The organism is Tenacibaculum finnmarkense, assembly GCF_900239185.1.
In the GTDB taxonomy this organism is placed as follows: domain Bacteria; phylum Bacteroidota; class Bacteroidia; order Flavobacteriales; family Flavobacteriaceae; genus Polaribacter; species Polaribacter finnmarkensis.
Genome location: NZ_OENA01000053.1, coordinates 1 through 115,343, shown reverse-complemented (window position 1 = coordinate 115,343; position 115,343 = coordinate 1). Strand labels below are relative to the sequence as shown.

At 31.1% G+C, this 115,343-nt stretch carries 107 protein-coding genes and 4 tRNA genes (1 of these 111 running past the window's edge); 51 read left to right on the top strand and 60 right to left on the bottom strand.

Annotated elements, in window-relative coordinates:
• Positions 1 to 1,123: the 3' portion of a S41 family peptidase gene (locus tag AQ1689_RS06360; RefSeq protein ID WP_101955548.1), read on the top strand. 440 nt of this gene lie to the left of the window's left edge; only the last 1,123 of its 1,563 coding nucleotides appear in the window; its start codon lies off the left edge, out of view; the stop codon is at positions 1,121 to 1,123.
• A 457-nt stretch (positions 1,124 to 1,580) separates the two neighbouring features.
• On the opposite strand, the gene AQ1689_RS06355 is transcribed toward AQ1689_RS06360, so the two are convergent.
• From AQ1689_RS06355 to thiL, 10 genes are all read right to left on the bottom strand, one after another.
• On the bottom strand, positions 1,581 to 2,327 hold the full coding sequence (locus tag AQ1689_RS06355) for a LytR/AlgR family response regulator transcription factor (protein ID WP_101915192.1): 747 nt from the start codon (positions 2,325 to 2,327) through the stop codon (positions 1,581 to 1,583).
• Between the two features lie 90 nt (positions 2,328 to 2,417).
• Positions 2,418 to 4,124 carry a tetratricopeptide repeat-containing sensor histidine kinase gene (locus tag AQ1689_RS06350; protein ID WP_101955547.1) on the bottom strand — a complete coding sequence of 569 codons (1,707 nt, stop codon included), beginning with the start codon at positions 4,122 to 4,124 and terminating at the stop codon, positions 2,418 to 2,420.
• Between the two features lie 85 nt (positions 4,125 to 4,209).
• Entirely contained in the window at positions 4,210 to 5,703 is a 1,494-nt protein-coding gene (locus tag AQ1689_RS06345; RefSeq protein WP_101955546.1) for a GH3 auxin-responsive promoter family protein, read from the bottom strand.
• Positions 5,704 to 5,718: 15 nt separating this feature from the next.
• Entirely contained in the window at positions 5,719 to 6,582 is an 864-nt protein-coding gene (locus AQ1689_RS06340; protein WP_101931368.1) for a M23 family metallopeptidase, read from the bottom strand.
• Between the two features lie 264 nt (positions 6,583 to 6,846).
• Positions 6,847 to 7,443, bottom strand: coding sequence for a nicotinate (nicotinamide) nucleotide adenylyltransferase (gene nadD, locus AQ1689_RS06335; protein ID WP_101903209.1), 597 nt, complete (start codon positions 7,441 to 7,443; stop codon positions 6,847 to 6,849).
• A gap of 45 nt (positions 7,444 to 7,488) precedes the next feature.
• Positions 7,489 to 8,088, bottom strand: coding sequence for a guanylate kinase (gene gmk, locus AQ1689_RS06330; protein WP_101955545.1), 600 nt, complete (start codon positions 8,086 to 8,088; stop codon positions 7,489 to 7,491).
• 1 nt (position 8,089) lies between these two features.
• Positions 8,090 to 8,956 carry a YicC/YloC family endoribonuclease gene (locus tag AQ1689_RS06325; protein WP_180947544.1) on the bottom strand — a complete coding sequence of 289 codons (867 nt, stop codon included), beginning with the start codon at positions 8,954 to 8,956 and terminating at the stop codon, positions 8,090 to 8,092.
• Between the two features lie 32 nt (positions 8,957 to 8,988).
• Positions 8,989 to 9,891: a DMT family transporter gene (locus tag AQ1689_RS06320; protein ID WP_101914686.1), complete on the bottom strand. Its 903-nt coding sequence runs from the start codon at positions 9,889 to 9,891 to the stop codon at positions 8,989 to 8,991.
• A 130-nt stretch (positions 9,892 to 10,021) separates the two neighbouring features.
• Positions 10,022 to 10,510 (bottom strand): peptidoglycan-binding protein LysM, encoded by a 489-nt coding sequence (gene lysM / locus AQ1689_RS06315; protein WP_101914685.1) that lies wholly within the window; start codon positions 10,508 to 10,510, stop codon positions 10,022 to 10,024.
• Positions 10,511 to 10,904: 394 nt separating this feature from the next.
• Complete coding sequence (gene thiL / locus AQ1689_RS06310; protein ID WP_101955543.1) at positions 10,905 to 11,963, bottom strand: thiamine-phosphate kinase; 1,059 nt, start codon at positions 11,961 to 11,963, stop codon at positions 10,905 to 10,907.
• Positions 11,964 to 12,051: 88 nt separating this feature from the next.
• Here thiL and AQ1689_RS06305 point away from each other — a divergent pair, with 88 nt between their 5' ends.
• From AQ1689_RS06305 to sufD, 5 genes are all read left to right on the top strand, one after another.
• Positions 12,052 to 12,804 (top strand): MbnP family protein, encoded by a 753-nt coding sequence (locus AQ1689_RS06305; RefSeq protein ID WP_101955542.1) that lies wholly within the window; start codon positions 12,052 to 12,054, stop codon positions 12,802 to 12,804.
• Between the two features lie 140 nt (positions 12,805 to 12,944).
• A complete protein-coding gene (locus AQ1689_RS06300) occupies positions 12,945 to 13,274 on the top strand; it encodes a HesB/IscA family protein (protein ID WP_058885894.1) in 330 nt (109 codons plus the stop codon).
• Positions 13,275 to 13,289: 15 nt separating this feature from the next.
• The gene (sufB, locus tag AQ1689_RS06295; protein WP_101955541.1) at positions 13,290 to 14,738 is read left to right on the top strand and encodes a Fe-S cluster assembly protein SufB; all 1,449 of its coding nucleotides are present in this window, start codon (positions 13,290 to 13,292) and stop codon (positions 14,736 to 14,738) included.
• Positions 14,739 to 14,763: 25 nt separating this feature from the next.
• Positions 14,764 to 15,516 carry a Fe-S cluster assembly ATPase SufC gene (gene sufC, locus AQ1689_RS06290; protein ID WP_101955540.1) on the top strand — a complete coding sequence of 251 codons (753 nt, stop codon included), beginning with the start codon at positions 14,764 to 14,766 and terminating at the stop codon, positions 15,514 to 15,516.
• A gap of 6 nt (positions 15,517 to 15,522) precedes the next feature.
• Positions 15,523 to 16,830 carry a Fe-S cluster assembly protein SufD gene (sufD, locus tag AQ1689_RS06285; RefSeq protein ID WP_101955539.1) on the top strand — a complete coding sequence of 436 codons (1,308 nt, stop codon included), beginning with the start codon at positions 15,523 to 15,525 and terminating at the stop codon, positions 16,828 to 16,830.
• Positions 16,831 to 17,115: 285 nt separating this feature from the next.
• Here sufD and AQ1689_RS06280 read toward each other — a convergent pair whose 3' ends face one another.
• From AQ1689_RS06280 to AQ1689_RS06260, 5 genes are all read right to left on the bottom strand, one after another.
• Positions 17,116 to 19,554: a helix-turn-helix domain-containing protein gene (locus AQ1689_RS06280; protein WP_101955538.1), complete on the bottom strand. Its 2,439-nt coding sequence runs from the start codon at positions 19,552 to 19,554 to the stop codon at positions 17,116 to 17,118.
• 156 nt (positions 19,555 to 19,710) lie between these two features.
• Positions 19,711 to 20,505 (bottom strand): DNA/RNA non-specific endonuclease, encoded by a 795-nt coding sequence (locus tag AQ1689_RS06275; RefSeq protein ID WP_101955537.1) that lies wholly within the window; start codon positions 20,503 to 20,505, stop codon positions 19,711 to 19,713.
• Between the two features lie 16 nt (positions 20,506 to 20,521).
• The gene (locus tag AQ1689_RS06270) at positions 20,522 to 20,962 is read right to left on the bottom strand and encodes an acyl-CoA thioesterase (protein WP_058885899.1); all 441 of its coding nucleotides are present in this window, start codon (positions 20,960 to 20,962) and stop codon (positions 20,522 to 20,524) included.
• 73 nt (positions 20,963 to 21,035) lie between these two features.
• A complete protein-coding gene (locus AQ1689_RS06265; protein WP_101955536.1) occupies positions 21,036 to 22,121 on the bottom strand; it encodes an ABC transporter permease in 1,086 nt (361 codons plus the stop codon).
• Between the two features lie 12 nt (positions 22,122 to 22,133).
• Positions 22,134 to 23,384, bottom strand: a complete 1,251-nt coding sequence (locus tag AQ1689_RS06260) for a mechanosensitive ion channel family protein (protein ID WP_101955535.1) — start codon at positions 23,382 to 23,384, stop codon at positions 22,134 to 22,136.
• Between the two features lie 271 nt (positions 23,385 to 23,655).
• Between AQ1689_RS06260 and fabD the strand changes: the two genes are divergently transcribed.
• On the top strand, positions 23,656 to 24,558 hold the full coding sequence (gene fabD / locus AQ1689_RS06255) for an ACP S-malonyltransferase (RefSeq protein ID WP_101914675.1): 903 nt from the start codon (positions 23,656 to 23,658) through the stop codon (positions 24,556 to 24,558).
• 109 nt (positions 24,559 to 24,667) lie between these two features.
• Here fabD and AQ1689_RS06250 read toward each other — a convergent pair whose 3' ends face one another.
• The 3 genes from AQ1689_RS06250 to AQ1689_RS06240 all read right to left on the bottom strand — a co-directional run bounded on the left by AQ1689_RS06250 (position 24,668) and on the right by AQ1689_RS06240 (position 28,971).
• Positions 24,668 to 26,179: a choice-of-anchor I family protein gene (locus AQ1689_RS06250; protein WP_101955534.1), complete on the bottom strand. Its 1,512-nt coding sequence runs from the start codon at positions 26,177 to 26,179 to the stop codon at positions 24,668 to 24,670.
• A gap of 622 nt (positions 26,180 to 26,801) precedes the next feature.
• Positions 26,802 to 27,809: a UDP-glucose 4-epimerase GalE gene (galE, locus tag AQ1689_RS06245; protein ID WP_101955533.1), complete on the bottom strand. Its 1,008-nt coding sequence runs from the start codon at positions 27,807 to 27,809 to the stop codon at positions 26,802 to 26,804.
• A 31-nt stretch (positions 27,810 to 27,840) separates the two neighbouring features.
• On the bottom strand, positions 27,841 to 28,971 hold the full coding sequence (locus AQ1689_RS06240; protein WP_101914672.1) for a DegT/DnrJ/EryC1/StrS family aminotransferase: 1,131 nt from the start codon (positions 28,969 to 28,971) through the stop codon (positions 27,841 to 27,843).
• Positions 28,972 to 29,236: 265 nt separating this feature from the next.
• Between AQ1689_RS06240 and AQ1689_RS06235 the strand changes: the two genes are divergently transcribed.
• Positions 29,237 to 29,695 (top strand): Lrp/AsnC family transcriptional regulator, encoded by a 459-nt coding sequence (locus AQ1689_RS06235; protein ID WP_058885908.1) that lies wholly within the window; start codon positions 29,237 to 29,239, stop codon positions 29,693 to 29,695.
• A gap of 84 nt (positions 29,696 to 29,779) precedes the next feature.
• Here AQ1689_RS06235 and nhaC read toward each other — a convergent pair whose 3' ends face one another.
• Together nhaC and AQ1689_RS06225 are read right to left on the bottom strand one after the other, a co-directional pair.
• Positions 29,780 to 31,285, bottom strand: coding sequence for a Na+/H+ antiporter NhaC (nhaC, locus tag AQ1689_RS06230; RefSeq protein ID WP_101955532.1), 1,506 nt, complete (start codon positions 31,283 to 31,285; stop codon positions 29,780 to 29,782).
• 162 nt (positions 31,286 to 31,447) lie between these two features.
• Complete coding sequence (locus AQ1689_RS06225; protein ID WP_101955531.1) at positions 31,448 to 33,412, bottom strand: putative porin; 1,965 nt, start codon at positions 33,410 to 33,412, stop codon at positions 31,448 to 31,450.
• A gap of 70 nt (positions 33,413 to 33,482) precedes the next feature.
• On the opposite strand from AQ1689_RS06225, the gene AQ1689_RS06220 reads away from it, so the two are divergent.
• Both AQ1689_RS06220 and AQ1689_RS06215 read left to right on the top strand, forming a co-directional pair.
• Entirely contained in the window at positions 33,483 to 34,082 is a 600-nt protein-coding gene (locus AQ1689_RS06220; protein WP_058885911.1) for a ribonuclease HII, read from the top strand.
• A 45-nt stretch (positions 34,083 to 34,127) separates the two neighbouring features.
• Positions 34,128 to 35,177: a nucleoid-associated protein gene (locus AQ1689_RS06215; protein WP_101914669.1), complete on the top strand. Its 1,050-nt coding sequence runs from the start codon at positions 34,128 to 34,130 to the stop codon at positions 35,175 to 35,177.
• A gap of 92 nt (positions 35,178 to 35,269) precedes the next feature.
• Here the strand turns inward: AQ1689_RS06215 and AQ1689_RS06210 are convergent, their stop codons facing one another.
• The 4 genes from AQ1689_RS06210 to AQ1689_RS06195 all read right to left on the bottom strand — a co-directional run bounded on the left by AQ1689_RS06210 (position 35,270) and on the right by AQ1689_RS06195 (position 37,871).
• Positions 35,270 to 35,860 (bottom strand): PhnA domain-containing protein, encoded by a 591-nt coding sequence (locus AQ1689_RS06210; RefSeq protein ID WP_058885913.1) that lies wholly within the window; start codon positions 35,858 to 35,860, stop codon positions 35,270 to 35,272.
• Positions 35,861 to 36,449: 589 nt separating this feature from the next.
• Positions 36,450 to 36,977, bottom strand: a complete 528-nt coding sequence (rimM, locus tag AQ1689_RS06205; RefSeq protein WP_101955683.1) for a ribosome maturation factor RimM — start codon at positions 36,975 to 36,977, stop codon at positions 36,450 to 36,452.
• 21 nt (positions 36,978 to 36,998) lie between these two features.
• Complete coding sequence (locus tag AQ1689_RS06200) at positions 36,999 to 37,508, bottom strand: 30S ribosomal protein S16 (RefSeq protein ID WP_101955530.1); 510 nt, start codon at positions 37,506 to 37,508, stop codon at positions 36,999 to 37,001.
• Positions 37,509 to 37,679: 171 nt separating this feature from the next.
• Complete coding sequence (locus tag AQ1689_RS06195) at positions 37,680 to 37,871, bottom strand: cold-shock protein (RefSeq protein WP_101914667.1); 192 nt, start codon at positions 37,869 to 37,871, stop codon at positions 37,680 to 37,682.
• 257 nt (positions 37,872 to 38,128) lie between these two features.
• Between AQ1689_RS06195 and dnaE the strand changes: the two genes are divergently transcribed.
• A complete protein-coding gene (gene dnaE, locus AQ1689_RS06190) occupies positions 38,129 to 42,502 on the top strand; it encodes a DNA polymerase III subunit alpha (protein WP_101955529.1) in 4,374 nt (1,457 codons plus the stop codon).
• A 3-nt stretch (positions 42,503 to 42,505) separates the two neighbouring features.
• Entirely contained in the window at positions 42,506 to 42,862 is a 357-nt protein-coding gene (locus AQ1689_RS06185) for a hypothetical protein (protein WP_101955528.1), read from the top strand.
• Between the two features lie 15 nt (positions 42,863 to 42,877).
• On the opposite strand, the gene AQ1689_RS06180 is transcribed toward AQ1689_RS06185, so the two are convergent.
• Positions 42,878 to 43,363: a CvpA family protein gene (locus tag AQ1689_RS06180; protein WP_101955527.1), complete on the bottom strand. Its 486-nt coding sequence runs from the start codon at positions 43,361 to 43,363 to the stop codon at positions 42,878 to 42,880.
• 126 nt (positions 43,364 to 43,489) lie between these two features.
• Here AQ1689_RS06180 and AQ1689_RS06175 point away from each other — a divergent pair, with 126 nt between their 5' ends.
• Together AQ1689_RS06175 and AQ1689_RS06170 are read left to right on the top strand one after the other, a co-directional pair.
• On the top strand, positions 43,490 to 43,846 hold the full coding sequence (locus AQ1689_RS06175; protein ID WP_058885919.1) for a hypothetical protein: 357 nt from the start codon (positions 43,490 to 43,492) through the stop codon (positions 43,844 to 43,846).
• 145 nt (positions 43,847 to 43,991) lie between these two features.
• Positions 43,992 to 45,374, top strand: a complete 1,383-nt coding sequence (locus tag AQ1689_RS06170) for a TlpA disulfide reductase family protein (RefSeq protein WP_101955526.1) — start codon at positions 43,992 to 43,994, stop codon at positions 45,372 to 45,374.
• 67 nt (positions 45,375 to 45,441) lie between these two features.
• Here AQ1689_RS06170 and AQ1689_RS06165 read toward each other — a convergent pair whose 3' ends face one another.
• From AQ1689_RS06165 to AQ1689_RS06150, 4 genes are all read right to left on the bottom strand, one after another.
• Positions 45,442 to 45,801, bottom strand: coding sequence for a YraN family protein (locus AQ1689_RS06165; RefSeq protein WP_101955525.1), 360 nt, complete (start codon positions 45,799 to 45,801; stop codon positions 45,442 to 45,444).
• The gene (locus AQ1689_RS06160; RefSeq protein WP_232122514.1) at positions 45,801 to 46,739 is read right to left on the bottom strand and encodes a S66 peptidase family protein; all 939 of its coding nucleotides are present in this window, start codon (positions 46,737 to 46,739) and stop codon (positions 45,801 to 45,803) included. The genes AQ1689_RS06165 and AQ1689_RS06160 overlap by 1 nt, the downstream gene beginning before the upstream one ends.
• 187 nt (positions 46,740 to 46,926) lie before the next feature.
• Positions 46,927 to 47,706, bottom strand: a complete 780-nt coding sequence (locus tag AQ1689_RS06155) for a DUF4198 domain-containing protein (RefSeq protein ID WP_145993738.1) — start codon at positions 47,704 to 47,706, stop codon at positions 46,927 to 46,929.
• A gap of 67 nt (positions 47,707 to 47,773) precedes the next feature.
• Positions 47,774 to 50,221 carry a TonB-dependent receptor gene (locus AQ1689_RS06150; protein WP_101955523.1) on the bottom strand — a complete coding sequence of 816 codons (2,448 nt, stop codon included), beginning with the start codon at positions 50,219 to 50,221 and terminating at the stop codon, positions 47,774 to 47,776.
• A gap of 456 nt (positions 50,222 to 50,677) precedes the next feature.
• On the opposite strand from AQ1689_RS06150, the gene metG reads away from it, so the two are divergent.
• From metG to AQ1689_RS06130, 4 genes are all read left to right on the top strand, one after another.
• Entirely contained in the window at positions 50,678 to 52,732 is a 2,055-nt protein-coding gene (gene metG / locus AQ1689_RS06145; protein WP_101955522.1) for a methionine--tRNA ligase, read from the top strand.
• A 162-nt stretch (positions 52,733 to 52,894) separates the two neighbouring features.
• The gene (locus AQ1689_RS06140) at positions 52,895 to 54,265 is read left to right on the top strand and encodes an AAA family ATPase (RefSeq protein ID WP_101955521.1); all 1,371 of its coding nucleotides are present in this window, start codon (positions 52,895 to 52,897) and stop codon (positions 54,263 to 54,265) included.
• The gene (locus tag AQ1689_RS06135; protein WP_101955520.1) at positions 54,258 to 54,896 is read left to right on the top strand and encodes an RloB family protein; all 639 of its coding nucleotides are present in this window, start codon (positions 54,258 to 54,260) and stop codon (positions 54,894 to 54,896) included. Before AQ1689_RS06140 ends, AQ1689_RS06135 begins: the two co-directional genes overlap by 8 nt.
• A gap of 48 nt (positions 54,897 to 54,944) precedes the next feature.
• Positions 54,945 to 57,068, top strand: coding sequence for a Tex family protein (locus AQ1689_RS06130; protein WP_101955519.1), 2,124 nt, complete (start codon positions 54,945 to 54,947; stop codon positions 57,066 to 57,068).
• 307 nt (positions 57,069 to 57,375) lie between these two features.
• On the opposite strand, the gene AQ1689_RS06125 is transcribed toward AQ1689_RS06130, so the two are convergent.
• The gene (locus AQ1689_RS06125; protein ID WP_101914657.1) at positions 57,376 to 58,233 is read right to left on the bottom strand and encodes a YitT family protein; all 858 of its coding nucleotides are present in this window, start codon (positions 58,231 to 58,233) and stop codon (positions 57,376 to 57,378) included.
• 200 nt (positions 58,234 to 58,433) lie between these two features.
• A complete protein-coding gene (locus AQ1689_RS06120) occupies positions 58,434 to 58,772 on the bottom strand; it encodes a single-stranded DNA-binding protein (protein WP_101955518.1) in 339 nt (112 codons plus the stop codon).
• A 947-nt stretch (positions 58,773 to 59,719) separates the two neighbouring features.
• Between AQ1689_RS06120 and AQ1689_RS06110 the strand changes: the two genes are divergently transcribed.
• The gene (locus AQ1689_RS06110) at positions 59,720 to 61,552 is read left to right on the top strand and encodes a hypothetical protein (protein WP_101955517.1); all 1,833 of its coding nucleotides are present in this window, start codon (positions 59,720 to 59,722) and stop codon (positions 61,550 to 61,552) included.
• A gap of 104 nt (positions 61,553 to 61,656) precedes the next feature.
• Positions 61,657 to 62,007 (top strand): hypothetical protein, encoded by a 351-nt coding sequence (locus AQ1689_RS06105; protein WP_101914955.1) that lies wholly within the window; start codon positions 61,657 to 61,659, stop codon positions 62,005 to 62,007.
• A gap of 54 nt (positions 62,008 to 62,061) precedes the next feature.
• Here the strand turns inward: AQ1689_RS06105 and pyk are convergent, their stop codons facing one another.
• The 5 genes from pyk to AQ1689_RS06080 form a co-directional block, all read right to left on the bottom strand.
• Positions 62,062 to 63,489: a pyruvate kinase gene (gene pyk, locus AQ1689_RS06100; RefSeq protein ID WP_101955516.1), complete on the bottom strand. Its 1,428-nt coding sequence runs from the start codon at positions 63,487 to 63,489 to the stop codon at positions 62,062 to 62,064.
• Positions 63,490 to 63,492: 3 nt separating this feature from the next.
• Positions 63,493 to 63,963, bottom strand: coding sequence for an IPExxxVDY family protein (locus AQ1689_RS06095; RefSeq protein ID WP_101914957.1), 471 nt, complete (start codon positions 63,961 to 63,963; stop codon positions 63,493 to 63,495).
• Between the two features lie 82 nt (positions 63,964 to 64,045).
• A complete protein-coding gene (gene rnc, locus AQ1689_RS06090) occupies positions 64,046 to 64,783 on the bottom strand; it encodes a ribonuclease III (RefSeq protein WP_101914958.1) in 738 nt (245 codons plus the stop codon).
• A gap of 6 nt (positions 64,784 to 64,789) precedes the next feature.
• Positions 64,790 to 66,040 (bottom strand): beta-ketoacyl-ACP synthase II, encoded by a 1,251-nt coding sequence (gene fabF, locus AQ1689_RS06085; RefSeq protein WP_101914959.1) that lies wholly within the window; start codon positions 66,038 to 66,040, stop codon positions 64,790 to 64,792.
• Positions 66,041 to 66,057: 17 nt separating this feature from the next.
• A complete protein-coding gene (locus tag AQ1689_RS06080; RefSeq protein ID WP_058885938.1) occupies positions 66,058 to 66,294 on the bottom strand; it encodes an acyl carrier protein in 237 nt (78 codons plus the stop codon).
• A gap of 178 nt (positions 66,295 to 66,472) precedes the next feature.
• Between AQ1689_RS06080 and purN the strand changes: the two genes are divergently transcribed.
• Both purN and AQ1689_RS06070 read left to right on the top strand, forming a co-directional pair.
• Positions 66,473 to 67,060 carry a phosphoribosylglycinamide formyltransferase gene (gene purN, locus AQ1689_RS06075; RefSeq protein ID WP_101955515.1) on the top strand — a complete coding sequence of 196 codons (588 nt, stop codon included), beginning with the start codon at positions 66,473 to 66,475 and terminating at the stop codon, positions 67,058 to 67,060.
• A 9-nt stretch (positions 67,061 to 67,069) separates the two neighbouring features.
• Complete coding sequence (locus AQ1689_RS06070; RefSeq protein WP_101914961.1) at positions 67,070 to 67,705, top strand: ribonuclease H1 domain-containing protein; 636 nt, start codon at positions 67,070 to 67,072, stop codon at positions 67,703 to 67,705.
• Positions 67,706 to 67,801: 96 nt separating this feature from the next.
• Here AQ1689_RS06070 and AQ1689_RS06065 read toward each other — a convergent pair whose 3' ends face one another.
• Positions 67,802 to 68,149, bottom strand: coding sequence for a toxin-antitoxin system YwqK family antitoxin (locus AQ1689_RS06065; RefSeq protein WP_058886316.1), 348 nt, complete (start codon positions 68,147 to 68,149; stop codon positions 67,802 to 67,804).
• A gap of 183 nt (positions 68,150 to 68,332) precedes the next feature.
• Between AQ1689_RS06065 and AQ1689_RS06060 the strand changes: the two genes are divergently transcribed.
• Together AQ1689_RS06060 and AQ1689_RS06055 are read left to right on the top strand one after the other, a co-directional pair.
• Complete coding sequence (locus AQ1689_RS06060) at positions 68,333 to 68,533, top strand: dodecin family protein (protein ID WP_058885941.1); 201 nt, start codon at positions 68,333 to 68,335, stop codon at positions 68,531 to 68,533.
• A gap of 485 nt (positions 68,534 to 69,018) precedes the next feature.
• A complete protein-coding gene (locus AQ1689_RS06055; protein ID WP_101914962.1) occupies positions 69,019 to 69,825 on the top strand; it encodes a mechanosensitive ion channel family protein in 807 nt (268 codons plus the stop codon).
• On the opposite strand, the gene tsaB is transcribed toward AQ1689_RS06055, so the two are convergent.
• From tsaB to cyoE, 10 genes are all read right to left on the bottom strand, one after another.
• Positions 69,822 to 70,499 (bottom strand): tRNA (adenosine(37)-N6)-threonylcarbamoyltransferase complex dimerization subunit type 1 TsaB, encoded by a 678-nt coding sequence (tsaB, locus tag AQ1689_RS06050; RefSeq protein WP_101955514.1) that lies wholly within the window; start codon positions 70,497 to 70,499, stop codon positions 69,822 to 69,824. The two genes, AQ1689_RS06055 and tsaB, sit on opposite strands and share 4 nt — an antisense overlap.
• 107 nt (positions 70,500 to 70,606) lie before the next feature.
• The gene (locus tag AQ1689_RS06045; protein ID WP_232122515.1) at positions 70,607 to 71,929 is read right to left on the bottom strand and encodes a TolC family protein; all 1,323 of its coding nucleotides are present in this window, start codon (positions 71,927 to 71,929) and stop codon (positions 70,607 to 70,609) included.
• Between the two features lie 221 nt (positions 71,930 to 72,150).
• Positions 72,151 to 72,366 (bottom strand): hypothetical protein, encoded by a 216-nt coding sequence (locus AQ1689_RS06040; RefSeq protein WP_101903259.1) that lies wholly within the window; start codon positions 72,364 to 72,366, stop codon positions 72,151 to 72,153.
• Positions 72,359 to 72,880 (bottom strand): DUF420 domain-containing protein, encoded by a 522-nt coding sequence (locus AQ1689_RS06035; RefSeq protein WP_058885946.1) that lies wholly within the window; start codon positions 72,878 to 72,880, stop codon positions 72,359 to 72,361. The genes AQ1689_RS06040 and AQ1689_RS06035 overlap by 8 nt, the downstream gene beginning before the upstream one ends.
• Before the next feature lie 14 nt (positions 72,881 to 72,894).
• Positions 72,895 to 73,542, bottom strand: a complete 648-nt coding sequence (locus tag AQ1689_RS06030) for an SCO family protein (RefSeq protein ID WP_101955512.1) — start codon at positions 73,540 to 73,542, stop codon at positions 72,895 to 72,897.
• Complete coding sequence (locus AQ1689_RS06025; RefSeq protein WP_101955511.1) at positions 73,529 to 74,209, bottom strand: hypothetical protein; 681 nt, start codon at positions 74,207 to 74,209, stop codon at positions 73,529 to 73,531. The genes AQ1689_RS06030 and AQ1689_RS06025 overlap by 14 nt, the downstream gene beginning before the upstream one ends.
• Before the next feature lie 76 nt (positions 74,210 to 74,285).
• A complete protein-coding gene (locus AQ1689_RS06020; RefSeq protein ID WP_101914967.1) occupies positions 74,286 to 74,624 on the bottom strand; it encodes a cytochrome C oxidase subunit IV family protein in 339 nt (112 codons plus the stop codon).
• An 18-nt stretch (positions 74,625 to 74,642) separates the two neighbouring features.
• Positions 74,643 to 75,656 (bottom strand): cytochrome c oxidase subunit 3, encoded by a 1,014-nt coding sequence (locus AQ1689_RS06015; RefSeq protein ID WP_101914968.1) that lies wholly within the window; start codon positions 75,654 to 75,656, stop codon positions 74,643 to 74,645.
• Between the two features lie 56 nt (positions 75,657 to 75,712).
• Entirely contained in the window at positions 75,713 to 76,297 is a 585-nt protein-coding gene (locus AQ1689_RS06010; RefSeq protein WP_101914969.1) for a cytochrome c oxidase subunit 3, read from the bottom strand.
• A 5-nt stretch (positions 76,298 to 76,302) separates the two neighbouring features.
• Entirely contained in the window at positions 76,303 to 77,205 is a 903-nt protein-coding gene (gene cyoE / locus AQ1689_RS06005; protein ID WP_101914970.1) for a heme o synthase, read from the bottom strand.
• A gap of 180 nt (positions 77,206 to 77,385) precedes the next feature.
• On the opposite strand from cyoE, the gene AQ1689_RS06000 reads away from it, so the two are divergent.
• The 6 genes from AQ1689_RS06000 (at position 77,386) to AQ1689_RS05975 (ending at position 79,997) form a co-directional block, all read left to right on the top strand.
• A tRNA-Gly gene (locus AQ1689_RS06000) sits at positions 77,386 to 77,457 on the top strand.
• Between the two features lie 50 nt (positions 77,458 to 77,507).
• Positions 77,508 to 77,591, top strand: a tRNA-Leu gene (locus AQ1689_RS05995).
• Between the two features lie 70 nt (positions 77,592 to 77,661).
• A tRNA-Leu gene (locus tag AQ1689_RS05990) sits at positions 77,662 to 77,745 on the top strand.
• Between the two features lie 167 nt (positions 77,746 to 77,912).
• Positions 77,913 to 78,431, top strand: a complete 519-nt coding sequence (locus AQ1689_RS05985; protein ID WP_101955510.1) for an SMI1/KNR4 family protein — start codon at positions 77,913 to 77,915, stop codon at positions 78,429 to 78,431.
• A 102-nt stretch (positions 78,432 to 78,533) separates the two neighbouring features.
• Complete coding sequence (locus AQ1689_RS05980; RefSeq protein WP_101955509.1) at positions 78,534 to 78,980, top strand: DUF6678 family protein; 447 nt, start codon at positions 78,534 to 78,536, stop codon at positions 78,978 to 78,980.
• 201 nt (positions 78,981 to 79,181) lie between these two features.
• On the top strand, positions 79,182 to 79,997 hold the full coding sequence (locus AQ1689_RS05975) for a purine-nucleoside phosphorylase (protein ID WP_101955508.1): 816 nt from the start codon (positions 79,182 to 79,184) through the stop codon (positions 79,995 to 79,997).
• Positions 79,998 to 80,108: 111 nt separating this feature from the next.
• On the opposite strand, the gene AQ1689_RS05970 is transcribed toward AQ1689_RS05975, so the two are convergent.
• The gene (locus AQ1689_RS05970; protein ID WP_101914974.1) at positions 80,109 to 81,497 is read right to left on the bottom strand and encodes a dipeptidase; all 1,389 of its coding nucleotides are present in this window, start codon (positions 81,495 to 81,497) and stop codon (positions 80,109 to 80,111) included.
• Positions 81,498 to 81,598: 101 nt separating this feature from the next.
• Here AQ1689_RS05970 and AQ1689_RS05965 point away from each other — a divergent pair.
• Positions 81,599 to 81,680, top strand: a tRNA-Leu gene (locus tag AQ1689_RS05965).
• 106 nt (positions 81,681 to 81,786) lie between these two features.
• Here AQ1689_RS05965 and gldA read toward each other — a convergent pair.
• From gldA to AQ1689_RS05930, 7 genes are all read right to left on the bottom strand, one after another.
• Entirely contained in the window at positions 81,787 to 82,683 is an 897-nt protein-coding gene (gldA, locus tag AQ1689_RS05960; protein WP_101955507.1) for a gliding motility-associated ABC transporter ATP-binding subunit GldA, read from the bottom strand.
• Positions 82,684 to 82,723: 40 nt separating this feature from the next.
• The gene (locus tag AQ1689_RS05955; protein WP_101955506.1) at positions 82,724 to 83,215 is read right to left on the bottom strand and encodes a dihydrofolate reductase; all 492 of its coding nucleotides are present in this window, start codon (positions 83,213 to 83,215) and stop codon (positions 82,724 to 82,726) included.
• A 77-nt stretch (positions 83,216 to 83,292) separates the two neighbouring features.
• Positions 83,293 to 84,117, bottom strand: a complete 825-nt coding sequence (locus tag AQ1689_RS05950) for a thymidylate synthase (RefSeq protein ID WP_101914995.1) — start codon at positions 84,115 to 84,117, stop codon at positions 83,293 to 83,295.
• A gap of 95 nt (positions 84,118 to 84,212) precedes the next feature.
• Positions 84,213 to 85,973, bottom strand: coding sequence for a NupC/NupG family nucleoside CNT transporter (locus AQ1689_RS05945; RefSeq protein WP_101955505.1), 1,761 nt, complete (start codon positions 85,971 to 85,973; stop codon positions 84,213 to 84,215).
• A 13-nt stretch (positions 85,974 to 85,986) separates the two neighbouring features.
• Positions 85,987 to 86,613, bottom strand: a complete 627-nt coding sequence (locus tag AQ1689_RS05940; RefSeq protein ID WP_101955504.1) for a bifunctional nuclease family protein — start codon at positions 86,611 to 86,613, stop codon at positions 85,987 to 85,989.
• A gap of 147 nt (positions 86,614 to 86,760) precedes the next feature.
• Positions 86,761 to 87,714, bottom strand: coding sequence for an electron transfer flavoprotein subunit alpha/FixB family protein (locus AQ1689_RS05935; RefSeq protein ID WP_101914979.1), 954 nt, complete (start codon positions 87,712 to 87,714; stop codon positions 86,761 to 86,763).
• Positions 87,715 to 87,810: 96 nt separating this feature from the next.
• The gene (locus AQ1689_RS05930) at positions 87,811 to 88,548 is read right to left on the bottom strand and encodes an electron transfer flavoprotein subunit beta/FixA family protein (RefSeq protein ID WP_101955503.1); all 738 of its coding nucleotides are present in this window, start codon (positions 88,546 to 88,548) and stop codon (positions 87,811 to 87,813) included.
• Positions 88,549 to 88,762: 214 nt separating this feature from the next.
• Between AQ1689_RS05930 and AQ1689_RS05925 the strand changes: the two genes are divergently transcribed.
• The 12 genes from AQ1689_RS05925 to AQ1689_RS05870 all read left to right on the top strand — a co-directional run bounded on the left by AQ1689_RS05925 (position 88,763) and on the right by AQ1689_RS05870 (position 102,751).
• Positions 88,763 to 89,746, top strand: a complete 984-nt coding sequence (locus AQ1689_RS05925) for a pyruvate dehydrogenase complex E1 component subunit beta (protein WP_058885966.1) — start codon at positions 88,763 to 88,765, stop codon at positions 89,744 to 89,746.
• Positions 89,747 to 89,838: 92 nt separating this feature from the next.
• Positions 89,839 to 92,343, top strand: a complete 2,505-nt coding sequence (locus AQ1689_RS05920; RefSeq protein WP_101955502.1) for a DUF5686 family protein — start codon at positions 89,839 to 89,841, stop codon at positions 92,341 to 92,343.
• Positions 92,344 to 92,466: 123 nt separating this feature from the next.
• Positions 92,467 to 92,994 carry an inorganic diphosphatase gene (locus tag AQ1689_RS05915; RefSeq protein WP_101903276.1) on the top strand — a complete coding sequence of 176 codons (528 nt, stop codon included), beginning with the start codon at positions 92,467 to 92,469 and terminating at the stop codon, positions 92,992 to 92,994.
• 147 nt (positions 92,995 to 93,141) lie between these two features.
• Positions 93,142 to 94,491 (top strand): anthranilate synthase component I family protein, encoded by a 1,350-nt coding sequence (locus tag AQ1689_RS05910; protein WP_101955501.1) that lies wholly within the window; start codon positions 93,142 to 93,144, stop codon positions 94,489 to 94,491.
• A 64-nt stretch (positions 94,492 to 94,555) separates the two neighbouring features.
• Complete coding sequence (locus AQ1689_RS05905; protein ID WP_058885970.1) at positions 94,556 to 94,789, top strand: hypothetical protein; 234 nt, start codon at positions 94,556 to 94,558, stop codon at positions 94,787 to 94,789.
• Between the two features lie 11 nt (positions 94,790 to 94,800).
• Positions 94,801 to 95,661, top strand: coding sequence for an alpha/beta hydrolase (locus AQ1689_RS05900; protein ID WP_101955500.1), 861 nt, complete (start codon positions 94,801 to 94,803; stop codon positions 95,659 to 95,661).
• A 2-nt stretch (positions 95,662 to 95,663) separates the two neighbouring features.
• Positions 95,664 to 96,977, top strand: a complete 1,314-nt coding sequence (gene tilS, locus AQ1689_RS05895) for a tRNA lysidine(34) synthetase TilS (protein WP_101955681.1) — start codon at positions 95,664 to 95,666, stop codon at positions 96,975 to 96,977.
• 26 nt (positions 96,978 to 97,003) lie between these two features.
• A complete protein-coding gene (locus AQ1689_RS05890; RefSeq protein WP_101955499.1) occupies positions 97,004 to 98,971 on the top strand; it encodes a protein-disulfide reductase DsbD family protein in 1,968 nt (655 codons plus the stop codon).
• Positions 98,972 to 99,111: 140 nt separating this feature from the next.
• Complete coding sequence (locus AQ1689_RS05885) at positions 99,112 to 100,650, top strand: YifB family Mg chelatase-like AAA ATPase (RefSeq protein ID WP_101914985.1); 1,539 nt, start codon at positions 99,112 to 99,114, stop codon at positions 100,648 to 100,650.
• A gap of 59 nt (positions 100,651 to 100,709) precedes the next feature.
• Positions 100,710 to 101,717, top strand: coding sequence for a TlpA family protein disulfide reductase (locus AQ1689_RS05880; protein WP_101914986.1), 1,008 nt, complete (start codon positions 100,710 to 100,712; stop codon positions 101,715 to 101,717).
• A 102-nt stretch (positions 101,718 to 101,819) separates the two neighbouring features.
• Entirely contained in the window at positions 101,820 to 102,128 is a 309-nt protein-coding gene (locus AQ1689_RS05875) for a hypothetical protein (protein ID WP_180947542.1), read from the top strand.
• A gap of 116 nt (positions 102,129 to 102,244) precedes the next feature.
• Positions 102,245 to 102,751 (top strand): ferritin, encoded by a 507-nt coding sequence (locus AQ1689_RS05870; RefSeq protein WP_101955497.1) that lies wholly within the window; start codon positions 102,245 to 102,247, stop codon positions 102,749 to 102,751.
• A gap of 87 nt (positions 102,752 to 102,838) precedes the next feature.
• Here AQ1689_RS05870 and ahcY read toward each other — a convergent pair whose 3' ends face one another.
• Positions 102,839 to 104,155, bottom strand: coding sequence for an adenosylhomocysteinase (gene ahcY, locus AQ1689_RS05865; RefSeq protein ID WP_101955496.1), 1,317 nt, complete (start codon positions 104,153 to 104,155; stop codon positions 102,839 to 102,841).
• Between the two features lie 64 nt (positions 104,156 to 104,219).
• Here ahcY and AQ1689_RS05860 point away from each other — a divergent pair, with 64 nt between their 5' ends.
• The 5 genes from AQ1689_RS05860 to arfB all read left to right on the top strand — a co-directional run bounded on the left by AQ1689_RS05860 (position 104,220) and on the right by arfB (position 106,947).
• Entirely contained in the window at positions 104,220 to 104,846 is a 627-nt protein-coding gene (locus AQ1689_RS05860) for a 4'-phosphopantetheinyl transferase family protein (RefSeq protein WP_101955495.1), read from the top strand.
• 243 nt (positions 104,847 to 105,089) lie between these two features.
• Positions 105,090 to 105,350 (top strand): hypothetical protein, encoded by a 261-nt coding sequence (locus AQ1689_RS05855; RefSeq protein WP_101955494.1) that lies wholly within the window; start codon positions 105,090 to 105,092, stop codon positions 105,348 to 105,350.
• A complete protein-coding gene (gene pnuC, locus AQ1689_RS05850) occupies positions 105,334 to 105,984 on the top strand; it encodes a nicotinamide riboside transporter PnuC (protein WP_101955493.1) in 651 nt (216 codons plus the stop codon). The genes AQ1689_RS05855 and pnuC overlap by 17 nt, the downstream gene beginning before the upstream one ends.
• Positions 105,945 to 106,565 (top strand): AAA family ATPase, encoded by a 621-nt coding sequence (locus tag AQ1689_RS05845; protein ID WP_101955492.1) that lies wholly within the window; start codon positions 105,945 to 105,947, stop codon positions 106,563 to 106,565. Before pnuC ends, AQ1689_RS05845 begins: the two co-directional genes overlap by 40 nt.
• Entirely contained in the window at positions 106,543 to 106,947 is a 405-nt protein-coding gene (gene arfB, locus AQ1689_RS05840; RefSeq protein ID WP_101955491.1) for an alternative ribosome rescue aminoacyl-tRNA hydrolase ArfB, read from the top strand. Before AQ1689_RS05845 ends, arfB begins: the two co-directional genes overlap by 23 nt.
• A gap of 29 nt (positions 106,948 to 106,976) precedes the next feature.
• Here the strand turns inward: arfB and radA are convergent, their stop codons facing one another.
• From radA to panC, 4 genes are all read right to left on the bottom strand, one after another.
• Positions 106,977 to 108,338, bottom strand: coding sequence for a DNA repair protein RadA (gene radA / locus AQ1689_RS05835; protein WP_058885984.1), 1,362 nt, complete (start codon positions 108,336 to 108,338; stop codon positions 106,977 to 106,979).
• A 211-nt stretch (positions 108,339 to 108,549) separates the two neighbouring features.
• Positions 108,550 to 109,497 (bottom strand): lysylphosphatidylglycerol synthase transmembrane domain-containing protein, encoded by a 948-nt coding sequence (locus AQ1689_RS05830; protein ID WP_101955490.1) that lies wholly within the window; start codon positions 109,495 to 109,497, stop codon positions 108,550 to 108,552.
• Positions 109,498 to 109,508: 11 nt separating this feature from the next.
• Positions 109,509 to 109,859, bottom strand: coding sequence for an aspartate 1-decarboxylase (panD, locus tag AQ1689_RS05825; protein WP_101914196.1), 351 nt, complete (start codon positions 109,857 to 109,859; stop codon positions 109,509 to 109,511).
• A gap of 49 nt (positions 109,860 to 109,908) precedes the next feature.
• Positions 109,909 to 110,754, bottom strand: coding sequence for a pantoate--beta-alanine ligase (gene panC / locus AQ1689_RS05820; protein ID WP_101955489.1), 846 nt, complete (start codon positions 110,752 to 110,754; stop codon positions 109,909 to 109,911).
• A 96-nt stretch (positions 110,755 to 110,850) separates the two neighbouring features.
• On the opposite strand from panC, the gene AQ1689_RS05815 reads away from it, so the two are divergent.
• Genes AQ1689_RS05815 through glmS form a run of 3 tightly spaced genes read left to right on the top strand, consistent with a single transcriptional unit; the run spans position 110,851 to position 115,125 of the window.
• Entirely contained in the window at positions 110,851 to 111,669 is an 819-nt protein-coding gene (locus AQ1689_RS05815) for a glycogen/starch synthase (protein ID WP_101914194.1), read from the top strand.
• 9 nt (positions 111,670 to 111,678) lie between these two features.
• The gene (locus AQ1689_RS05810) at positions 111,679 to 113,259 is read left to right on the top strand and encodes a DUF4270 family protein (protein ID WP_101955488.1); all 1,581 of its coding nucleotides are present in this window, start codon (positions 111,679 to 111,681) and stop codon (positions 113,257 to 113,259) included.
• Between the two features lie 9 nt (positions 113,260 to 113,268).
• Positions 113,269 to 115,125 (top strand): glutamine--fructose-6-phosphate transaminase (isomerizing), encoded by a 1,857-nt coding sequence (gene glmS / locus AQ1689_RS05805; RefSeq protein WP_101955487.1) that lies wholly within the window; start codon positions 113,269 to 113,271, stop codon positions 115,123 to 115,125.
• Positions 115,126 to 115,343 lie beyond the last annotated feature (218 nt).

Below are 115,343 nucleotides of genomic sequence, written 5' to 3'. Positions count from 1 at the left end.
ATCGACAAAAAAAATAATGAAATCCTTAAAAGGGAAACCAAATACCAACGTTGCTTTACAAATTTACCGAAAAACCACCGATAGTCTTTTCACGCTAAATATTAAAAGAGGCAAGGTAAATATTAAAAGTGTTGATATTGCTTATATGTTAAATGACAGCATTGGTTACATAAAACTAAACAGGTTTTCTCGTAGTTCTTATAAAGAATTTAAAACTTCTTTAGACACACTTATAAAAAAGAACATGCGCAGTTTAGTACTTGATCTTCGCGGAAATGGTGGTGGTTTTGTTGATATTGCTAATAGTATTATTGATGAATTTTTAGAAAATGACAAGCTGATGGTTTTTACCAAAAACAACAAAGGGAGCATTCATAAATCATTTGCTACCGAAAAAGGTAATTTTGAAAAAGGCGGTTTATATGTTTTAATTGATGAAAATTCGGCTTCGGCTTCTGAAATTGTTGCGGGTGCTTTACAAGATAACGACAAAGGAATTATTATAGGTCGTCGTTCATTTGGTAAAGGATTGGTACAACAAGAAATGGATTTAGGCGATGGTTCTGCGGTTCGTTTAACAACAGCTCGTTACTACACGCCAACAGGGCGATCTATTCAAAAACCGTATAACAAAAACAAGGGCGACAAAGCTTATAAGCACGATATAGAAAGTCGATATTCAACAGGTGAATTATTTACTAAAGACAGCATTAAAACTATTGATAGTTTAAAATTTACCACTCCAAAAGGCAAAGTTGTGTATGGCGGCGGCGGAATTATTCCTGATTATTTTGTAGGGGTAGATACAGCCACTTATATTCCTACTATCTTTTTTATGCCTTTAAATAATTTTGCATTTAATTACGTAGATCGTAATCGCAAAGAGTTACAAAACAGTAATGTAGATGACTTTATTAAAAATTTTGATACCGATAACAAAATTTTCAAAGATTTTTCATCAAAAATTAAGGGCTATAAGCTTTCATCAAAAATTAAAAAACAATTAAAAAGAAACCTAAAAACAATCATTGCTAGAGAACTTTTTAGTGATCAAGGTTTATACAGAGTAAATCAAATTGATGATAAAATGCTTCAAAAAGTATTTGAACTAGAGGCTAAATAAATTACTTTTTTACATGTACCTATATAAAAAACCAGCTATAATAGCTGGTTTTTTATGTTTTACCTATTCAATTTATTTTTATAATAATTTTTATCAAACTTATACCAATATAAGGAACGCTTAGCTCCTATTTTTAAGCACTAAGGGATTTTTAAAAAAATTACTTTGAATTACCTTTTATATTTGCAGCAGGTTAAAAATACATAAAGGGGTTTTTTAACTAAAAGGAAATAAAGTGGTAATTAACATAAAATCAAATTCTGGGGGGGGTGTCGATACTGTGTTTTTTACTACTTTTCTTTATACTTTAATACCTAAGTTACATTCAAAGCGAAGTACTAGTCTCTTTTTTTATTTTTTTCAGAGATAAAAACTACCAATTTAGACTTATAAAAACACTTAATACCACGTAAAAAACACCTAGTTATTAAACTTAAAACTGGTTATTTGTGTTTTTTTATCTAAAAACTTTATTATTTTTCAAAAACTGCTTCTTAAAACGATCACTAAATAATATTTTATGATTATTATTTAAAATCAATAAGTTATCTTCAAAATAAAGCGCTTGTATTTTTTTAAGATTGACCAAATAATTTCGGTGAGTTTGAACAAAATAAGTATCGCCAAGCAATTCTTTTATTTTTGTTAACGATAATCGAATCATATACTCCTGATCTTGATCACAAACAAGTCGGCAGTATTTTTCTTTAACTTCTACATAAAAAATTGATTTTATATCAACCTTTACAATACCTTGGTTTTTTTTAACAAATAAAAAGGAAGGTGTAATAATCGCTTTTTCATCACTTAAACTGCTGTTATTTTCCTGTTCATAAAATTTTTCTAAAGCCAATTCTAAAGAATACAGTAATTCTAATTTATTAAATGGTTTTAATAAATAAGTATATGGTTTTGTAAGTTTTGCATCGTTAAATACGCCCCTACTTTGCATACTTGTTAAAAACAAAAAAGGCGTTTCAATCTGTTCTTTATTTAAGCGATGTGCTAACGAAATACCATCTGGCTGTCCGTTAATCATAATATCTAAAAGGATGATGTCAAAAAAACGGTTTTTTAGTTCTTTTTCAGCGTCTTTAGTATTTTTTACATGAATAACTTCATAATCATGTGCCTCTAATAAACTTATTGTTTCTGTCGCTTCTTCATCTAAATCTTCTAACAGAAGCAGTCGTAAGTTATTCATTTTTATAGCTTTTTAACTTACGAAGATACTTATTTTATAAGTTAAATCATGTTTAAAAACAACTAAACAAACTAATTACTAGACTAATAACTACACTAAAGGCACTAAAATAACAGCCGTTGTATACCTTCCTAGTTCGCTTTCAAAAAATAAGGTTCCGTTATTTTTTTTAACCAATGTTTGACACAACAACAAGCCTAAACCAACTCCTTTTGAATGGTCTATTTTAGTTACGGATACATCTTTTAACCCGTTAATTTCTTTGATTTTTTCTGGTGAAATTCCAATTCCAGTATCTTTAATTTCAATGGATGCTTGGTTTTTGGAATATATTTTCATTTTAACCGAAATACTTCCTGAATCTTTCATGTATTTCATCGAATTATCTATTAAGTTTCGCAGTACAATTTTTAAAGATTCTTTATCTATTAAAACAAATACCCCTGTTTCTAAATCGCTTGAAATAGAAATATCTTTAACACTTCCTAAATTTTCATAATCAAACAAAAGATGTTCTATTATTGGGCGTAGGGCATTTTTTTCGGGAGTAAAACTTAACATATTACTTTGATCTAACGACCAATATAATACATTATCTAATAAACGACTCGTACTTTGCGTAACCGAAATAGCCACTTTAGTTGCTTCTGAAATTGCAGGTAAATCGTTATTTTCAATGTGTTTTTCTAGTTTTTTATGCTGTCTTTTTATCGTATTTATAGGCGATCGTAAATCGTGTGAAACTACCGAAAACAAATAATCTTTTGTTTTATTAGCCACACTTAAAGCCTCCTTTTGCGCTACAATTAATTTATTCTTACTTCGTAGTTTTTTATAAACAAAACCCAAAACCCCTAAAAGAAATAACAATAAACTTCCGCCAAAAATCAATCTTTTTTGAACTATTTTTTGACGTTTTATTTCTTCATTTTTAATTCCAATTTCTTGCTGTTTATTAGCAACTGCAATTTTTTTATCTCTTTCGGTAATTTCCCAAATTTTCTCTTTATTCCAAATAGAATCTTTCCAGCGATTACTTTGTTTGTAGTAAGCAATACTTTTTTTATAGCATTTTCTATTTTCTTCTACCACCGCCATACTAAAAGCAGTGCTTTCCTTTAATACGATATCAGTATACAATTGTGCTAAATTATAACTTTCTTTAAATAAAGGAATCGCTTGTTTGTCTAAATATTGATCGTAATACATGTATGCCATTCCCATTTTTAATTTAATCAAAGAAGTGGTATCGTTTTTTTGAATTAAAGAAAGCTGTTTATCATAATAAAAAGTAGCTTTTTTAAAGTCTTTTTTATAAAAATAACATGCTGCTAAATTATGATAGATCATTGATCTTTGCTCAATATCTTTCATTATATCTTTAGATGATAAACACTTCTCTAAGCTTAAAATTGATTTATCATATTTCTGCTGATTTAAATAAATGTAACTTAATTTTAAATTTTTTAAAGAAGTAAAACGCCCGTTATCGGATATTTTATGAAGGCTAAAAAGTGCTTTTTTAAACAATGATTTTTCCGTTGGGCTGATACTTTGCAGGTAATAAATAATGTCTTTTTGATCGGTAGTCCTAACCTCTAATAATGCTTTATTTGAATAAACATAACAAGAATCATATTGTTTTAATTTATAAAACTCAAGAACCTTACAAAATGATTTTATTTGAACTTTATTACAAATAGAATCTGTTTTATTTCTCAAATCGTCTAATGATTTTTGAGAAAAAACAGTTATTGATAAAAAAAATAAGAGAACAAATAAACCTTTACTATTCATTTTTTATAGCGATAATCATCGTGTTTTCAGCTGTTTTGAATCTTCAAAACAGCTGTATTAAGTTTTATAAATTCATTCAAATAATTTATACTAAAAAGTCTTTTAAAACATCGGCAATTTTTCGGTTGTCCGACAATTGTGGAATTTTATTTTGACCACCAAACTTCCCTATAGATTTCATATATTCATGAAAACCGCCTTTTTTTACTTTTCTAATAATTAAAGGTTGTAATATTTTCCCTGCAATTAAATCAAAATAATATACATTTTGATGTTGCATAGAAGCATCTATTTTAGCCGATAATTCTGCTAAATTTTCAGGTTCATTTTCAAACTCAATAAACCATTCGTGATATGGTAAACCGTTTTCAGGGTTTACTTGTGGTGCTACGGTAAACTCACTTATATTGGTTTTTGTGCCGATAATTGCATCGTTTAATGCTTTTTCAACTTCTTTTCCAATTACATGTTCGCCAAAGGCAGAAATAAAATGTTTTATACGTCCTGTAACTTTTATTCTGTATGGTTTAAGCGATGTAAATTCAACAGTATCGCCAATATTATACCCCCAAAGCCCTGCCGAAGTATTTAAAATGATGACATAATTAACGCCTAATTTGACATCTTTTAAACAAATTCGGGTGGGGTTTTCATCATAAAATTCAGCTGCTGGAATAAATTCATAAAAAATACCTGAATTTAATTGCAATAACATTCCTTTTTCGGTTTGCGTATCTTGATAGGCAATAAATCCTTCGGATGCAGGATATAATTCTATATAATCTACTTTCTTACCTATTAAGGCTTCAAATTTATTTTTATACGGTTCAAAATTTACGCCTCCATACACAAAGAAATTAAAGTTTGGAAATGTTTCTGAAATCGATTTTCCTGTTTTGGCGATTAATTTTTCAAAATACATTTGCACCCAAGACGGAATCCCACTAATTACAGACATATCTTGATTAATAGTTTCTTCTACTATTTTATCAACTTTGGTATCCCAGTCTTCAATGCAATTGGTTTTCCAACTTGGCAGGCGGTTTTTTAATAAATAATTTGGTACATAATGTGCTGCAATACCGCTTAAACGTCCTAATTTTATGCCGTTCATGTTTTCTAAAACAGGGCTTCCTTGTAAGAAAATCATTTTTCCATCTACAAAACTAGCATCCTTTGTTTCGGCAATATAAAATAATAAGGCATTACGTGCCGCTTTTATATGCGTTGGCATTGATTCTTTAGTAATCGGGATGTATTTTGCACCTGAAGTTGTTCCTGAAGTTTTTGCAAAATACAAGGGTTTACCTTTCCATAATACGTTTTGTTCGCCAGCAACCATCCTGTCAACATAGGTACGTAAACCTTCATAATCGGTTACCGGAACACGTTTTTTAAAATCGGCATAGCTATTAATAGAAATAAAATCATGATCTTTTCCAAAAGCTGTTTTACAACCTTCACTAACCAAATACTGAAACATTTTTTCCTGCGTTTTATGTGGCTTGTTTGCCCATCTATAAACGCTTTTTCGTACTTGCTTTGCAAAAGGTATTGCTAATTTTGATTTGATGCTCATCTTTAACTATTTTAACTATTGAAAATCGATATAATCGGTTGGGTTTACAGGAAATCCGCTGTGCCATAATTCAAAATGTAAGTGCGGACCTGTAGATAATTCGCCAGTTGCTCCAACGCTTGCAATTGCTTCTCCTGATTTTACTAAATCGCCTTGTTGCTTTAGTAATGTTCCGTTATGCTTATAAACAGAAATAAATTCATCGGCATGTTGTATTGTTATTACATACCCTGTTTCTGCCGTCCATTCTGCTAAAATTACCGTTCCATCGGCAACTACTTTTACTGGTGTACCTTTTTTGGCTACAATATCAATAGCATAGTGTTTATCATTTCTGTTAAAAACTTGCGAAACACTACCTGTTAAAGGCGAAAAGAAAACAATTTTAGCCCGTCCTTCTACTCCTTCAGATAAAGGAAAACGGTCTTTTTTTTCTATTTTCTCTCTAAATAACGAATCTTCTTTGGTAGCCGATAAATTTCGAGTATCAAGAACAATATTCTCAACAGTTGTTTTTATTGAGTCTATTTTATCGGGAATTATTTCACCTGTTAAAACAGGTTGTAAAGCTTTTGTAAATCGCTCAATAATTTCTAATTGGGTTTTTAACGAGTCGGTTTGATATGTTAATCGGGTCGCTTTTCTTTTTAAAGAAGTAGATGAATACCCTGGAATATATTCTCGTAAACCTGTAAAAGCAATTAATACACTTGTAAAAGCAATTAATAATATTGAAAAAATACCTCCAAAAACAAAAACATTTAAGCGGGATAGTTTTAAAGAAAATTTTTCTTGAAATGTATCTTCATTTAAAATAACCAATCGGTATTTAGCAACGAGTTTTTGTTTTAATTTTTGTCGTTTTTTATTTTTAGCCACGTTTTTGTTGTTTGCTTCAAAGATACAACGAAAATTTCACGAAACTATTTTGAGCAAATTAGACATACCTACAATATAAGATATCTTTAACGTTTTGACAATTTTTTAAGCAAAATTAAAATAGCTTTGTAGTATTTTAATTGCTTGTTGAAATGCCTAGCCCCGATTGAACGGCTTGTTTGAGCTCCTTTTTTTGATTTTTCTTCAAAAAAAGAGCGAGTAGTGAAAGCGGGAAATTGCTTCAAAAAATAGGTCTTAAATCAACTACTTTTTATAAAAGTTCATATCATCAATATATTTCCAAACTTTTGGCGATACTAAGGGCTGAATGTTTTTTTCGTCTTTAATACCATTGCGAATCATGGTCGATGAAATTTGTACTATCGGCGCTTCAACTCTGTGAATTTTAGCATTTTTTATAAATTGATTTTCTACAATTCCTTCGGATATTCGAGGATATACATACAAATTATAATCGTCTAAAATTGCTTCATAATTTTTCCATTTATGAAAGCTTTTTAAATTGTCTTCGCCCATAATTAAGCTAAAATTATAGCTCGGATGTTTTTCAGAAATATGAGTTAAGGTTGTAATGGTGTAGTTGGGTTGTGGTAAATTAAACTCAATATCGGAAGGTTTAATTTTCTCGTAATTTTCAGTTGCAAAATACACCATGTCTAGGCGGTGGTGGTTATTTAACAACGAATTTTTATTTTTAAATGGGTTATGTGGCGTTACCACCATCCATATTTCATCTAAATCAGAATTTTCAACCATGTGATTGGCGATAATTAAATGACCCATATGAATAGGATTAAAAGTTCCAAAATACAGTCCTATATTTTTTTTGAAGTTTTTCATAACCCGCTTAAAAATACGTATTGCTACGCTTATATTATTTAACTTTTATTTATCTGTTCCTAAAAAATTAGCTACTAAATTTTCAGCATCTTTTAAAGCTACGTCTAATTCGTAATTTTTGATGATTTTATCAAATTGTGGTGCGGTTGCCAATTCAACAGATGCTTTGGCAATACGCATATTTATTTTGTCTTCGCTTTCTGTACTACGCTTTTTTAAGCGGATTTTAAGCTCATCAACACTTGGTGGCTTTACAAAAACAGATAGTGTTTCGTTTGGAAATTTGCTTTTAATTCGCAAACCTCCTACCACATCGATGTCAAAAATAACGTGTTTTTTTAATGCCCAAATTCGTTCAACTTCGGTTTTTAAGGTTCCGTAAAAGTTATCGCGATATACTTCTTCCCATTCTAAAAACTCGTCTGCTTTAATTTTGTTTTTAAAATCTTTGGTGGATATAAAATAATAATCTTGCCCGTCAACTTCTTCGCCTCTAGGTGCTCTTGATGCTGCTGAAATTGAAAAAGCTAAGTTAAGTTTTTCTTGTTTTAATAAGTGACGAACAATCGTTGTTTTACCTGATCCTGAAGGTGCTGAAAACACGAATAATTTTCCTTTAAAATCTTTTTTAGAATTTTCTGACATCTTATAAAACGTTTAAAATTTGTTCTTTTATTTTTTCTAACTCGTCTTTCATTTGGATTACTATTTTTTGCATTACCGCAAAATTAGCTTTTGAACCCATCGTGTTTACTTCTCTCCCAATTTCTTGAACGATAAATCCTAATTTTTTTCCATTAGAATCATCGGTTGCTAATTGGTCTAAGAAATACAATAAGTGATTTTCTAAACGAACTTTTTCTTCGTTGATATCTAATTTTTCTAGATAATAAATTAATTCTTGCTCAAAACGATTTTCATCAACCTCAACCTTTAAATCGGTTAACGCTTTTTGCAAACGTTCTTTTACATTGGTAATTCTTTCAGCGTCTAATTTTTTAACTTCTTCTAATGCCGATTGAATATTTGAAATTCTTACTTGAAAATCATCTTCTAATGATTTTGCCTCGTCAACTCTATAGGCGATAATTTCTTTTAAAGCTTCATCGATATGTATGTCGATTTGAGCCCATTCGTTCTCATCTAATTCTTCACGTTCGGTTTTTAAAGCATCAGGCATTCTAATCGCCATCTTTAACAACTCAATCTCTTGATTTTCAGAAGACTCTAATGTGTTTTTTAACTGCGCTACATAATTTTCAACCACTGCTTTATTTACAGCTGTTGATGTTTGCTCGGCAGTCATTTCTACATAAATTGAGAAATCAATTTTTCCTCTGACTAAATTACTAGCTAATTTTTTACGAACTGCTAATTCTTTTTCTCTGTAATAAGATGGAATTCTTGTGTTTAAGTCTAAGTTTTTACTGTTAAGCGACTTAATTTCAATAGTTACTTTCTTAGAAGGTAAATGCAATACGGATTTACCATAACCCGTCATAGATTGTATCATATCATCAATTTAAATAAGACGCAAATATACAGTTATTTATTTTTAACTGCTACTTCTGCTTGCTTGGTTACTAGAAAAACGCCTAAAAATATTAATAATGTGGCTACTATTTTTACGGTATTGAAACTATCGCTTCCTACCATTAACGCATAAATAGAGGCGATTACAGGTTGCAAATAAATAAAAACACTTACTGTTGTGGGTTTTAAGCGTGCTAGCGCAAATAAATTGCATAAATAAGTGATACAAGTGGTAAATAATACGACAAAACCTGCTTTTAAATAAATAGATGTTGGCATTATTTGCCATTGTACTTCCATTAATTCTGATAATCCGAAGGGCAACACAAATAATAGCCCAAATAAATACAGCCATTTTACAAAAACAATCGGATGGTATTTTGCGATTAACTTTTTCGCTTGTACTAAATACATTGCGTACGAAGCGGCATTTACAAACACTAAAAAGTTACCCAACATAATATTTTTAGCTGCTGCATTAGCCGAACTTCCGTAGGCTATTAAAATAATTGCGCCTACTAAGCCTACAATTACGCCTATTATTTTACGAGGCATTAAACGCTCTTTTAATAAAATACTGGCAAATATTAATACTAAAATCGGTGCAGTAACCATCATTACCGAAGCACTAATTGGCGTGGTGTAGCTCAATCCTTTAAAAAAAGTAAGCATGTTTAGCCCGACACCAAAAAAAGCGGTAATTAGAATTTTTTTATAGTCTGATTTCTCTATTGATTTTGCGTTTACAAAAAGACCTAGAAGCCAAAAAATACTCGCGGCTCCACCTACTCGAAGTACTATAAATGCAAAGGGTTTTATATACATTGGCATTACTTCTTTGGCTACTGTAAAAGTAACTCCGTAAATAAGCGTAGCTATTGATGCGGCTATTAATGCAAGGGTTCTTTGGTTCATTATTTTATGCTTTAAAAAAATGCAAAGATGCAAATTATTGTTGAATTTTAGCCACAAAAAAAAGCACTGAGAACAGTGCTTTTTCTTAATTTTAATTTTATTTGGTACTTTAATTACCTTACCTCTGTAATTAATCTACTAAAGCAGGTACTCTTAATACTTGCCCTGGGTAAATTTTATCAGGGTGTGATAACATTGGCTTGTTTGCTTCAAAAATTACGGTGTACTTCATTGGGTCACCATAAAATTCTTTTGCTATTTTCCCTAAAGTATCTCCACTTCCTACGGTATGAAATTGCGCCATTATTTCTTCTACAACTTCAACTTCTTCTGCTACAACCTCAACAGGTGCAACGCTCATGTTGTCTTCAACTGAACCAATTCCGTTAGTGTTTCCTACTACTAAAATTACTTTTTCTTTGGTTGCTAAATCGGCAGCTTCACCAGAAATAGTTGCTTTGTCTTCTTCTATAGCAATTGCTAAATTTTCAACAGGCAATTCTAACCTATTTACTGCATCTACTAATTTGATAGATTTTTCGGCAGCTTCCTCTTCTGTTGTTTTTCCTACACCAAATACTTTAGCTCCAGCGTTTTTAATAAATGAAAAAATTCCCATTTTCTTTTAGATTTTTTTAGTTAATTAATAGTGTTACTTTCTGATTACTAATATACAATTTTTACGCCATTTTTGATTTTTTTTATAAAAATTTTTACATTTATAAACTATTATCAATGTTCATAAGATAAAACGCTGATTAGCTATCTTTTTAAATCGATTATTTTTTGAAGTTAAAATAATCAATATTAGCACAAATGCCTAGCCCCGATTGACGCATTTGTTTAAGCTCCTTTTTATTTTTAAAAGAAAAATAAAAAGAGCGAGTGCGGAAAGCGGGAAATTGCTTCAAATAATTATTTTTATATCCTTTAATAAAAGGACTAAAAAAAACCACACTTTTAAAAAGTATGGTTTTTTTGATATAATAATAGGTCTTGTATTTATTCTCGAATTATTCTTGATCGCCTTGTTTAAAAGTATTCCACCCTTGTGCTTTTAATTCAATTTCTTGATTGGCACGGGTTACTAAATTCATTCCTTCACTTTGCGCAACAACATGCCCGATAATTGATAAATTCGGATTCGATTTTATTTTATCAAAATCGGCAAGCGGTACGGTAAATAACAATTCGTAATCTTCGCCTCCACTTAAAGCAATCATGGTGCTGTCCATTTTAAATTCTTCGGATGTTGAAATTACTTGCGGATCTAGCGGTAATTTATCTTCATAAATTTTACATCCCGTTTTACTTTGGGTACAAAGGTGCATTATTTCTGATGATAATCCGTCAGAAATATCAATCATAGACGTTGGTTTTACCTCCAATTCTTTTAATAATTCGACAACGTCTTTACGCGCTTCTGGCTTTAATTGACGCTCAATTAAATAGGTGTAATTATCTAAATCGGGCTGACTTTGTGGGTTTACTTGAAATACTTGTTTCTCTCTTTCTAAAACTTGTAATCCTAAATATGCCGCACCTAAATCGCCTGAAACAACGATTAAATCGGTGTCTTTTGCGCCATCTCTATATACAATTTCTTCTTTTTCTGCCGTTCCTATTGCAGTTATCGAAAGTAACATTCCTTTGGTTGATGACGTTGTATCACCGCCAATTAAATCAACTTTATAAGTATCACAAGCAAGTTGAATTCCTGCGTATAATTCTTCTAAAGCTTCTAACGGAAAACGGTTTGAAACCGCTATAGAAACCGTAATTTGCTCGGCAACGCCATTCATTGCATACACGTCTGATAAATTCACCATAACGGCTTTATATCCTAAGTGTTTTAAAGGCATGTAGCTTAAATCAAAATGCACGCCTTCAACCAATAAATCGGTAGTTATTAAGCGTTCTTTTTCTGATGCGCTAATTACCGCGGCATCATCGCCAATTCCTTTTGCTGTTGATGAATTGTACAGCTTAAAATGCTCGGTTAAATGGTTTATTAATCCAAACTCTCCTAGTTCGGCTAATGATGTTCTCTCTTGATTTTTATCTTCTAACATCTGGCAAAGATAACAACAAGTATTTAATTATCTTTGATGCTCTTTTATTGATTTTTTTATTGATTTTTAAAACCTAAATAATATCCGAATGAAATATTTTTTTTTATTTATTGTAAGTGCCGTATTTTTTTCTTGTAGTTCCGACGAAGACGAATTAATTAAACACGCTACTGTCAAGCTTAATTTTACTCATAATTGGGATAAAACACCTATAACTGCCGATGATTTAAGCCGTACAAAATTCACCAATAAATTAGGAACAAAACTCACAATTGATAGTTTACGTTATGTAATTTCGAATGTTATTTTTACCGATGGCGCTGGAGATTCTAGCATTTTCAAAACACATTATTTAGTAAATTTAAAAGATTCAAAAAGTTTAACAGCTGTTTTACCTGAAAAAATATCGGAAGGAATTTATAAAGTTTCTGTTACTTTTGGCTTAAATAAAGAAGAAAATTCTACTAAAAACTTAAAAGGTTTAGAAAATTTTAATGTGTCAGAAAAATTAGGAAAAGGCTATCATTTTATGAAAATGGACGGTACTTATTTAGATTCTACAACCGTTTATTCACCTTTTAAATACCATACCATTAGCCCTTTTAATAGCACTACTAACAAAACAGAAAACACGTCTTTTTTAGTTGATCTAGGTGTAATTCCTATTAAAAATGATGCAACTATCGAACTAAAAATGAATGTTTCCCAATGGTTTAAAGACCCTAAAAATTGGAATTTAAATGAACTAGACACTGATTTAACAAAAAACTATGACGCTCAAAAAAGGATGTTTGAAAATGGTAAAAAAGGCGTTTTTAGCTTAGGAGCTATTTTACAATAATTAATATATAGTATTTTTTATTGATTTGATTTTTAACACAAAGACTAATAAATATTGAACCGTTTATTGGTTAAAAAACTGATAAAAATCATATTTTGTAAGTATCTTTGCAACCTATTTAGAGTTAAACCACTAAAATAATGATAAAAGTATCAGAAAAAGCGAAAAAAAAAGTTATCGAGTTAATGACTGATGACGGTTTTGACGCTTTAGTAGATTTTGTACGAGTTGGTGTAAAAAGTGGAGGTTGTTCAGGATTATCGTATGACTTAACTTTTGATAAAAACACCCAAGAAAACGACAAAATATTTGAAGAAAACAATATAAAAATTGTTGTTGATAAAAAAAGTTTTTTATACCTTGTAGGAACCACCTTAGAGTATTCTGGAGGTTTAAATGGTAAGGGCTTTGTTTTTAACAACCCGAATGCCAATCGCACCTGCGGTTGTGGCGAAAGTTTTTCTTTATAAAATTACAACTCACTTATGAGCAAGTACACCGAAGACGATTTAAGAGAAGAGTTAGAAACCAAAGAATATGAATATGGTTTTTATACTGATATAGAAAGTGAAACCTTTGCAAAAGGGTTAAATGAAGATGTAGTTCGTGCAATTTCTAAAAAGAAAAACGAACCGCAATGGATGACTGATTGGCGTTTAGAAGCCTTTAGTGTCTGGAAAGAAATGGAAGAACCAGAATGGGCAAATGTTCATTACGAAAAACCAAAATTTCAAGATATTGCCTATTATTCAGCACCAAAAGAAAAGCCAAAATTAAACAGTTTAGATGAAGTTGATCCTGAATTATTGGACACTTTTAAACGTTTAGGAATTTCTTTAGATGAACAAAAAAAGTTAGCAAACGTAGCGGTTGATATTGTAATTGATTCTGTTTCTGTTGCAACAACTTTTAGAGAAACTTTAGGTAAAAAAGGTATTATTTTTATGCCTATTTCTGAAGCTATTCAAGAACATCCTGAATTAGTAAGAAAATATTTAGGAACTGTTGTTCCAACTACAGATAACTTTTATGCAGCATTAAATTCAGCAGTTTTTTCTGATGGATCTTTCTGTTATATTCCAAAAGGTGTTCGTTGCCCAATGGAATTATCAACCTATTTCAGAATTAATGAAGGAGGAACAGGACAATTCGAAAGAACTTTAGTTGTTGCTGATAAAGGAAGTTATGTTTCTTACCTTGAAGGTTGTACCGCTCCTAGTAGAGATGAAAATCAGTTACATGCCGCAGTTGTTGAATTAATTGCCATGGATGATGCTGAAATTAAGTATTCTACTGTTCAAAACTGGTATCCTGGAAATAAAGAAGGAAAAGGTGGTGTTTACAATTTTGTAACTAAAAGAGCCATTTGTGAAACCAACGCCAAAGTTTCTTGGACACAAGTAGAAACAGGTTCGGCAGTTACTTGGAAATACCCTAGTTGTATTTTAAAAGGAGATAATTCTGTTGGAGAATTTTATTCAATAGCAGTTACCAATAATTATCAGCAAGCTGATACAGGAACTAAAATGATTCACTTAGGTAAAAATACCAAGTCAACCATTATATCAAAAGGAATATCCGCAGGAAAATCACAAAACTCTTATAGAGGATTAGTTCAAATTGGCCCTCGTGCCGATAATGCGCGTAACTTCTCGCAATGTGATTCTTTACTAATGGGGAATCAGTGTGGTGCACACACCTTTCCTTATATTGAAACAAAAAATAAATCGGCACAGATAGAACACGAAGCAACGACCAGTAAAATTGGTGAAGACCAATTATTTTACTGTAATCAACGTGGAATAGACACCGAAAAAGCAATTGCATTAATCGTAAATGGTTTTAGTAAAGAAGTACTAAATAAATTACCAATGGAATTTGCTGTAGAAGCACAAAAATTATTAGAAATCAGTTTAGAAGGAAGCGTTGGTTAATAGCCAATAACAAAGATATATTACCATGTTAAAAATAGAAAATTTACACGCTAACATAGAAGATAAATCAATCTTAAAGGGATTGAATTTAGAAATTAAAGCTGGAGAAGTTCATGCTATTATGGGTCCTAACGGAGCTGGTAAAAGTACCTTAGCTAGTGTTATTGCAGGAAAAGAAGAATACGAAGTTACCGATGGATTAATAACCTTAAATGGTGAAGATATTGGTGAATTAGCTCCTGAAGAAAGAGCACATAAAGGTATCTTTTTATCATTTCAATATCCTGTTGAAATTCCTGGAGTTTCTGTAACCAACTTTATAAAAACGGCAATTAACGAAAATCGTAAAGCCAAAGGTTTAGAAGACATGCCTGCAAAGGATATGTTAAAAATGATTCGTGAGAAATCAGAATTGTTAGAAATAGACCGTAAATTTTTATCTCGTTCTTTAAACCAAGGGTTTTCTGGTGGAGAAAAGAAACGTAATGAAATTTTTCAAATGGCAATGCTTGAACCTAAATTAGCCATTTTAGATGAAACCGATTCTGGTTTAGATATTGATGCCTTACGTATCGTAGCTAACGGAGTTAATAAATTAAAGTCAAAAGATAACGCGGTAATTGTAATTACACACTACCAACGTTTATTAGATTATATCGTTCCTGATTTTGTACACGTTTTATACAATGGTCAAATTGTAAAATCTAGCGATGCTTCTTTAGCTTTAGAATTAGAAGCAAAAGGATATGATTGGATTAAAGACGAAGTTAATTCTTAAAGAAATATGGAATTAAAAGACAAAATAACCGCCTCATACGTTGCCTTTGAAAATGGCGAAGATATTAATTCTGATCTACACGATATTAGAAGTAAAGCACTTCAAAATTTTGAAGAATTAGGATTTCCTACTAAGAAATTAGAAGCTTGGAAATACACTTCTTTAAATTCAGTGTTAAAGCACGATTATAATATTTTTCCAAATTCGGAAGACGCTATAGAATTGGCAGATGTAAAGAAATATTTTATCCACGATATAGATACTTATAAAGTAGTTTTTATCAACGGAAAATACAGCTCTTTTTTATCAGAAACAACACACGATACTATTGATGTTTGCTTAATGTCATCAGCATTAACCAAGCCTAAATATAAAGCTATTATTGAAAAACACTTCAATAAAATAGCTAAGCAAGATAATTTAACAGCATTAAATACCGCCTTTGCAAACGAAGGAGCGTATATTTATATTCCTAAAAATGTAGAGGTTCAAAAGCCAATACAAATTATCTATTTTACAACCGGTAATCAAGAAGCTGTTATGACACAGCCTCGTAATTTAATTATTGCCGAGCAAAACGCACATGTTCAAATTATTGAGCGTCATCAAAGTTTAACTTCGAACCCTGTTTTAACAAATGCGGTTACCGAAATTTATGCTGCTAAAGATGCTACGGTTGATATGTATAAAATTCAAAATGACCATGAAAATGCGTCATTGGTTGACAATGCGTATATAGAGCAGAAATCGAACAGTGTTGTTTCGGTACATACTTTTTCTTTTGGAGGAAATATTACCCGTAACAATTTGAATTTTTATCAAAGAGGCGAACATATCGATTCTATTTTAAAAGGAATTACAATTTCTGAAGGAAAACAACATATCGATCATCATACCTTGGTGCATCATATTGAACCAAATTGCGAATCGCATCAAGATTATAAAGGGATTTACGGCGGACGTTCTACAGCAGTTTTCAACGGAAAAGTAATTGTTGAAAAAGAAGCTCAAAAAACAAATGCGTATCAGCAAAACAACAATGTTTTAATTAGTGATAAAGCAACAATCAATGCAAAACCACAATTAGAAATTTTTGCTGATGATGTAAAATGTTCACACGGTTGTACGATTGGACAATTAGACGAAGATGCATTATTTTACATGCAACAACGTGGAATTCCTAAAAAAGAAGGAAAAGCATTATTAATGTATGCCTTTGCCAACACGGTTTTAGAAAGTGTAAAAATACCAGAAGTTAAAAAGCGAATTAATAAATTAATAGCTACTAAATTAGGTGTTAATATTGGTTTTTAATTTGTAAAAATCAGTTTTTTAGAATTTTATAATTTATCATAAAAAAGACCGTTTAATATTTTAAACGGTCTTTTTTTTAGTGATTTTTTTGATTTTTTATTTAATTTAGACCTTTAAAAATTAAATAAAAACCAAATTCTCGTCATGCTGAATTTATTTCAGCATCGCATCAACAGGAGAACTACGGCAAATCAGGATGCGAACCTGAAATAAATTCAGGTTGACGGATGCGATTTTCTGTTTTCCTGTTATAAAACTTTTTTTTGATAAAATTTAAACAGGCTCTTATAATTTTAATGAAAGCAACACCATTTTCAATTCTGAAAAAGAAAATTTATTTTCCGTTTTTTTTCTTAATTCGCTCAGACTTTTAAACTCAGTTTCTTCAATAGTTTGCACCAACTCTTTATACTTTTGTAAAGGAATTAAGCTTAATACATCAATATCTCCTGAACTAATATAACTCATTAAATGTGTTTCAATTGTATTTAAAGTTAGCCCTCTTTTAGTTGCTATTTCTTTTGCTGATAGTCCTTGTTTAAAAAAATCATAGCTAATTTCTCTGGTAGGTATTTTTATTTCAGTTCTTTTTTTTACAGCTAATTTTCCTGTTTTTGAAACCGTTTTAACCGACTCTTTTAATTTATTTTTCTTACAATAAAGACTAACGGCGTCTAAAATTTGACCACCATATTTTTGCACCCTAACCTTTCCCATCCCTTCTACTTTTAATAACTCTTGAGCGATTTTAGGAAGCGTATCGCAAATTGCGTACAATGTTTTTTGACTAAAAATTTGAAAAGGAGCGATATTTTGTTTTTTAGAAATTTCATCCCTTAACGTACGTAAACTTACCGCCAAAGTAGGGTCTCTTGACAAAACAAAAGCTTTTTTAATAGGCTTTTCGGTGTTTAGTAAAACTGCATCGGTACGAATTTGCAAATAATCTTTTACCTTAAAAGTATCTTTTAATTTTAAGAAGCAATACAATTTAATCGATAGTAAATTTTTTAAGGTATAAATTTGAGTTTCTAAGTCTTTTTGAACTGCTTTATTATCGGTAGAAAAAGAAATTCCGCTTAATGGTTTTTTTATAAACTCTTGCGTTTGCGTTTTAAAATAAGTAATTGCCTTTGCAAATCTATCATTAATTACAGTGCTATTTTCAGCTAATTCTGTTTCTTTAGAAAGTACTTCTAGTTGATTTTTAAAACCATTTGCAATTTTTAATAACGGAATAATTCCATCATCTTTAATAGTTTCTAAATGAGAAATCATAATACCGTTTAAACTAGTTTGATTTTTATAAAAAATATCAATAGCCCTTGTGGTTGGATATAAAAACGGTCGGAAATCAAATAATTCGGCAATTAAATTAAGCTGATATTTTTTTTCTGAATCATCTAAAACAGTTTTATCAGGAATATTCTGGCTTACATTTTTATTAAAAGAATCTACGGTTCTATCATTAATAATTGAACTACTTCCAATCCTTGTTTTCAAAACAATTCCTTCTAAACTAGTACATCGACTAAGAGCCACATACGTTTGACCGTGTGCAAAAGAAGCTTCGGCATCAATAATTGCTTTTTCAAAAGTTAGCCCTTGGCTTTTATGAATGGTAATTGCCCAAGCCAATCGCAACGGAATTTGTGTAAAAGAACCTGCAACATCTTCTTTTATTTCTTTAGTTTGATCATCGATTGAATAGCTGATATTCTCCCAAATTTCTTTCTTTGTTTCAATTTCAAAATCATCATTAGGACATTTTACGTAAATCGTATCATCATCAATACTTTTTATTTCGCCAATTTTACCGTTAAAATATCTTTTTTCAGGCGTACTATCATTTTTAATAAACATCACCTGAGCCCCCACTTTTAATTCTAAATCATCACTATTTGGATAGGAATTTTCATTAAATTTACCAGATACTTCTGCCTTAAAAAAGAAACTTTTCTTCTTTATTTTTTCTAAAGCAACCGTATTAATTGCCTCTGCCCTTTTATTATGCGTGGTTAATGTAATATAACCATCTTGTTTTTTAGGCTGAAAATCGGGGTTGTATCTTTTATTTAAAATTGTTGCTGATTTTTCTGATAAGCAATCATTTCTAATTTCATTTAAAATAGCAATAAACTCATCATTATCTTGTCTGTAAATTTTCTTTAACTCAATACTTACCGTATTCGATTCTTGAAAAGCCTTGCTACTAAAAAAATAAACCGATTTATAATGTTCTTGTAAAATACTCCAATCATTTGGGCGTACCACAGGCGATAATTGCTGTAAATCGCCAATCATTAAAACCTGCGCACCGCCAAAAACTTTATGACGATTCTTATATTTTCTTAAAACTTGGTCAATTCCGTCTAATAAATCGGCTCGCACCATACTAATTTCATCGATTATTACTAAATCTAACGATCGGATAATATCTATTTTTGTTTTATTAAACTTTCGTTGCTGACTCGAGGTATTTTCAATTTGATTTGGTAAAATAGGACCAAAAGGCATCTGAAAAAAAGAATGAATCGTTGCTCCTTTTGCGTTAATTGCCGCAACACCAGTGGGCGCTACAATAACCATTCTTTTTAAAGATTCGTTTTTTATTTTATGTAAAAAAGTAGTTTTTCCTGTTCCTGCTTTTCCTGTGATAAAAAGGTTTCTATCTGTTTTTTCTATAAACTGAACGGCAAGGTCTAATTCTTTATTTTCTATCATCACAAAGTTATTCTACGCTATTTATTAGGGATGTAAAAGTACTTTTTTTAAGATACTCTTTTATTTTAATTTGAATAGAATACTCACTAATAAAAAATCCTACACATTTTGCGTAGGATTTCATTTCGTATTCTATAATAGATAACTTGGTTTAATTTACCTGAAAACCCATGCTTTATAATTAGTAGAACGCTCTAATTTATCTTCAATATTATCTGGTAATTCAGGGAAAAAATCGATTCCTGTTTTTGCTTCTAAAGCATCAATAGAAACCACAAATTCATACAACGGTTTTTTACTTTTTTTGTGAGGCATTAAAAAAGCAATTGCTTTAGCTTTGTTTGGGTTTGTATAATCTACAATTATTTTATAAAACTCTTTAGGAATAGAAACTTTATCGCGTCCTATTGTTCTTAAATCATCTTGTAAAATACCACCTGTTACCACATATATATTTTGATATTTCTTAGCCCAATAACGCGTTTTTTCTTCTAATCGAAGCCAAATTCCTGCATTAAAACTATGTCTTTGTGGCGTAACATTAGAGGTGTAAAAAGTTTCATTATACGCCTCTACCGAATATTTTTTATCGGCAGCAGGGCATAAATGACCTCTATCATACCCTGATTTTTTATAACTTTTATAATTTGCCGACCGTGTTTTTACCTTCGGATCATTAATAAAATAAGGACGCTTAATTTTAGTGGTCTTAATATCATTTTTACTTAAAGAATACGCCACCCATTCTGCCTGTTCATGTTTTTCGTTATACGATAATTGATACCCATCATGCTTTACAATAACGCCCGTTGTTGAAGTTGGTAAATAATTAAATCCACTAGGATTTCGTGTAACATCTGTGGTAGTATCGCTAGGAGTTTGTTTTAATAAACACCCAGTAATAAGGACAATAACTGCTACAATTAATTTTATTTTTTTAGATATACTCATTAAATATTATTTACTATTATTTTAAGATAATTTCTTGAAAATCGGCTGTTTTTTCTACTTTATTGAAAATTGTTTGGAATTTTTCAGACGGAACCGTTAATTTTCTTTTTACCAAATCTAACCAAGCTCCATACACAGTAATTACTGCCGATAAATCGCCTTTTTCATTAAAAACTTCATGTTGAATTTTCCAACGTTCACCTTTGTTTGATAATCCAATAATTTTAAGATTTACCGAAATATCAGTTCCCATGTGAACTTCACGTAAAAATTTGGTGTTTTCTTCAAATAAAATAGGACCTGTTTTTTCTTTGGTAAAATCTTGAATAGAAATATTGTGTTCTTTAAAAAAACGCAATCGAACTTCGGCTGCATAATCATTGTATGCAGTGTGTCGCATATGAATATTGGCATCAAAATCGGCCCATCGTGTTTTAAATTGTACGCTAAAACTCATCTGTTCTTTTTTAATAACAAAAGTACAACATTATCTGCCTTTACATATTATTACATGTTTAACCCCCAAAAAACTACCCTTTCACATCCAAAGCATCACGAAGTGTATTTCCTATTAGCATAAAAGCCATTACCAAACTCATAATTGCCAATCCTGGGATTAAGGCTAAAAAAGGCTTTCCTAAAATGATGTAATTATAATGATTTTTAATCATCGCGCCCCACGATGGTGTTGGAGGTTGCGCACCGATTCCTAAAAAACTCAAGCCACTTTCAATTAAAATAGCGGCAGCAAAATTAGCTGCTGATATTACAATAATCGGCGCTAAAATATTGGGTAAAATATGTTTAAAAATAATTCTAAAATCAGAAAAACCTAAAGCTTTTGCCGCCACCACATACTGTTGTTGCTTGGTGGTAATTACCTGCCCTCGTACTACACGAGCAACTTCTACCCACATGGTTAATCCTACGGCGATAAACACCTGCCAAAAACCTTTTCCTAAAGCTAAAGTAATGGCGATTACCAATAATAATGTAGGAATAGACCAAGTAATATTGATAATCCACATAATAAAAGCATCTGTTTTCCCACCAAAATAACCTGCAATTGCTCCAACAGGAATACCGATTAAAAGCGATATAAAAACAGCTATAAATCCGATGAAAAATGAAATTCGTGCTCCGATTAATAAGCGACTTAATAAATCGCGCCCATATTTATCGGTGCCAAACCAAAATGTTTTTTGTTGAATATATTTTTCCGATTTATTTTTAAATAAAGACAGCGGATATGCTTTTGATAAACCATCTGAATATTTTACAATTTCTAATTGATGCCCTTTTATTACATACGATTTTATAGGAATTTCCGTAGCAACATTTTTTTTTCCATCGATAAAAACCGAAAACCACGATTGTTTTTCTGTTGATTTTGATGGAATACTAAGCATCTGTACTGAAAAACCTGGCGATTTTGAATGAATTTCTAAGTGCATCTGATTTGCAGAATTGCTATTATCAGGCGCAATTAGATAACAGAAAACAGCCATACATCCGCAGAAAACGATAAATAAAAAGCTAAAAACCCCTGTTTTACTTTCGAGGAATTTTCGTGCAGCTAACTGCCATAAAGAACCGTTTTTTTTAAAATTTAGCATCAAAATAAATGATTATTGTTTAAGAGTTGAAATATCCGTTCCCGTAGGGCTTTCAAAAACTTCTAAATTAAAATACGATACACTTGCCAAAATATGGTCAAAAATATCTGCCATATCTCTTTCGTAAACATGCCACGCTTTATTTTTACAAAACGCATATATTTCTAACGGAATTCCGTTTTCGGTAGGCTGTAACTGACGAGACATAAACAATAATTCTTGATTTATCTTCGGATGTTGTTTTAAATATTCGTCTAAATATTTACGAAACATCCCAAAATTAGTTAAGTTTCTACCGTTAATTAAAATCGATTTATCAATATTATTTGTAGTATTATAAGCTTGCACATCGCTATAAGCTTCGCTTACATAATCAGAAATTAGCGCTATTTTTTTATAATGAGCAACATCGGCATCCGTTAAAAATTCAATGCTATTTATTTTAATTAATACCGAGCGTTTTATTCTACGTCCGCCAGAATTATCCATGGCACGCCAGTTTTTAAACGATTCAGAAATCAACGAATACGTAGGAATACTCGTTACGGTATTGTCAAAATTTTGCACAATTACCGAGGCTAAATTAATTGCCGTTACATTTCCATCGGCATTGTATTTATCAATGGTAATCCAATCATTTAAACGCACCGTATCGTTTACCGTTATTTGAATACTTGCTACAAAACCTAAAATTGTATCCTTAAAAATAAGTAATAAAACAGCCGAAAAAGCTCCTAAAGCCGTTAAAAAATGAATCAATGGTTTTCCTGTAACAATTGAAAAAGAAATAATAAAACCGATAATCCATAAAACAATCATAAAAATTTGAACATAACTCTCTAAAGGCTTGTCTTTAAAGGCTGTTAAAGTTCTTAAAAAATCTTTAATTGTTAATAAAATACTTCGAACAAACCAGATGATTGAAAATAAAATAATTAAATTAACAAATCGGTGTCCGTAGTTTAAAACATTAGGAAAATCAACTAAAACAGCCGATAATAACGAATATAAAAACACAAAAACTACAATTCGGGAAGCATTTAAAAACACCCGATTATTCAATAAAAAATCATCAAAATTAGTGCTTGTTTTTGATACTAGTTTTTTTACAAATCGCGTTCCATAATGACGGAATAATTTAAAAAAAATATAGCCTAAAATTCCAATAACAAGTAAGTTTGCTATCAAATTTAAGTTAATTGCTAATACTTCTGAGGTTGAAAAATAATTTTTAATTAACCGATAAAAAGATTTACTTATCATAATTTTATTTGAGTATCAAAAGTAGGAATTTCTAGTGCAATTGTTACTTATTTTTTTTCAAAACACTATAACTATTTATTTGGAGCTACTTCCCGCTTTTCGCACTCGCTCTTTTTTTTAAAAAGAAAAAAAAGGAGCTCAAACAATTGCTACAATCGGGGCTAGGCATTTGTGCATCATTTTATAAAACCGAACTTAATACATTAACTCATTAACGATAAATTTTAAAAATGTGTATGTTTGCATAGCATAACAAACAATAAATAAACAGATGAAAGCATATATTTTTCCAGGTCAAGGAGCACAATTTACAGGAATGGGATTAGATTTATATGAAAAATATCCTTTAGCCCAAGAGCTATTTGAAAGCGCAAACGATATACTAGGTTTTAGTATTACAGATGTAATGTTTGAAGGAACGGCAGAAGCTTTAAAACAAACCAAAGTTACCCAGCCAGCTATTTTTTTACATTCGGTAATTTTAGCAAAGGTTTTAGGCGATAATTTTAAACCAGAAATGGTTGCAGGACACTCCTTAGGAGAATTATCAGCATTGGTAGCAAACGGTGTTTTATCGTTTAAAGATGGCTTAACTTTAGTTTCAAAAAGAGCTTTGGCAATGCAAAAAGCCTGCGAAATAAAGCCATCGACCATGGCGGCTGTTTTAGGTTTAGATGATAAAATTGTTGAAGATATTTGTGCCGAAATTGATGGTATTGTAGTGGCGGCAAATTATAACTGCCCTGGGCAATTAGTAATTTCAGGAGAGGTAACGGCCGTTGAAAAAGCCTGTGAAGTATTAACAGAAAAAGGTGCAAAAAGAGCTATTATGTTACCTGTTGGAGGAGCATTTCATTCACCAATGATGGAACCTGCTCGTGAGGAATTAGCAAAAGCAATTCAAGAAACAACTTTTAGCCAACCGACTTGCCCTGTATATCAGAATGTAGTAGCAAAAGCGGTTACTAATTCAGACGAAATTAAAGAAAATTTAATAGCCCAATTAACTGCTCCTGTAAAATGGACACAGTGTATTCAAGCAATGGTTGCCGATGGAGGAACTGAGTTTATTGAAGTTGGTCCTGGTAAAGTGTTACAAGGATTAATGCGTAAAATAGATAGAAGCGTTGCCGCAAGCGCAGCTGTTTTACCTGTAGAGTCAACTGAAATTTAAGATTATTTTATACCTAATTATTCAATAAAAAACCTCCAACTATTCACTTAGCTGGAGGTTTTGTTTTGTGTTTAATGCTATGTTTATTACTATTTAAAGAAAATAAATATTAGTTGTTTTCGTAAAAAGTAACCGTTCCGCTATCTTCATTAGAAACCACTAATAAGGCTTTTCCTGTTGGGCTATCTGCTGCTGATATTGCCAATAAACCTTCAGGACCTTGGTCAGCAGTATGAGATAAAATATCTAAAAATACAGGAGCCGTTGGGTTGGTTATATCATAGACCATAACTTGATCGTTTCTTTCTAAACCAACAAATAAAATATAACGCTCATTACCGATATTTAAAATTTCAACACTTTCAGGCTCTGCTCCTTTGTCATCGCTTCTTTTGTCATCGTCATTAAAACGGCTTTGTGTAGCTTTTAAAGTTTGGGTAGCAATACTGTTTGCGCTGTCGTATAAAAGCGAGCCATTATCGCCCGACCATACACTAAATGAACGAGCTCCATAACTGTATAAAATTTCTACTTTTCCATCATTATTAGTATCACCTAAAGTGGTGGTCGTTTTTAATCTTCCTAAATTTGCTTTGTCTAAATAATTTAATGAAGCATCGAAAACAGTTTCATCTAAGGTTAATTCATCCATTCGAACTTCTTCGCTAAAACCTTTATAATCTCTAGAATCTCCTTCGTTTGCAGAAAAAATATAATCAACGCCGCCAATATTTGCATATTTAATAGCATCTGGCTGATACATTCCTTTTACTGGCCAATTTTTTAATTCTTTTTTATCGTCTTTATCACTAGCATCAATGCTGTTCTTAGCAAGGTTGTAGTCTTTAAAACCTAAAGGATAAATTGCTTCAATTGTTTTTGTAGCTATGTTTACTTTTGCAATTCCGTTGTTTTCTTGTAAAGAAATCCAAGCAGTTTTAGAATCATCAGAAATAGCAACATATTCAGGTTCTACATCTTGCGATAAAGAAGCATTTGGTCCAAAAACTCGAAATCCATTTTTTTCTAACGCACTTTCATCTGAATTAAAAGCATCAAAATTTAAAGTAGCAACCTCTTTACTTTCAATATTAATAATACTTATAGTTCCTTTTGGGTCGATTGTATAATCATCGTTTGGCTCGCCTTCGTTAGCAGAAACAATTGTTTTTCCATCAGGTGAAAATGCCACCATATCGGGCAATGCGCCTACAGTAAATTGACTTATTAGTTTATTATCGGCAGTATTGTATAGTAAAATTTTCCCTGTATTTTGTTTGATTGTTGCTTCTACGGCAACGGCTAATTTTCCATCAAGAACGGCAACACTGTTTGGCGAACCGTAAGCAGTTAAATTTATTTTTTCTTTTTTAGGATTATTTAAATCAGAAATATCATTTATAGAAATTTCTTGAGATTCCACATTAACCGTAAATAATTTTTTCGATATCTTATCGAATGCCGAAATTTCTGAAGCGCCTTCACCACCAATTTTGATACTTGTTTTATACCTAAAATTTACGTTTGTATTTATTATTTTTTTTACAGGTTCGTCTTCATTTTGACAACCGATTGCTAAAACACTTAAAGTGCTTAAAATAATTTTTTGAAATGTTTTCATTAGATGTTTTTGTTAATTTTTGTTGCTACAAAACTGAGCTATTTCTTTGATGTTAATGTTAGTAAAAAGATAAGGAATAATTAAAACACTGCCTTGTTTTACCTAAAATATGTTTAAAATGAACGATTTATGTTAGTAGTTGTTTTTAGTGTGTTAACCTAAAAGCTGCTTTAAATTTGATTTGAAAAAAAAATATGACAGAAAAATAAGGAATCGCATCCGTCAACCTGAATTTATTTCAGGTTCGCATCCTGATTTGCCGTCGTTATTCTCTTTTTTTTTGATGATTCTTGTCAATTCTTGTCAATTCGAGTGATTTTAATGACTAAAAGGAATTAAAATTGTATCGAGAATTTGAATTCTTTTATCTTCATTTATTTTGATGATAAAAAAGTTCTCAATAGCACTTTTTTGAAGGAAAAAATCACTCGAACCGACTCTAAAAATTTAAAATAGTGTACAAATGCCTAGCCCCGATTGAAGCTTTGTTTGAGCTCTTTTTTTGATTTTTCTTCAAAAAAAAGCGAGTGCGGAAAGCGGGAAATAGCTTCTAATAAAAAAAACAGAACTCAATAAAAAATATTGAATCCTGTTTTTAATTGTTGTAAAAAAATAAATTATATTACTGTTTTTCTTGCCATTTCCAAGAAGATAATAACGCGTCTTCTAAGGTTTTTTCAGTTTTCCAATTCAGTTCTTTATTGGCTATTGTAGTGTCGGCATAAGCGGCGGTAATATCACCTGCTCGTTTCGCCACAATTTTATAATTTAGTTTTTTATGAGTAACTTTTTCAAAAGTATTAATCACTTCTAAAACAGAACTTCCTGTTCCTGTACCTACATTAAAAAACTCAAAATTAGTTTTATTTTTCTTTTCTAATAAACGATTTAACGCCGAAATATGTGCTTTTGCTAAATCGACTACGTGAATATAATCACGAATTGCTGTTCCGTCAGGTGTATTGTAATCATCGCCAAAAACAGCTAATTCTTTTCTAATCCCTGCGGCTGTTTGTGTTACATACGGAATTAAATTTTGAGGAACACCTAAAGGTAATTCGCCAATTTTAAGACTGTCGTGCGCGCCTGTCGGATTAAAATAACGCAGTGCAATGGCATTTATATTATAAGCCTTACAGCTATCCTTTATAATTTCTTCACCAATTTGCTTGGTGTTTCCATAAGGAGATTCAGCAGGTTTTGTAGGTGCATTTTCGGTAATTGGCAATTCATCGGCTTGCCCGTAAACGGTACAAGATGAACTAAAAATGAAATTATCTAGTTTTCTGTTTCTAATTTCTTGCAATAAATACACTAAACTCCCGATGTTATTTTCGTAATAATCTAACGGATTTTCAACGCTTTCACCAACAGCTTTAAAGGCTGCAAAATGAATAATTCCATCAACAGTATTATTGTTGAAAAAATTAGTAACGTTTTGTTTAATACGTAAATCTAATTGATGAAAATCGGGTTTTACGCCTGTTATTTCAGTAATTTTATCTAGAACAGTTATTTTAGAGTTTGATAAATCATCAATAATAACTACTTCAAAACCTTTGTTTTGTAATTCTACAACGGTGTGTGATCCTATAAAACCTAATCCGCCAGTTACTAATATCTTTTTCATGATTTTTTTATTGATAATTTAATTTACAGCTTTATTCTCCTACAAATTCTAAAATAGTTTTGGTGATAAATACCAACTGCTCTTGATCTAATTCAGTGTGCATTGGCAATGAAATTACTTGTTCAATTAATTGATTTGTAACTTTAAAATCAGCCTCATTATAGCGTTCGTCTTTGTAAGCTTTTTGAGCGTGTAATGGCACTGGGTAATAAATAGCATTTGGAATATTATTATCTAATAAATGCTGGTGCAATTCGTTGCGTTTTCCGTTGGTAATTTTTAAAGTATACTGATGAAAAACATGTGTTGAAAAATCGCTGATTTTTGGCGTTATAATATTCGGATTGCTAGCAAAAGCATTCGAATAGTAAGTAGCTGCTTTTCTACGAGCATCACAAAAACCGTCTAATAAAGGAAGTTTTATTTCTAAAACAGCGGCTTGCAAACTGTCTAAACGAGAATTTACACCTACAACATCGTGGTAATAACGGGTGTACATTCCGTGGTTTACAATTCCTCTAATAGTATGTGCTAAGTCGTCATCATTGGTGAAAATAGCACCACCATCGCCATAACATCCTAAGTTTTTAGAAGGAAAAAATGAGGTTGTTCCTACGTTTCCGATAGTTCCCGCTTTCTTCTTTGTTCCGTCGGTAAAGGTGTAATCGGCACCAATTGCTTGGGCGTTGTCTTCAATAACAAATAAATTGTGTTCTTTGGCAACTTGCATTACCGCTTCCATATTGGCACATTGCCCAAATAAATGAACAGGTACAATGGCTTTTGTTTTTGGCGTAATTGCCTTTTTTAAAGCCGCAATATCCATGTTAAAAGTAGCTGCATCAACATCCACTAAAACAGGTGTCAATTTTAATAAAGCAATAACCTCAACAGTTGCAGCAAAGGTGAAATCGGCAGTAATTACCTCATCTCCTTGCTCTAAACCTAAGCCCATCATCGCTATTTGTAAAGCATCGGTTCCGTTGGCACATGGAATTACATGTTTTACGTTTAAGTATTTTTCTAAATCAGAAGCAAATCCTTTAACTTCAGGACCTCCAATATAATAGGCGGTGTCTAAAACGTTTTCAAAAGCTTTGGTTACTTGTGGTTTTATTTTTGCATATTGACCTTGTAGGTCAACCATTTGAATTTTTTTCATCAGGAAAATGAATTTGTTGAGCTTCAAAAATACGAATTAAATTTCTGTTATCTTTCATCAAATTAACTCATAAATTAAGCAAAGGAAGTTCGTTTTTATACTCCTGTTGAAAACTTTTTTTAAGAAGCATCCTTTTAAGAGGTTACACTGCTTAATTACTTTAAAATAATAGAAGTCTTGAAAGTTATCTGTAAGTTTAAAGCTAATTTTATTTAATTTTGAAACTTCTTTATTTCTTTATGTTTTAAACTACAAAAATTTTCAAATGAAATTAGATACAATTGATAAAAAACTTTTAGTATTACTCCAAAAAGATAGCAAACAAACCACCAAACAGCTGTCTTTGCATTTAGGTTTATCGGTAACCGCGGTTTATGAACGAATTAAAAAACTAGAAAGAGAAGGCGTAATAACCCAGTATGTTGCCCTGCTAAATAAAAATAAAATTGAAAAGGATTTTTTAGTTTTTTGTCATATAAAATTAGAGAAACACACCAAGGAATATATTCTAGTTTTTGAACGAGAAATTAATAAATTACAGGAAGTAACCGAGTGTTTTCATGTAAGTGGCGATTATGATTATATTCTTAAAATTTATGTGAAAGATATGGATGAATATCGTGAATTTATGGTACACAAATTAACTGCTTTAAAGCATATTGGTAGTACTCACAGTACTTTTACTATTGGGCAGGTTAAAAATTCAAACACTATTGTTTTGTAATATTTTTTGTTGATATCGCTAAAAAAAGCCTCACTATTTAAAGTAAGGCTTTGGTGTTTATCTAACTATTTTTGATGATTTATGTTATTTTTTAACACCATCTTTTGATGGCTTTGCAAGTTCTCTAATTTTTATTCTGAAGGCTGCAAATAATAAGGTCATAAATGGGCTTAACCAGTTAAACATGGCAAAGAAAGCGTAATCAACTACTGGTACGCCTAACACACCTGAATGATATGCTCCACAAGTATTCCAAGGTATTAAAACCGAGGTTACTGTTCCTGAATCTTCTAAAGTTCTACTTAAATTTTCAGGTGCTAGTCCTTTATCTCGGTAGGCTTTTGCATACATTTTCCCTGGTACTACAATGGCTAAATATTGATCCGAAGCTGTAAAATTTAAACCGATACAAGTTGCAACTGTACTGGCAAATAATCCAAAAACAGAATCAAATAAACCAAGCATAAAACTACTTATTCTTGCCAATGCGCCAATGGCATCCATAATACCACCGAAAACCATCGCTAATAAAATTAACCAAACCGTTCCTAGCATTTTTTTCATCCCGCCTGCGGTAAATAAATCTTTTAAAACCTCGTTATCGGTAGCTACTGAAGTTTCTACGGTAATTGCCTGCATCACACCTTTATATGCCGATTTAAAATCTAAACTTTTTACCCCTGCAATTTGTGCCACTACATCTGGTTGAAATATTAAAGCAAAAACTCCGCCTAAAAGTGTTCCTCCTAATAAAGCAATTAAAGGTGGTGTTTTTTTGGTTATTAAAACAATTACAAATACCGGTACTAAAAATAACCAAGGTGTAATATTAAACGCTTTGTCAATATCAGCAAGCATTCCTTGTGTGTCAGCTTCGCCTGTAGCTGTTTGAGTAAATCCTAAAATAATAAAAAAGATCATTGTTACCATAAAAGTAGGAATGGTAGTATAGGTCATGTAGCGGATATGGGTAAACAAATCGGTTCCTGCCATTGCGGGCGCTAAATTTGTGGTGTCGGACATTGGCGACATTTTATCACCAAAATAAGCACCCGATAAAACAGCTCCTGCGGTCATTCCTAATGAAATCCCTAAGGCATCACCGATACCAATTAATGCGATACCAACGGTTGCCGATGTTGTCCATGAACTTCCTGTGGCTATTGATATTACAGCACTAATTATTAAACATGCTACTAAAAATATGGTGGGGTTTAAAATTTGTAATCCGTAGTAAATCATCGAAGGAATTATCCCACTAATTAGCCAAGTTCCTGCTAACGAACCTACCATCAGCAAAATTAAAATAGCTCCTGCGGTTGATTTGATGTTTTCGGCGACTTCTTCCATCATTCTTTTATAAGAAACCTGGTTCTTAAAACCTACAATTGCGGCTACAGCACCTCCTAATAATAAAATAAATTGATTACTTCCGCCCAAAGCATCATCTCCATAAATAAAAACATTATACGCCAACATTGCTATTAAAGCAAACACGGGAATTAAAGCTTCCCAGATATTTAACTCTTTATTTTCAATAATTTTTTGGTCGCCTGTTTTAATTTCAGTGATGTTTTTACCGTCTTGCATTTATAGTTTTTTTAGATATGTAATGTTACGATATTACTAAGAAGTACGCAAATAGAATCAGTTTGTAACATAATTAGTAGTTAAATTACACTAATTTGCTTAAATTGATTAATTTTACTAGAAAATTATCAGATAAAATCACTTTTAAAAAACGTTATTTTATTAAATAAACCAATTCCAAACCACACCAAAACGAATGGTAAAATCTCGATATGGGGTATTTGGTGCCGATAAATAATTTTTATCTAACACAAAAGAACTGATGTTGTCTGCCTTAAAATAAATACGAGTTCGGCGCACTCTTGCATTGAAAAATAAATCAACTGTTGGATAGCCTATTTCGGTATCATTTTGCAAGGTAAATTCAGCCAATAACGGATTATAAGCATTCATTTTATACTTAGAAAAGTATTTAAAGGTTGCGCCTATTTGCACAAATAATGGTTTTCCTTTAAACCAACTATCTGAATAATAAAAGGTGTTTCGTGTTACCAATTCGGGCACTCTAAAAACTTGATTTCCGCTGGCAACTTTTTGATACATCAGTGTGTTGTCTAAAGCAAATTTACCTAGGGTAAATTCTTTGGAAACTTTTGCTTTTAAATAATTAACACTTCCTGCAAATTGTTTTGGCAAATTATTTTGATCAAAATAGGTGTAGTTGTCAATATTGGTAATATCTAAAGAACCGTTTATCCATTTTGAAGATAAAACACCTCCTAAATTTCTAGTCCCTACCAATTCAAAATTATGCTCCCAATTATAATCGTTATAAGTACTTTGATGTAGTAAAAAATTAAAATTTGGGCGTTTATTGCTAATTTCTAAATGCGCTTTTAAAGTAATAATACTGTCTTTTTTGTAAAAAGCTTCGGCTTTTAAGTTGTTTCCTGAAAGCCTAGCATTGCCTGGTGTTATATTTGCAAGGGCGTTTACATGAAAGTTTTTAATTTTTCCGTTCCAACTTGCGCCAAAAGAAACCGCTTTTCCTTTTAATTTATTTTTAGTGATGCCTACCACATTATTTTGCAAATTATCGTAGCCATATTTATAGGTTGTATAGCCTGTTTTTACGCTGAATTTCCCTAAAATATATTTTGAATTAAAATCTAAAAAAACCGAATTATTATAACGTAAATAAGAGGTTTTATCGTTAATATTATTTGCTAAAATTGTTTTTCCAAAAACAAGGGGCGTTGCTGTAATTTGATTAAAAGTATAATGTTTTGAACTTCTAGTAAATGAATGTCCTATTTTTAAATTTGAAAAATCTTTTTGATGCAAACTATCTTTAGAGGCTAGTAATTTAAAGGTATGTTCAAAATACAAGCGTTTTGCATCTAGCTTATTTTGAGCATCGATTAATTTGGTATCTAACCTACCTCTATCTTTACTAAAATTAGGATCATCATTAAAAAAAGCAGTTAATGAATCGTCTGTTAAACCGCCATTTTCTTGGTTTAAAATATCTTGATTTACCGCATGACCTCGCATCGCATACTGCTGTTTTGGGCTTTCATACCTAAAACTAACCCTAAAATTACCCGAACTCACCAACGAACGCCTGTAAGCGCCTAACGACCGAAGCCCTTTGTAGGCAACCCCTACGTTAAATCGCTTTGAAAAATTACTTGTAAATAAAATATCTAACACCTGCCCTTGTTGCAAACCTGTTTTGTACATTGCCTGTGTAGTGGGCGTTGGTACGTGGTAATAATTTACATCTTCCTTTTCAAAAAAATTAAATTGTTTGGCACGAAAACCAATGTCAGGAAATGATGAAATATCGGTAAAATTATAGCCTAAATTGGTAAACGTTTGCCCCTGATTATGAAAACCTAATAACTCAAAATTATCTTTTCTTAAAAAATTGAATTTATAATGTTTTTGAATGGTTAAAGTGGTGTCAACAATGGTGGTATCGTTTTTAAATGATATAATTTTATAATCGGTATATTTGGTTTTTCCACTAAGTTTTACGTTAATTTCAGTATCAGAAATTGAATCTAAGTTTTGATTCAAACCACCGCCATTAAAATTAGCCACCCCACCATCTAACTGCCTTATTTGAGCATAAAACAACTGAACACTTAGTAAACAAAAAAACACTATAAAAATTCTCTTCATAAGCACAAAAGTAAAATAATTAAACGACAAAAAATGTGAATAATTTCTTTGAAAACTGTTAATTTGTAGCATGCTGAAATTAAATTATAGTCAATACACATTAGAAACAGGAACAGACGAAGCTGGTAGAGGCTGCTTAAGCGGCCCTGTAGTAGCTGCTGCTGTTATTTTACCTGAAAACTTTAAACATGAATTATTAAACGATTCCAAACAACTTTCAGAAAAAAAACGCCAAGAATTACGCCCATATATTGAAAAACATGCCCTAGCGTATGCCGTGGCATTTGTAAGCCATCAAGAAGTTGATCAAATTAATGTTTTACAAGCATCAATAACAGCAATGCAACGCGCTATTGCCAAGCTTTCGCCACAACCCGAATTTATAATTGTCGATGGAAATAAATTTAAACCTTATAAAGATATTCCGCACCAAACCATTGTAAAAGGCGATGCCAAATTTATGAGTATTGCCGCCGCCTCTATTTTGGCAAAAACCTATCGAGACGATTATATGGAAAAAATCGATAAAGAATATCCGCAGTATAAGTGGAAAAAAAACAAAGGCTACCCAACAAAAGAACATCGAAATGCGATTCGTGAGTTTGGGATTACCCCTTATCATCGCAAGACTTTTAAATTACTACCCGAACAACTAAAATTAACCCTTTAGTTTTTCTATTTTTGTCATCCAAATAACTTACAATAACTTAAGAAAATGATTAAAAGAACACGCGCAGAAATTAGCAAATGTATTATTCATAAAGTAGCGAATAAATATAATAGTGGGAAAAATGAATTCTCAGAAAGTTTAGTTCGTTTTGATGAAGAAAGCTATGAATTATTAATGCCTTTTTTATTAAAAAACTTTGGAACAGTAACCCAAAGTTACCGTTTTAACCATCATGCAGACGTTCGTTTAAACGAAATTAACAAATACACTTCTGATATTTTTGATGACAATGCTACTTTTATTGAGCATTCAAAAAACATCGTCAACCACTTATATGAGCAATCAAATTCGGCAAATATAAAAACAGGCGATGTGCTAGTAGTTTACTTTGAAAACATTGAATATAAAGATATTTTAACCAATGCCGTTGGAATTTTTAAAATTGAAAGTAAGGTTGATTTTTTACAAACCTATTTAGATGATGAAAGTTTTGATGTCGTAGTTCAAAAAGGAATTTCAACCAAAAAACTAGACAAAGGTTGTTTAATTGTAAATTCTACCGATGCCGAAGGAACGGTTATTTTATCTGTTGATAATAATAATTACGATGCCCAATATTGGATTAAGCATTTCTTAAACGCAAAATTTGCAGATGATAGAAATTTACATACTCAAAATTATTTAGAGATGTGTAAAGATTTTTCTGAAGAGATTATAAAGCCTGAATTTGGTAAAAAAGAACAAAGTAATTTCTTAGCAAGCACGGTTGATTATTTCAAAGAAAATGAAAATGTAGATTACCACGGATTTAAAGAAGAAGTTTTTGAAGATGAAAAACATCAAGGAATGTTTGAAGACTACAAAAAACATTTTGAAAAGCTGAACGACGTTTTAATCCGTAATAATTTTGAAGTTTCAGACGTTGTTTTAAAGAAAGAAAAAAGCAAGTTTAAAACCGAAATTAAGTTAGACACCAACATCCAAATTAAAATTGATATTGATGCGCCCGATGCTTCTTCTGATTATTTAGAACAAGGCTACGATGAAGACAAAAAAATGAAATATTACAAGGTTTTTTACAATACTGAAAAGTAAAAAAATAGTTATATAAACAAAAAAGCTGAAGTTTTAAAACTTCAGCTTTTTTTATATTTTAAAAAGTAAAACACCTTAAAAAAGAATAAAAACTACTCTTTTTCAGCCATTTTCTTTACATAATCGGTAATAATTACAATCTGCGTAGGACCAACTTTTCCTTCAATAAAATTAGCGTTTTCATGATCTAAAGAAATTCTACGAACCGCAGTTCCTTGTTTAGCCACCATGCTAGAGCCCTTTACTTTTAAATCTTTAATTAAAACAACAGAATCACCCGCTTGTAAAATAGCACCGTTTGCATCTCTGTGAATAATTTTTTCACTTTCCTCTAAATGATCGCCACTTTCTTTAGCAAAACGTAAATCAGCATCTTCTAAATACAACATATCTAGTAAATCTTGCGGCCAACCTTCGTTACGCAATCTTGACAACATTCTCCAAGCAACCACCTTTACGGCTCTAAATTCGCTCCACATGCTGTCATTTAAACAACGCCAATGGCTTGCTACGGTATTTTCAGGATTATCAATTTGGTCAACACAAGTATCACAAGCCAATAAGCTTCCGTCAACACCACCAATTGGCATTGGTTTTACCTCGTAAATTGATAAATTATCTTTTGAAGCACACAGTTCGCATTGCTTTGCACTTCTATCTTCTAACTCTTGTAATAAACTCATTTTTTTTACTATAAATTATGGACTGTAAAAGTACATTATTATTTTATCAGAAATGAATCTAAAATGAATTTAAAATAGGTTACAGATAAATTATTTGAAGCTGTTTCCCGCTTTTCGCACTCGCTTTTTTTGAAGAAAAATCAAAAAAGAGCTCAAACAATTGCTACAATCGGGGCTAGGAATTTGTGCTAATTTCATAGTAGTACATCAGAAGAAATTACCAGTAGTTTATCAAAAAAAAGCTCGTTTATTAAAATATAATTCAACTATTACTAAAATAACAACAAGCTAATAATCAATATATTGATAAAATTTCAAGCTATATTTTTATCAAAAACAAATTAATAAAGTGTTATAAGTAGGTTTTAAAGCCAAATAATTGATAATAAACCAAAAATTTGTTCCAAATCATCCATTTTGCATGATTTAGGACTCTATATATTGATAATACCGATATATTGCAAGTGTAAGAAATCCCCCGAAAAAAACAAAAACCTTGATACGTAAGCATCAAGGTTTTTATATTTAAAAAATAGGTCTTATTTAACTATATTATAAAAACTCATAAATAAAGAAACATCACTTTATTTTATTCAAAATAAATATCAATCAATCCTTTAGGAGTTTCTACTTCAATAACTTTATTAACTCTATCTACTTTCTTAATAAAATCATCAATCATAGGAATAAAAATTTCTCTATCACCATTTTCGATTTCAAAAAGCGGTTGCGCAGCTTTATCATTTATGTAAGCTAAAGTACCTACTTCACCAAAGTTTTTATCAACAATAGTAAAACCGATCACCTCATGATAATAAAACTTGTTCCCTGAAAGTTTTGGCAATAAATTTAAAGGTAAATAAATTCCTGCTCGCATAATGGCATCTGCATCTGCTTCAGTATCTACATCTTCAAATTTTACGCGAAACATAGTACTTCTACTTAAGGTTGATTTTTCAATAAAAAAAGGAACCAGATTATTGCCTAAATCGACAAAAACTGATTCCAAATTTTCGTAAAGATCGGGTTCATCAGTATCTAACTTGATTACTACCTCTCCCTTAAAACTATGTTTTTTAACGATTTTGCCAAGATAAAAGCAATCTTCTTTTTGCATCATCATTATAGTACAGTTTTTTTATTCTTCGCTATCTGCGTTTTCAGCAACAACTTCTTCAGTATCTGCAACTACCTCAACAACAGGAGTGTTTGCAGCGATACGAGCAGCATTTACTGCTTTTTCAGCTTCTAAAGCTTTCGCTTTAACATCAGCATCAGCTTTTGCTAAACCATCAACTTTACTAGCAACGATACCAGTTTTTTCTTCTAACCAAGCTGCAAATTTAGCATCTGCTTGTTCTTGTGTTAAAGCACCTTTTTTAACTCCACCAGCTAAATGCTTTTTTAATAAAACTCCTTTATCAGATAAAATAGTTCTAGCAGTATCAGTTGGTTGTGCTCCTTTTTCTAACCATGATACAGCTACATCAACGTTTAAGTCAGTAGTTGCAGGATTAGTGTTAGGGTTATAAGTTCCAATTTTTTCTAAGAAACGTCCATCTCTTTTAGCTCTTGAATCAGCAGCTACTACCCAGTAAAAAGGTTTTCCTTTCTTTCCGTGTCTTTGTAATCTAATTTTTACAGGCATAATTTTAATTTTTAAGGTTCTCGACCTTTAGTATTAATAAATCTTATCATCTCGTGATAAGCGGCTGCAAAGGTATCATTATTTTTTTACTAAAAAATAAAAATTTAACTTTATTGCAACAAAAAAGAGCCTGAAAAACAAGCTCTTAAGAAAATAAGTAACGGTTAAATATTATAAAACTCTAACATCAACAGCGTTTAAACCTTTTTTTCCTTCTTTAAGATCAAACTCTACAGTATCACCTTCTCTAACCTCATCGATTAAACCTGATACGTGTACAAAATATTCTGTGTTTGATCCTGACTCAGTAACAAATCCAAAACCTTTAGATTCGTTAAAGAACTTAATTGTTCCTTCTTTCATTGTAAAAAATATTATATTAAATATGAAACAAATATACCTTTAATAATTTACTATAAATTGATTTTTCTATCAAAAAAAAAAAAAATAACACCTACATAACAATTAATTATCAATTAGTTATCAATTAGTTATCGGTTTAACTCCTTTGGTAAAATAGTTTGTATCGTAAAAGCAGGTTAATAACTTGTGTGGTAAACACCGCAAATTCTTTGTATTTTTACATTTTACTTTTATCTAAACACCTCACACCACTCTCGATGTATTTAATTTTTGATACTGAAACTACCGGATTACCTAAAAACTGGAAAGCACCTTTTACAGATACTGACAATTGGCCAAGAGCAACCCAAATTGCCTGGCAATTGCATGATGAATTAGGAAATTTAATTGAACATCATGATTTCCTTATCAAACCTGAAGGATTTAATATTCCTTATGATGCGGAGCAAATTCATGGTATTTCTACTGATTTAGCCCAAGAACAAGGAATTGAACTTCCTGAAGGTTTGGCTTTATTTAACGAAGCTTTAAGTAAAACCAAATTTGTAGTAGGTCAAAATGTTGGTTTTGATTTAAATATTATGGGTTGTGAGTTTCATCGTTTAGGTGTTGACACTATTTTAAACGACCTCCCTATTTTAGATACTTGTACGGAGCAAACCGCTAAAATGTGTCAAATTCCTGGTGGTCGTGGCGGTAAATTTAAATTGCCTACGCTAACAGAATTACATAAACATTTATTTGGTTTTGGTTTTGGTGATGCTCACAACGCAACTGCCGATGTAGAAGCAACAACAAGATGTTTTTTAGAATTGATTCGTTTGCGTCAATTTACCAAAGAACAATTAGATGTTTCTGATGATTTCTTTGATAATTTCAACAACACAAACCCTACTCCTATTCAAGTAATAGGATTAAATCACTTAAATCTTAAAAAAGAAAGTGAAAAAATTCGTGCAAGAATTGAAAAAGCAAAAGGTGTTACAAAAACCATCAGTACTAATGAAGGTTTAGCAAAATTAGAAAACGCCACCTTTGCACACTTACACAATCATACACAATATTCTGTTTTACAATCAACTATTCAAATAGGAAATATTGTAAAAGCTGCTGCAAAAGACAACATGTCGGCAGTCGCAATGACCGATACTGGTAATATGATGGCGGCTTTTCATTTTGTACAAGCAGTTTTAAATCATAATAAGTCCGTAGAAACAGCAAATATTGAAGCTATTGAAAAAGGAGAAACACCAACTCAAAAACCTTTAAAACCTATTGTTGGTTGTGAATTTAATATTTGTAACGATCACACGAATAAAAGCCAAAAAGACAATGGTTATCAAGTTGTTTTATTAGCTAAAAATAAAAAAGGATATCACAATTTAGCAAAAATGTCTTCTATCGCTTTTGTTGATGGATTTTATTATATCCCCAGAATCGATAGAAAAGTAGTTGAAAAATATAAAGAAGACATCATTGTGCTTACAGGTAGTATATATGGTGAAGTTCCTAGTAAAATATTAAATGTCGGTGAAGCCCAAGCCGAAGAAGCATTACTCTGGTGGAAAACACAATTTGGCGATGATTTATACATCGAATTAATGCGTCACAATCAAGACGATGAAAGAGTTGTTAACGAAACACTTTTAAAATTCTCGAAAAAACACAATCTAAAAACTGTTGCCTCTAACAATACTTTTTATTTAGATAAAAAAGATGCCAATGCGCATGATATTTTATTGTGTGTAAAAGATGGCGAAAAACAAGCAACACCAAAAGGACGAGGACGAGGATATCGCTACGGTTTACCGAACGATGAATATTACTTTAAGTCATCCGAAGAAATGAAAAAATTGTTTGCAGATCTTCCTGAAGCAATTATAAATATTCAAGAAATTGTTGATAAAATAACGCCCTACACCCTAGCTCGTGACGTTTTATTACCTGCCTTTGATATTCCTGATGAATTTAAAGATGAAAAAGATAATGAAGACAAAGGAAAACGTGGTGAAAATAATTTTTTACGTCATTTAACCTATGTTGGTGCAAAAAAACGATACGGAGAAATTACAGAAAGTATTCGTGAACGTTTAGATTTTGAGTTGGAAGTAATTGAAAAAACAGGATATCCAGGATACTTTTTAATTGTTGAAGATTTTATTCGAGAAGCAAGAAATATGGATGTTGCCGTTGGTCCTGGGCGTGGTTCGGCAGCAGGTTCGGTAGTTGCATATTGTTTGTGGATTACAAATATTGACCCAATTAAATACGATTTACTTTTTGAGCGTTTCTTAAATCCTGAACGTGTATCAATGCCCGATATTGATATTGATTTTGATGACGAAGGGCGTGGTAGAGTAATGGATTATGTAATTAATAAATATGGTGCAAATCAGGTAGCACAAATTATTACTTACGGAACAATGGCGGCAAAATCTTCTATTAGAGATACCGCTCGTGTTTTAGATTTACCGCTTTTTGAAGCAGATAGAATTGCTAAGTTAATTCCGGGAATGAAGCTAAAGAAAATATTTTCTTTGGATGATAAACAACTAAGCGAAAAACTTAGAACCGAAGAAATTGAATTGGTAAACGAACTTAAAAGACTTTCTAACGGTTCAGATTTAATGGCGGAAACCATTAATAAAGCTCGGATTTTAGAAGGTTCTGTTCGAAATACAGGAATCCATGCCTGTGGTGTTATTATTACGCCTGACGATATTACAAAATTCGTACCTGTTGCCTTGGCAAAAGATTCTGATATGTACGTAACTCAGTTTGATAACTCGGTTGTAGAAGATGCCGGTTTATTAAAAATGGATTTCTTGGGATTAAAAACGCTAACCTTAATTAAGGATACCGTTAAAATTGTAAAAGCACGTCACGATGTACTTTTAGATCCTGAAACTTTTCCTTTAGATGATGTAAAAACCTACGAACTTTTCCAAAGAGGAGAAACAGTTGGTATTTTTCAATATGAATCTCCAGGAATGCAAAAACATATGCGCTCATTAAAGCCTACTGTTTTTGAAGATTTAATTGCCATGAATGCATTATATCGACCAGGACCGATGGAATATATTCCTTCTTTTATCCGAAGAAAACACGGAGATGAAGAAATTGAATATGATTTACCAGCCATGGAAGAATATTTATCTGAAACCTACGGAATTACGGTTTATCAGGAACAGGTAATGTTATTGTCGCAAAAATTAGCCGATTTTACAAAAGGTGAAGCCGATGTTTTGCGTAAAGCAATGGGTAAAAAACAAATCGCAGTCTTAGATAAAATGAAGCCTAAGTTTGTGAAACAATCCATAGCAAACGGGCATGATGCTAAAAAATTAGAAAAAATTTGGACGGATTGGGAAGCCTTCGCATCCTATGCATTTAACAAATCTCACTCTACGTGTTATGCTTGGATTGCCTATCAAACAGCCTATTTAAAAGCCCATTATCCTGCCGAATATATGGCAGCAGTGCTTTCAAATAATATGAATGATATTAAATCAGTTTCCTTTTTTATGGAGGAATGTAAACGTGCAGGAATTACTGTTTTAGGACCCGATGTAAATGAATCATTTTCTAAATTTTCAGTAAATAAAGAAGGTGCTATTCGTTTCGGAATGGCAGCTATTAAAGGTGTTGGAGGGCTTGCGGTAAAAGCAATTATTAACGAACGAGAAGAAAATGGTACTTTTAATTCTGTTTTTGATGTTGCAAAACGGGTAGATTTACGTGTAGCAAATAAAAAAGCATTTGAAGGTTTAATTTTAGCTGGTGGTTTCGATTCTTTTGGAACTGCACACAGAGCGCAATATTTTGTAGAAGATGAAAAAAATCAAAAATTTATAGAGAAAATATTACGTTTTGGAAATAAGCATCAAGAAAATTTAAATTCGGCACAGGTATCATTATTTGGAGGTGGTTCTGAGGAAGAAATGCCCGAACCGATTATTCCACTTTGTGATACTTGGGGTACTATGGAATTGTTAGGAAGAGAAAAAGAAGTCGTTGGTATTTATATTTCTGCGCATCCGCTAGATGATTTTAAAAATGAAATGAAGTTTTGTAACGCCAAGCTTTCTTACTACAATGATTTGCCTAAATATGAAGGAATGGCATTGACTTTTGGTGGAATTGTTACTGATGTACAACATCGAATTTCGAAAGCAGGAAAAGGATGGGCAACATTTTTTATTGAAGATTATACTGAAAATTATGAATTCAGAATTTTTGGAGAAGAATATTTAAAATTCAAACACTTTTTAGATATTAATTCATTTTTATTTGTAAAGACGATGGTAAAACCAGGTTGGACAAATAGAGAAGGCATAAAAGGAGAACCACGAATTAGCTTTACTGATTTTTCTATTTTACACGATATTATGGACAAACTCTGTAAAAAAGTAACCATAAGGATGCCTTTAAAAGAAGTGACTGAAAACCGAATTAAAAATTTACAGCATTTATGTACCACCAATAAAGGTTCTCAGAACCTGCACTTTACTATTTGGGATGAAGAAGAAAAAATAAAATTAGAGGTACCTAGTAGAAATACGAAAGTTAAAATAACCAACGAGTTTTTAAACACTTTAGACAATCAACATATTAATTATAAATTGAATTAAAAAATGCTGCCAACTTATAACAATAGTACTGATTTGCTCGTAAATATAACTAAAAATAATCTTTATAGTAAGCTGATTATACAGCTTACTAAAGATTTTAGTTTGGCAAATTCTACTTTTGAAATATCAGCAAACACTACGCCTGATGCTTTAACGAAAACACTAAATAACACCCTAAAAAACTTAATTTTAACCGATTCAAAAACCTTTCAAAGTCTTTTATATATTGTTGATGTTCCTGAAAATATGCTTTATAAAATTGACACTTCAAATATTGATAACTATACCGAAACTGTTGTTTTTTTAATCTTAAAAAGAGTTTGGAAAAAAGTCTGGTTTAGCGCCAATTATTCCCGTTAATTAGATTTTTATTATTTAATCTTCTTTAATTATTGATGGAAAAATCATCGGGGCAATTTTTTTAACAGGGCTGTATAAAATAGATTCTGCTAAGTTTTCTTTGGTTACAAAAGGAATGGTATCGTTCATTTTTCCGAAGAAAATAAAAGCGACACTTAGTATTAATCCAATTTTTAAAGCACCAAAAACACCGCCCAATATTTTATTTAAAATTCCTAAAGAAGCAAAATCAGCAACTTTAGTTAGTACTTTTCCTAATAAAGATATTACGATAATAATAACAATAAATGTTCCTGCAAAAGCGGTTAAAGAAATGTATTTTTCATCCCAAGAAACACTGCTTGCTAACCAATCTGAAATAAAATAAGAAAAATGCATCGCGCCATAAACCCCTGCAATTAAAGCGACCAAAGAGGCTACCTCAACAAATAATCCTTTGAGAATTCCTCGTACAAAACCAAAAATTAAAAGAACAGCTATTATAATATCAAAAATATTCATAAGTATAAAAATAAGGGTTATAAAATATCGTTTAAAAAATAGCATCTCAATTAAAATGTTATGCCTTTAAATTGTACACCAAATATACATAACTCAGTTGTATCTTTGTCTATTCAAAAAACACAGATGTCAAAAGAAGTTAACTTAAAAGAAAAATGGGATTTTCTGATAAAAAATTTATCAGAACAATTTGCCGATGGTGATACCTTAAATGTCGATGCTGTTATCTATTTAATTGGGGTGCAAGAGCTTGGACAAGGACAACGACCGTTTAAAAAAGATGAAAAGGTAAACTTAATGCACATTGCTATTTGTAAACTTTTAGAACCTTACGGATATTATGAATTTGATTTCTTTGATCCTGACGGTTGGCCACACTATAAAACCATCACCGAATTACCGAGTTTAAAACCAGGAGAACAGGCTGTTTTAATAAAGGAAGCTATTATTCATTATTTTGAACTAGTAGACTTTTTTAAATAAAAACACTGTTAAATGTTTATTTAAAAGCACAAATAGCACTATTATTTTAATAAAATGATAAAAAAATAAAAGTGGTACACTTCTTGGAAAGAAGTTCGTAAATGACTAGTTTTAAATATTAATTCAACTCTTATAAAATATACTAATGAAAAAATTACTGTCGCTATTAATACTTGCTACTTCAATAGTTAGCGCCCAATATACAATTAAAGGAACAATGACGCCTCCTGAAAAAAGTGACTGGGTTTACCTGCATAAATTACAAGGAGCTAAGCCTAAATTTATCAGCAATACAACTATAAAATCGAATACCATTGTTGTTGGTGGAGAAAAGCAAACCTTAGGTAAATTTGAATTTACTCTGCCTGAAGATGCACCTGTTGGAGCATACAGAGCTACCTACCGAAATAAAGGTGCCGGGTTTGTAGATTTCTATTTCAACAAAGAAAATATTGAATTTATATTCAATCCTAAATACCCTGGGCAATCTGTTGTTTTTACAGCATCTAGAGAAAATAAACTATATACCGAATATTTACAATCTTATGCTTTAATCCAAAATAAAATTGACGAAAATCAAGTTGATTATATTAAAAATGGAAATAAAGACACTAAAAAAGCGTATAAAACTGCTGTAAAAGAATTAGAAAACATGCAAGATATTTATGAAAATAAATCAGACGGTATGTTGGTGCATAATTTTATTGAAGCCTCACAACGTTATAACCCGTCTAGTCCTATTGATAATATGGACGAATATCTTTCTTCTACAGTTAATCATTTTTTCAAATATATTGACTTTAATAATGAAGCCTTATACAACTCTTCTTTTTTAGTAGATCGTATTGCTGATTATGTTTTTTACTTAAATTATTCTGATAATAAAGAATTACAACAAAAATTATTAAAAGAATCGATTACAAAGGTAATGGGCGAACTTTCTGGAGTTCCATTAAAAAAATCAGTAACAGTATTTTTAATTACTTCTTTAGCTGAAAAACGCAACGGTCCAATAGTAGATTGGATGTTTGAAAACTACTATGACGAATTACCAGAAGAAGAAATTGATCCTGTCTTTAGAAAAGAAACCTTACAGTTTTTAAATGCTACCGTTGGTAGAATAGCACCTGATTTTTCATGGGAAGAAGCAGGTAAAGAACTTAAATTATCAACCTTAGCTGATGGTGAAAAATATTTATTAATTTTTTGGAGTACCTCTTGCCCACACTGTACTAGAGACATTCCTGAATTACATACCGAAATGCAAAAATACAATGAAGTATCGGTTGTATCATTTGCTGTTGAAAACTACAAATCAACAGATTGGAATGAATTTCAAAAAAACCTACCTTATTGGCACAATGCTATGGGAACGCATCCTACCTATAAATTTGACAACGAAACCATCGTTAAATACAATTTAACAGGAACGCCTTCTTATTTTGTTTTAGATAAAGACAAAAAAATAATTGCGATACCAAACGACTTAGAAGATGTTAAAAAGTATTTCGCAAAACAATCAGAATAACACATTTATTTTATAAATACGTTGATTAAAATAACAAACCCAACATATAATTGTTGGGTTTGCTGTTTTAAAAATGTAAAAAAGCATCTGTTAAGTGCCGTATATTATACTGTTCTTTATTTTTTACAATAGCAATAATATCAAAGCGTACCTCGAGGTCTAAATCTTTTTGATTCACATAATTATTAATCGCAAAAACCAATAATTTTATTTTCTTCGGATTCACAAAACTCTCTGGATTTCCAAAATAAGTACTCGACCGTGTTTTTACCTCAACAACTACTAAAAAGCCGTCTTTTTGAGCAATAACATCTACCTCCGCTTTTTTATATCGATAGTTTTTTTCAAGGATTTTATAACCGTTTTTTTGTAAATAGTCAATAGCTAATTGCTCTCCTTTTTCGCCAAGTTCGTTATGCTCTGCCATTATTCGAATTTTAAGCTTACTATTCTATTTTGAGTAGTTACAGTAACATCTCTTCCCATAATCAAAGCACGATTATCTGGCTCATGACCAGCAGGAAAATTAAACACAACAGGAATCTCTTTAGGAATTACCTCTAAAATTAATTGCTCGATAGAACTTCCCCAAGGTGTTGAATTTTTTTTAACCTTAGTCATATCACCTACAATAACACCGCTTACTTTTGTAAAATAATTGGCGCGTTTTAAGCTTTGCAACATTCTGTCAATTGAATATTTATACTCGCCTATTTCCTCAATAAATAACACTTTATTTTCTGTTGATAGTTGACTTTCCGAGCCTAACATTGATGCTAAAATAGCAATATTCCCGCCGACTAATTCCCCTGAAAACTCCGTATTTATAGTATCCTTTTCAGGAATATTTCTATTATATTTTGATGCTGTAATTTGATATGATAATTTTTCCCCAAACAGTGCTTTTTTAAGCGATGCAATACTTTTTGCAATCACTTCGGGTTTATCTTGCATGCTTGTTCCCATAATTCCGTGAATTGTTTCTACGCCTAAATTATGAATATGATTATGAAAAGCGGTAATATCAGAATAACCAATTACCCATTTAGGATGTTCTTTAAATTTCGAAAAATCTAATTTATCTAAAATTCGAACAGAACCATACCCGCCACGAGCCGACCAAATAGCTTTAATATTCTTATTATCTAAAGCATCTTGAAAATCTTGACAACGCTGCTGATCGGTTCCTGCAAAATGATCAGATTGATTAAACATATGTTTTCCATACACCACTTTTAATCCCCAACTTTGGGCAAGTTTTTTGGCTTTATCAATAATATGTTTTCTGTTTTTTAAAATTCCTGCAGGCGCTAGAATTACAATAGTATCGCCTTTTTGTAAAAATACTGGCGTTTTTAATTTCATAAAATTATTTTGAGCGTTCATTGATTCTGACAACAATATTGACAATAATAGCGATAATAACAATGAAAAAACAAGCTTTTTTTGTTTCGTAAATCTCATAAATAATGATGCTTTAAGTTAATTTACGCTCAAAATAATAAAACGAATAGTATGCAACTAGTTTTTAACTTTTTTTTTACTACATAAATTATTCAATGTTTAAATTACTAATTACTTTTATGCGTGTGGTATTGTATTTTTGACCTTTATAAACACCATTTTCTTGCTTTTTTAATTGATAAACAGCCTGATATGTTCCTTTTTTATAAGGTATAAAATAGAACATTCCATTTTTATCTGTTTTTTTAATAGATGTCCAACCATCGGGGCTATATACTTTTATTTCTTTATCAGCAGCAATTTTCCCATCAATATAAAACCGTGCATATACTTTTTCTTTTACCCGCCAAGTTGCTTTATGACTGTTGTAACTTCCGTAGCCATTTTTAGCAGGAAAAGGAACAATATCATATTTCATCATCGGCTTTAAATTAGGCGTTCCTTCTTGTTTTACCCGCCATGAAGTAGCTTCAAAAGTGGTACGTAAATAAGCGGCATCTTTTAATAAACCCAAGCCATGTTTGGTATAATCTTTAATACTACCGGTTTCATTAAAGGCTACTATTTGATAAATTCCTGGTGTTTTTGGGGTAAAAGTTCCTGATACCGATACTTCAGAAGGCGTTAAAACCAATGCTTCTTTCTTATCAGAATTAGGCGGTTTTACATAGCCTTTAAATTCTTTAAAAATTTCACCATCGTACCATTTTAAGCCTTTTTCTATAACATTTTCTCTGATTTCACCAAAGTATAAGTTCACTTTAGCCTTATCGCCTACTTTTCCTTTATTTTTTATTTGCATCCAAACACTGTGTGACATGAATATTGGCAATACTATCAAAATTATTAAAAAATTTATTTTTTTCATGATATTTTTTTTTTGAAACCGATACAATTTTTAAAACTATAAAATTGTATCGGTTCATCTTGGGGAATTAAAATCTGTATCGTGTTGTTAAACTAAATTGTGTTGGGTCTATCGGATTTACACTACCATATCGATAGGCAAAAAATGTAAATTCATCTAAAATATTGGTTACTTTTAAATTCACATCAAAGTTTTTTTGCTGATAACCAACACCCGCATTTAACAATGTGTATGCCTTTTGGATATATGGATTATTTCCTTTATAAAAATCGTTTCCAAGGCGTTCACTTGTATATTGACCTCCAAAATTAAGAGAGAAATTTTTTAAAGCACCGCTATTAAATTTATAATTAGACCAAAATCCTAACTGATGTTCTGGAGTTTGCTGTGGTCTAGTTCCTGCTTTAAAAAATCCGCCTTCGCCATATTCGGCATCTATATAAGAATAATTTGCACTTAATGTTAATCCTTCAAAAGGTTTTGCAGAAATATCAAACTCTAAACCTTTATATTTTGTTCCTGAACCGATGGCGTGTCTTTCGGGTCTATTAGGACTTGTTACATAACCATCGCTATTGATGATATAATATGTAGCATTTACATTAAATTTTCCGTCGTAAAAACTATTTTTTGTTCCTAGTTCAAATTGATTTGTGTAAAATGACGGTAAAATATCATCATCATCATTTAACCTGAACCTATTATTAGGATTAAAAGTATTTGTAAAACTTGCAAAAATTGAATTATCTTCTGTAAGTTTATACGTTAAACCGATACTTGGTGTAAAAGCGACATCATCATATTCTTTCAATACAATATCTCCTGGTTTATTATCGCTGTAATCGATTAAATAAACATTTTCTGAACTACCATCAACAACATCCATTCTTACAGATGCTAATACGTTTAAATAATCAGTAATACTTAATAAATTTTGAAACGAAATACCTACACCTGAAAATTTAGTATCGCCTAAATAAGATTTATCCATTGCTACGGCAGCCTTTTGAGTTGTATTTTTATTGAATAAATAAACATCGTCAAAACCTCTTATCGAATTATAGTTTACTGTTTTTTGATTCCTATTATCATAATCAATACTAAAACTACTGCGGTTTTTCATTCCTAAAACAGCATATTTACCTGTTAAATTAATTTGTGCCCCAAAACCGTTTTCAATCCAAGATTGTTTTTCTAAAGTTCTGCTAATTCTAAGATCATTTCCTTCTAAAAAATACTGATTCGAAAAACCACTTCCTGTTCTAATATAATCATAATCAGAAATTGACGTTCCTAAGGCAATGCTTAAATTCCATTGCTCGTCTAATTGAGAATCTAATTTTAAATTAGCATTAAATTGATTTGAATTTCTGTTATTAAAAGGGCTTCCAATAAACCTTTTTCTTAGATCTTTTGTTACTTTAGAATACAAACGTTGCTGTCCTTTTTGCTGCAGATAAACAGGTTTTTTATCCCCCTTAGCATCGGTGGTATATCCTGTGATAATTTTATCTTCAAAAATTGGCAATCCGAAATCAAACGGACGCTTGTCTTTTAAATATTCTAGGTTCAAATCAATGGTAGTATTCTCTGATGCTAAATACCTAAAAGCTCCATAATTAAAATGACGACTGGTTTTTACAGTTTCTCTAAAACTGTTTGCCATATCGGTTGTTGAAACAAATCGGAAGGCTAATTTTTCTGATAATTTAAAATTATAATCTAAGGTTGGCTTGATAAAATCGTAGCTTCCATATCTAAAAGAAATACTTCCTTTATTTTCAAAAAATGGCTTTTTAGTTACATAATTTATGGTTGCTCCTGGCGAAACATATCCAAAATTAATAGCCGCTCCACCTTTTAAAACCTCCACTTTTTCAAATGATTCTAATTCAGGAGTTGCTAAATATTGATTGGTTCCAAAACGAGTTCCATCTCTAAACATAAAACCTAAATAACGCGAACTTAAACCTCTTGCTCCAAAGGTTTCTGAAACTCCTCCGTATCCTTTATTAAATTGAAAAACCCCCGAAACATTGGTCATTACCTCTCCTAAAGTTAAGGCTTGTTGTTGCTCAATTAATGATTTACTTACAACATCAGACGAGTTAGGCATGTCAATCGCTTTTGCCCCTAACCTATTGGTCGATACTTTCGATTTATTTATTTTATCTAAACTACAGTTTACAATAACCTCTTTTAACGCCTCCATTTTAGACGACATTACCAGGCTCACAAAATTATTTTCAGCCGATAAAGTCATGTTTTTTGTAATACTTCCATAGCCTATTTTTGAAATTTTCAAACATATTTTATTCGACTTTATCTTATCTAAAATAAATGCTCCTTTACTGTTAGAATACACCCCTTTATTAATATCAGATAATATGATTGTTACATTTTCAATTGGAGTTCCATTTTTATCTGTGATTTTCCCTTGTATTGTTTTTAAATCTTGAGAAAAAATGACGGATGTTACAAACATCATTAGTAGTAATAGTCCTTTATTATTCATCTTATTTATATGTTTTATTTATAATTTTTTTTAAACGAAGACAAAAATACATTACTATTCTTATTTAGACAAAATAAAAATAACTATTTTAAAAGATATTTTCTGAATTTTAAAAAGCTGTTTAAACTTCCTCTAAAAAAGTTTTGTAACTAAAAAATTAGTAATCGAATATATCAAAGGGAATTTAATTCAGCTTCGCACCCTAATTCCCCCTAATTTTTAGCTTTTTTTTTGATGATTTTTGTCAATTCAAATCATTTTAAAGACTAAAAGAAATTAAAACTGTATCGAAAATTTGAATTCTTTTAGCTTGATGAATTTTATGCTAAAAAGTTCTGGACACCATTTTTTTAAAGGAAAAAAATCACTCGAACGGACAGTTTATTTAATTTTTAAACAGGCTCTAAAAAGCAATTTAATTTTAAGTATTTTTGCCTATCAAAATTGATTCTTAAAATGACTACACCAAAAAGATATACCATTACAGCAGCATTACCTTACACAAACGGTCCTATACATATTGGGCATTTAGCAGGTGTTTATGTTCCTGGAGATATTTACGCACGTTTTTTACGTGGAAAAGCAAAAGATGTTGCTTTTATTTGCGGATCTGATGAGCATGGTGTAGCAATACCAATGCGTGCAAAAAAAGAAGGCGTTACCCCGCAGCATATTATTGATAAATACCACGGAATTATTAAAAAATCATTTGTTGATTTTGGTATTTATTTTGATAATTATTCTCGTACCTCTTCTAAGATTCATCATGAAACAGCTTCTGATTTTTTCATCAAAATGCATAATGATGGCGAATTTATTGAAGAAGTTACTGAGCAATTATACGATGCAGAAGCAAATCAATATTTAGCAGATCGTTTTGTAGTTGGAACTTGCCCAAAATGTGGTAACGAAGAAAGCTACGGAGATCAATGTGAAAAATGTGGAACAAGCCATAACGCAACAGATTTAATCAATCCGAAATCGGCAATTACTGGAAACGTTCCTTCTTTAAAAGAAACAAAACACTGGTTTTTACCTTTAGATAAACATGAAGATTTTTTACGTAAATGGATTTTAGAAGGTCATAAAAGTGACTGGAAACCAAACGTTTTAGGGCAATGTAAATCTTGGATTGATGACGGATTACGCCCAAGAGCGGTAACTCGTGATTTAGACTGGGGAATTCCTGTGCCTGTAAAAGGTGGTGAAGGAAAAGTATTATATGTTTGGTTTGATGCGCCTATCGGATATATTTCATCAACCAAAGAATGGGCTGCTCGTGAGGGTAAAAACTGGGAAGATTATTGGAAAAAAGACGATACTAAATTAGTACATTTTATCGGAAAAGATAATATTGTATTTCACTGTCTTATTTTTCCATCGATGTTAAAAGCGCATGGAGATTATATTTTACCTGAAAATGTACCAGCCAACGAATTTTTAAATTTAGAAGGTAATAAATTATCGACTTCTAAAAACTGGGCGGTTTGGTTACACGAATATTTAGAAGATTTCCCTAATCAGCAAGATGTTTTACGTTATACGTTAACAGCAAATGCTCCTGAAAGTAAAGACAACGATTTTACTTGGAAAGATTTTCAAGCAAAAAATAATAATGAGTTAGTAGCAATTTTCGGAAACTTTATAAACCGTGTAGTTGTTTTAACAAATAAATATTACGACGGGCAGGTACCACCTGCAGGGGAATTATTAGAGATTGATGAAGATACTTTAGCTACTTTAAAAGAGTTTCCTAATGTAATTGCGAAATCAATTGAACGTTACCGTTTTAGAGAAGCTTCTCAAGAATTAATGAATTTAGCGCGTTTAGGAAATAAATATTTAGCTGATGAAGAGCCTTGGAAAATGATTAAGGTTGATGCAGAACGCACCAAAACAATTATGAATGTAGCGTTACAAATTGCTGCTGGATTGGCTATTTTATCAGAACCTTTTTTACCTTTTACATCTACTAAATTAAAAGGAATTTTAAATATTGATACCGCTTTAACTTGGAATGATGTATCAGAAAAAGATATTTTAATTCAAGAAAATCATCAAATTAATGAAGCAGAATTATTGTTTTCTAAAATTGAAGATGTTGAAATTGAAAAACAATTAGCAAAATTAGAAGCTACTAAAAAAGCAAACGAAGCTGAAAACAGAGTTTTAGAGCCTCAAAAAGAAACCATTGAATTTGATGATTTCACAAAAATAGATATCCGTGTAGGAACTATTACAGCAGCGGAAAAAGTAGCAAAAACTAAAAAATTATTAAAACTTACTGTTGATGTTGGACTTGATACTAGAACAATTGTTTCGGGTATTGCTGAAAGCTTTAAACCTGAAGATATTATCGGGCAACAAGTTTCTGTAGTTTGTAATTTAGCACCACGTAAATTAAAAGGAATCGAAAGCCAAGGAATGATTTTAATGATTGATACTCCTGATGGTAAATTAGCCTTTGCACAACCTTCTGAAAAGGTAACAAACGGAGAGTTTATTTCTTAAATAAAAATAACATTTTACTATATTTGAAACCTCGCAATAATTTGCGAGGTTTTTTTTGTTCTATTAAGTTATTTCGTTTTTTTCGTTAAAATACACTTTATACTCTTTTATTAAAAGTCTTTTTATTAAATTTACCTAAATAATAACGAAAAAATCAAAATTATGCTTATCCGATTTACCGTAAGTAACTTTATGTCTTTTAAAGAAGAAACGGAATTCAATATGCTAACAGGAAAAGGAAATGGTTATATGAAGCATGAAAATCATGTACATAAATCAGCTTCTGGTGTAAATATTTTAAAAACAGCCGCTTTATACGGTGCTAATGCTTCAGGTAAAAGTAATTTAATAAAAGCTATTGAATATTTAAAAGATTTAGTTGTTTATACTGAACCTAATGAAAATTTAATTCCAATTAGTAAACGTTTTAGATTAGATAAAGAATACAAAGAACTTCCAACAACTTTTAGAATTGAATGTGTATATAAAGATATTCATTTCGATTATGCCATAGAAATTCACAAAGGAAAAATAACCGAAGAATGGCTATATAAGATAAATTCTATAAAAAAAAATCAAGAAGAATTACTTTTTAATAGAAAGAATAACATCATCAGTTTTGGAACTTATTTTTCGGAAGAAAGTATTTCATACTTTAAAGAATTTTTAAATAACGAATTAAAAAATAACCAAACCGTTTTAAATGCTTCCGATAATAATAGAGTAAAAAACAACAAAATTTTAAACTTAATCAAAGAAGCTTTTTCTGAACTAAATATTATCAGTCCAAATTCCTTTGACTTAAATTATGGAACCTCAATTTTAACTGGAAAAATATCTCATAACTTTGCATCTGAAATTTTAAATAATGCAAAAACAGGTATAGATAAATTAGTTATTAAAGAAATAAATGCGGATACCTTTTTTAGTTATGAAGAAAATGATTTTAAAAATGATTTAATTGAAAAGCTTGAAGAAGGAATAGCTAGTAAAGAAAATATTAACGAAGATAATGTAGCAGTTACTTTTTCTAGAAGAAATCAATACCATTGTTTTAAAAAACATGAAGACAATTATTTTGTTTCATTATTAAAAACAAAACATCATTTATCTGATGAATTATTTGATTTTCATGAAGAATCTGATGGAACAAATAGATTATTTGAATTATCTCCTGCTTTTGATGATTTAATAAATGGTGATAATACTGTTTTTATAATTGATGAACTTGAAAGAAGTATGCATCCAATTCTTGTTAAAGAATTAGTTAAATTATTTTCTACAAAAAACACAAAAAATAATCAATTAATATTTACAACTCACGAAAGTCAATTATTAGACTTTGACCTTTTCAGGCAAGATGAAATTTGGTTTGCTGAGAAAAAAACGAATGAAAGCACTGAGTTTTATCCTTTAAGTAAATTTAAACCTAGAGAAGATAAAAATATTCGAAAAGGATATTTACAAGGTAGGTATGGTGGTATTCCTTTTTTAGGTGATTTTTCTAAACTTGAAACTATTACAGATGAATAGAAAAAAATATTCCTATGAAGATTATAATAAAAATGAACCTACTGAAGATGCTACAAAATTCTTTATAGTATATGAAGGAAAAAGTAAAGAGCCTAACTATTTTGAAGCTTTTAACGAAAAAATAATCGATAAAAAGAAGGCTTTTGTTTGTCATGTTTTAGAAGAAGATACAGGTATAGCAGGGAATACTCCTTTAAAGATAAAAGAGAGAGTTGAATCGTTTATTGATAATCCTCCTGTAAATATTTCTGTAACCCCTGCTTCAGATGATAAGTTTCGTTTTGTATTCGATCGTGACAAGCACCCGATTGAACAAATTGATGAACTAATTGAATTTTCGAATCAACTTGAAAATTCTGGCGTTTATATCAGTAATTATTGTTTTGAAGTTTGGTTATGGGCTCATATTGACGATTTATCTAAAATTACTTCCACCAAATCTAGCGAGATAAAGAAGGAATTTGGAAACCTTCAAAAGTTGAAATATCCTCACGAATTTATTGATATTGATTTGATAAAAGAAGCAATTGAAAGATGTAAAAATTCAGATTTTAATAAAGAAGAGCTAATACCTGATAAAAAAAACAGTAAAGTTTATTTATTGATTGAAGAATTATTAAAATATTCTTAAATCATTTTGACTTAAAAAATAATATTAATTATCTCTATTATCAATAAAATGCAACTCATAAACTACATAATTTCTCGCTGTCAAATTTCTTTAAAATCGATTCAAAGTACTATTGAATTATTAAATGAAGATTGTACCATTCCTTTTATTGCTCGTTACAGAAAAGAAAAAACTGGTAATTTAGATGAAGTTGAAATCGGTTTAATAGTCGAATTAAAAGAGCAATTTGAAATCCTTGAAAAGAGAAAAAAAACAATCATCAAAGCCATTAAAGAACAAGATGCTTTAACCGATGAACTAAAAAATAAGATTGATAAAACAGAAAATATTACTGATTTAGAAGATATGTATCTTCCTTATAAAAAGAAACGAAAAACAAAAGCCGAAACTGCTCGTAAAAACGGATTAGAACCTTTGGCAAAAATGATACTAAGTCAGCGTATAAATGACTTAGAATTTACAGCATCAAAATATAAAAACAACGAAGTTTCATCCGAAGAAAAAGCCTTAGAAGGCGCACGACATATTATTTCTGAATGGATAAATGAACGCACCGATGTTCGAAATAATATTCGTAAAGAATTAGCACGTTTTTCTGTTATCAATACTAAAGTTGTAAAAACAAAAAAAGAAGAAGAAAACGCTCAAAAATTTAAAGATTATTTTGACTGGAATGAAAGTTTTAATAGAATTCCTTCTCATCGGTTTTTAGCAATTCTTCGTGCCGAAAAAGAAGGTTTTATCAGAATAAAAATTGACATAGATAACGAAAGAGCAATTCAGAAAATAGAAAATAGTGTTATTCGTTCTCAAAATAATTGTAGTCAACAAATTGAAATCGCTATTGCCGATGCTTATAAACGTTTATTATTACCCGCTTTAACAAATGAAGCAATGGTAATTGCTAAAGAAAAAGCAGATGAAAGTGCGATAACAGTATTTACAAAAAACTTACAACAACTTTTATTAAGTGCTCCGTTAGGCGAAAAGCGAATTTTGGCAATTGACCCTGGTTTTCGCTCGGGTTGTAAAGTGGTTTGCTTAAATAAACAAGGCGATTTATTACAAAACGATACTATTTATCCACATGCACCACAACATAAATCTGACGAAGCAATACAAAAAATAAGTGCTTTAGCTAAAAAACATAACATTGAAGCCATTGCAATTGGTAACGGAACTGCATCAAGAGAAACGGAACAGTTTATCAAAAAAATAGCTTTTAAAAATAATATTTCGGTTTTTGTTATTAGTGAAGCTGGAGCGTCTATTTATTCGGCTTCAAAAATTGCTAGAGATGAATTTCCTGATTATGATATTACCGTTCGTGGTGCAATTTCTATTGGTCGAAGATTGGCTGATCCGCTTGCGGAATTGGTTAAAATTGACGCAAAATCGATTGGCGTTGGGCAATATCAACATGATGTAGAACAAGGAAAACTAAAAAAATCATTAGATATCGTTGTTGAACATTGTGTAAATAAAGTGGGCGTAAATATAAATACTGCTAGTGTTTCGTTGTTAAGTGCTGTTTCGGGAATTGGTGCAAAACTAGCCGAAAATATTGTAAATTATCGAAATGAAAATGGCGCTTTTAAAAACAGAACTGCCATTAAAAAAGTTCCTCGTTTAGGCGGAAAAGCTTTTGAACAATCCGCAGGTTTTTTACGTATTAAAAATGGCGATAATCCTTTAGATAATTCGGCTGTTCATCCAGAATGTTATTCGTTAGTTAAACAAATGGCTAAAGATTCTGGCAATAAAATCATCGATTTAATAGGAAATAACTCGGTTTTAAAACAATTGAAATTACAGCAATATATTACCGATTCTTACGGATTACCAACCCTTCAGGATATTGTAAAAGAATTAGAAAAACCTGGATTAGATCCTCGAGAAAAAGCAAAAGAATTTAGTTTTAACGAACATGTTAAAACAATTGATGATTTAAAAACAGCAATGATTCTTCCAGGAATTATCAACAATATTACAAATTTTGGTTGTTTTGTCGATATCGGAATTAAAGAAAGTGGTTTAGTTCATGTTTCTAATCTTTCAAATACTTTTGTGAAAGATATTAATGAACATGTTACTTTAAATCAGCATGTACAAGTAAAGGTTTTAGAGGTCGATGTAACAAGAAAACGCATTCAACTTTCTATGAATTTCTAATATTTTTTAAAAGATAAAATAAATAATTATTAGAAGCAATTTCCCGCTTTCCGCACTCGCTTTTTTTTGAAGAAAAATCAAAAAAAGAGCTCAAACAAATGCTACAATCGGGGCTAGGAATTTGTACACATTTTTTAATTATTAGATAATTTAAAATCATAAGTTATCAAATAAAAATACCACAGAAAAAGAAGAAACTGCATCTGTCAACGCGAATTTAGTTCAGCATAACGTTTATTTAATCTTCTCGAAATAACAAAACAGACCTCGCAGGTTTTAAAAGCTGTGAGGTCTAATTCTAAATATTTTACTTAACTGCATTTGAAGAACCTAATAATTCGGTTGCTTCTAAAACAATCATATAAGCTTCTGGATCGTGCTTTTCAACCAAATTTTTAAGGGTCATAATCCTATTTTTATTGATTGATAAAAAAATGATGTTTCGCTGATTGCTTTGAGACAAATTATTTCCTTGTATCAATGTTCCTGAAACCCCCATTTTATATGCAATTATCTTTTTAAGTGCTTCTAAATCTTCCGAAGCAATATGTACAATTTTATTTTGCTTACGTCCTGTAACTACTAAATCTATAAATTTACTTGCTACAAAAATACTTAGCATCGCCCACAAAGCAAGTTCTAAATCTTTAAAAACAAGAGCTGATAAAAGAACGATTAAAATATCTAAAGTTAAAATTACTGTTCCTGGTTTAAAATCGTATTTATCTTTTAAAATACGTGCTATAATAGCACCTCCACCTGCCGATGCATCTCCTTTAAAAATAACTCCAATTCCTAAGCCTACACAAACACCACCATAAATAGTCGATAACAATGTATTGTCGCTTAATGCAGGAAATTTAAAAACCTCTCTAAATAAATCAATATATAAAGCCAAGGAAACAATAGAGATCATGGTTCTAAAAGCAAAACGTTTTCCGATGTATTTTACACTTATTAATAATAGAGGAGCGTTTGTAATTAACAACAACATCCCTATCGGGATATTGGAAATATAATTCAATACAATCGATAAACCTGAAGTACCCCCTGTTGCAATTTTATTTGGTGCTAAAAACCCAACAACACCAATCGCTAAAATTAAACTACCACTGAGTATAAAAAAATAATTTTTTAACTCATTTTTTAATTTTATAATATTCATTTTTTATTATTTTATTTTTTTAGGGGGCAAAAATACCTCTAATATTAAAAAGTAAGAGTGTTTTTAATGTTATTTATTTGAGTAAAATTAACCGCAAATTAAGTTTAACGCACCGTTTATTTACATTTAGTGGTTTTATGTAAATAATCATGTTTTAGTTCTATTTTAAAATACAGCTAACTTTTAGCCAAATAATTAGGCTATTGTTTAGCTCCCAACATTAAAAATTCAGTTACCGTTATTTCAGTTACATATCGTTTTTCACCTTCCGAAGTTTCATAAAAACGATAGGTTAATTTACCTTCAACCATTACTTCTTTGCCTTTTTTTAGGTATTTTTCAATAAGCTCAGTAATTTTACCCCAGGCTATTAAATTATGCCATTGTGTATCTGTTACTTTTTCACCAGCAGAATTTTTATAGGTTTCGTTAGTTGCTAATGAAAATTTAGCTAACTTTTTACCACTTTCTAATGTAATTATTTCTGGATCATTTCCTAAATTTCCTACTAACTGTACTTTGTTTTTTAATGCGTTCATCGTGTTTGTTTTTATAGTTAAATAATTTTAAATTGCCTTTCAAATAAATTGACACTGCAAAGATGAAACAGTATTGAACCTCTAATCGGTTAGTAATCGTTTGTTTTCGTTTGTAAATGAATGTAAACGTTTAATTGTTTTTTAATTATTTGTATTTTATCAGAAAGTTGGCTACAATTCCCCCTTTTTTCGGGAAAGAAAATAATTACTTTATGCTAACGTTTAGTTAGAATATAAGAGTAACGATGGGAATATTAAACTAAAAAGGAAATACTGAACAACGAAACATTATAATTTTTTTTAAGCAATGGAATGATAAACCTTTTTACAATTAATATTTGAATATTTGAAAAAACAAGAATTTGCAGTTGCATACTTAATATAAAAAAGAATTATGTCATATCTTTTGATAGTATTTTATTTTCTAATACTTTTAATACAATTAGTACTACATAAATATAAAGGAAATAAAATGACAAATGGGTTCATATTGTTTTTAAGTTTATTGTTTTATTTTGTGTTTTTCCAAATTATTTTCGAAATGAACAAACCCGAACCTATCGCAGATTCTGAAGGAAGAATTAGATATCCAAGGAATTGTTTGTTGCCTACACCTATGGTTGCCATTATTTTTTGTTTTCCTGGGTGGTTTACCTCAATATTAACATATGTAGGCTGGATTATTTATACAAAGTACAATCAGAAACTAAAGAATAGTTGACATACAAATAACTTTTATGAATATAAATTAGTGTTTTAGAGTAAATTAATGCCGAAAAACGAAGGCTAAAAACAAAATACTGATAGCCAGCACAGTATAAGATTAATTGCTGATTTTAGCCAATTTACGAAAGTCCTTGCAGACTTTCTATCCGTGATTTATTTACTAACTTTAGTGCTTAAAACACGCAACTAATCTTATATATAAACGCTATAACTAATGTAAAATGAATATAAAAATAGTTTTTACTTTAATTTTATTTAATTGTTTAAGAAATCTTTCTGCTCAAGAGAAAGTAGTTGCTGTTTCTGGAAAATTTATGGAGCAAAACAGCACTTTATATATTAGTAAAGAAGTTCAAAGAGCATTATTTATAAAGACAAAAGGACATCTTATTTTGCCTGAATATGGGTTTATTTTAATGCTTACAGAAGAAGATGCAATAAAATACGAGAGAAAACATTTAGTAATAATTCCCTCAAAACATGGGTATGAATTTAATGATAGTAAAGGTAAAATTCTTAATCTAAAAGTATGCCAACTCACTCCTGATAATCCGTTTGTTTACTACATTAAAAATGATATAATTTCAAGTGATATAAACAAGGAGTTTTTTAAAATATCAACAATCAAAGATACCGTTGAATACAGGCAGGTAAAAGGCAATCAGCATAAACTAACCTACACCAAAGAATGGATTGAAAATATTGATAACCCAAAAGAAGTCGTCATTAAAACTAGCTCTAGAAATTGTGGGATAACTGGTAAATATCTAAGAGAATTTGAATCAAAATCTGTTTTTTATAAAAAATCAATTTCCCATTTAGCAAAGCAACAATTACATTATGTCGCAAATTTATTTAGGGAAATCGATAGAGATAATTGGACTAAAAAACAGTGGCAAGAATGGTTTAAAAACACCATAAATACCGAACCTAAAACACTGAAAGACTGCAACTCAAAAAACTGGAGTAAACCTTCATATTTCAATAACAATTTTAGAGATCCAGCAAAATTTAATATTAATTCAAGTAATAATCAAATTTTACGAATAGAAGTAAATCCTAACTATAAAAGCTATCAAAACAAACAAATTTTAGCTTTTGACCTTGAGCAAGGAAAAGATTTTAAAAGAAAGTTTAATCCCAAAAATATTCCTAATGGCATTAAAGCAATTGAAAGTAATAATGATCACTTATATTTAATAAATAAGTATTTCAAATGGTTTCATTATAAACTAAACACAGAAACTGATAACTATGATTTGGTTTCTAAAAAGGATATTCTTCCTCCTAAATTTACTAAAAACAAAAAAAGACCTCCTATTGATCAAACTTATACAAATCTTACTAATATGTTTTTTACGTTTCAAACAGAAGATACAAAAGAAATTTACATCGTAAGTCTAAAGACTAAAAACGGAGAAACCACAGCTATAAAAAGTATTACCGAGCTTACAAAAAGAGTTGATATTAAATATGATAAAAAAAACAGTTCAATTGCTAGATTAAACTACGGAAGTAATACTAGTAAATATTTTATTACCGCCTTTGGAAGTCATACTAATTATTATATTATAAAAATGAATAGCGATTTAAATAATATAAGTCTAAGTAAAGTTTCATCTAAAATTCAAGATAAATTTACGGCTATTCAATCTTCTAATTTAATTCAGTTTATTAACCAAGATGACGACTATTATAATAGTGGTAAAAATCCAAAAATTAATATATGGACATACAGTCTTGATTTAAAAAAAGTAAACGAAAAATTTATCCCAGTAAATCACCATTACAATAAATATTCTTCAATCATAGTCAAAAATAAAAATGGCTTTGGTATCGTAAGTACTCATAGAACAACTTATTTATACCAAATAACGTATCGAGAATTTGACAATAACAAAAAACTTATTAATGAAAAATGCGTCTATTCAAATTTACCAATAGAAGAAATAGATAGTACTAATAATTTACAATTAGAGTATTTTAAAAAAATTAATAGCAAAATGTATCTTTTTTTTAACGATGGTAAAGCATTACGATTTTCAGAATTTTAAAAGGATATTCTTTTATATAAAAATTATTTTGAGAAGTTCTAATGTTGTAATACTTCTAAGAATACACTATTTTGTAACATCAACTTATAAATATATGAGACCTTATGGAATATAAAAAATGCTTAGAATGTGAAAACAAGGTTATCGGTCGAATTGATAAAAAATTCTGTTCTGATTATTGTAGAAATGCCTATAATAACAAGGTTAATAAACAGAGTAAAAACCTGATTAGAAACACGAATAATCGCTTGCGAAAAAACTATAAAACACTAAGCGAACTAAATATTTCAGGGAAAACAAAAGTGAGCAGGCGCACATTATTTGACAAAGGATTTGACTTTAAATTTATTACATCAATATATACTACAAAAACAGGAAACACCTATTTTTATGTATATGACCAAGGTTATTTAATACTCGAAAATGAACTTTATTTATTAGTTAAACAAGATTAAAAAAAGCGTTTTACCACTAAAGTAAAACGCTTTTTTAACACTATTATTAAAAAACTATGCTATTTGAGATACACGCAAGGTGTTTACCATTCCTTTTGCTTTTACAGGCATTGACGATAAATTAATCATAAAATCGCCTGGCTTTACAAAACCTTTTGTTTTGGCTATTTCATTGATATCTTCTAAGGTATCATCAGTACTTAAATCTCTATCGTAATAAAAAGCACGAACACCCCATAATAAATTTAATTTACCAAGGATTCTTTTTTCTGATGAAAAAGCTAATACATGTGATTTTGGTCGCCATGCAGAAACCTGAAATGCCGTATAACCACTATTTGTTAAGGTTGTAATTGCTGATGCTTTCATATCGTCTGCCATTAAAGCAGCGTGATGACATACTGATTTTGTAATAAATCTATTAGTACGAATATGTGGTGCTTCTTGTGGTACTTCTATTAGGTTTGAAAACTCGACACTTCCAATAATTTCCGTCATCTTTTTGATCACTTTTAATGGGTGTTTTCCTACAGATGTTTCACCAGAAAGCATTACAGCATCTGCTCCATCCATAATTGAATTTGCAACATCGTTTACCTCTGCTCTTGTTGGAACTGCATTTTCTATCATAGTTTCCATCATTTGGGTAGCAATAATTACAGGAATTCTTGCTTGCTTAGCTCTTCGAACCAACATTTTTTGAATTAATGGAACATCTTGCATTGGCACTTCTACACCTAAATCACCACGCGCTACCATTAATCCATCACAATAAGGAATTAAAGCATCGATGTTTTCAACAGCTTCTGGTTTTTCAATTTTAGCTATTACAGGAACTCTATAAATAGAATTTTGAGCTATTAAATCGCGTAACATTCTTAAATCTTCAGGATTTCTAACAAATGATAACGCAATCCAATCTACTTCTTGTTGTAAAGCAAAAATTGCATCTTTTTTATCTTTTTCTGTTAAGGCCGGTAATGAAATATTCGTATTTGGTAAATTAACTCCTTTTTTTGAACTTAAAACACCACCTACAAGTACTTTGGTAACTACTTCTTTATCTTTATCTGTAGAAACTACTTCAAATAATAATTTTCCATCATCTACTAAAATATGTTCTCCTGCTTTTACATCTTTAGGAAAACGTTGATAGGTCATAAATGCTTTTTCGTTTGTACCAATACATTCTTGGGTTGTAAAAGTAAAAGCAGCACCTTCTTTTAACTCAATATGGTCATTCATAACACCTACGCGTAATTTAGGACCTTGTAAATCGGCTAAAATTGCCAGGTTATAACCTTTCTCTTCGTTAATTTCTCTGATTTCACGAATACGATCTTTTACGTTATCATAATCGGCATGCGAAAAATTAACTCTAAAAACATTCACTCCAGCAGCTGCCATTTCAGCTAAAATTTCTTTTGTATTAATTGCAGGTCCTAGGGTTGCTACAATTTTTGTTTTTTTGTTGTGTGGCATAATTTAAAATATTAAAAAATCTTTCGACTTTAAGGATTCAACCTCTACTTCGTATGAGGTTATAATTTGAGGTATTTTATTTATTTTTTCAAGTGTTTTTACAATGTGTTCAGTATCAAAACCACTTTCTATTTTTAAAAAATAATCTATTCTTTGTTTTTCTGGAACAAGGTATTTAACAACATTATTTTTATTAAAAATAGTTGTTATTCCTGTTTTATCAGTAGGCTTGTAAGTGTTGGCTATTAAAAACCAATCGTAGCCTAATGCTGTATCTTTATATTCATATACAGCGTAAAAAAATGTATCGTGTTTTTCTTTGAAGTCTAAATTATAAACTGCTTTACTAAACTTTGTACCTAAAGTTTTATTTAGTAAATAGGCTAGTTTATATTCATCTAGTACTGTTTGAACACCTATTAATGTATAGTCATTAATAGATAATTCATTAATATTTAATGTATAAGTAACCATAAAACAATTATTTGCTTATGGCTAATTTACTGAATGTATCTAAATATAATGTGAATTTCAAGAAAACCTTTACCTGGTTATGTTAAGATTTTTCCATTTGTGTTTGCATCGCAAAATAAGCTCTTTTTGCGGCAATTTCTTCCGCTTTCTTTTTTGAAGTAGCCCTTCCTTTTCCTGTAACTTTATCGTTAATATGAAGTGTTACGCTAAAGTGTTTTTTAGCTTGGTTTCCTGAATCTTCAAAAGATTCAAATTTATACTTTTTCTTGTTTTTTTGACACCACTCAATAACATATCCCTTGTAACTAGATATTTTGCCTTCTAATCGTTCAATATTAACATAGGGCAATACCACTTCTTTATAAATAAACTCAAGGCAATAATTATAGCCTCTATCTAAATAAATAGCGCCAATTAAAGCTTCAAAAATATTACCATAAAGGTTATTGCTTATATGTTCTGGCGCAATATTACTTTTTACAAAACGGATTAAATTTAAGTCTTTCCCTAAAGTATTCAAATGCTCTCTACTCACAACTTTAGAGCGCATTTGTGTTAAATAACCTTCATCTCCTTCGGGTGCTTTTTTGTATAAATAAGATGCCATTACAGATCCTAAAATTGCATCACCCAAAAACTCTAAACGTTCATAATTAATAGGACGTCCTTTTTTATCTACTAATTTTAAAGACCTGTGTGTAAAGGCTTTTTTATAATGAGAAAGCTTTACTGGCTTAAAATTAAGCAGTTTTTTTAACTCGTAGTAAAAAATTTCATCCTCTTTATTTTGGGGCTTAACTATTCTACGAAGAAAATTCATATATTATTAATCTAATTTTCTAAAAACGACACAAGCGTTATGACCTCCAAAACCAAACGTATTACTCATGGCAACTTTCACGTTTCTTTTTTGAGGTTTATTTAGCGTTAAATTTAATTCAGGATTAATATTTTCATCAACATTAACATGGTTAATTGTTGGTGGGATAATGCCGTGTTCCATTGCTAATATAGCCGCAATAGATTCAATAGCACCAGCTGCACCTAACAAATGCCCTGTCATTGATTTTGTTGAATTAATATTGATATTCTTAGCATGCTCACCAAAAACCTTAGAAATAGCCTTTAATTCGGCTACATCTCCTAATGGCGTAGAAGTACCATGTGTATTAATATGGTCAACATCTTCTGGTTTTAAACCGGCATTTTCTAAACAGTTTTTCATTACAGCAATAACACCAATTCCTTCAGGATGTGGTGCAGTCATGTGGTAAGCGTCTGACGACATACCTCCACCTAAAACTTCTGCGTAAATTTTAGCTCCACGAGCTTTTGCGTGTTCGTACTCTTCTAAAACAATTGCGCCTGCTCCTTCACCTAAAACAAAACCGTCACGTTGGCTATCAAAAGGTTTTGATGCCGATGTTGCGTTTTCATTGTTTGTAGAAAGTGCGTGCATTGCGTTAAAACCTCCAACACCTGCGTATGTAATTGCAGCTTCACTACCACCTGTTACAATAACGTCACAGTGTCCTAATCGGATATAGTTTAAGGCGTCGATCATTGCATTTGCCGATGATGCACAAGCAGATACCGTTGTATAATTAGGTCCCATAAATCCATTTTTAATAGAAATATGCCCTGGTGCGATATCAGCAATCATTTTAGGGATAAAAAATGGATTAAACCTTGGTGTACCGTCTCCAGCACCAAAATTCATCGCCTCGTTTTGAAAGGTTTCTAAACCTCCAATACCAGCTCCCCAAATTACACCTACTCTAAACTTATTAATTTGGTCTAGGTTTAATTTTGAATCGGTAATAGCTTCATCAGAAGCAACCATTGCATATTGGGTAAAGCGATCCATTTTACGGGCATCTTTCCTGTTAATGAAATCTGTTACCGTAAAGTTTTTTAACTCACATGCAAAACGAGTTTTGAACTTGGCAGCATCGAAATACGTTATAGGCGCTGCTCCGCTAACTCCGTTAACTAAGCTATTCCAATATTCTTCTTTATTATTTCCTATTGGCGTTAATGCGCCAAGTCCAGTTACTACAACTCGTTTTAATTGCATATGAATTTTATATAAAATTATTTTTTAGCTTCTTCAATATAGCTAACTGCCTGTCCAACAGTTCCAATGTTTTCTGCTTGATCGTCTGGAATTTGGATATCAAATTCTTTTTCGAATTCCATGATTAATTCAACAGTATCTAATGAATCTGCTCCTAAATCATTTGTGAAGCTTGCTTCGTTAGCTACTTCGTTATCGTCTACTCCTAATTTATCTACGATAATTGCTTTTACTCTTGATGCTATGTCTGACATAATTTGTTTGTTTTTAAATTTAAAGTCGAGGCAAAAATACAAATCTTAGCTATTAATACTAACTTTTGCACAAAAATGTGATGTTTTATATAAAAATAATTCTAAATCTTTTGCTACAAACACCGTCGTTGTTAATAATTATTCTTTTTTTTGTAGTAACAAAATAATCAAATTTAACATGAAACGTATTGTAATTTTTGCTTCAGGTTCGGGTAGTAATGCCGAAAATATTATTAAATACTTTCAAAAAAGTACAACCGCCACCGTTACTCATGTACTATCTAACAATGAACATGCCAAAGTTTTTGACAGGTGTGAACGCCTACGAATTGACGCGTCATTATTTGATAAAGAGAGTTTTACAGAAGATGACACTGTTTTATCTTTTTTACAAGCAGAAGCTGACATAATTGTACTTGCCGGTTTTTTATGGCGTATTCCTGCTAAAATAGTTGCTGCTTTTCCTAATAAAATCATCAATATTCACCCTGCTTTACTGCCAAAATACGGTGGAAAAGGCATGTATGGGAATAATGTTCATAAGGCAGTTAAAGAAAATAAGGAGGCTGAAACAGGTATTACCATTCATTATGTAAATGAAAATTACGATGAAGGGGCTATTATTTTTCAGGCAAAAACAGCTTTAATTCCTTCGGATTCTTCGGATGATATAGCCGCTAAAATTCATATTTTAGAGCAGGATAATTTTCCTCAAGTTATTGAACAGGTCATTGAAAAAATTATTGAAGAAGACTTGAAGAAGTAATATCAAAAAATGGCTAAAAAAAAATATTACGTCGTTTGGAAAGGTCAAAAAACAGGTGTTTTTACTTCCTGGAATGTTTGTAAAAAGCAAATTACCAATTTTCAAGGAGCCCAATACAAGGCTTTTATCGATCAAAAACAAGCCGAAATCGCTTTTACCAAAAGTTACGATGACTATAAAGGAAAAGACACCAAAAAAGTTATTTTATCTGATAAAGAAAAAGCAAGCTACGGAACACCAAATTTAGAAAGTATTTCAGTAGATGCAGCTTGTTCAGGAAACCCCGGTGCAATGGAATACAGGGGTGTTTTAACAAAAAGTAAAAAAGAAATTTTCAGATTAGGTCCTTTTAAAAAAGGCACCAATAATATTGGTGAATTTTTAGCTTTAGTACACGGAATTGCTCTTTTAAAGAATAAAAAAATGGACACCTACCCTATTTATTCTGATTCTAGAACAGCGATGAGTTGGGTTCAAAAAAAACAATGCAGAACCAATATTGTTTTTGACCCTAGCAATAATGATGTGCTAGCTTTAATAAAACGCGCCGAAAAATGGCTCAAAGAAAATACCTATAACAACCCAATATTAAAATGGGAAACCAAGGCTTGGGGCGAAATACCTGCCGATTTTGGTAGGAAATAAAATAACAAAAAAATAACCAAGTACAAATTTGTACTTGGTTATTTCCAATTTATTAACAATAAGAAATTATTGTTAACACACTATAGCTATTGAAAACTATTTAATAGCCATTTTTGTTTCCTCTTTCCAGGTTTGAACACTTGCAATAACATTATTATTGTAGTCAATTTCTTTTAAACCATCTTCTTTCCACATAAACCATTTCCCTACTTTTTTTCCTGCTTCATAATGTGCAATCGTAGTTTTAATGCCTTTTTCATTAAAAGAAATCCAAGTTCCTGTTAATTTTTTATCTTTAAAAAAGCCTTGTTCTTTTACTTGACCATTTTCATGAAAGTAAGTAGCTTTTACTAAATCATTTTCTTTTTCAAACGTTGTTTCTGTACCCTGAGCTTGCAATAATGATATAGATAATATGCAAACAACTAATATAAATTTTTTCATGTATGTTTTTTTTTAAATTAATATTCTCTTTCGATATTACAAATATACAAAAAAATTTACATAAAACAACCATTTACGTAACATTAATTTAACATTGGGATTTTCTAGCACATTATTTAATCCTTAATTTTATTTTATAATCACTATATTCACAGCGTATTAACTATTTTAAACAAAAATAATATGGCAGTTATGAAAGTTATTGAGGTTTTATCTAATTCTGATAAAAGTTGGGAAGAAGCAACAAGAAAAGCAGTAAAACAAGCTTCTAAATCGGTAAAAAATATTAAATCGGTATTTGTACAATCGCAAAGTGCAGTGGTTGATGGCGATGATGTTACCGAATTTAGAGTCAACTTAAAAATTACTTTTGAAGTAAAGTAATTTTATAAATACTTACTATTATAAAAGCGGTTTTGTGAAAGCAAAACTGCTTTTTTTTAGCCAAAAACAAACACCTATAGTCAAAATAGCTTCAAGAAAACACTCGAATTGACAAGAATCATCAAAAAAAAGCTAAAAATTACGGCAAATCAGGATGTGAACCTGAATACAATTGCGCCTCTTTTTTTTAAAGAAGATACAAGCTATTTTGTAAAATAGTTGAAGATTAGTAACAATGCCTAGCCCCGATTGAAGCATTTGTTTGAGCTCTTTTTTATTTTTCTTTTTGAAAAAATAAAAAAAGCGAGTGCGGAAAGCGGGAAATTGCTTCAAAATAAAACAACAAAACAAAACTCTAAATACCTTTATATAGTTCCTATTTTTAGAGTTTTAGTGTCGTTTATTTATTTTTTCATTTAAATAAATTTTACAGATATTTTTAAATTTATACTTTACTTTTACACTCTAATTTAAAAAATCATAAAATGGAACAAAACATCCTAAAATTAAAAGACCTTTTATTTGAATTTGGCCCAAAAGTAATTTCGGCATTAATTCTTTTATTTGTAGGGCTTTGGGTTATTAAAATTGTAACAAAAGCAGTAAATCAATTAATGCTAAAACGTAATTTAGATGCCTCTTTACAGGGTTTTTTAGCTAGTTTAATTGGCTGGGGTTTAAAAATATTTTTATTCGTTACTGTTGCAGGTCAATTAGGGATAGAAACAACCTCTTTTGCAGCAATTATTGCCGCTTTAGGTTTGGCTATTGGTATGGCATTACAAGGTGCTTTATCTAACTTTGCAGGTGGTGCATTAATTATGGTTTTTAAGCCTTTTAAAATTGGTGACTATATTGAAGCGCAAGGTGAACAAGGTACTGTTAAAGAGATTCAAATTTTTACAACCAAGTTAAACACTATTGATAATAGAGAGGTTATTGTTCCTAACGGAATATTATCTAACGGAAATATTGTTAATTATTCTTCGGAAGAAAACAGGCGTGTTGATTTGGTTTTTGGCGTTTCTTATGATGCTGATATCAAACAAACAAAAGAGGTATTGTTAAGTGTTTTAAACAATACTCCTTATGCTTTGAAAAATCCTGAACCTGCTGTTATGGTTAGTGAATTAGCAGATAGTTCTGTTAATTTTACCACAAGAACTTGGGTGAAATCTGCCGATTATTGGACGGCTCATTTTTATATTATTGAAAATATGAAAATAGCATTAGACAAGGCTGGAATTGAAATTCCTTATCCACATGCTGTTGAAATTCAAAAAGAAGCTTAAACTTTCTTTTTTTCAACACCAGCAACAAAATCTTTTAAATAAAAAGGTTCAAAATAAGCGACATCTTCGATGTCGTTTTTTTTGTATTTAGCCTCACTTAATACTGCCATTTGTGTTGCCGACGGAAATTTATCTTCAATAAAAATAGCGTTATCATGCTGTAATATTTCTTTACATTTGGCTGCTCCATCGCCTAAGAAATAAACATTTCCTTGTGCTAATTCTTCTTTAAAAGAGTTTTCATCAATAATTTGAGCTTGAATTTCACGTACATCTTCATATTTTGAGTTGTAAACTGCTGAATATACTTCCATTCTGCGAGCGTCTAACATCGGTACAATTAAACCTTGATCTACAGAAATACTATGTGCTAATGAATTTAATGTTTCAATAGAAATCAACGGTTTATCTATGGCAAAACAAATTCCTTTTGCTGCCGAAACACCAATGCGAAGCCCTGTGTATGAACCTGGTCCTTTACTAACGGCTACGGCATCAATATTAGGAGCTGTTATCTTTGCTTGGGTTAAAAGTTCTTGAATAAATGGATGTAATTTTTCTGCATGAGAGTAATTACCGTCGTTTAATTCTCTAATAGCGATAATTTCGCCATTTTCTGCTAAGCATACCGAACAATTTTTGGTTGCTGTTTCTATATTTAAAATTATTGCCAATTGAAATCTATTTATTTATTACAAATTTTTTGCAAAGATACATTATAAACAAAAAATGGCGTTAGTTTTTACATAACGCCGTTTTTTAGTCTAAAATAATGTGATTATTAATCAACAATAGCTTCTCCAAAATAGAATTTTAAGACTTTTGTTTTAAATACATAATCGTATTTAGAGCGAATCATTACGCCTTGAGCTGTTACCAACTTATTGCGTACTTGATCAAAATCAAATTGTGTTATTGAACCATGTTTATAACCTACTTGTGCATTTTTAAAGGCTTCTTTTTGTGCTTCTAATGATATTTTTGCTACTTCAAATGTTTTTGCTGCTGCTTTGGCTTCTAAAAATGACGTTGTTATTTCTTGTTCTAATTGTAATTGTTTGCTTTGTAAATTAAAAGTACTTTGTTCTTTGTTAATTGCAGCTTTTGCAACCCTATTTTTAGTTTGAAAACGATTGAATAAAGGCACATTTAATGAAAGCCCAATACCATAGCCTAAATTATCTTTTAATTGTTTAAAAAAGTAAGTGTTAGGTTTTTGCCCTGGAAGTAAATCAAAACTATGCCCAAAATTTGTGGCGGCATTTGCTGAGGCTGTTAGTGTTGGTAAATAAGCTCCTTTTGCCATTTCAATACTTAAATCTGCATTTTTAATATTCAATTTAGCATTGGCTATTTCAGGTCTGTTTGTAAGCGCTTTGCTGTAAACACTTTGTGCCGAATCATACAATAAAGCAGCAGATGGTGCATCAATTTTTATAGCTGCTACATCAAAATTAGGGCTAGAAACTTGCAATACTTGCTTTAAATTTAACAAGGCTAAGTTTAAGGTGTTTTCTTGTAGTACTAAATTTTGTTGGTCATTAGCAGCAGTTGCTTTTGCATTTAATAAATCACTTTTTGGTATTGCACCTGCATCAAATTTTATAGTTGCTTGTGCTGTTTGGTTTTTACTTATTTCAGACTGTACCTTAGCGACCTTTAAATTTTCTTTTGCAAACAGTACATTTAAATAGTAATTTACAACGTTTAAAGAAATATCATTGGTTATTTTGGCTACCTCTAATTTACGTGCTTGAACACCTAATTTTGCTTGTTTTAAAGTGTTTAAATTTCTAAAACCATTAAAAATTGTTACTCCTGTATTTAAACTATATGAGTTTCCAAAGGTATTTTGTGATACTAAATTTCTTGTAACAGGATGTAAAGTGGAACCAAAACCTAAATTAGAACTTGTAGAACCGTTTAGGTTGGGTAAAAAATTACCTTTTGCTATTTCTGTATCTTTTTCAGCTAATTTAATTTGTAGCTTATTTTGTTTAATAGTAATATTATTTTCTAATGCGTGATTAACACATTGTTTTAATGTCCATTGTTTTTGAGAAAAACCAGCTATCGAAGTAAATAAAGCTGCGAGTATTACCATTTTTGTTTTCAAGACGAATGTTTTTAATATAGTTAGCTAATTCAAAAGAAGTCATCAATAAAATGAAATTACTAAGTTATTGATTACTAAACGATGTGTTTTTAAACAGGTTTCTTTTTTATTTTTAAGTATAATGAAAAAACCAGTTTCTTTTTTTTATAAGACGACTAAAATGAATATATGTTACAAAAAAAAACACTCTTATTTAGAGTGTTCATTTTTTAATACTTTTTTGATGATTTTTTATGTTTATAGATAAAGTAAAATAATACTCCTACTAAAATATAAGGAAATATCATTAAATAGGTAATTCCGTTATTAACGCCCTCGGCAATGGTTTCATTTCCGCCTTCTACAACCGCCTTACACATAGCGCATTGGGCATTTGCATCCGAAGAAATAATTAATACTAAAATTATTAAAAGTTTTTTATACATAATATGGAGATATCATTAAATACACAATTACACCTGTTACAGCAACATATAACCATAAAGGAAACGTAATTTTTGCTATTTTTTTATGTTCAGGGAAATCACCTAAACGAGCTCTCATAAAGGTAATCAATACAAAAGGAATTACAATTATTGATAATATAATATGTGTTATCAGAATAAATAAATAGATATACTTCACAATTCCTTGCCCTCCAAATGAGGTGGAATCTGAAGTCATATGATATGCCACATACAGTACTAAAAATAGTGCCGAACAAGCAATTGCTGTAGTATTTAGTTGTTCGTGTAATTTTTTATTTCCTTTTTTAATCGCAATTACTGATGCTATTAATAATACAGCGGTTAGTCCGTTTATACTCGCATATATTGGTGGTAAAAACGATAACGGCTCAACATTAGGAATTTTAATTCCAAACAATGCCGCCACAGCTATTGGAATTACAATAGATACAATGCTGATTAATTTTTTATATTTTTGTTCTTTTGTATTCATAATACTTGTTTAAATTATTCCTTTAATAATAACTTAATATCTTGTTTTAATTCTTTAATTTGATTTCCAAAACCGTGTTCATCTAAGGCTCGATAATACATAATAGGATTTCCATGCTCATCATAACGAGAACGGATATTTCCGTTTTTATCAACCAAAGCAAACAAGCCTGAATGTTCAAAACCTCCGTGCGAAACTTCGCCTTTTCCTACAAATAGTTTAAATCCTTTGTTCGATAAATCATACACAACATCTTCAGATTTACCTGTTAATAAATGCCAGTTTTTATGATTAATGCCATTTTGAAGTGCATATTGTTTTAATTGCCTTGGGCTATCAATTTCGGGAGTAATCGAAAAAGAAGCAATTCCGAAGTTAGGATTCCCTATAAATTCATTTTGAATCGTAACCATTTGAGCATTCATTATAGGGCAAATACTTGGGCAACTAGCAAAGAAAAACTCTACAACATATACTTTATTTTCAAAATCTTTGTTGTTAATTGTTTTACCGTTTTGATTGATAAACTCAAAACTTGGTACTTTATTAAAAGTATGTAAATCGGAAGTTTGAAAGTGTTTTACAATTTTTGGTACCGAATAAATACCAAATAATAAAATAATAAACGAAATTCCAACGTATGAATAGTTATTTTTTTTCATTTGAAATGCTGTTTTTTCTTCGGTCGTCACTACTATTATTCTTTTTCAATGCCATTTTATATTCGACTAAAACAACGCTGATATCATCAATCATATCATTTTTAAGTTCAGCTACTGATTTCATCGTGTAACCAAATAAGTTTTCGTTTTCTAAACTCTTAATAGTTGATTTACCTCTTCTTAAATTAAGTTCTTTATCAATAATATAGGCTTTTGATGAATGACTATTTTCATCTAAAGAAACGCCTGTTTTAAAGCTTTCGTGTAAGGCTTGCATTTCTTCGGATGAAGCAAAAACAAAATTCCACCTGCTTAAATCAGTATTAACACTTAGCATTTTTTTTAGGGCTTCTATTTCTTCTTTCTGGCTTTTATCAACCAAAGAAATCATCTGAAAACTTACATAATTAGAAAATTTATTGTAAATTTTTTCCTTTAAATTATACACTTCTCCTTTTGCCAAGGCGATGTCGTTTCCTAAAAAAGTAACTACCGACACTCTTCTGTCAAAAGAAATACTTTTATCGATTAACGAAATATCGATAACACTTTTAGATACTATTGGTAACTTTCCAAAATTATGCGTTCCTAACTGTAGTAATATATAAAACAATAATGGCACTATAAATAGTGCAAATAATACCGTAAATTTTTTAAAATTTTTCATTTTAAATCTAATTCAGTTCTAATTAAAGTCAAAAAAAGGTGGTTAAAACCACCTTTTTTCTAAAAATTTTATTTGATTACCATTTTACTAATGGCGCTAATGTTTCATGTAAATAATTACCTTCTATTAAAATAATAAATAGTAAATAAGAAACTAAAAATACCGCTGACCAAACAATTGATCTTCTAAACCATGTTTTTTCGCCTTCTAAGTGCATAAATGCCCAAGCAATATAATATGCTTTTACCAATGTTAAGATTATAAAAAGCCAGTTTAACCAACTAGTTCCTAAACCGTGTAAATGCAATGCAGCTGGTTTAACAATACCAAAAGCTACTTCAACAGTTGTTATAATTGTTAAGATTGCTAAAACAATCCAGATTCTTTTTTTATTTGATTCGTGTGCGTGACCCATTTTAATATCGTTTTTTAATTATACTAAATAGAAAAAGGTGAATACAAATACCCAAACTAAATCTACAAAGTGCCAATATAAACCTACTTTTTCAACCATTTCATAGTGTCCTCTACGTTCGTAAGTACCTAAAACTACATTGAAAAATATAATAATATTTAAGATAATTCCTGATAATACGTGAAAACCGTGGAAACCTGTAATAAAGAAAAAGAAATCTGCAAAAATAGGATTCCCATATTCATTTTCATGTAAATTAGCTCCTTCAACAACCTTGGTCATTAAAGGTAATTTAGCTAAACTTTCAGCTCTTGATAAAACTATTTTTTGCTTTGTAGCAAGGTCTAATTTTTCCGTTCTTATTAATAAAGAAGGATCTGCTTTAAAAGCTTCTTGAATTTGTGCTACTGAATACTCAGAAACTGTTGCTTCTTTTTCAAACCACAACCCGTTTTCACGTGTGTGCTGAATTCTATCATCTTTTCTTTGCGCGTGTACAAAATCAGCTAAAGCTATTTGATGATATTTAGGATTTCCTTCAGCATCAACACCATCTTGTTTTGCAAATTGCAAAATATGATTGTTAGTCGTTTTAACAGCTCCATAAGAACCGTTGATAAAGTTTTTCCACTCCCATGCTTGTGATCCTACGAAAATAATTCCGAAAATGATCGTTGCAAACATATACCAAGCAACTTTATTTTTTTTCTTTTGATGACCCGCATCAACCGCTAACACCATTGTTACTGATGATATGATTAAAATAAATGTCATTAAGGCTACATAATACATCGGTGCATGCACACCATGTAATCCCGGAAAGTGAGTAAACACTTCATCGGCGATTGGCCATGAATCAATAAATTTAAAACGAGTTAATCCATAAGCGGCTAAAAAACCTGAAAAGGTTAACGCATCTGAAACGATGAAAAACCACATCATCATTTTACCATAGGTAGCACCAAATGGTTTTTCACCACCGCCGCCCCAGGCTTCTTTCTTGTCAGAATTTACAGCAATATTTGCTTCCATAAATCTTTTTTTGTTAATTTTTGTTAAAACAGTGTGCCAAAATTACGCAATTTTCATCATCTTATGAAATAGAAAAAGAAAAATAGATAAATCCATAAAATATCTACAAAATGCCAGAAGATTCCACCTAACTCAAAGCCAAGCGTATCAGCTGATGAATATTTCTTTTTAAAATGATTATAAATAACGACTAACAGTACAATTATACCCGCTAAAAGGTGTAAAATATGCATGAAAGTTATCCCTAAAACAAACGAGGTAGAAACGGTACTTTCAGGTCCTGTAAAAAATAAACCAACAGCTCTTAATTCATTAAAACCTACATATTGGAACCATACAAAACCAATTCCTAAGACTAAAGTTGCCAACAAAAAGAGCAGCGAAGCTTTTAAATTATCTTTTTTTAATAATAATTGCGATATTATTAAGGTAATACTACTTAGTATAATTAAAACGGTACTGATGTAAAATGCTTGTGGCAAATCAAAAGTAACCCAATCATCTCGTTTCTGACTTACCACGTAAGCACTTGTCAGCCCGGCAAAAAACATAGCCATACTAATCATCGAAATCCATAACATTGGTTTAGCTGATTTTCTTTTACCAGCCCTTAATTCTTCTTGTAAAGTTTGTGCGCTCATTTTTATTAGTGTAAAAATTTATCGACCACGTAAATTATAGGTACGATTGTTATATAAAAAACACTGGCTAACATTAATTTTCGTGCGTCAGTATTTTTTTCTGATTTATATAATTGAAAAGCATAGTACAACATTAACACCCCTAATAATGATACTATTACAGCGGTTAATGGATAAATATAAAAGTTACCTGTTACTTTTAACACCGGTGCTACCGACATTAAAATCATAATACAGGTATAAAAAATTATTTGGACAACTGCTCCTTTGTCTTTTTTATCCATAGGAAGCATGTGCAAGCCTGCTTTATTATATTCTTCAAATTGCAACCAACCAATTGCCCAAAAATGAGGAAATTGCCAGAAAAACTGAATCATAAATAAAAATCCTGCTTCAATACCAAAATGACCTGTTGCAGCAACCCAACCTAACATAAAAGGAATCGCTCCAGGAATAGCACCTACAAATACAGCCAAAGGTGTTACGGCTTTTAAAGGCGTGTAAGCACTGGTGTATAAAAAAATAGAGACCGCTCCAAACAAAGCGCATTTAGGATCAATGGCGTATAAAACACCAATACCGACTATGGTAAAAATAATCGCAATAGTTAATGCTACAGTTGTACTCATTCTGCCTGCTGGTAAAGGACGATCTTTAGTACGCTGCATTAAAGCATCAATATCTTTTTCAATTACTTGATTAAAAGCATTCGACGCCCCCACCATTAAATAACCTCCAAAGGCTAGTAAAAGTACAATGGTATAATCGATTGTTTCAGCCCCTAATAAGTACCCAGTAATAGAAGTAAAAACAACACTTATAGACAAACCTACTTTGGTTAATTGTTTAAAATCATTGAACAATGATTTTAAAGATACTTTATTATGTACGGGTGATTTTGAATTCAATGCGATGGTTATTTTATTTTTGCAAAGATATTTCTTTCTTACTTAACGACCATAAAAAAGGGGGCTAATTGAAATATTTTAAAAAAAAATGAAAAAAGTTTTTTTTATCTAATAAAAGGTTGTAGATTTGCACCCGCATTGCAACACATGCAAACGATCTTTAAAATAATTTTTGACTACGCGAAAGTAGCTCAGGGGTAGAGCATCACCTTGCCAAGGTGGGGGTCGCGGGTTCAAATCCCGTCTTTCGCTCTGAGACTTTCTTAAAAAATATTCCAATTTGATTGATTACAATCAAACACGCTGAAGTGGTGGAATTGGTAGACACGTTGGACTTAAAATCCAATGGCCCTTGGGCCGTGCGGGTTCAAGTCCCGCCTTCAGTACTAAGCCTCGCTTTTATTAGCGAGGTTTATTTTAAGAAAGAGTCAAAAAATTAAATATAAAAATCCACTTGCTGAAGTGGTGGAATTGGTAGACACGTTGGACTTAAAATCCAATGACCCTTGGGTCGTGCGGGTTCAAGTCCCGCCTTCAGTACTAAGCCTTAACATTTATTTGTTAAGGCTTTTTTATTGTCTTTTATTTAAATGATTGAAAATTGAAATTTCATCTTTTAAAAAATAAAATGTTGTACTTTATCAATTAATTGTAAATAGAAATAATCCAGTTCCACTCTATAAAATAAACTTATCACTATTTTCCAAATGAAAAAAATATTAAGTGAGTTATTCAAAAAATCAATTGAACTGAATGATTATGTTTATTCAGATAAACAAATTGAAAAAAAATGGATAGGAAATCTAAATACAACTCTTACAGAAATAAACAAAGTTGAGTTAAAATTGAATGTTAAATTTCCAAATGATTATAAAAATCTCTTATTAATTTCAAATGGATTTTTAACTTCTACAGATGCAGTTGAACCAAGTTTTATACCTATTCAAAAAGTTGATTACCTAAAAAATGTTTTCCCCGAAATGGTGAGAATATGGACAGAGAATGAGCCTAATGGAACTTTTGAAAAAGAATTAGAAAGTAGTTTAATAATTGCTGGTATTAATGATGAACAACAGTTTCTCTTAATTCCACCAATTGAAAAAGAAGGAAATTGGAAATATTGGAAATTCGCAAATTGGATACCAGGAGAAGAAGTTTATGAAAATCTAACGGAATATATAAAAGGTGTAATTGAATTCTTAAATGAAGAAATTAATACTGAATAATAAAATTTAGCTAAGTAACAAACAGAAAGGCTATTTTGAACTTAATGAAAATTGAAAAAGAAATTTAAAATAATTATTTTTAAAAAGTAATTAAAACTAAAAATGAATGAAGAGAATAAAAATACTGTTAGATATAGAAAAAAATTAAATAACGAAATTTCAAAAAGAACAAGTTTTATGAGTGATACTAAATGGAAGTATTTATTTAAAAAGATGAATACTATTAACTTTGGATATCAAATACTTGTAAAATTATTAATTGATGATAAATTGAGGGATTTTTATATTCCCAAACAAACCGATTTTATAAATAGAAAATATCTTGAAGGATTTTGGGGAACTTATCAATTAAAAGAAATAGAATACATATTTATTCCTTCTCTAAGAATTTATAAAAGAACTAATCGTAACGAAATTTTAAAACCAAAAATAGAAAATCAAGATATAGATAAATTAAAAAAATGTTTAGATACTGGAAAGAAAATTGAATATGACGTAACAGAAAAAGGCGTATTTATTTATGGATATGAAAAAAAAGTAGATTTTTAAGTCGTTAATCGTTGTATGAGCCTGTTTAAATTTCATCTAAAAAAGTTTTATAACGGTAAAATAGGACTCCAAGGGGTTTTTCCTCTATATTTTTTTAGAATAAAATTTAAAAAAGCTCTAAATAAAAACCAAAGCATCCTGCATTTCAATAATTTTTATAAAAAAATAAGTGCTAAAATATAAACTTAAAAATCATCAAAAATGAAAAAACAACACTTACAAGAAACCACTACATATTTAATCGATAACGGAATTACAAACCCCGAAATAGGAATTGTTTTAGGAACAGGGCTTGGGAAATTAATCAACGAAATTGATATTGAAAAAGAAATTTTATATGCCGATATTCCTCATTTTCCACAAGCAACAGTTGAATCTCATTCAGGGAAATTAATTTATGGAACTTTATCAGGAAAAAAAGTACTTGTAATGGCGGGGCGTTTTCATGTTTATGAAGGTTATAATTTATGGGAAGTTACCTACGGAATTAGAACAATGCACAGCTTAGGAATTAAAAACTTACTAATTTCAAATGCCGCTGGAGCAATTAACTTAACCTATAAAAAAGGCGATTTAATGCTTTTAGAAGACCATTTAAACTTACAAGGCGGTTCTCCCCTAGCTTTTAAAGGTGCTAAAAATTTCGGTAATATTTTTGCAGATATGCTTGAACCATATTCTAAAAAAATCAATAATTTATTGAAAGAAATTGCAAGTAATAATAGTATAGAATTACATGAAGGAATGTATGCAAGTGTTGTAGGCCCGCAATTAGAAACCAGAGCAGAATACCGAATGTTACAAATTTTAGAAGCAGATGCTGTAGGGATGAGTACCGTTCCTGAAGTGATTGTAGCTAAGCAATTAAACCTTCCTTGTGCTGCTATTTCTGTTTTAACCGATGAGTGTGATCCTAAAAATTTACAACCTGTAAATATTGCTGATATTATTTCCGTGGCGGGTAAAGCAGAACCAAAAATGATTGTATTATTTAAAGAATTAATCGCTAAATTATAATCTTATTTATAAATAAACGCTATTAAATGAATAGTAGCTAGCATTAAAACTATTGATAAAAAAAAATAGCCTTGAAATAAATCAAGGCTATTTTTATAATTAAAAAATATTTTATTTTGATAATTCGGTGAAATACTCATAAAAATAAGGAATTGTTTCAATTCCTTTTAGGTAATTCCAAACTCCAAAATGTTCGTTTGGCGAATGAATGGCATCCGAATTTAATCCGAAGCCCATTAAAATACTTTTACTATTTAATTCTTCTTCAAACAAAGAAACAATAGGAATACTTCCTCCACTACGTTGCGGAATTGGCGCTTTCCCAAAGGTTTTTGTATAAGCTTTACTTGCCGATTTATAACCGATATTGTCAATTGGAGTAACATAACCATGCCCTCCGTGATGCGGAGTTACTTTTACTGTAACCGAATCTGGAGCTAAACTTTTAAAGTACGTAGTAAACTTCTCTGTAATTTCATCAGGAGTTTGGTGTGGTACTAAACGCATAGAAATTTTGGCATAAGCTTTTGACGCAATTACCGTTTTTGCACCTTCGCCAGTATAGCCTCCCCAAATTCCATTTACATCTAAAGTTGGTCTAATAGAGTTGCGTTCGTTTGTCGTATACCCTTGTTCACCATGTACTTCTTTAATATCTAAAGCTTCTTTGTAAGCTTCTATCGAAAAAGGAGCTTTCGCCATTTCTGCACGCTCTTCCAAACTTAACTCTTCTACATTATCGTAAAAACCAGGAATCGTAATTTGGTTTTTATCGTCTTGTAAAGAAGCGATCATTTTTGTTAATATATTTATTGGATTTGCCACAGCTCCACCATATAAACCAGAATGTAAATCTCTATTAGGACCTGTAACCTCAACCTCTACATAACTCAATCCACGTAAACCTGTAGTAATAGAAGGTACATCTTTGGCTATCATTCCTGTATCAGAAATTAAAATAACATCGTTGGCTAATTTTTCTTTATTTCTAGGAACAAACCAAGCTAAACTCTCTGAACCAACTTCCTCTTCACCTTCAATCATAAATTTAACATTACAAGGTAAATTCCCTGTATTTGTCATGTATTCTAGCGCTTTTACGTGCATATACATCTGTCCTTTATCATCACAAGCACCACGAGCAAAAATTGCTCCTTCAGGATGAATATCTGTTTTTTTAATAACAGGCTCAAACGGTGGCGAAGTCCATAATTCGATAGGATCTGCTGGCTGTACATCATAATGACCATACACCAAAATAGTTGGTAAGCTAGAATCGATTATTTTTTCACCATAAATAATAGGATATCCTGGAGTTTCACAAATTTCTACTTTATCACAACCTGCTTTTTCCAAGCTTTCTTTTACAAAGTCAGCAGTATTTAACACGTCCTTTTTGTAGGCAGGATCGGCACTTACTGAAGGTATTTTTAATAAATCGATAAGTTCATTTATAAACCTATCTTTATGTTGCTCAATGTATTTTTGTACGTTTTCCATGTGTTGTTATTTAATATCTCACAAAAATAATAAATTTTTTGTGCTTCTGCTTTGTAGTTTCGAAGTATTGTTTATATTTGCACCCACAATTACCTAGGTACGCGGGAGTGGTGGAATTGGTAGACACGCTAGACTTAGGATCTGGTGCCGCAAGGTGTGAGAGTTCGAGTCTCTTCTCCCGTACTTTAATTATAAAACCCTTAATTCTTTCGAATTAAGGGTTTTTTGTTGATTTAAAATTACTTTAAAATCATTATTTTCAAGCATTAAACAAAATAATAACGTTTTTTCACTCCTTGGTCAACTCTCTAAATAAGCTTTCTAAATTTTTATTTTCGGTATTTAAACCTAGTATTTTTAAGCCATTTTCTTGAGCGAAATCAAAAATTACAGGACGCATATCTTCGGATGTTTCAAAAGTCAGTATCCAGTTGTTTTCAACCGTATTTTTATAATGTACAATATTTGGTAAACGCTGAATAAACTGCTCTTCTAGCTTATAATCAAAGGTTACTTTTATAACTTGTTCTTTGCTTGTTTTAAGTTCGGCAATAGGTTTATCAATAACTATTTCACCTTTATTGATAATAATTACTCGGGTACAAACCGCCTCTACTTCTTGCATAATATGCGTAGAAATTAAAACTGTTTTATCTTTACCAAGTTCTTTAATTAATTCACGGATTTCAACCAACTGATTTGGGTCTAAACCTGTGGTTGGTTCATCTAAAATTAACACCTCAGGATCGTGTAAAATAGCCGCTGCCAAGCCTACTCTTTGACGATATCCTTTTGATAATTGCCCTATTTTTTTATGTGCTTCAGCTGTTAATCCAACCTTTTCAATTACTTCGGCTATTTTAGTTTTTGAAACCTTGTAAATACCTGCTTGAAATTGCAAATATTCCCGAACATACATCTCTAAATACAACGGATTATGCTCTGGCAAATAACCAATTTTTTTTTGTGCTTCAATAGGATTTTTAAGCACATCGATGCCACTTACAAAAACCGATCCTTCACTTGGGAGAATAAAACCTGTTAAAATTTTCATACTCGTTGATTTCCCAGCACCATTTGGTCCTAAAAAACCAACGATTTCTCCTTTTTGAGCATCAAAAGAAATATTATTTACGGCTTTTTGAGTGCCATAAAATTTAGAAATTTCGGTAAGTTGTATTGACATTTTATTGCTATATTTTTATCAAAAAAATTAAACCAATCTATTATTTTTTCTTTAGATAAGAAACGAAACTATAATCATATTTGTTTTTTTCATCCGCTTTAAAATCTTCTCTAGCGGTTTGTTTCCAAATATTCAAATCAATTTCAGGGAAAAAAACATCGGCTTCAAACTCCTGATGTACCAAACAAATATCTAGCTTATCTACTAAATTATTTTCAAGTGCTTGCTTGTAAATCTGCGCGCCTCCAAGAATAAAAATATCGGTTTCATCTTTTGATAAATCAATAGCTTTTTCAATAGAATCAGCAATTAAACAGCCTTCTTTAACGTAATTTTTATTTCTGCTGATAATAACAGAAGTACGATTTGGCAAAGGCTTCCCGATGCTTTCAAAAGTATTTCTTCCCATTAAAATATGATGCCCTGAAGTTACTTTTTTAAAGCGTTTTAAATCGGCAGGTAAATGCCAGATTAAATCGTTTCCTTTCCCTAAAGCATTGTTCTTTGCTATTGCTGCAATTATTGTAATCATAGATTTTAATTTAATAAACGGCTATTTTCTTACGCTTTTATGCCGCTTTATTTTTTCTTTTCCGAAGATATAAAAAATTACACCGCCACCACACCTTTTATGTGCGGATGCGAATCATAACCAACTAATTCAAAATCTTCAAAGGTAAAATCTTCAATGTTTTTAATTGCCGGGTTTATTTTCATCGTCGGAAGCGGTTTTGGGGTGCGAGAAACCTGCAAAGCTAATTGCTCTTGATGATTATTATAAATATGTGCATCACCAAAAGTATGGATAAACTCCCCTGCTTCATATCCACAAACCTGTGCAATCATCATGGTAAATAAAGCGTAAGAAGCGATATTAAAAGGAACTCCTAAAAATATATCGGCACTTCGTTGGTATAATTGACAGGATAATTTTCCGTCAGCTACATAAAACTGAAAAAACGCATGACAGGGCGGTAATGCTGCTTTTCCGTTGGCTACATTTTCTGAAAATGATTTTGAAGTATCGGTCATTACAGACGGATTCCAAGCAGAAACCAACATTCTACGGCTATTCGGATTGTTCTTTAATGTATCAATTACCTCTTTTAACTGATCAATTTCATCGCTATTCCAGTTGCGCCATTGATGCCCGTAAACAGGTCCTAAATCGCCATTTTCATCTGCCCAAGAATTCCAGATTTTAACACCGTTTTCTTGTAAATATTTTATATTTGTATCGCCTTTTATAAACCAAAGTAATTCATAAATAATCGATTTTAAGTGTAACTTTTTAGTGGTTACCATCGGGAAACCTTTACTTAAATCAAATCGCATCTGATGCCCAAAAACACTTTTTGTACCTGTTCCTGTTCTATCTCCTTTTTCGTTTCCGTTGTCTAAAACCTGTTGTACTAAGTCTAAATATTGCTTCATTTGTTGTTGTTCTAAATACCCTGCTGATAAAATAAAAAGCTTCAATTTTTAGTATTGAAACTTTTTAAATGATATACTATTATTTAACTTAGTTATTACCCAATAATCATACCAGCAATCGTTGCTGACATTAAAGAAGCAATTGTTCCACCAATTAAGGCTTTTATCCCAAATTCTGATAATGTTTTACGTTGCCCTGGCGCTAACGAGCCAATTCCACCAATTTGAATACCAATAGAGGCGAAATTTGCGAAACCACATAACATATAAGTAGCCATAATAATTGATTTATTATAGGTTAAATGCGTTAAGTTTGCTGCATTTTTAAGTTCTGATAATTGAATATATCCTACAAATTCACTCGCTGCTAATTTAATTCCTAAAAGCTGTCCCATTAAAGCCATATCTTGTTTTGCAACACCGATTAACCACATTAAAGGTGCAAAAACATAGCCTAAAATAAACTCTAAACAAAGTGCTTTAAAAGGAGTTGAACTTGCTATTATGGTATTTAGAGAAGTAAATTCCCAACCTAAATAATTGATTCCATCAAAGCCTCCAAAAGTTCCTAAAACACCATTTATCATAGCGATAAAAGCGACAAAAACCAATAACATTGCTCCTACATTCATTGCCAATTGTAAGCCCTCGGTAGTTCCGTTTGCAATAGCATCTAATATATTTGAACCTATTTTATCTTGCGATACTTTTATATCGGTAACAATTTCTTCGGTTTGCGGATATAAAATTTTAGAAATAACAATTGCTCCAGGCGCTACCATTACTGAGGCTGCTAATAAATGCTTTGCATAAAACAATTTTAAGGTTTCATCATCGCCACCTAAAAACCCGATATAAGCTGCTAAAACTGCTCCGGCAACAGTTGCCATACCGCCAATCATTACCAATAAGACTTCCGACTTATTCATTTTTTCTAAATATGCCTTGATCAATAAAGGCGCTTCGGTTTGCCCTAAAAAGATGTTTCCTGCTACCGATAAACTTTCTGCACCTGATATTTTTAACACCTTACTTAATGACCATGCCAAGCCTTTTACCACTTTTTGTATCACTCCTAAATAAAATAATAAAGATGTTAATGCCGAAAAGAAAATAATTGTTGGTAATATTTGAAAGGCAAAAATAAATCCGAAAGTATCCATATCAGAAATTAACCCTTGAAATAAAAATTCACTTCCTGCTCGAGTAAACCCTAAAATACTAACAAACCCTTTTCCTATAAATTCAAAAATTGATTGTACAAAAGGTACTTTTAAAACACCAATTGCGATTACCAATTGAAAAACAAGCCCTAGCCCAACTATTTTCCAATCAATTCCTTTTCTGTTGGCGCTACATAAAAATGCAATTAACAACAATGAAAACATTCCTAAAACACCACGCCATAAACTTTGTATAGAAAACCCTTGACTTGGGATTATTTCACTGCTACTATTTTTTTCTTCGGATGCCTTTAAAACCGCAACTTCCGATATCACTTTTTGAGAATTTGAGCTAAAATTATATAGCACATTATTTTCAGAAAAAGTTAATAAACTGTCTGATAATTGGGTAATATTATAATAACGAACCGTGTCTTTTGGCTGTTTATAATTAAAAATTAATAAATTGTTTTGATGTATGTAACTTCCTGAAAAGTGTAAACTATCTTTAGCAAATACCGAATAGTTAAATTCACCTTTTGATAAATTTAAAACATCTTTAGCGTCTGTTGATGATACTAAAGATGTTCCTTTTATTGTTGTAATTGATGAGAAATTCCAATTTTTCTCTATGTTTTGCCCAAAAGTAATTACAGATGCAAAAAGCATCAGGAGGCTAAATAATTTATTCATTGTATGTGGTTTATTAAGAACGTTTGCTAATTTCGTCGCGAATTTCCGCAGCTAATTCATAATTTTCATTCGCTACAGCCTCATTAAGCTGCTCGTTTAATTCCTGTAAAGACAGGTTTGAATATCCTTGTTCATCATTATCATTATCGTCATCATCATATTCATCTTCTAAAGAAAACGCTATTTCATCCGATTCTAAATCTTCTTCAATAATTAATTCTTCATCCATTTTTAAAAATACACCTGCTTTATCTAATATATTTTCGTAGGTAAAAATAGGAGCATCAAAACGAACGGCTAACGCAATTGCATCCGAAGTTCGGGCATCAATAACCTGTTCAAATCCATCTCGTTCACAAATTAAGCTCGAATAAAAAACGCCATCTACCAATTTATGGATAACAACTTGAATTACTTTAATCGAAAACCTATCGGAAAATGTTTTAAATAAATCGTGGGTAAGTGGTCGTGGTGGACGAATTTCTTTCTCTAAAGCAATCGCTATAGATTGGGCTTCAAAAGCACCAATAATTATAGGCAGTGTCCTCTCTCCGCCTGTTTCACTTAGCACTAACGCATACGCACCACTTTGAGTTTGGCTATACGAAATTCCTTTAATATTCAGTTTAATTAAACTCATGTATGATTGTAATAAATAAAAAGAAGGCTGTCTAAATTTTTGGCGATATGCTTCAAATTTTAGACAGCCATTTTAAACGGGTGCAATTTACTAAAAATTATGAATTGATTTCTAATTTCTATAAAAAGAAAATTTTTCTATTAAAATTTATGCTTGTTTAAATGCTTTTAATTTTTCTATTAATTGTGGTACTACCTCAAAGGCATCACCAACAATTCCGTAATCTGCTGCTTTAAAGAAAGGCGCGTCAGGATCGGTATTAATAACTACTTTTACTTTTGATGCGTTAATTCCTGCTAAATGCTGAATTGCTCCTGAAATTCCAATAGCGATATATAAATTAGACGCTACAGGTTTTCCTGTTTGCCCAACGTGTTCACTGTGAGGACGCCATCCTAAATCAGAAACTGGCTTAGAACAAGCGGTTGCAGCTCCTAAAACGGATGCTAATTCTTCAATCATTCCCCAATTTTCAGGACCTTTTAATCCTCTACCTGCTGAAACTACAATATCAGCATCGGCAATAGTTACTGTTCCGCTAGCTTTGTTAATGCTTTCTGATTTTACAGTTAATTCGGGTACAACAGCATCAAAACTTTCGGTAGCTCCGCTTACTGGATTTTCGTGTGCTCCGTAAGAGTTTTTAGCAACACCAACTACTTTTTTATCCGTAGAAATTTCAGTATTATTAAATCCTTTGTTCGAAAAAGCGATTCTTTTTACTGTAAACGGACTTGTACTACTTGGTAAAGCAACTACATTTGAAGCATATCCTGCTTCTAAGGCTACCGCTACTAAAGGCGCTACGGTAAAACCGTCAATACTTGAATCTATAATTACCGTATCGGCATTTTTTGCTTGGGCAACCTGTGTTATTATTGATGCGTATGCTTTGGCATTGAATGATGCTACATCATTTTTTACCTCTACAACTTTTTCAGCTCCGTAAGTATATAATTCAGAAGCATCGCCTGCATTTATTGTTAAAACAACCAAATCACTAGCTAATTGTTCGGCTACTTTTTTTCCGTATGAAACTACTTCAAAAGCAGTTTTTTTAAATTTCCCTTCCGATGAATCGGCAAAAACTAATACAGACATATTTTTATGTTTTTTAAATTATCACAAAAAATAATTTTGCAACAATGTGGTTTTAAATCTTGATTTTTAAAATAACTATTTACTTCGGATAAATACTTAAATTGCCTTTGCTTCCTTGTGTAATAAATCAATTAAAGCATCTACTGTATCTACTAATTTTACAGCGCCTTTTGCGACAGGTTTTTCAAAGTTTTTGGTTACTGTACTTGCCACAGCTCCTGTTGCTTCTACTACTGATAATGGTTTTTTACGCGCCATCATAATTCCACGCATATTAGGGATACGTAAATCTTTTTCTTCGACCATTTTTTGACCAGCAATAACCATTGGCAATACTGAAGAAACTTTTTCTTCTCCTCCGTCGATTTCTCTATTTAAAGTTACGTTTGTTCCTTCAATTTCAACACCTACACAAGAATTTACGAAATTAAAATCAAGCAAAGCCGCTAACATTCCTGGTACCATTTGCCCGTTATAATCAGCAGATTCTTTTCCTGCTAAAACCAAGTCATAGGCTCCGTTTTTAACCACTTCGGCTAATTCTTTAGCCACCATAAAACCATCGGTTGGCACTGCGTTTACACGAATTGCATTATCGGCACCAATTGCCAATGCTTTACGTAAGGTTGGCTCGCTTGAAGCTTCTCCAACGTTTACAACCGTTACACTTGCGCCTTGTTTTTCTTTAAACCACATGGCACGAGTTAAACTAAATTCGTCGTAAGGATTTATAACATATTGCACGCCGTTTGTATCAAACTTTGTGTCGTTATCAGTAAAGTTAATTTTCGAGGTAGTATCAGGTACATGGCTAATACAAACTAATATTTTCATATATCGTTGTTTTTAAGAAACTTAATTTTGAGCTGACAAGTTACACTTTTTTTTTAAAAATTTACTATGCGTGCATAATAAATTATCGTTTACCTTACATTTTAAATAACCCGCCTAAAAAGACAACTAACAATTTGTTTATCCTTAAAAACCTATTTGTTATTTCTATTTTTGTTATTTTTGCTATATTGATAAACAACTACGAATATAAGGTATGAAAACTATACAATTTAGAGAGGCTATTTGTGAGGCCATGAGTGAAGAAATGCGAAGAGATGAAAGCATTTACTTAATGGGTGAAGAAGTAGCTGAATATAACGGAGCCTACAAGGCTTCTAAAGGAATGCTAGATGAATTTGGTGCAAAAAGAGTTATTGATACTCCTATTGCTGAGTTAGGTTTTGGAGGTATTGCAGTTGGATCGGCAATGAATGGAAACCGCCCAATTGTTGAATACATGACTTTCAATTTCTCTTTAGTTGGTATTGATCAAATTATCAATAACGCAGCTAAAATTCGTCAAATGTCAGGTGGTCAATTTAATTGTCCTATCGTTTTTCGTGGACCAACAGGTGCTGCGGGTCAATTAGGAGCAACACATTCACAAGCTTTTGAAAACTGGTTTGCAAACACTCCTGGTTTAAAAGTAATTGTTCCTTCGAATCCTTACGATGCAAAAGGTTTATTAAAAGCAGCAATTCGTGATGACGATCCTGTAATTTTTATGGAATCAGAACAAATGTATGGTGATAAAATGGAAGTTCCTGAAGGAGAATACATTATTCCTATTGGAGTTGCTGATGTTAAAAGAGTTGGTACAGATGTTACTGTAGTTTCTTTTGGAAAAATCATTAAAGAAGCTTACAAAGCTGCTGATGAATTAGCAAAAGAAGGTATTTCTGTTGAAGTTATTGATTTACGTACCGTTCGTCCGATGGATCATAAAACGATTTTAGAATCGGTAAAGAAAACTAACAGATTGGTTATTTTAGAAGAAGCATGGCCTTTTGGAAGTATTTCTTCGGAAATTACCTTTAGAATACAAGATGAAGCATTTGATTATTTAGATGCGCCTATCAAAAGAATTACCACTGCTGATACTCCAGCGCCATATTCTCCTGTTTTATTAGCGGAATGGATGCCAAATGCTAACGATGTTATTAAAGCGGTAAAAGATGTATTATATATTAACAAATAATTGTTGATAAATTCAATACCTTTTTAGGTATATTTGAATAATAAATAAATCCTTTTGGCTGCTGTCAAAAGGATTTTTTAGTAAAGAAAAAGATGAAAAAAAAGCTATTACTACTACTGCTACTCGCAACCAATATTTTACACGCACAACTTACATTACAAGGTACAGTTATTGATGAATTTAACAATCCGATGCCTTTTGTTAGTGTTTATTTAAAAAACACTGTTCAAGGAACTACAACCAATACTAACGGTGAATTTTATCTGAAAACAAAAAAGAAAAAAGGCGTATTAGAAATTTCTTTTGTTGGGTTTCAAACCCAAACCTTACCGGTAAATCAGCAAACAAAAAACTTAAAAATTATCATCAAAGAAGACGCTAACGAACTTGATGAGGTCATTATTGTTACCAAACCTAAAAAACGCTTAAAGAAAAAAGAAAATCCTGCATATAAAATTTTAAAAGAAATTTGGAAACGAAAACGAAAAAATGGGCTTGATTTAGTCGATTATTATCAATATAAAAAACACAGTACCACCGAAATTGGGCTGAATAATTTAGATACCACCTTTTTAAAAAGAATCTTTAAAAAACAATATAAAGAAACGCTAAATAAGGTAAAATATGATAGTGATGGTGTTAATTACTACATCCCTATTTATATCAAAGAACAAGTTTCAAAGGTTTATGGAAACAATAAAAACAAAACTCTTAGAGAAGATATTGAAGCCGAAAAAATAGAAGGTTTAGGTGCAGAAGGCTTTGTTTTTAATCGAATTGCCAATACTTTTGAAGAAATTGACATCTTTAAAAATAACATCACTCTGTTAGATAAATCATTTGTTAGCCCTTTGTCTAGCGATGGTTTTGCTACCTACGATTACGTTTTATACGACAGTATTGTTAAAAACAATAAAAAATTATACAATATTTATTTCTTTCCTATTAGAGATGGTGATTTGGCTTTTCAAGGAAATTTTTGGGTTACCGATACCGCTTTCTCTATCAACAAAATAAAAATGAAAGTCCACGAAAGTATCAATCTTAATTTTGTGCGAAGTTTATCTTTTGAAAAAGAATTTAAAGTAAAAAATGATAGTATTTATATTTCCACTAAAAATGGATACGAAGGTGATTTTACGGTCATCGATAAAAGTGATAAAAATAAAGGATTAACGGTTAAAAAAAACACGATTCTAAATAAACACGTATTAAATAAGCCGTTAGCGGAAAGTTTTTACCTACAAAAACGCTTGAAAATAAAGCCAAATCAATATAAAAAAGAAGCTAGTTACTGGAATTCAAAACAAAATGATGATAAAAAATCAACCTATAAACTAATTCAAGAGGTTAAAGAAATAAAGCAAATAAAAAATATTACAGGGCTTATTAACATGCTTGCAAGTGGCTATGTTGATACTAAATATGGTATTCAGTTCGGTTCGTTATGGAACATTCTGGGAAACAATCAGGTGGAAGGATATCGGGTGAAATTTGGCTTTAGAACCTATAAATCAAGAGAAGATAGGTTTCGTTTAAAAGCACACTTAGCCTATGGTTTTAAAGATAAAAAAATAAAATACGGCGCAGAAGCACGCTATCTTTTGTCATACACACCACGAATTTCGGTAGGAGTGGCATATCAAAAAGATATTGAACAATTAGGAAGCGTTTTACTAAATACTTCGCAACTCTTAGGAGGAAGTATCGGGACGGGTGGATTGCTTTCAAGAGGTGATAATTTCTTTTTATCTAAAGTTGAAAAAATAGCCACTAATTTTGATTATCAGCTACAAAAAAACCTGCATATCGGTATTAATTTTGCCCACTCGAAAATACAATCGGCTTCTCCTGTTGATTTTTCAATCAATTATAAGGATGAAAATAATATCATACAGTCTCAAATAACCGACGTAACTTCAAGCCCTTATATTTCATTTACACCCGGAAGATATGTGTACGGACTAGGTGTTCAAAGGAGTTTTGGAGGAAGTATCTACCCTACTTTTATTCTAAATTATCGCCGAGGATATAAAGGTTTTTTTAACGGATCTCATAATTATGACAAGCTGCAATTCAAATACAATCAGCCTGTATTGTTAGGTAAATTCGGTATTTTTAACGCTACTTTTGAAGCTGGAAAAACATTCGGAACTGTGCCAATCGCCTTGCTAAATGTTATTCCGGCAAATCAAACTTTTACCTTGGTTGAAAATACCTTTGCTTTGTTAAATTACTACGATTTTGTGACAGATAAATATGTAGCATCGCATTTTGAACACAATTTTAACGGTTTTATTTTAAATAGAATTCCGTTATTAAATAAATTAAAACTGCGAAGTTTACTTACTTTTAGAGCCGCTTACGGAACTATTTCTGATAAAAATATTGCCGCTAACAAATCGAATATTAATTACAACGCTCCTAATAAAGTATATTATGAATATGGCGTTGGATTAGACAATATTGGGTACGGAAACTTACGTTTTTTACGAATCGATGCTATTTGGAGAAGCAATTACACGCCACCAGCGGGTTCAATAATAGCGCCAACACCAAAATTTTCAATACGTTTGGCGATAAAACCAAGCCTTTAAAAACATACAGTAATACCTTTTATAAATCGATTTAATAATAAGATAACGTTATTTTTTATTTAAAATGACAATAAATTATTACTTTTGCAATCCGATTTTTAGAAACGAAGAAAAGATATATATATGACTTCAAAAGAGAAAAAGACAGTTGATGTTTTAATAGAAATACCTAAAGGAAGTAGAAATAAATACGAATACGATTTTGATTTAGGAAAAATCCGTTTCGATAGAATGTTGTTTTCATCAATGATGTACCCTGGTGATTACGGTTTCATTCCTGAAACTTTAGCCTTAGATAATGATCCTTTAGACGTGTTAGTTTTAAGTGCAGAACCAACATTTCCAATGTGTGTTATGGAAGTAAAACCAATTGGTGTTTTCCATATGTCGGATGAAAAAGGACCAGATGAAAAAATTATTTGTGTACCTGTTTCAGATCCTATTTGGAATAAATACAATGATTTATCAGACTTAAACGCTCATTTACAAGACGAAATTACGCATTTCTTTAAAGTTTATAAAGACTTAGAAAAGAAAGAAGTAATTATTGGAGATTGGGGAAATGCTGATGAAGCATACCAAATTTTAGATACTTGTATCAAACGTTATGAAGATAGCGAGCACAAAGCAAAAGGAGATTTTAAAATATAATTAAACTTAATTTTAAGTTTTAATTTAAAAAATTCTTATCAAAAAAAGCCATTTAGTATATGCTAAAATGGCTTTTTTCATTTTTAAAACCCGTACAAATACCTGTATTTATATTCGTATTTATATTGGGTTTCTTATTTTTGCAGAATGTTTAAAAGAACCAAACGTAATTTTAAAATAGACGATTCAACAAGCTTTAAGCAAAAATTATTTGCTTGGGCAAAACAGTTTGAAACCGCTATTTGGCTAGATTCTAATAATTACGAACAAGCCTATTCTTGTTTTGATGCCTGCTTGGCTGTCGAAGAATTTACGGCAATAAAAACAGATTATCAAAATGCTTTTGAAAAGCTAAAAGAATATCAATCTTACACCAAAGATTATATTTTTGGCTATATTTCTTATGATGTAAAAAATGACGTTGAAAAGCTCACTTCTACTAATTTTGATGGTTTAAACTTTCCTGATTTGTACTTTTTTCAGCCTCAAAAATTAATTTTCATCAAAGGAAATACCATTGAATTTGAGTATTTGCAAATGATTGATGATGAAATTGAAGAAGATTTTGAAGATATTATCAGTAATATTAATAATTCCACTACTCTTTCTGATGCTCTAAAAAAAGAAGCGGAAAAAACATCCGAAGAAATAAAAGAAGATAACATTAAAATAAAACTTCGAATTCACAAGGAAGAATATCACCAAAAAGTAACAAAAGTTTTAGAACATATTCATAGAGGCGATATTTATGAAGCTAATTTTTGTCAAGAATTTTATGCCGAAAATACACGCATCAATCCGTATAAAATATATTCGCATTTAAACGATATATCAACACCTCCATTTGCTACTTTTTTCAGACATGAAAATTTGTATGTATTATCGGCAACACCTGAAAGATATTTAAAAAAAGAAGGTGATAAAATAATTTCGCAACCCATAAAAGGAACTGCAAAACGCTTAATTGATCCTATTGAAGATCAAAAAATTGCCTTCGATTTAGCTAGAGATGAAAAAGAACGTGCCGAAAACATTATGATTGTCGATTTGGTACGCAATGATTTATCGAAAACGGCTAAAAAAGGAAGTGTTCAGGTAGCCGAACTTTGTAAAATTCATTCTTTTAAACAGGTGCATCAAATGATTTCGACCATTGTATCGGAAATTACACCAAATACACATCCTGTTGATGTTATAAAAGATACCTTTCCTATGGGAAGTATGACGGGCGCTCCTAAGGTATCGGCAATGAAAATAATGGAAAATTTAGAGCAAACAAAACGGGGTTTATATTCAGGAACTGTAGGGTATTTTACACCGAACGGCGATTTTGATTTTAATGTAATTATCCGAAGTATTTTATACAATTCTGACAGTAAATATGTGTCTTTTTCGGTAGGTGGCGCAATTACTGCAAAATCAATTCCTGAAAAAGAATATGAAGAATGTTTGCTAAAAGCAAAAGCAATGAAATATGTGTTACTTCATTCAAAATAGTTGCTTATATTTCAATAAATAAGAAGAAAACGCTTACAAAAACGTACCTAAAAAAATAGAATTAATGATTATTGACCAAGAAGAAAAATTTAAAGCAGTACTTCCAACTATAGAAGGAAACGTGAATGAACAAAGCTTTTTTAATGCTTTTTTAGACTTGTATCCTGAGGCTTGGAAACAACATAAAATTACTTTTTCTAAGTTTAAGAGAAGTAAACAATTTGGAAAAACAATACCTTTACCAAAACCTGAAGTTTCTTTACGTAAAGATATCAGACAGTGGTTGCAAAAACAATAAAATAATCAAAAATGACACATCAAGAGTTCCATTTTAAGTATCATAATACGAATTTTTTCGGGCAGTTTTGGCAACCTAAAAACCCAAATTCAGTGAAAGCTGTCGTTATTATTGTTCACGGAATGGGAGAACATTCGGGGCGCTATCAATCGGTTGCAAAAAATTTAACGGATGCTAATTTTGGTGTGATTGCTTTTGATCATTTCGGACACGGAAAAACCACAGGAAAAAGAGGGCATAATCCTGGTTTTGATGCAGTTTTAACAAGTATTTCTCAATTAATTGAAAAAGCATCCGCAGTTTTTGGCGATAAACCGCAGTTTTTATACGGACATTCTATGGGTGGAAATGCGGTTATTAATTATGCGCTGCGCAAAAAAATTATGCAAAAAAACAAGCAGTTAATAGGTGTTATTGCCACAAGCCCAATGCTAAAATTAGCTTTTAACCCACCTGCTTGGAAACTTAAATTGGGTAAAATTATGCAAAAAATTGCGCCCTCAATTACCTTAAGTAATGAACTAGATATCTCTGATATTTCTAGAGATGAAGTCGAAGTTCAAAAATATTTAGACGATCCTCTAGTTCACGATAAAATTAGCCCTAATTTTTCTTTATCGTTTATAGATGCTGGAAAATGGGCGATTGATAATGCAAAATCCTTAGAAATTCCAATGTTCGTTTTACACGGAACTGCCGATAAAATTATTGATTATAAAGGTTCACAAGAATTTGCAAACGCAACAAAAAACGCAAATTTAAAGCTTTACAAAGGTGCTTATCATGAATTGCAACATGATTTATGCAAAGATGAAATGCTAAAAGATGTGATTCATTGGTTAGAAAATCAACTAAAAAAAGCACAGAAATAAAAATGCTACAACAATTAGCGAAACATATAGACCATAATTTTTTATTTTTAAAAGATAAAAAACTCTTAATTGCTATTTCTGGCGGTGTTGACAGCGTGGTTTTAACACATTTATTGCATCAATTAAAATACGATATTTCATTAGCGCATTGTAATTTTCAATTAAGAAGTGATCAAAGTGATTTAGATGAAAAATCTGTTAAAAATTTAGGTAAAGAATTAGAAATCCCTGTTTTTTCAACACGTTTTGAAACGAGTAAATATGCTAATCAAAATAAATTATCAACGCAATTAGCTGCACGAAAATTACGCTATAATTGGTTTGATGAATTGCTAAAAAAACATGATTTTGACTATGTTTTAACAGGGCATCATGCCGATGACAACTTAGAAACCGTGTTAATTAACCTCACAAGAGGAACTGGTTTGGACGGTTTAACAGGAATTCCTGCTATAAATGGAACTATTGTGCGTCCGTTATTAATTTTTTCAAGAGAAAAAATTGAAAATTTTGCCCTAGAAAATAATATAAAATGGCGAGAAGATGCTAGCAATGCCGAAACAAAATATCTTCGAAATAAAATAAGGCACCAAGTAATTCCTATTTTAAAAGAATTAAACCCTAGTTTATTAAAAGCACATCTAAAAACAACCGATTTTTTAAAGCAATCACAACAAATCATTACTGACAAAGTCGATGAAATTGCTTTAAAAACACTCATAAAAGAAGATAATACACTTAAAATCAACATTTCAGAGGTCTTAAAATTATCGAACCCAAAAGCGTATTTATACCAACTTTTAAAAGCCTATAAATTTACCGAATGGGATGATGTTTACCAGTTAATATATGCGCAATCAGGTAAAAAAATTAGCAGTAATTCTCATACTTTATTAAAAAATAGAGATTTTTTACTATTACAAAATATACATAAAAACGAAATTCTAAAAAAGGAACAATTTAGCATAGATAAAGAAAATAACAAAATAACAAACCCTATCAATCTGCAACTTACACAAGTTCGTGAAAAAACAAGTTTTGATAAAAACACTATTTTTGTTGATAAAATTTTATTAAATTACCCCCTTACTATTAGAAGATGGGAAACTGGCGATTATTTTTACCCAACAGGTATGCTAGGCAAGAAAAAAGTTAGTAAATATTTTAAAGATGAAAAGCTTTCTCTTTTTGATAAAAAAAACATTTGGTTGCTTTGTACAAATGATAATAAAATTATATGGATTATTGGAAAACGTCAAGACAGGCGTTTTTTACCAAGCAATGAAGCAACAGAATTATTAAGAATAATTAATTAAAAACAACCCTTTATAAACTAAATCGAATGAAAAAATTATTTACGCTATTTTTATTATTCTTAAGTTTAATGGTCTTCTCTCAATCTGATGACAATCCTATTGTTATAACACCTACCGTTGAAAAAATTTCGGAGACAGAATACGACTTAATTTTCAATATTGAAATTGCAGAAGACTGGCATTTATATTCGCAATATAATCCTGAAGACGCTTCTTTACCGATGACCATCTCTCCTGCTGAAGGACAAAGTGGTTATGCGCTTAAAGGAAAAGCCAAAGAAGGAGAAACCCATACTGAATTCAGTGAAATTTGGGGGAAAGATGAAGTTTTCTTTGCTGAAGAAGGTCTTTTAACCCAAAGAATTACTGTTTCAAACACTGGTTTAACACAAATAACCTTAAACCTAGACGCACAAGTTTGTAAAGAATACTGTTTACCTTTTGATGAAGATTTTACCTTTTCATTAACTGGCGAAAAAGTATCACAAACCGTTACCGAAGTTGATGATAAAAGTCAGGCAATGTCACAATCATTAAACTTAAACTTAAAAAATACGGCGTTATTAAAAAATACCGCAAAAAAAGCGGATAACCAAGAAGAAGACAGCTCTTTATTAAGTATCTTTTTACTTGGGTTTGTTGGTGGTTTATTAGCTTTTTTAACACCTTGTGTATTTCCAATGGTGCCTTTAACAGTATCTTTTTTCACAAAACATACCGAAAAAAAAGGTAAAGGAATTGGAAGTGCTTTATTATATGGTTCTTTTATAATTTTAATTTATGGTTTATTAAGTTTACCTTTTCATTATTTAGACACCTTAGATCCAGAAATTTTAAATAGTATTTCTACCAACATGTGGTTGAACTTATTTTTCTTTACCATTTTGGTTTTCTTTGCAGGGTCTTTCTTCGGATTTTACGAATTAACCCTACCTAGTTCTTGGGGTAACAAAGCAGATACCGCATCGAATATTGGTGGTATTATTGGGATATTTTTTATGGCGTTAACCTTAGCAATTGTATCTTTTTCATGTACAGGTCCTATTTTAGGTTCTTTACTTGCAGGATCATTAGGAGCTAATGGTGGAGCTATGCAATTATCGGCAGGTATGATTGGTTTTGGGTTTGCTTTAGCTATGCCTTTTGCCTTATTTGCTATGTTTCCTGGCTGGTTAACTACTTTACCAAAATCTGGTGGATGGTTAAATACAGTTAAAGTTGTTTTAGGATTCTTAGAATTAGCATTCGCTTTTAAATTTTTATCAAATGCTGATTTAGTTGGGCATTGGGGCTTTTTCAAAAGAGAAATTTTTATCGGAATATGGTCAGTAATAGCCTTATTGATGTCATTATATTTACTAGGACTGATGGGTAAAAAATATGGTAAAATATCTTTTTTTAGAGTTTTACTAGGAGGAAGTTGTTTAGCTTTATCAATCTATTTAGCACCAGGGGTTTTAAAAAACCCAACATGGAATCAAAATAATTTATTGAGTGGTTTTGCACCGCCTAAATTTCATAGTATTTACGTAAAAGACAATCAATGTCCGTTAGGATTAAATTGTTTTAAAGACTTTGAAGAAGGTATTGCGTATGCAAAATCAGTAAACAAACCTGTTTTATTAGATTTTACAGGGTGGGCATGTGTAAACTGTCGTAAAATGGAAGAAAACATTTGGATTAAACCAGAAATTTACAACATGATTAATAATGATTATGTATTAATTTCATTATATGTTGATGATCATCAAAGACAATTACCTGAAGAAGAACAGTTCGATTTTATTAAGCCAAACGGTAAAGTAAAAAGAATTAGAACCTATGGTGATAAATGGGTTACACTACAAGTTGCAAACTTTAAAACAGCTTCTCAACCATTTTACGTGTTAATGAGCCCTAATTTAGAATTACTAAATTCACCTCAACAATATAGCAGTCACTCAGAATATTCTAATTGGTTAAAAACAGGATTAGATAATTTTAATAAAAAATAAACAAGTATACCCTATTAAAAAAAGCCTCTTTTATAAAGAGGCTTTTTTTTGGTTTTAACTTAAAAGAAAACGCCAACTATTTTTCAGCTAATTTATAATTAGCTATTTTTTTTAGCTATCTTTAACACAAAGAGAAAGTTATGTTGATAAAAACGTATGGATCGGCTGTTTTTGGCATTGATGCAACTACAATTACCGTAGAGGTAAATATAGATAAAGGAATTGGTTATCATTTGGTAGGTTTACCTGATAATGCGGTTCGAGAAAGTTCCTATCGAATTTCTGCCGCCCTTAATAATAACGGCTACAAACTTCCTGGTAAAAAAATAATTATAAACATGGCACCTGCTGACATTCGTAAAGAAGGTGCTTCTTATGATTTAACCATCGCTGTTGGGATTTTATCGGCATCTAAACAAATTGAGGCTAAAAATATTGAAGAATATGTAATTATGGGCGAACTTTCATTAGACGGAAGTGTACAACCCATTAAAGGCGCTTTGCTAATTGCCATTAAAGCCCGCGAAGAAGGCTATAAAAATTTTATATTACCTAAAGAAAATGCCAAAGAAGCCGCAATTGTTAACGACCTAAATATATTGGCGGTCAATAATATTATGGACGTTATTAATCATTTAGAAGGTAAAAAAATAATTGAACCTACTATTGTAGATACCCGAGCAGAATTTTATAAACATGTAGATTTTCCTGAATTTGATTTCTCTGATGTAAAAGGACAAGAAAGCATTAAACGCTGTATGGAAATTGCCGCCGCTGGTGGTCATAATATTATTTTAATTGGTCCTCCTGGAGCTGGAAAAACAATGCTAGCAAAAAGACTCCCTTCTATTTTACCTCCAATGACCTTAGAAGAAGCACTTGAAACCACCAAAATACATTCGGTTGTTGGTAAAGTAAAAAATACAGGGCTACAATATTCTCGTCCTTTTCGAGCACCACATCATAGTTGTTCAGACATCGCACTTATTGGTGGCGGAAATAGTTTACCACAGCCTGGTGAAATTTCGTTAGCTCATAATGGCGTTTTGTTTTTAGATGAATTACCCGAGTTTAAACGCGGAGTTTTAGAAGTAATGCGACAGCCTTTAGAAGATAGAGAAGTAACCATTTCAAGAGCAAAATTCACCGTAAATTACCCGAGTAGCTTTATGTTGGTTGCAAGCATGAACCCAAGCCCGTCAGGTTTTTTTAATGATCCTGACTCACCAATGACCTCATCGCCTGCTGAAATGCAACGCTATTTAAGTAAAGTTTCAGGCCCATTATTAGATAGAATTGATATTCATATTGAAGTAACCCCTGTTCCTTTTGATAAATTATCCGAAGAAAGAAAAGGAGAATCAAGTGTTGAAATTAGAAAACGTGTTACCAAAGCTCGTGAAATTCAAACCGCTCGTTTTAGCAACTCCGAAACAGTTCATTATAACGCACAAATGAACGTAAAACAACAACGTAAATACTGTAAACTTTCAGAACAAAGCTATACCCTACTCAAAATTGCCATGGAAAAACTAAACCTGTCGGCAAGAGCCTATGATCGAATTTTAAAAGTATCAAGAACTATTGCCGATTTAGCATCCGAAGAAAATATAAAATCGGAACATTTAACAGAAGCAATACAATACCGAAGTTTAGACAGAGATGGATGGCTAGGATAAAAAAAAACAGTAATTTAGTAAATTATTAAATTTATCAAAAAATAATCAAAACAATCAAAATGAAAAAAATAATTTACTTAATGGCAATTGCCATCACAGTCATTTCTTGTAAAAAAGAACCGAATAATTTTGTTACTTTTTCAGGAAAAATAAACAATAAAAATGCCGAATCTGTTGTAATTTCGAACCCACAATTCAAATTTAAAAAAACAATTGAGTTAGATCAAAATGGTTCTTTTAGCGATACAATGAATGTTAAAAGTGATTTTTACCGTCTTTCTAACGGACAAAAAACAACAACCTTATACCTAAAAAATGGCGACGATATTACCTTAAATATCGATGCTAACGATTTTTTAAAGACGGCTAAATTTACAGGAGAAGGTGCTAATGAAAATAATTTTTTAGCAAAAGTAATTTTATTACAAGAAGATTTTTTTAAAGATAAAAACTTATATAACTTATCTAAAGAAAAATTTGATACCAAAGTAAATAATTTTGTCAATGATTTTAACGCTAACATGAAAAGTACAACTTTAGATAGCGCATTTGTTTCTTTTCAAGAAAAAAATATTACAGGATTAACAAAGTATTTAAACAAAACCTATGCTGATAAATCATATTCGGCAACAAAATTAGTCAAAGGAGCAGTATCGCCTAAGTTTGTTACATATGAAAATCATAAAGGTAGAAATATATCTTTAGATGATTTAAAAGGAAAATATGTCTATATTGATATGTGGGCAACTTGGTGTAATCCTTGTAAACAAGAAATTCCTTTTTTACAAAAAGTTGAGAAAAAATATCATGGTAAAAAAATTGAGTTTGTAAGTATTTCTGTAGATGATCAAAGAGATTATGAAAAGTGGAAAAAAATGGTTGCTGATAAAAATTTAAGCGGAATTCAATTGTATGCAAAAGGTGATAAAACTTTTTCAGGAGCTTATAAAGTAAACAGTATTCCTCGTTTTATTTTAATTGATCCACAAGGAAATATTGTAGATGCAAATGCACCAAGACCTTCTAACCCTAAGTTAATTACTTTATTTGATTCTTTAAAAATTTAAATTTTTTCCTCTAAAAAAAATATTATTTATAGCTAAAATCCTGTAACTAAGTTGCAGGATTTTTTGGTTAAATCTTATAAAAATAAACTATTTTTCTTTAGATTGATTAAAAATAAGTATCTTTGCAGTGTGAATTGTACCATTAAACATACCTCCTCTCAAATTTTAGTCTCTAAAGCTAGAAATAGCTATCGGTTAAACTTGGGCTATAAAGTAATTGACTTTACTTTTTGTCAACTGTTAGCATTTCGAAAAAAAATATTAGATAATTCTTCTTATCAAGCTTTAGAAAATATTATAGAAGGAGACAATTTTATACTTATTTTTGTTGCAGATAATAAACATTTACTACTACTCGATATTCCTCAAATTATAGAATTAAAAGAGGCTTTATTATCAGCTTTCAAATAAAAAAACAAGTCTCCTATTCAATTTACTAAGACTGCTTTTAAATTAGTCTCTTAAGGCTTTTTGAAGCTATTTATTAAGTATCTTTATAACATCAAATAATACAAAAATAAGATACTATGGAAATAGCAATAAGAAGAGATATGATTTTGGATGTAGCAGTAGTAGATTTGCTAAATCATCAAGTAATGATGGAGCAACAAGCTTCTTCAAAATATTTAGCAATGGCATCATGGTGCGACCAAAGAGAACTTAGAAATAGTGCCACTTATTTCTATAATCAGGCGGAAGAAGAAAGAACTCATATGATGAAAATATTTAAGTTTATTAATGATAATGGTGGAAACGCACAATCTCCTACGGTATCAGAAATTACACATGAATATGAAAGTTTACGTGCTGTTTTTGAAGCTTCTTTAGATGCCGAAATTGAAGTAACTAACGCTATTCATCATACATTTAAAACTGCAAGAAAAGTAAGTGATTTTACTTCAGAAATATTTTTACAATGGTTTATCACCGAACAAGCTGAAGAAGAAGAAAAAGTAAGAGATATTTTAGATATGATAGATTTAATGGGAGACATGCCTTTAAAAATGATTGACGAGCGTATTCCTACTGCTTAAAAATAATATCATAAAAATATTATATATAAAAAAGGTTCATATTTTCATACGAACCTTTTTTATTTTTAAACTATTTTATACTAATTTTTAGTATCTGTAGTGTTCTGGCTTAAATGGCCCTTGAACAGTTACACCAATATAAGATGCTTGGTCTTCACGTAATTCAGTAAGCTCTACTCCTATTTTAGCTAAGTGTAAGTTTGCTACTTTTTCATCTAAATGTTTTGGTAACATATAAACTTCATTTTCGTAAGCCTTTCTGTTTGTCCAAAGTTCGATTTGTGCTAACGTTTGGTTTGTAAATGAATTACTCATTACAAAACTTGGGTGACCTGTTGCACATCCTAAGTTTACTAAACGTCCTTCTGCTAAAACAATAATGTCGTTTCCTGCAATATTGTATTTATCAACCTGAGGTTTGATAGTATCTTTTGTATTTCCGTGGTTTGTATTTAACCAAGCCATGTCAATTTCGTTATCGAAGTGACCGATATTACAAACAATAACTTTATCTTTCATTGCCTCAAAATGACGACCTTGAATAATATCTTTATTTCCAGTAGTTGTAATAATAATATCAGAATTACCAACAACAGTTTCTAAACGTTTTACTTCAAAACCGTCCATTGCTGCTTGTAACGCACAAATTGGGTCAATTTCAGTAACAGTAACGATAGAACCTGCACCTTTAAAAGAAGCTGCTGTACCTTTCCCAACATCACCATAACCACAAACAGTTACACGTTTTCCTGCTAACATAATATCAGTTGCACGACGAATTGCATCAACTGCAGATTCTTTACATCCGTATTTGTTATCAAATTTCGATTTTGTTACAGAATCGTTTACGTTAATTGCTGGCATTGGTAAAGTTCCTGCTTTTACTCTGTCATATAAACGGTGAACTCCTGTTGTAGTTTCTTCTGATAATCCATTAATTCCTTCAGCTAATTCAGGATAACGGTCTAAAACCATATTGGTTAAATCTCCACCATCATCTAAAATTAAGTTTAATGGTTTTTTATCTTCACCAAAAAATAAAGTTTGCTCAATACACCAGTCGAACTCTTCTTCTGTCATATCTTTCCAAGCATAAACAGGCGTTCCAGCAGCAGCAATTGCAGCGGCAGCTTGGTCTTGCGTAGAAAAAATATTACAAGAACTCCAAGTTACCTCAGCACCTAAAGCTTGTAAAGTTTCAATTAAAACCGCAGTTTGAATTGTCATGTGTAAACATCCTGCAATTCTTGCACCTTTTAATGGTTGTTCGTTTTTGTACTCTTCACGTAAACTCATTAATCCTGGCATTTCAGCTTCTGCCAATCTAATTTCTTTTCTTCCCCAATCAGCTAAAGAAATATCTTTTACTTTAAAAGGAACGTATGCAGCGGTTTTTGTGCTCATATTTATGTATATTTATGTATCTAAATTTTTAATATAGCAAAATTACAAAATAACTTTTTAACTTATGCCTGTTCACAAAACATTAACTGTAAATTCAAACACTAACGTATTGATTTGGAAGATTGAAGAATCTTTTGAAGAATTATCGGAAAATATTACGCTCAATAATCGAAGTATTAACAGGCTCAATAGTATGAAATCCGACTTACATCGTAAAGGTTTTTTAAGCGTTAGACAGTTATTAAAACAGGCTAATTATACTGATAATGACCTAATTTATGATGAATTTGGAAAACCTCATTTAAAAGATGGCAAATTTATTTCGATAACACATTCCTTTATTTTTTCGGCAATTATTATTTCTGATGATAAACCTGTTGGAATTGATATTGAAAAACAACGAGATAAAATTGTCAAAATCGCACCAAAATTTACGCCTATTGAACAATATAAATCAATAGCAAATCATGATGCTTTAGTTAATAAATTAACCATTGTTTGGGGTGCAAAAGAAAGTTTATATAAAATTTATGGAAAGAAAAAATTACACTTTTTAAAAAATATTTATATTGATGATTTCTCTTTTGAAACCAATCAAACTTTAGGAAGAATTTTATACCAAGGCATTACCGATGAATATAAAATCTACTTTTTAGAAACCGAAGGCTTTACGTGTGTTTATGCTATTTAAAGTATCTTTGTTGTTTTAGAGCCTGTTTAAAAATTAAATAAAAACCAAATTCTCGTCATTCTGAATTTATTTCAGAATCGCATAAAGAGAAGAACTACAACAAATCAGGATGCGAAACTGAAATAAATTCAGTTTGACAGATTCAATTTTTCAACTATAAAATGTTTTTAAATGAAATTTAAACAGGCTCTTAAATTTTCATTATAAAGTATATCAAAAACACAAAAAAACATCAAAAAACGCATGAAAATATCAGTAGAACTTACTTTAATGCCACTTCAAAATGAATTTGAAAAACCGATTATCAATTTTATAAAAAAACTAAGAAATTCAGGTTTAACAATTCTTGAAAATCCGTTAAGCACACAAGTTTATGGTGATTATGATGCTGTAATGCAATTATTAACTTCGGAAATAAAAGACGCTTTCGAATTAATAGACAGCGGAATAATTTTGTTAAAAATTGTAAAATCTGACCGCAGTAAGTATGAGCCTACTTTTTAATTTTAATACTGTTTTTGATTTTCTTTTTAGCCAATACAGCAGTTATGATTCTTTAGATATTTGGCTTGAAATTATTGCTGTCATTTTTGGTTTTTTATCTGTTTGGTATTCTAAAAAGAATAAAATTTGGGTGTTTCCAACAGGAATGATTAGCACGCTTATTTTTGTCTATTTACTTTTAAAATGGCAATTATTAGGCGATATGATGATTAACGCCTACTATTTTATAATGAGTATTTACGGCTGGTATCTTTGGACAAGAACTGTAGATAATTCAGTAGTAAACCCGATTTCAAAAACAACTAAAAAAGAGCAGAAAACCAGTATTTTCATCTTTTTAGCAACATTAATTTTCGTGTATGCCGTTTATACTTATTTTGATAAATGGAATAATTGGACAGCTTATGTCGATACTTTTACCACCGCAATTTTCTTTGTAGGAATGTGGCTGATGGCAAAGCGAAAAATCGAAAATTGGATTTATTGGATTATTGGCGATATTATTTCCGTTCCCCTTTATTTTTACAAAGGATTTACATTTACAAGTTTTCAATATTTAATATTTACTTTTATTGCCGTTAGCGGTTATTTAGCATGGAAAAAAGACTTAAACAACAAAAAAGCAATCTTGTAAAGGTTGTTTTATTTGGGCCTGAATCAACTGGAAAAACTACTCTTTCTGGTCAATTAGCACGACATTACAATACTGTTTGGACTCCAGAATTTGCCCGTGAATATTTGCAAGATAAATGGAATAACGAGCGTAAAATTTGCGAACAAAAAGATATTATTCCCATTGCCGAAGGACAAATTAATTTAGAAAATGAGTTATCAAAAAAAGCCGATAAAGTATTAATTTGCGATACCGATTTACTAGAAACAAAAGTATATTCCGAAGAATATTATGGTGGTTTTGTAGATGCTAATTTAGATGAAGCAGCCATTAAAAACACCTACGACATCTATTTTTTAACCTATATTGATACACCTTGGGAAGCCGATGATTTGCGTGATAAACCTGGTGAACGCTTAGAAATGTTTACCGCTTTTGAAAACACCTTAATAAAATACAAACGTCCGTATGTTTTATTAAAAGGCGATAAAGAAACACGTCTTAAAAAAGCTGTTGCCATTATTGATGAATTACTTGCTAATAAAAAAGATTTATATTCTTTTTCTACTCTTTTAAACGATGAATATTCCCGAACTAATTAAAGAATTACATTTTAAAGCCACTAGAAGTTCTGGTGTAGGCGGGCAACATGTAAATAAAGTATCTTCTAAAATTGAACTTTCTTTTGATGTTTTAAATTCAAAGGAATTATCAGAAAATCAAAAAGAAATACTTTGTACAAAACTCGCTTCTCGCCTAACAAAAGAACAGGTTTTAATACTTTTTTCTGATGAAACTCGCTCACAACACAGAAATAAAGAATTGGCGATCAAACGTTTTTTAGCACTTATCAAAGACGGTTTAAAAAGACCCAAAATAAGACGTGCAACCAAACCTAGCCGAAATTCGGTACTAAGAAAACACGAAAATAAAAAACGACAAAAGTTAAAAAAATCGCTCCGAAAAAAACCGAATTTAGAGTAATTTTACCGTGAGAAAATAAAACCTTATCCTTACGCAAACAACGTAGCAAAAGCTTCTTCAATTTTACCGACTAAAAGCAATTTTATCGAGTGATTTTTTGAAGATATTTTGTTATATTTTGATGCTACTAAAGTTTTATAGCCTAATTTTTCAGCTTCTAAAATACGTTGGTCGATTCTTGAAACAGGTCTTATTTCTCCTGATAAACCAACTTCGGCAGCAAAACACACATTCGGGTTTATTGCCATGTCTTGATTGGAAGAAATAATTGCGGCAACAACGGCTAAATCAATTGCGGGGTCATCTACACGGATTCCTCCGGTAACATTTAAAAACACATCTTTTGCGCCTAATTTAAAACCTGCTCGTTTTTCTAAAACAGCCAAAATCATGTGTAATCTTTTTAAATTATATCCTGTGGTAGAACGCTGTGGAACTCCATAAACTGCGGTGCTTACCAAAGCTTGAATTTCAATCATTAATGGACGGATTCCCTCTAGAGTTGAAGCAATTGCAGTTCCGCTTAAATCGGCATCTTTTTTAGATATTAATATTTCTGACGGATTAGAAACTTCTCGTAATCCTGTAGATAGCATTTCGTAAATTCCTAACTCGGCAGTGGAACCAAATCGGTTTTTTTGAGAGCGTAAAATTCTGTACGTATGATTTCTATCGCCTTCAAATTGTAAAACAACATCGACCATGTGTTCTAAAATTTTGGGTCCTGCGATATGCCCGTCTTTATTAATATGCCCGATTAATAAAACTGGTGTTCCTGTTTCTTTGGCAAATTTTATCAGCTCGGCGGAGGTTTCTCGAATTTGAGAAACACTTCCTGGTGATGCTTCAATGGTATCGGTATGTAGGGTTTGAATAGAATCGATAACCAATACATCGGGTACTACTTCGGCAATATTTTTAAATATTTTTTGGGTGTTGGTTTCTGTTAAAATTAAACAGTTTGAATTGCTTGCTTCTAAGCGTTCGGCACGCATTTTTATTTGCGATTGACTTTCTTCTCCTGAAACATACAGTACTTTTTGAGGAATATTCAACGCTATTTGTAGCAATAATGTTGATTTTCCTATTCCTGGTTCTCCTCCTAATAAAACAACGGCTCCTTTTACAATTCCTCCGCCTAAAACGGTGTCTAATTCGGTGTTTTTAGTAGCAATACGCTCCTCAGAATTTAACTCAATATCTTGTACTTTTAAGGGTTTCGAAACTGTTTTCCCTATATTTTCAGGGGTTTTCCAGCTTCTTTTTTCTTCTTTTTGAATTACTTCTTCAACAATGGTATTCCATTCTTTACAGGTATTGCATTGCCCAGCCCATTTTGAATGTTGTGCGCCACAGCTTTGACAGGAAAACGTCGTTTTTATTTTTGCCATTGGAAGTAATTTGAAGTTTTTTAAAAATCTTATTCGTACTATTATAAGTAAGATTCAAAGTTACAAACTAATCGTTAGATATGAAGTGTTGTTTTTTAAAAGCTTGTTTAATTTTGATGTAAGAATTTTACTCGAAAACTGCGTTAGCGATTGAATGGCGTGTTTGAGTAATGAAAGCGCGACCTGCAAGGGAACGCCCAAAAAATTATTGTTATTTCTTGTTCTTATTATAAAGCGGTAAAAATAAAAATGCCAAGCCTCCGAAAATGATAATCATAGCGGTTTGTGACGTCCACATAATCCAACCGAAAGCGGTTGCCGGTTCTGCCGATACTCCAAATAAAGCCATTGCTCCTGCTACGGCAATTGGGTATAAACCGATGCCTCCATTGGTGGCTGCGATGCTAAATGCGCCTGCTATAAAACCGATTAAAACGCCGCCTAACGGAACTTCTAAGCCGTTTATTGAAGGGATTGTTGCCCAAAACATACACACGTACATTGCCCAAATAAACACGGTGTGGAATATAAATGCCCACTTGTGTTTCATTTTAAAAATGCTTGTTACGCCTTCGACTAAGCCTGAAATAAAGCTTTTAATTTTTAAACCAATTCCTGATTGTGCTTTTTTTACATAACGGGTTATGGCGTAAAAAACAAGGGCTAAAACACTTAAAATAATGACGATTCTTAGCGGGTCAAAATTTTTGGTAAGCAATTTATAAATAAAATCGAACTGTAAAAAAAGGGTGATTGCAATGATGCTTAACATCATAATTATATCGGCAATTCTTTCGGCTACAATGGTTCCGAATCCTTTTTCAAAAGGAATATCTTCGTAGTTTGCCATTACAGCGGCTCGTGAAACTTCACCTGCTCTTGGTAGTGCTAAATTGACTAAATAACCGACCAAAACAGCTAATGTGCTATTGCCAAAATCGGGTTTATACCCCATTGGTTCTAACAGAAATTTCCACCTGTAAGCTCTTGATAAATGGCTTAAAATCCCAAAAAATAAGCCCAAGGCTATCCAACTGTAATTGGCGTCTTTAAAATACTGAACTAAAACATCTAACGAAATTTTAGAAACAGAATACCAAACTAAAAAACCGCCCAAAATGAGCGGTAATATAATTTTTAAAGCTTTTTTTAAATTCAAAATTTAAGAATCTAGGTAAGTGTATTGTCGGCTTCGTTAGGAAAAACTAAAGAAGGTGTAAATTTCTTTGCTTCTTCTAATTCCATAAACGCATACACGATTAAAATTAACACATCGCCTTTGGCTACCTTTCTGGCTGCGGCACCGTTTAAGGTGATTTCTCCACTTGCGCGAGGTCCTGGTATGGCGTATGTTTCTAAGCGTTCGCCATTATTGTTATTCACAATTTGAACACGTTCGCCTTCAATAATTCCTGCTGCATCCATTAAATCTTCATCAATGGTAATGCTTCCTATATAATTTAAATCGGCACCCGTAACTTTTACGCGGTGGATTTTAGATTTTACTACTTGTACTAACATATTACAAAAATAGTTTTTTAATGATTAATGTATTGTTTTTTGTTGATTTTTATTTTAATCGGATATTATCTATCAATCGAATATCGCCTGCAAAAACGGCAATAAAGGCACGATATTTTTCGTTTTCGGCTTTTATTTTAACAGTTTTTAGGGTTTCTTCGGATGCAATAGTAAAATATTCTAAGCGTAATAACGGATGTTTTTTAAACTTTTTAACCACCCATTTTGTTACTTTATCTGCACTTTTTATGCCAAATTTTTTCTTGGCTTTTTTTAGTGTTCTATAAATAAATGGTGCAACGTCTCGGTATTCTTCCGATAAACGGCTATTGCGAGAACTCATTGCCAAACCATCTTCTTCCCTAAAAATAGCACAGCCTTTTACTTTTACAGGAATCTGGTGTTTTTTAACCAGTTTTTTGATGATTTGTAATTGTTGGAAGTCTTTTTTACCAAAATAAGCCGTGTTTGGTGCTACTATTTCAAATAATGATTTTACAATAGTTCCTACACCATCAAAATGTCCGTCACGAAATTCTCCTTCCATTTGATGCTCTAATCCGTCAAAATTAAAGGTATCAGCAGTTATATTATTGTCATAAATTTCGGCTACTGATGGCAAAAATAATACCTCACAATTTACACTTTCTAAAAGGGCGATATCTTGGTCAATCGTTTTTGGATAATTTACCAAATCTTCTTGATTATCAAACTGCGTAGGGTTTACAAAAATACTCACTACCGTAATAGCATTGTGCTGTTTTGCTTTTTTTATCAGCGATAAATGCCCTTGGTGCAAAGCGCCCATCGTAGGCACAAATCCTATTGATTTATCAGCCTTTTTAAGACTTGCTAAATATTCTTTTAATGCTGATTTGGTTTTATAAATTTTCATGGTCTTATAGTTGGAAAAGGTGCAAAATTAGCAATTTAACATCATTATAGCATAAATTTTCGTATTTTTGCTTCTTTAATAAAAGAGACAGATTTAATGAAGGATAAGAGAATATTATACGTTTCATCAGAGGTAATACCTTATTTACCTGAAACAGAATTATCGTCTACTGCATTCAATGTTGCTAAAAATGCACATTCTAAAGGAGTTCAAACCCGTATTTTCATGCCTCGTTTTGGCGTAATTAACGAACGAAGGCATCAATTACATGAAGTTATTCGTTTGTCTGGAATGAATTTAATAATTAACGACATGGATATGCCGCTAATTATCAAAGTTGCTTCAATCCCTAAAGAAAGAATGCAGGTGTATTTCATTGACAATGAAGAGTATTTTAAGCGTAAAGCAGTATATTCTGATGAAGATGATAACATGTTTACTGATAACGACGAGCGTATGATTTTCTTTGCAAAAGGAGTCGTAGAAACAGTAAAAAAATTAAACTGGGCACCTGATGTTATTCATATTCATGGGTGGATGGCGTCTTTACTTCCATTATATTTAAGAGAATTTTATAAAGAAGAACCATTATTTACAGAAAGTAAAATTGTAACTTCGATTTATGAAAATAATTTTGAAGGTGAATTAAATACTGAATTGGCAAATAAAGTTCGTTTTGATAAAATTGAGGAAGCTAAAATTGCAACAATTGCAACTCCTAATCAAATCAATATTTTAAAAAGTGCTATTGAAAATTCAGACGCTATTGTAAAAGGTAGTGAGGTTTTACCTGATGAAATTAATGCTTTTATTGCTGAAAAAAGCACCAAGGTTTTAGAATTTCAATCAGAAGAAACTTTAGCCGAAGCATATTTAGATTTCTATAAAGAAAATGTTTTAGAATTAAGCGAATAAACAATACAAATGATTAAAAAAATTGGTGGTTTAGGTATTAGCTTGCTATGTTTAGCAGCTATGGTGTCGTGTGAAAAAGATTTTAGCGACCTAGGAGGTCATGTGGTTGCTAACACAAAGTTTGAAACTGGTGAACTATTATTAGACGTTGAAATTGAAAAAATTGACATCGCAAATACCAATACAAACGATGCTTATAAAGCCGTTAGGGCAGATAATATTAGTCTTGGTTCTTTAGGTGAATATTGGCTAGGTGTTTCTAAAAATAATGAAAATTATAAAGGAATTGAAGCCTCTGTTATTAGTCAATTAGCGTATGTGTCAGGGCTAAAAAACAAAGCTATTTCTGGTACTGATACCATTTATAACTTAGACAAGGTTATTTTAAAAATACCTTATAAGACAACTGCTAAAACAACATCTAAACAAGAAACAAGTTTTGAACTTGATTCGTTTTTAGGGAACTTAACGGAGCCTACTTCTTTAAAAGTGTTTCAAAATGAAACGTTTTTAAAAAATGACAATCCTACGTCAAATAATCCTGGTAAAAGGAATACCTATTTATCGAATGCTGAATATTTAGGGGATAATTTATTAAATGAAGATCCTGATTTTACCTTTATTATCGATACAAAAAAAGATACTGTTTTTAACTATCAAAGAATAGATAGAATGGACACTTCTAAAACATATTTAGAAGCTGTTAAAGTTAAAAAATCAAGTAAAACTGCTGCAGTACCTTTTTTAGCAATTCCTTTAGATCTTGCTAAAATGAAGACCTTATTTTGGGATAAATTTGAAGGTGCTAATTTTGCATCTAAACAAGCTTTTGATGTTTATTTTAAAGGATTAAAAATTATGGCCTCTGGTGAAAAAGGCGCTTTGATTCCTTTAAATTTAACCAATGATGCTTCTTTGGTATTTCAGTATTCGAAAGCTATTTCAAAAGAAGGTAAAGTTGCAAGTAGCGAAAATGAAGAATATTCTTTTGCTTTATCAGGTATTAAAAATAGTAAATATGTAATGTCTGAAGCAAAAACACCTGTACCTTCTAACAACTTTGTAATTCAAGGAACCGCAGGTTCAATGGCTAAAATTACACTATTAAACACTACAAAACTTCAAGAGTTAAAAGCTGAGCATTTATTAATCAATGATGCTTCGTTAACTTTTCATGTAAATCAGAATATTAATACCGATAAAAAAATAATTCCTCAAAAATTATTTATTTATCAAAATATAGACAAAGGAATAGAAGGTGTTCAAGCTACACAATTAACGGATGCTTATAAAGAAGCGGCTGTTTTTGGAGGTAATCTTGAAGTATCAGAAGATGATAAACCTGAAAAATATTCTTTTAAAATAACAGATTACATCACTAATTTATTAGAAGGTAACGGTAGTATTGACCCTTTAGTTTTAAAGGTTTACAACAATCCTACAGACAACGCTTTTAAAAATAAAATACCTGATGTAAATGTTAAAACCTATAATTGGAACCCAAGAGGGGTTACTTTATTAAACGGAAATAAAACAGCTAACGGAATAAAAAGGGCTGTATTAAAAATATCATATTCAAAAGAAAAATAAAACATTGCTATGTGTGGAATTACAGGATATATAGGGCATAGAGAAGCTTACCCAATTGTTATTAACGGATTAAAACGTCTAGAATATCGAGGATACGATAGTGCTGGAATTATGATGTACGATGGTGAAACAATTCATTTGACAAAAACAAAAGGAAAAGTTGCTGACCTAGAAATCATTACCAATAAAGACCAAAAAAGAAAGAAAGGATCTATAGGTATTGGGCATACACGTTGGGCTACTCATGGAGTACCAAACGATGTAAACTCACATCCTCATGTTTCACAATCTGGAGATTTAGTGATTGTTCATAATGGAATTATTGAAAATTATGACACCATAAAAAAAGAATTAATCTCTAGGGGTTACACCTTTAAAAGTGATACTGATACAGAGGTATTGGTAAACCTTATTGAAGAGGTTAAAAAGAACGAAAAGTGTAAATTAGGAAAGGCAGTTCAATTAGCGCTTACAAATGTTATTGGCGCTTATGCAATTGCTGTTTTTGATAAAAACAAACCAAACGAACTAATTGTAGCACGTTTAGGAAGCCCAATTGCTATTGGTGTTGGAAAAAACAACGAAGAGTTTTTTATAGCTTCGGATGCTTCTCCATTTATCGAATATACCAAAGATGCTATTTATTTAGAAGATGGTGAATTAGCGATCATCAAAAAAGATAAAGGAATTAAAGTTCGTCAAATTGAAAATGATAAAGAAATTGACGCTACCGTTCAAGAACTTCAGTTAAGCTTAGAGCAAATTGAAAAAGGTGGTTATGAGCATTTCATGTTAAAAGAAATTTACGAACAACCAAAAGCTATTATTGATACTTACAGAGGACGAATGTTAGCCGATCAAGGTATTATTCGTATGGCAGGTATTGATGATAATTTATCAAAATTCACCAACGCTAGCCGAATTATTATCGTGGCTTGTGGTACCTCTTGGCATGCTGGTTTGGTTGGAGAATATCTTTTAGAAGATATGGCACGTATTCCTGTTGAAGTAGAATATGCTTCTGAATTTAGATACCGTAACCCAATTATTAACGAAAACGATGTGGTAATCGCTATTTCTCAATCAGGAGAAACTGCCGATACTTTAGCGGCTATTAAATTAGCAAAATCAAAAGGAGCTTTTGTTTTTGGAATTTGTAATGTAGTCGGTTCTTCTATTGCTAGAGAAACTCATGCTGGTGCTTATACCCATGCAGGTCCTGAAATTGGCGTTGCATCAACAAAAGCATTTACTACGCAAATAACCGTTTTATCATTAATTGCGTTAAAATTAGCACAAGCAAAAGGAACGCTATCTAAATCTGCTGTAAATACCTATTTACAAACCTTACAACAAATTCCTGCGCAAATAGAAACCTTGTTAAAAGCAGATGCGCAAATTAAAGAAATTGCAAAGGTTTATAAAGATGCTAAAAACTGCTTGTATTTAGGTAGAGGATTTAATTTCCCTGTGGCTTTAGAAGGTGCTTTAAAACTTAAAGAGATTTCATATATTCATGCAGAAGGATATCCTGCTGCCGAAATGAAGCACGGTCCTATTGCTTTAATCGATGAAGACATGCCTCTTTTTGTAATTGCAACCAATAAAGGGCATTACGAAAAAGTAGTAAGTAATATTCAAGAGATAAAATCAAGAAGTGGTAAAATTATCGCTATTGTAACAGAGGGAGATACTACGGTAAAAGAAATTGCAGATCATGTGATTGAAATCCCTGATACTGACGAAGCTTTTACACCGTTATTAACCACAATTCCTTTCCAATTATTATCGTATCATATTGCGGTTTTATTAGAAAAAAATGTAGATCAGCCAAGAAATTTAGCGAAATCTGTAACGGTAGAATAAACTGTTATAACCATAATAAAATTAAGAATCCTGAGATAGTATCTCAGGATTTTTTTTTATTATTTATTTTTCGAAAAGTAAGATAAAGATACTCCACTATCAAAAAATAGCTATTTTCAATATTTAAGAGCCTGTTTAAATTTGTAAAATAAAAAGAAAAAGGTTTCTGAAATTCTATTAAAATGTTTCTTTTGTGGTTCTCAAAACAAAAAAGATGT

Excerpts from the sequence above, each read along its gene's own strand:
- AQ1689_RS05860 (WP_101955495.1), top strand. The coding sequence starts at position 104,220 with ATGCCTGTTCACAAAACATTAACTGTAAATTCAAACACTAACGTATTG.
- AQ1689_RS06025 (WP_101955511.1), bottom strand. The coding sequence starts at position 74,209 with ATGAAAAATTTTAAAAAATTTACGGTATTATTTGCACTATTTATAGTG.
- AQ1689_RS06035 (WP_058885946.1), bottom strand. The coding sequence starts at position 72,880 with ATGAATACAAAAGAACAAAAATATAAAAAATTAATCAGCATTGTATCT.
- AQ1689_RS06125 (WP_101914657.1), bottom strand. The coding sequence starts at position 58,233 with ATGAATATTATAAAATTAAAAAATGAGTTAAAAAATTATTTTTTTATA.
- ahcY (WP_101955496.1), bottom strand. The coding sequence starts at position 104,155 with ATGAGCACAAAAACCGCTGCATACGTTCCTTTTAAAGTAAAAGATATT.
- AQ1689_RS05935 (WP_101914979.1), bottom strand. The coding sequence starts at position 87,714 with ATGTCTGTATTAGTTTTTGCCGATTCATCGGAAGGGAAATTTAAAAAA.
- AQ1689_RS06280 (WP_101955538.1), bottom strand. The coding sequence starts at position 19,554 with ATGATAGAAAATAAAGAATTAGACCTTGCCGTTCAGTTTATAGAAAAA.
- AQ1689_RS05940 (WP_101955504.1), bottom strand. The coding sequence starts at position 86,613 with ATGAGTTTAATTAAACTGAATATTAAAGGAATTTCGTATAGCCAAACT.
- AQ1689_RS06030 (WP_101955512.1), bottom strand. The coding sequence starts at position 73,542 with ATGAAAAAAAATAACTATTCATACGTTGGAATTTCGTTTATTATTTTA.
- AQ1689_RS06345 (WP_101955546.1), bottom strand. The coding sequence starts at position 5,703 with ATGAGCATCAAATCAAAATTAGCAATACCTTTTGCAAAGCAAGTACGA.
- AQ1689_RS06200 (WP_101955530.1), bottom strand. The coding sequence starts at position 37,508 with ATGCCTGTAAAAATTAGATTACAAAGACACGGAAAGAAAGGAAAACCT.
- rimM (WP_101955683.1), bottom strand. The coding sequence starts at position 36,977 with ATGCAAAAAGAAGATTGCTTTTATCTTGGCAAAATCGTTAAAAAACAT.
- gldA (WP_101955507.1), bottom strand. The coding sequence starts at position 82,683 with ATGTCAATACAACTTACCGAAATTTCTAAATTTTATGGCACTCAAAAA.
- glmS (WP_101955487.1), top strand. The coding sequence starts at position 113,269 with ATGTGTGGAATTACAGGATATATAGGGCATAGAGAAGCTTACCCAATT.
- AQ1689_RS06220 (WP_058885911.1), top strand. The coding sequence starts at position 33,483 with ATGCTGAAATTAAATTATAGTCAATACACATTAGAAACAGGAACAGAC.
- sufD (WP_101955539.1), top strand. The coding sequence starts at position 15,523 with ATGGAATTAAAAGACAAAATAACCGCCTCATACGTTGCCTTTGAAAAT.
- AQ1689_RS06065 (WP_058886316.1), bottom strand. The coding sequence starts at position 68,149 with ATGAAAAAATTTATATTAGTTGTTTGCATATTATCTATATCATTATTG.
- gmk (WP_101955545.1), bottom strand. The coding sequence starts at position 8,088 with ATGTCAGAAAATTCTAAAAAAGATTTTAAAGGAAAATTATTCGTGTTT.
- AQ1689_RS06040 (WP_101903259.1), bottom strand. The coding sequence starts at position 72,366 with ATGTATAAAAAACTTTTAATAATTTTAGTATTAATTATTTCTTCGGAT.
- sufB (WP_101955541.1), top strand. The coding sequence starts at position 13,290 with ATGAGCAAGTACACCGAAGACGATTTAAGAGAAGAGTTAGAAACCAAA.
- AQ1689_RS06055 (WP_101914962.1), top strand. The coding sequence starts at position 69,019 with ATGGAACAAAACATCCTAAAATTAAAAGACCTTTTATTTGAATTTGGC.
- panD (WP_101914196.1), bottom strand. The coding sequence starts at position 109,859 with ATGTTAGTACAAGTAGTAAAATCTAAAATCCACCGCGTAAAAGTTACG.
- arfB (WP_101955491.1), top strand. The coding sequence starts at position 106,543 with ATGAATATTCCCGAACTAATTAAAGAATTACATTTTAAAGCCACTAGA.
- AQ1689_RS06045 (WP_232122515.1), bottom strand. The coding sequence starts at position 71,929 with ATGGTAATACTCGCAGCTTTATTTACTTCGATAGCTGGTTTTTCTCAA.
- AQ1689_RS05815 (WP_101914194.1), top strand. The coding sequence starts at position 110,851 with ATGAAGGATAAGAGAATATTATACGTTTCATCAGAGGTAATACCTTAT.
- AQ1689_RS06250 (WP_101955534.1), bottom strand. The coding sequence starts at position 26,179 with ATGAAAACATTTCAAAAAATTATTTTAAGCACTTTAAGTGTTTTAGCA.
- AQ1689_RS05930 (WP_101955503.1), bottom strand. The coding sequence starts at position 88,548 with ATGAAAATATTAGTTTGTATTAGCCATGTACCTGATACTACCTCGAAA.
- AQ1689_RS06175 (WP_058885919.1), top strand. The coding sequence starts at position 43,490 with ATGTCAAAAGAAGTTAACTTAAAAGAAAAATGGGATTTTCTGATAAAA.
- AQ1689_RS06185 (WP_101955528.1), top strand. The coding sequence starts at position 42,506 with ATGCTGCCAACTTATAACAATAGTACTGATTTGCTCGTAAATATAACT.
- nadD (WP_101903209.1), bottom strand. The coding sequence starts at position 7,443 with ATGAAAAACTTCAAAAAAAATATAGGACTGTATTTTGGAACTTTTAAT.
- AQ1689_RS06160 (WP_232122514.1), bottom strand. The coding sequence starts at position 46,739 with ATGAAATTAAAAACGCCAGTATTTTTACAAAAAGGCGATACTATTGTA.
- AQ1689_RS05900 (WP_101955500.1), top strand. The coding sequence starts at position 94,801 with ATGACACATCAAGAGTTCCATTTTAAGTATCATAATACGAATTTTTTC.
- fabF (WP_101914959.1), bottom strand. The coding sequence starts at position 66,040 with ATGCAATTAAAACGAGTTGTAGTAACTGGACTTGGCGCATTAACGCCA.
- AQ1689_RS05915 (WP_101903276.1), top strand. The coding sequence starts at position 92,467 with ATGACTTCAAAAGAGAAAAAGACAGTTGATGTTTTAATAGAAATACCT.
- panC (WP_101955489.1), bottom strand. The coding sequence starts at position 110,754 with ATGAAAATTTATAAAACCAAATCAGCATTAAAAGAATATTTAGCAAGT.
- nhaC (WP_101955532.1), bottom strand. The coding sequence starts at position 31,285 with ATGCAAGACGGTAAAAACATCACTGAAATTAAAACAGGCGACCAAAAA.
- pyk (WP_101955516.1), bottom strand. The coding sequence starts at position 63,489 with ATGCCACACAACAAAAAAACAAAAATTGTAGCAACCCTAGGACCTGCA.
- galE (WP_101955533.1), bottom strand. The coding sequence starts at position 27,809 with ATGAAAAAGATATTAGTAACTGGCGGATTAGGTTTTATAGGATCACAC.
- AQ1689_RS06095 (WP_101914957.1), bottom strand. The coding sequence starts at position 63,963 with ATGGTTACTTATACATTAAATATTAATGAATTATCTATTAATGACTAT.
- sufC (WP_101955540.1), top strand. The coding sequence starts at position 14,764 with ATGTTAAAAATAGAAAATTTACACGCTAACATAGAAGATAAATCAATC.
- AQ1689_RS06260 (WP_101955535.1), bottom strand. The coding sequence starts at position 23,384 with ATGATAAGTAAATCTTTTTATCGGTTAATTAAAAATTATTTTTCAACC.
- lysM (WP_101914685.1), bottom strand. The coding sequence starts at position 10,510 with ATGGGAATTTTTTCATTTATTAAAAACGCTGGAGCTAAAGTATTTGGT.
- thiL (WP_101955543.1), bottom strand. The coding sequence starts at position 11,963 with ATGTTAGAAGATAAAAATCAAGAGAGAACATCATTAGCCGAACTAGGA.
- AQ1689_RS05890 (WP_101955499.1), top strand. The coding sequence starts at position 97,004 with ATGAAAAAATTATTTACGCTATTTTTATTATTCTTAAGTTTAATGGTC.
- AQ1689_RS06305 (WP_101955542.1), top strand. The coding sequence starts at position 12,052 with ATGAAATATTTTTTTTTATTTATTGTAAGTGCCGTATTTTTTTCTTGT.
- AQ1689_RS06320 (WP_101914686.1), bottom strand. The coding sequence starts at position 9,891 with ATGAACCAAAGAACCCTTGCATTAATAGCCGCATCAATAGCTACGCTT.
- AQ1689_RS05810 (WP_101955488.1), top strand. The coding sequence starts at position 111,679 with ATGATTAAAAAAATTGGTGGTTTAGGTATTAGCTTGCTATGTTTAGCA.
- AQ1689_RS05905 (WP_058885970.1), top strand. The coding sequence starts at position 94,556 with ATGATTATTGACCAAGAAGAAAAATTTAAAGCAGTACTTCCAACTATA.
- AQ1689_RS06130 (WP_101955519.1), top strand. The coding sequence starts at position 54,945 with ATGCAACTCATAAACTACATAATTTCTCGCTGTCAAATTTCTTTAAAA.
- AQ1689_RS06060 (WP_058885941.1), top strand. The coding sequence starts at position 68,333 with ATGGCAGTTATGAAAGTTATTGAGGTTTTATCTAATTCTGATAAAAGT.
- AQ1689_RS06105 (WP_101914955.1), top strand. The coding sequence starts at position 61,657 with ATGGAATATAAAAAATGCTTAGAATGTGAAAACAAGGTTATCGGTCGA.
- AQ1689_RS06070 (WP_101914961.1), top strand. The coding sequence starts at position 67,070 with ATGGCTAAAAAAAAATATTACGTCGTTTGGAAAGGTCAAAAAACAGGT.
- AQ1689_RS06275 (WP_101955537.1), bottom strand. The coding sequence starts at position 20,505 with ATGAGTATATCTAAAAAAATAAAATTAATTGTAGCAGTTATTGTCCTT.
- AQ1689_RS06300 (WP_058885894.1), top strand. The coding sequence starts at position 12,945 with ATGATAAAAGTATCAGAAAAAGCGAAAAAAAAAGTTATCGAGTTAATG.
- AQ1689_RS06140 (WP_101955521.1), top strand. The coding sequence starts at position 52,895 with ATGCTTATCCGATTTACCGTAAGTAACTTTATGTCTTTTAAAGAAGAA.
- AQ1689_RS05945 (WP_101955505.1), bottom strand. The coding sequence starts at position 85,973 with ATGAATAAATTATTTAGCCTCCTGATGCTTTTTGCATCTGTAATTACT.
- AQ1689_RS06010 (WP_101914969.1), bottom strand. The coding sequence starts at position 76,297 with ATGAGCGCACAAACTTTACAAGAAGAATTAAGGGCTGGTAAAAGAAAA.
- pnuC (WP_101955493.1), top strand. The coding sequence starts at position 105,334 with ATGAGCCTACTTTTTAATTTTAATACTGTTTTTGATTTTCTTTTTAGC.
- AQ1689_RS06150 (WP_101955523.1), bottom strand. The coding sequence starts at position 50,221 with ATGAATAATAAAGGACTATTACTACTAATGATGTTTGTAACATCCGTC.
- AQ1689_RS06020 (WP_101914967.1), bottom strand. The coding sequence starts at position 74,624 with ATGGGTCACGCACACGAATCAAATAAAAAAAGAATCTGGATTGTTTTA.
- AQ1689_RS06180 (WP_101955527.1), bottom strand. The coding sequence starts at position 43,363 with ATGAATATTTTTGATATTATAATAGCTGTTCTTTTAATTTTTGGTTTT.
- AQ1689_RS06325 (WP_180947544.1), bottom strand. The coding sequence starts at position 8,956 with ATGATACAATCTATGACGGGTTATGGTAAATCCGTATTGCATTTACCT.
- AQ1689_RS05975 (WP_101955508.1), top strand. The coding sequence starts at position 79,182 with ATGAAAAAACAACACTTACAAGAAACCACTACATATTTAATCGATAAC.
- AQ1689_RS05985 (WP_101955510.1), top strand. The coding sequence starts at position 77,913 with ATGAAAAAAATATTAAGTGAGTTATTCAAAAAATCAATTGAACTGAAT.
- AQ1689_RS05955 (WP_101955506.1), bottom strand. The coding sequence starts at position 83,215 with ATGATTACAATAATTGCAGCAATAGCAAAGAACAATGCTTTAGGGAAA.
- AQ1689_RS06355 (WP_101915192.1), bottom strand. The coding sequence starts at position 2,327 with ATGAATAACTTACGACTGCTTCTGTTAGAAGATTTAGATGAAGAAGCG.
- dnaE (WP_101955529.1), top strand. The coding sequence starts at position 38,129 with ATGTATTTAATTTTTGATACTGAAACTACCGGATTACCTAAAAACTGG.
- AQ1689_RS05950 (WP_101914995.1), bottom strand. The coding sequence starts at position 84,117 with ATGAAGCAATATTTAGACTTAGTACAACAGGTTTTAGACAACGGAAAC.
- AQ1689_RS06215 (WP_101914669.1), top strand. The coding sequence starts at position 34,128 with ATGATTAAAAGAACACGCGCAGAAATTAGCAAATGTATTATTCATAAA.
- AQ1689_RS06170 (WP_101955526.1), top strand. The coding sequence starts at position 43,992 with ATGAAAAAATTACTGTCGCTATTAATACTTGCTACTTCAATAGTTAGC.
- AQ1689_RS06225 (WP_101955531.1), bottom strand. The coding sequence starts at position 33,412 with ATGAAGAGAATTTTTATAGTGTTTTTTTGTTTACTAAGTGTTCAGTTG.
- AQ1689_RS05910 (WP_101955501.1), top strand. The coding sequence starts at position 93,142 with ATGTTTAAAAGAACCAAACGTAATTTTAAAATAGACGATTCAACAAGC.
- purN (WP_101955515.1), top strand. The coding sequence starts at position 66,473 with ATGAAACGTATTGTAATTTTTGCTTCAGGTTCGGGTAGTAATGCCGAA.
- AQ1689_RS06080 (WP_058885938.1), bottom strand. The coding sequence starts at position 66,294 with ATGTCAGACATAGCATCAAGAGTAAAAGCAATTATCGTAGATAAATTA.
- AQ1689_RS06165 (WP_101955525.1), bottom strand. The coding sequence starts at position 45,801 with ATGGCAGAGCATAACGAACTTGGCGAAAAAGGAGAGCAATTAGCTATT.
- AQ1689_RS06110 (WP_101955517.1), top strand. The coding sequence starts at position 59,720 with ATGAATATAAAAATAGTTTTTACTTTAATTTTATTTAATTGTTTAAGA.
- AQ1689_RS05980 (WP_101955509.1), top strand. The coding sequence starts at position 78,534 with ATGAATGAAGAGAATAAAAATACTGTTAGATATAGAAAAAAATTAAAT.
- AQ1689_RS06120 (WP_101955518.1), bottom strand. The coding sequence starts at position 58,772 with ATGAACGCATTAAAAAACAAAGTACAGTTAGTAGGAAATTTAGGAAAT.
- AQ1689_RS06135 (WP_101955520.1), top strand. The coding sequence starts at position 54,258 with ATGAATAGAAAAAAATATTCCTATGAAGATTATAATAAAAATGAACCT.
- AQ1689_RS06155 (WP_145993738.1), bottom strand. The coding sequence starts at position 47,706 with ATGAAAAAAATAAATTTTTTAATAATTTTGATAGTATTGCCAATATTC.
- AQ1689_RS06265 (WP_101955536.1), bottom strand. The coding sequence starts at position 22,121 with ATGCTAAATTTTAAAAAAAACGGTTCTTTATGGCAGTTAGCTGCACGA.
- AQ1689_RS06195 (WP_101914667.1), bottom strand. The coding sequence starts at position 37,871 with ATGAAAGAAGGAACAATTAAGTTCTTTAACGAATCTAAAGGTTTTGGA.
- AQ1689_RS06015 (WP_101914968.1), bottom strand. The coding sequence starts at position 75,656 with ATGGAAGCAAATATTGCTGTAAATTCTGACAAGAAAGAAGCCTGGGGC.
- rnc (WP_101914958.1), bottom strand. The coding sequence starts at position 64,783 with ATGAATTTTCTTCGTAGAATAGTTAAGCCCCAAAATAAAGAGGATGAA.
- AQ1689_RS05880 (WP_101914986.1), top strand. The coding sequence starts at position 100,710 with ATGAAAAAAATAATTTACTTAATGGCAATTGCCATCACAGTCATTTCT.
- metG (WP_101955522.1), top strand. The coding sequence starts at position 50,678 with ATGACTACACCAAAAAGATATACCATTACAGCAGCATTACCTTACACA.
- AQ1689_RS06210 (WP_058885913.1), bottom strand. The coding sequence starts at position 35,860 with ATGAGTTTATTACAAGAGTTAGAAGATAGAAGTGCAAAGCAATGCGAA.
- AQ1689_RS06235 (WP_058885908.1), top strand. The coding sequence starts at position 29,237 with ATGAAATTAGATACAATTGATAAAAAACTTTTAGTATTACTCCAAAAA.
- tilS (WP_101955681.1), top strand. The coding sequence starts at position 95,664 with ATGCTACAACAATTAGCGAAACATATAGACCATAATTTTTTATTTTTA.
- AQ1689_RS05855 (WP_101955494.1), top strand. The coding sequence starts at position 105,090 with ATGAAAATATCAGTAGAACTTACTTTAATGCCACTTCAAAATGAATTT.
- AQ1689_RS05920 (WP_101955502.1), top strand. The coding sequence starts at position 89,839 with ATGAAAAAAAAGCTATTACTACTACTGCTACTCGCAACCAATATTTTA.
- AQ1689_RS06350 (WP_101955547.1), bottom strand. The coding sequence starts at position 4,124 with ATGAATAGTAAAGGTTTATTTGTTCTCTTATTTTTTTTATCAATAACT.
- AQ1689_RS06240 (WP_101914672.1), bottom strand. The coding sequence starts at position 28,971 with ATGAAAAAAATTCAAATGGTTGACCTACAAGGTCAATATGCAAAAATA.
- fabD (WP_101914675.1), top strand. The coding sequence starts at position 23,656 with ATGAAAGCATATATTTTTCCAGGTCAAGGAGCACAATTTACAGGAATG.
- AQ1689_RS05870 (WP_101955497.1), top strand. The coding sequence starts at position 102,245 with ATGGAAATAGCAATAAGAAGAGATATGATTTTGGATGTAGCAGTAGTA.
- AQ1689_RS05970 (WP_101914974.1), bottom strand. The coding sequence starts at position 81,497 with ATGGAAAACGTACAAAAATACATTGAGCAACATAAAGATAGGTTTATA.
- AQ1689_RS05925 (WP_058885966.1), top strand. The coding sequence starts at position 88,763 with ATGAAAACTATACAATTTAGAGAGGCTATTTGTGAGGCCATGAGTGAA.
- AQ1689_RS05885 (WP_101914985.1), top strand. The coding sequence starts at position 99,112 with ATGTTGATAAAAACGTATGGATCGGCTGTTTTTGGCATTGATGCAACT.
- radA (WP_058885984.1), bottom strand. The coding sequence starts at position 108,338 with ATGGCAAAAATAAAAACGACGTTTTCCTGTCAAAGCTGTGGCGCACAA.
- AQ1689_RS05845 (WP_101955492.1), top strand. The coding sequence starts at position 105,945 with ATGGAAAAAAGACTTAAACAACAAAAAAGCAATCTTGTAAAGGTTGTT.
- AQ1689_RS06270 (WP_058885899.1), bottom strand. The coding sequence starts at position 20,962 with ATGAGTTTTAGCGTACAATTTAAAACACGATGGGCCGATTTTGATGCC.